Below are 115,343 nucleotides of genomic sequence, written 5' to 3'. Positions count from 1 at the left end.
CCTCTCTCACTCTACCAAGGATTTACACAGTTGCAACAGTTTTTGCGCCTGGGTAAAGGAGTTTTTTTGGAGAAATATGGCTGCTTGGCCAATGGAATCGGCGAATCTTCTTATGGCTTAACCACTTGCGTCAAGGACTCTCCACCAAATTATTTCAGGAATTCCGGATTTCTCCTGGCTTTCCTAAACCCCGCTTTGGCATTTTAGGCAACTTTCCCCGAGGCTACTGCGATTATTTCCCTCCCTTTACAGGAAGGGCCACCTTGCCGGAAAACCTCAAAGTTGAGCACGCTCCATTCGCAAATCCCAGTAACCAATGGCTAAAACATTCCTTTATTCAACCATCTCTCTACGTCCGGACTTCTTTCAAGCCTCATTCACAGCGCCACTGGTGGACAGCCCACCAAGGTTGTCTCTCGCAGAGGCGCAAAGACGCAGAGAGGCGAACTGGTTTTCCCTGCGGCTCTGCATCTTTGCGAGAACTATTTTTTTGTTGCGGCTGCGCGCCGCGCCGGGCCTCTCGACGCCGTGGCAATCGTAGCTACGAGAACACGAAAAGGTCCGGAATAACCGTAGATTCATTGCTTGATACCGTCTATGTTATCCAGGTTCCTGTTCCGCTGGCAGCTTGTGTCTATTCACGAACCTTGCAACGGGCAGGAGTGCCCGTTCTACGGCGAGGTTCTTTGACAGGATTCCAATACCGATGCGCCGCGTTGGCTTGCAAGAACCGCGGAGCGGTGGGGATTGCGTCCCCACGCGGAGCGTAGGGACGAGGGGACCAGCACTCACTTACTCACCACTCACTTACTCACCAATCACCCATGCTTAGCGTAACCTTGCCGGATGGCTCAGAGCGTGAATACACCAGTCGCGTGACTCCCTACGATATTGCTGCGGAGATTGGCGCGGGACTTGCCAAGGCGGCGATTGCTGCGGAAGTGGATGGCGCGCAGATCGATCTCCACACAGCGCTGCCGACGGAAGGATCAATCAATCTGCGCTTGCTGACGAAGCGCGATCCCGAGTCGCTCGACATCCTGCGACACTCGTGTGCCCATGTGATGGCTCAAGCTGTGATGCGACTTCACGACGGTGTGCAGCTGGCATTTGGCCCCTGCACAAACAACGGTTTTTACTACGATTTCCAGCTAAAAGAGCCACTCTCGGATGAGGATTTTCCGGCGATTGAAGCAGAAATGAAGCGGATCGTAAAAGAGAATCTCCGCTTCGAGCGCATGGAGGTTCCCCGCGCCGAAGCACTCGCGCTCTGCCAGGAACTGGGCCAGGAGTTTAAGGTCGAACACATCGAGACGGGACTCTCTGGAGAGGAAAGTCTTTCGTTCTATCGCCAGGGGGAATTTCTCGATCTGTGTCGCGGCCGCCACATTCCTAGCACCAGCCACATCGGCAAGGCGTTCAAGCTAACGAGTCTGGCGGGCGCCTACTGGAAGGGGGACGCAGCGCGTCCCCAATTGCAAAGACTCTATGCAACGGCATTTTTCGACAAGCAGGAACTCGAAGATTACCTGCAGCAGTTGGAAGAGGCCAAGCGGCGCGATCACCGTGTGCTGGGCAAGCAGTTGGAGTTGTTTACAATCAGTCCGCTGGTGGGATCGGGGCTGATTCTCTGGCTGCCCAAAGGGGCGATCATTCGCCAGACACTGGAAGATTTTCTCAAGAGCGAACTCCGACAGCGCGGCTACGAAGCGGTCTACACTCCGAACATTGGCAAAGTCGACTTGTATGAGATATCGGGGCATTTCCCCTACTACAGCGATAGCCAATTCGCTCCGATTGAGATGGAGGATGGCGAGCGATATTTGCTCAAGCCGATGAACTGCCCGCATCACATCATGATCTACAAGAGCAAGCCACGGAGCTATCGCGACCTGCCGGTGAGACTGGCCGAGTTTGGCACGGTGTATCGCTATGAACAATCGGGCGAATTGAGTGGCATGACTCGTGTGCGAGGGTTCACTCAAGACGACGCCCATATTTTCTGCACCGATGATCAGGTAGCTGACGAGGTGCGTGGCTGCCTGGAAATGACTCTCAAAGTGCTTAAATCGCTAGGAATGGACAATTACCGGGTGCGGCTCGGGTTCCGCGATCCTGATAGCGACAAATACGTTGGCAAAAGCGAAGTCTGGGATCGGGCCGAGGCGGCGATCCAGCAGGTGGCCGAAGAAATGGACCTCCCGGGCCGTGAACCGGAGCCAGGCGAAGCGGCCTTTTATGGGCCGAAGATCGATTTTGTGGTGACCGACTGCATCGGCCGGGAGTGGCAATTGGGAACCGTGCAACTCGACTACAACCTACCGAGTACGGACCGATTTGGGCTGGAATACATCGGAGCCGACAATCAGCCCCACATGCCGGTGATGATCCATCGGGCACCGCTGGGGTCGATGGAGCGGTTTGTGGGGGTGTTGATCGAGCACTTTGCGGGAGCATTTCCGCTGTGGCTCGCGCCGGAGCAGGCCCGGATCCTGACCGTGAGCGAGAAGAGCGAGGAATATGGCCATGAAATCGAGCAGAAATTCAAGGAGGCTGGCTTCCGCATGACGGGCGACTACCGAGGTCAGAAGTTGGGAGCCAAGATTCGCGAAGCACAGCTGGAACTGATCCCCTACATGCTCGTGGTAGGCGAAAAAGACGCTGAAAACGGCACAGTGACGCTCCGCGACCGGATCGAAGGGGACCTGGGAGCCATGCCCACCGGCGAGGCCTTGTCCAAGCTACGAAAGGAAGTTGCCGAGAAAACGGTGCGTCAGGTAGCCAAAGCTAGCGGAGCCGCCTTGGTAGACCGGTCGAAGAAGAACGAGTATTAGAATAATCTAGTAGGGCAAGTGTTGACGACTCGTCACTGCTTAGCCGATACTTCGCTGTGGCTATTCGTAAGCGGTAGTGAGAAGAAATAGGCCGCGGAAGAACGCTGATTGGTCTGATCATCGCAGATTACGCGAGCAACTTGTCGGCGAAAAACCGCACGATCTGCGTACTATTTCTTCAAGAAACCTCGCAGTATTTTCGCTTTCTAAACCTGATAGGAGTCAATTACAATCGAAAAAACACAGCAACGGATCAATGAACAGATCCGCACGTCGCCATTGCGGGTGATTGGCCCGGATGGAACTCAGCTAGGAGTCATCACTCGAGACGAAGCCTTAGAACAGGCACAAGAGTTGGGGTTTGACCTGGTCGAAGTCGCCCCGCTGGATAAGCCCCCCGTTTGTCGAATCATGGACTATGGGAAGTTTAAGTACCAGCAGAAGAAGCGGACGAGCAAAGGGCATGTTCACCACGGCAAGAACAAAGAAATCCGCCTGCGTCCCAAGATCGGCGATCATGATTTCATGACCAAGGCAAACCACGCGCGGCAGTTCCTCAAGGCCCGCGATAAGGTGATTTGCTCGGTCATCTTCCGGGGCCGCGAAAATGCCCACGTCGAAGAGGGCTTCAAGCTGGTCAAGCGACTGATCACGGAACTCGAAGACGTGTCCAAGGTAGAACAAGCCCCAGGGATGCAAGGTCGGCGGATTGTGTTGATTTTGGCGCCGAAGTAACGGGAATGGTCGAGAGATGAGAGTCGAGGGTCTAGAGCCAGAGGTACGGCTGTAACAGAGCTTGTCTGGCTCTTGACTCTCAGCCCTCTGCTCTCGACTATTCCACAGTTAGCCACCTTTTCAGTCCGCCACATTCTGCTAGAATGTGGGGCTACCGAATTTTTCACGTTATCATTTTGGAGTTACCATGCCCAAGCAGAAGACCCACAAAGGCACCAAGAAACGATTTCGCTTGACGGCCACGGGCAAGGTAAAGCACCGCAAGAGTGGCACGAGCCATTTGGCTGCGCGAATGAGCCAGAAGCGCAAACGCAACCTGCGGGGAACCGACACGACGGCCACCGTTAACGAAAAGGGAATCAAGCGTGCCCTGGCTGGCAACAGCTACTAGGGACCGTTCGTAGTCCGACTCTGTCGGCACACAAGCACGCCGGGCATTAGAACGCCTTTCACCGTTGAGAGGGGCCTGGGCGCGACATCGAACTGCAAAGGGTTTCTCACATGAGAACCACCAAGGGAAGTGCCCGCAATCGGGCCAAGAATCGACTTTTCAAGAAGACCAAGGGTTACCGCGGCGGACGCAACAATCTGCTGCGGACGGCCAAGGAAACTCTGATCCGCGCCGAGGCGTACGCCTTCCGCGATCGTCGGGTCCGCAAACGCGAGTTCCGCAAGCTGTGGATCATCCGCATCAATGCCGCCGCCCGTGAACGAGGTTTGCGCTATAGCGAGCTGATCAACGGCTTGAACAAGGCGGGGATCGAGTTGGATCGCAAGACACTCGCCGAGATGGCAGTTCACGATGCAGCTGCCTTTGACTCGGTTGTGGAAAAGGCTCGTGAAGCCTTGGCTGGCTAACGTAAGCGGAGGCAACGATACGTGGCCCTCGCCGATTTCCTCGCCAATCTGGATGCCCTGGCTGCTGAGGCCCAGGCTCAGTTCACCGCGGCTACCGATTCTGCTGCGCTAGAAGTAGCGCGGGTTGCTTACCTCGGGGCCAAGGCGGGCAAGCTTCGCTTAGCGCAAAAGGGCTTGGGCAAGGTAGATTCCGGCGATAAGCCTGCCGCTGGCAAGCGATTCAACGAGGTGAAGACCCTCTTGGAAGCTGAGTTCGAAAGTGCTCAGGAGCGTCTCACTTCTGGCAAATCTGCCGTTGGCGAGGCGTTTGACGTGACACTCCCCGGGCGAAGACGCCGAATTGGGCATCTCCACCCGATTACCCAAACCATCCGCTCGATGAAGGAGATCATGGGCCGGCTGGGGTTCACGGCGGTCGAAGGGCCGGAGATCGAGGACGAATGGCACAATTTTGAGGCACTCAATATTCCCCTGGTGCATCCGGCACGAGATCCGTTGGATAATTTTTACCTGGAGTCCGCTCAGAAACTGGTCGCTGAAGCGACCAGTCCGCTATTGCTGCGGAGTCAGACTAGTACGGTGCAGATTCGGGTGATGGAAGCAACGCCGCCGCCGGTGCGAATCATTTCTTTGGGACGCGTCTATCGTCCCGACACGGCAGATGCGACTCACTATCCGATGTTCCATCAGATCGAAGGTCTGCTCGTGGATCGCGGCGTGACGATGGCCGACCTCAAGAGCGTATTGCGACTGTTTTGTCAGAGTTATTTCGGCGGGGACGACGAAGTACACATCCGCTTCCGCCCATCGTTTTTTCCTTTTACCGAGCCGAGTGTCGAGGTCGACATGAACTGGCAGGGAGGCTGGATGGAAATGGGAGGGGCCGGGATGGTCGATCCCAACGTGCTGCGGGCTGTCGGCTACGATCCCGAGGAAGTGACAGGTTTTGCTTTCGGCCTGGGTGTCGAGCGGGTCTGCATGCGACAGCATGGGATCACTGACATTCGGGCGCTGTATCAGAACGACGTGCGTTTTCTGGAGCAATTCTGATGATCATTTCCTGGAACTGGCTCAAAGATTACGCCGATCTCTCGATGTCCGTCGACGAGCTAACTGAGCGCCTTACGCTCACGGGGCTCAATCTGGAAGGCGTTGAAGAGGTTGGCGGTGATACGGCCATCGACTTGGAAGTGACGAGCAATCGGCCAGATTGCCTGGGGCACATTGGGGTCGCGCGTGAGGTGGCCGTGCTCTGGGATGGTGAGCTCAAGATTCCTGGCACGAAATCGCAAGCGAAGGGGGCGAAAGTTGAAAGCCTCACCAGCGTGACGGTGGAGTGCCCCGAGCTGTGCTCACGGTATACAGCGAGAGTAATCCGCGGGGTAAAAATTGGGCCGAGCCCTGACTGGCTGGCTGACCGACTACGCACGGTGGGAATTGCCGTCATCAACAATGTCGTCGATATCTCTAATTACGTGATGCTGGAGTGTGGACAGCCACTGCACGCGTTTGATTTCGCGAAGCTTGCGGGGCAGAAGATCCTCGTCCGCCAAGCAAAGGCCGGGGAGAAATTTGTCGCCATCAATCATCAGACGTACGAATTGAACGCGGACACTTGCGTGATTGCCGACGCCGAAAAGGCCGTCGCACTGGGTGGCGTGATGGGAGGCGCGACCAGCGAAGTCAGCGACTCGACGACTGATTTGTTGATCGAAGCTGCCGATTTCTCGCAGCTTTCGGTCCGCAACACGGCACGTCGGCTGAATCTGCATAGCCCCTCCTCTTACCGCTTTGAGCGGGGGGTGGATCCCGAGGGGATCGACTGGGCCAGTCGCCGCTGCTGCGATTTGATCCTGGAGCTTGCCGGTGGCGAACTGGCCGAGGGGGTGATCGACGTCGGAGCGAAGGCTCCTCAGCGCGAGCAGGTGAAGCTTCGTTTCGATCAACTTGAGCGAATTTTAGGAATCCGCATCCCCGACGAACGCGTACGGCAGATTCTCACCGCACTGGGCAACGAGGAGACCCACGTCTGTGACCATTGTGTGAAGGTAGTCCCCCCTAGCTGGCGGGCGGATCTCACCCGCGAGATCGATCTGGTCGAGGAAGTCGCTCGGATTCATGGCTATGAGGAAATCCCCGAAGACACGGGGGTGAAAATGGTCGCCTCAACCCGCAGTCGCGAGGATGTGGTTCTCGACCAGGTTCGTGACGCGATGGTGGCCCTCGGATTCGACGAGGCAATGACTATTAGTGCCGTCGAGAGTGGTTGGATCGAAGTTTTCCAACCCTGGACGACTGCCTCTCCACTTGCCACAAGCACCCCCGTCCTCCGCGGAGCCGATTGCCTGCGGCAGACATTGCTTCCCAGCTTGCTAGCGGCACGCAGAGTGAATGAAACGCTCTCTAATGGCGTGATTGAACTGTTTGAAATCGCGGAAGTGTATCTGCCTCAGCCAAGTGAATTACCCGATCAACGTCGGATGCTGGGGCTGTCGAGCGGCGGAAGTTTTCTGGAACTCAAGGGCGTGATCGAAACCCTGCTCGACACGATCGCACCAGGCAGCCAACTCGAAGCGAAGCCATACGAATCGGCGCTGTTTGTAGCTGGGCGTGGTGCGGAGCTGATTCTGGGAGTTAAGAAACTCGGATATCTGGGCGAAGTGAGCCAACAGGCCTGCGACCAGTTTGAACTCCGCAGCGCTAGTACCGCCGCCGAAATCGACTTGAGCATGCTGATCGACGCGGCTGTGCAGGTCCGAAGAGCAGTAGATTTATCGCCGTTTCCGCCAGTTGGCCGCGACTTGAACATCGTTGTTGACGAACAGGTTCCATGGTCAGACGTTGAGAAAATCGTCCTGTCAGGGTGCGGTGAGTTGTTGGAATCGCTTGCTTTCCAAGAAGAATTCCGCAGCAAGGAGAAGTTGGGGCCGGGCAAGAAGAGCCTGCTTTTTTCGATCCAACTCCGCTCGGCTCAAGGTACGCTAACCAACGAGCAAGCCGACGCGATACGCGAAAAGCTTGTGGCGGAAGTGGCTAAGCAACTCGGTGGGCAACTGCGGGCGTAGGCTGAGTAGTTGTACGAAAGGGTGAATCTAGTGACGACACCCGACGGCGAACTTACGATTCCGGCCCTACTCTTGGCCACGGTCGTTAGAGTCCCTTCCAAGCACGCACTGGGAATAATCCGCGACGGCCAACTCACCTGGCGCACCTGGCAGGAAATCGCGACCGATGTGCAACGGGTTGCTGACAATCTGCGGCTTGCAGGTGTGAAACCTGGCGACCGGGTCACGCAGTTTGCACCCAACAGTTTTGAGTGGATTCTCGCCGATCTGGCGATTCTCTCGCTGGGCGCAGTGCATGTTCCAATCCATGCTTCGCTTTCCGACGAGCAAGTAGCGGGGCAAGTCGTTCAGAGTGGTGCGAATCTTTTGATACTGGGTCGCGAAGAGGGCATGTCGAACGAGTTGGGTTTGACGTGTCTCGCTCATTCGGAGTTGGTTGAAAAATCTGCTCATGAGATTCTAAAGTCCCCCATCCCCCTTCCGCCTTCCTCTGCTCTTGCCACGATTCTGTTTACCTCTGGTACGGCGGGCCAACCACGGGGAGTGATGTTGTCCCACGGCAATCTGGCTGCGAATGCCATCGCAACCACCGAGGCGGTAGGATCTCCAAATGATGAAACTCGGCTGTGCTTCCTCCCCTTGAGCCATATCTATGCCCGTACTTGTGATCTGTATACCTGGATATATCGCGGAACACGATTGGTGCTTGCCGAGAGTCGGGAGACAATTCTCCGAGATTGCCAACTCGTGAAGCCGACAGTTCTCAATGGTGTGCCGTACTTCTATCAGAAAGTTGCCCAGCAACTTCATGCTGCCGGTATCGCAAAGAAGTCTGGTGTCTTGCAGGACGCCTTGGGGGGACAAATCAAACGACTCTTCTGCGGAGGGGCTGCCATTGCACCGGAGACGGAAAGCCTGTTCGCTGAGCAAGGCTTGCCACTGCTTTCGGGATATGGTCTCACGGAGACCTCGCCTGTGATCTCTGCAACAAGTTTGGAAAACTATTGCGCCGGTAGCGTTGGGCGACCGTTGCCAGGGGTTAAGGTTCGCATCGACGAAGTCGGCGAAATCCTGGTGCACGGTCCGAATGTGATGTTGGGCTACTGGCGAGATGAAGAGGCGACTCGTGCTGCTATCATCGATGGCTGGCTCCGCACGGGTGACCTGGGGGAGTTCGACTCCGAGGGAAATCTGCGAATCATTGGCCGACGCAAAGAAATTATCGTCCTCTCGACCGGTAAGAATGTTTCGCCGACGGCAGTGGAGCGGAGAATTCTTGGCTCGCCTCTGGTGGAAAGCGTTTGCGTGGTGGGAGAAGGACGCAAATGCCTGGCGGCTCTCATTGTTCCGAACCCAACGGCGCTTCGTGAGGAGATTCGTCGGCAAGGCTTGTGGGTCTGGTCTCGGCGCCGAGCGGTGACTCATCCACAAATCTTGAAGATCTACCGAGCCGAGATTGACCGATTACTGGCTCGCCTGAGTCGAGAGCAACAGATTGGACCCTTCATGATTCTCGACCGCGCATTCTCACAGGAATCCGGTGAAATTACGGCCAAGTTCTCCCTACGTCGCAAGACGATCGGTACAAATTTCTCTCGTGAAATCGCATCGTTGTATCGACACGAAAAATGAGTCTTTGCCTTGGATCACTGCCCTACAAAGGGTTTCAGCAGCCCGGTCAGCCGTACAATCGCTACGAGCGGAAACTGCCAGGCTAGTACTTTGACCCGGTCGATGCTGTGACCTATATAACGATGGGAAGACTTTGCTCCTAGAGCGCGACTCTCTCCGACGGGAGCTGAGTTGGGTTTCCCACATTCTGACTTTGCGCAGCATCGGCGAATTGCATCATGGACTCACCACAACTTGGCACCAATTCTGCAGAAGACCGGTCAGTGAAGACTGCCGATGCGTTGCGTGCTCTGCGCGAGAAGATTGGTCCAAGACTGGAAGCGGATCACCGCACTGCTACGGATGTTCAATCCGACATCATCGGACGAATCTTTCAGATCGCCGAGGAGATGGCGGACGAAAAGTCGACCGAAGCCCAGAAGGCAGCCCAATACACGGGCGAGAAACTCACCCAACTGCAAGACCTCCTCGCCGAAAGGGAGGATCTCGTTACCCAATTGCAGACTCAGGTGGATGAACTCAGGAATGATCGCTCCCGACTGCAAGACGAACTCCGCGAGGAGCGGGCCTCGCTTTCAGAATTGCGAGCAGAAGAATGCGGCGAATGTTCCAGCTTCCGAGAGAAGCTACGCGAATCGGAAAGCCGAACAGCCGAAGCGGAGGCTTCGACGGAGCAACTCAAAGCCGAAGCTGAGGAGGCTGCCAAGAAAATCGCCGAACTGCAATCTTGGCAGGAATCCGCTGCGAGCCAAGATGAGCAGGCTACCCGGCTTCGTGAGGAATTGTCAGATGCTGAAAAGCGTTGTGAGGATCTCAGCAATGAGGTAGCAAACCTGACTGCCGAACGCGATGCTAGTTGTGAGGAACTTGCTGCGGTCCGTTCCAAATTAGAACAACAGATATTTGACTCAGTTGCGTCTGATTCGGGATTGCAGGCAGAATTGGACGAAGCCAATGCGACGATTACTCGCCTACAAGAAGACCTCTCGGGTTTAGAAGCTAGGCTTCAAGAAGGCGCGTCAGAGGAACACGAGCAATTGCTGGAAGCTCAACAAGAATTGGCCAACTTGAGGCAGGAACATGAGTCGTTGGCAGAAGAACACTCGAACGTACAGGCAAACATTTCTCAACTGAATGACGAGAGGGAATCTGAACGAGAAAGTCAGGCCGCCGAGCTCGCGGAGATCAAACAACAGGTCGAACAATCGCAAGCGGAACTTGAGAAACTCTCCGCCGAACACGAAGAGCTTTCCACAAAGCTCGCATCGGTCAATGAAGAACTGGCGGCAAAGCACGCTGAATCTACTGGCGATGCTGCCGAGCGGGAGGAAGAGCTTCGCTCGGTCAAGGAGCAACTTTCGCAACTTGTCGATGAAAAGTATGAGCTGGAATGCGCGCGTGAGGAACTAAGTCGCCAGCTAGAAGAAGCTGTCGCTAAGAGCGAACAATCGGCGGGTCAATTGCAGGAAGCTCAGGAACAGCTCAGCACCTTGCCAGATCAGCACGAATTGGCAGAAGAGTTAGAGCAAGCACAACGCAAGTTCGAACTTGCACAAGCAGATACGCAGAAGCTCAAGCGTGAGATAGCCACGCTCCAAGAGGAATTAGCGCGTCGTCCCGAGGCCAGCGATCAAGAATCTCCCGAGTTGGTTAGTCTGAGAGTGGAACGCGATGCATTGGCCACTAGAGTAGCGGAATTGGAACAGTTGCCTGCACAGGTAGGTGACGAAGATTCCCTGCAACAGTTGGCTGACTTGCAGCGGCGGTTCGAGATGGCTGTGGACGATCTGCGCGAAGTGAAGCAAGAAAAGGCCAAACTCGAAGAGAAGCTGGCAAACGCTTCTCATGGCAATGCCCCAGCTGTCGACAGTGGTGCCATGGACTGGCAGTCACAGAAAGCACGGATGTTGGCTGCCTTGGAGTCCGATGGAGACGACGAGGATACAACGCCTGAGCGTGTCGAAGAGAAGTTGAGCATCCAAGGCACGATCGAGATTACTGACCAAATTGTGGCCAAGAAAGACCAGGAGATTGCCGAATTGCAGCAGCAACTTGACAATCAGGTTGATGCGGAACCAAAAGACATAAGCGCAGAAATCTGCGATCAAGACGAAGTGATCCAAGCCGAACGGGCTCGCCTGGAAGAATTACAAGCCGAATGGCGAGACAAAGTTCGGGGGGCCGAACTGGAGATGTCGACCCAACGTGCCACATTGGCCCGCAAGGAAGCAGAGTTGAAGGAACTCCTTGCAGCGGCTCAAGAGGCTGCTGCTGACGTCACCCTTGGGAACGATGGCAAACCGCGTCGCCGCTGGCTCTCAGCGTTGGGCTTGGGAGACGAGGAGTCGAAGGAGCAATAGGGGTCAATCAACGGACCCTTGTTCCAACAGATAGATAGCCCGGGTGGTACCATCCATATCGGCAAACTCTTCGAACCGCAGCACGCCTTCGACGGCAATTGGACGGATCGAAAACTCGGCAGTCTCGCCTTTGCGCATCTTGACCCACACACAGTCGTACAGCGCGGCCCCCGGGCCAAAACAGCACTCAAGATTATCGCGCACGAGCACAAACCCCGTGAGACCCTGGCGTTTGAGCGTTGGAAACATGTAGCCGCGAATATGGATTTTGCTGCCGAAAAGGTCTTCGATCTTGGGAGTGAGCATCGACCGCTTGAACGCGTCGGTTTTCTCCATCTCGAACTTCAAATCATCGAAGGAGGTCTCGCGAGGTTCGCCCGATGCGTTTGACGCCTTCTCCGAGGTACTTGCCACGACGCTCGATCGCTCACAGCCCATACTGGCGCATAACATCGAGAGTATTAGAGTCCCAATTAAGTGCTGAATTCCATTCATCGCACGTAGTCAGCCTCCAAGGTGTAGACTGGGTAATTAGCACCGCGCACTGCATTCTCCGGGTTAATATGCAGAGTGCCGGCAATGCGAAATAGTCCTGTCGAATAGTCGGCCGTCACATTATCCGCAAATTTGACCAGCACCTGGTCATAGTACTTGAGGTTCGACATGTCACCGAAGCAGCACTGATTGTTGTCGCGAACCAAGAGAAAGCGGCGGACATTGTGACGGACCGGAGTAGAATCGGCACGCATGAAACCCTTGATAAACACTCGCTTACCATCTAAGGCTTGTACCTCCTTGGGGATAAAATTCCCGGCCGCAATCTGCTGGTCGTCGGGACGAAACTCTTGAAAGGAAGAACGCGTTGCGTCTGGTGGAACTTCCGTCGCGTGGACAAAACCGGCATAGCTGAGGCCACCGACCAGTCCGAGTGCGGAAAGTACCACGCCGACCCATGCCAAATTCCGCCCACTCAGTTGGTCTGGCATCTCACGAATGGAGGCAAGAGCACGAAGGCCCACCACGAGACCCACCAGAGGAATCGGGGATAGCATCAAGGCGGATTCCAAACTATCACGGCCCGCAAAGATAGTCAAAGGTGACAAGACACCAAAAATGGCGGCAGCAATCGCGCTAGTACTCAAGGCACGATATTCGAACTCGCCACTCTCGCTGTCCGCGGCAGAGAAATCTGTCATTGATTCGGAAGTTGACATGTTCTAACTTTGTCTCGCCAACGGATTGGCTGATTGGTGGAGTGAGAATTATCTCAACTAGTGGAGTGGCCGCCGCGCAGCATGATTGCAAACAGGCCGATGAGCAAGGCCCCGATAGCCAACGGCACGGCGATAATCATAGTGCGACTAGGTGCAGAAGGTTCTGCATCGGCTGAGAGGGGGCCCTTGGCCATGTCGTCTCCCGTTTCAGCTAATTCATCTATTGGCATGCCCGTCTGCGGGTCCAGCGACTGATCAAGTTCCATTTCCTTCTTCTCAAGTTCAACAGATTCAGCTTGTTCAGCCTCAGCTACTTCATCTCCATCTTGCTCGTCGTTGTCTTCGCTACCTTGCTCAGATTCGGTCGTACTAGAACCTCCGCGTGCCATCAGACCGAAAGAAATGTAACTACGGGCCCGCTTTACACCGGTGGGATCGAGAGATTCTAATTCTTCGACTGCCTTGGTGGCCTTTGAGCCTACGTCGCCCGATTGCTCGGCAGCCGTAAGGAGATAGGCCAGGACGGGTTGCCGAATCCAGCCATCCTCGTCTGACTGCTTGAACATATCCACCAACCGGTCCATGATTTCCCAATCTTCCCAGCGGGTGAGGTCCGGAATCACTTGATCGGCTATCTCGGAATTATCTAGCAGGAGCCGCAACGATTGCACAAGCCGCTCGCGGGGTATTTCGTTCGATTCTTCGCCGTGGAATCTGAGCGCCATGATCGCTGAGTAGAGCTGCGTGTATTCGGCTTGGGGATTGTCTAGAAAGCGTTCTTCGACTAATTCCAACCCATCGGGCCCTTTCAGTTTTAGATAGGCGGCAATTAAGGCATCGAGACACTGCTGCTTGGCTCGCACGTCGGCATGTGCCAATTCATTGACTAGCGGCACGCCCAGCGAGGAACCGCTTATTCCCATCGTGGCGATCAACGCCGCAATTCCAGGTCGCATGGATTCGTAGTTGTATTTCAAGAGCGATTCAAGCATCGCGACATCTTCCTCGGTGCCACAGACGCCCAGCATCGTCAGATACAACCGGCGATGTGTGGGACCAACTTGCGGGTCCTTAATCCAAATGGCCAATTGCTCACGATCCAAATCGTCCTTCAAATCAATCAGATCTTGATAAGGAGCTCTCGCGAATTCGTCGTAGCCATCCTGGGCCAGCAGTGGGTCGGGGTCTTCCAGGTGACCCATAAAAAACTTCAGACGATCTTTGCCACTCTTCGGCAGAGAGGAAAGCTTCTGCACATATTCCACTGCTCGCGGCGACAAGGGGAGCGGAGTTGTCCAATCAAGTTTGTCACCACCGAGCGAATTAATGAGAAATTGCTTATCCGCCGGATCGCCACCGAAGTAGACCACCTCGATCTCATCCCCCACCTTGACACGGTTTTCCCCTTTGAGAACTTTTTCGACTCGAAAAATGGCACCCGTGTAGGGATCACCAGCACTCTCTGCGCTGGGATCGTCCAAGTCGGTCGTTGGTGCTGCTTTCACCAAACTGGCGATGATAGTGGCATCGGCCGCAGCGAGTTCTTCGCTGAGCGTTTGCGATACAACATCGCAAAAGGGACAGGCGTTTGCGGTTCCCGTTATCCAACAGAGAGCGGCAACAGCGAACAAGAAGTTTATGGCGTGGTATTGTTTCATGATGATCCAAGTTTGGTGGGCACCGCTCACCAGAATAATATCTCGGCAACGCTTTCGATTTGGTGGGCGGTGCCCACCCTACATAATTCCCTATTCTATCGAATCGAAGGCCCGGAGAACACACATAGGTTTCCCCTAACGTGCCCCGCCTAGAGTCCGGCCAACGTCCGTGCGATAGGCTGTCAACGCGGGCAGGAAGCCTACCAGCGAGGCGAAGATCACCAATCCAGGAATCAACAGACTCTCTTTCCAGTTGAAATCCCAAAATCGCAACGCGACACCCGTGTGTTCTTCGACGTAGGGGCCAATAATTCCCAGCACGGCATGCCCCAAGAGTACACCCGCGAGTCCTCCGAGCAATGACAGCAGAATCGACTCAGCAAGGATGATCCCCATCACGGCGGTGCGGCTGGCCCCCAGGGCACGCATGACAGCTATGTCGTGACTCCGCTCGCTCATTGAGTTGTAAATGCTTACCAGGATGCTGATACCGGCTACCACGATGATTAACACGGTGAGCACCATCAAAATAATTCGCACCGGACCGACGATTCCTTCCAACAATCGTGTAACAACTCCACCCGGGGCAACAGCCTGGGCAACACGCCCTTTATCTTTTTTGTTGATTTCATAATCTAGAGACATCGGGGCCAATTCATCTTTGCAGTTGACCAGAATGGAAGTCACTTCGCGCTGTGACTCGGGTAGCGGTTTCATTCCATAGTTGGGATCGTCGGGGTCGATATGTTCTTTGTCCAACTTGTCTACCGAGACATGTGCCTGCTCACCTTCCTCGGGTGTGAAGGCGTGTCCTTCGAGCAGATAAAATCCTTCGATATTGGCAAATATGGCCCGATCGTTGGCGGTTCCCGTATGGGCCAGGATACCCACGACTGTGAACTCCGTATGCTTGTCCCCCGCCGCGCTCATGCCATGAGTCGGCTGGAATTTGTCGCCGACTTTGAGTCCCGTCTTTCGGGCGACGGTTGACCCGATAACTGCCTCGAAAAAATGGTCGGTTTGGAAATTGCGCCCCTCTCGAAATTCGTATAGCTTGTCGCTACCGTCGGGGTTGGCTCCGTAGGGAAGTCTGTCGAACAGATCAGGCGTCGTAGCAACGACTCGGAATTGTTGGTCACCTCCCTGGTAACTGTCTCCCAGACAATAGGGCACGGCAACGTTGGTGTACTGGGCAAATTCTCCCTCAGTAAATTTCTTGTAGTAGCTGTAGGGTATTGGATAAAGCGGCCTGCCAAGATGAAATACGGTGGTCATCACCAGTTGCAGGTCACCACCTTTACTGCCACCGACGATCAGATGGTACCCTTGGGCATCGTTCTCGAACTGCTCGATGGTGACATCATGAATCACGATCACCAGAATCATCAGCGCCACGCCCAACGCCATCGATAACCCCGTCAGCGAGGAAGCGAGCGCTCGTTGACACATATTTCGCCAGGCAATTTTCCAGAAACTCATGCTGCACTCACCGCTCGATTGATTTCTTCCAAGACCTCGACCCGCTCGAACTGATCGGCCACTTCGGGACTATGAGTCACTAGGAGCATTGCCACCTGCTCTCGGTTGCATGCCTCTCGCAAAAGGTCGATGATCTGCTGCTGGTGCCCGGGGTCGACGTTGGCCGTCGGTTCGTCGGCAAGCAACAGAGCCGGTTGATTCGCAAGTGCCCTGGCTACGGCGACCCGTTGCTGCTCGCCCACCGATAATGCCGCCGGTTTGTGGGTTAATCGGTGTCCCAGCCCCACATCTTGCAATAGTTTCTCGGCTCGGGCAGCATCTGATCTTTGACCGGTGAACGACATTCCTAATTGCACGTTTTCGAGTGCTGTGAAGGCAGGCAACAGATTAAATGTCTGAAATACGAAGCCAATGTACTTCGCACGAAACCGGTCGCGGCCCACTTCTTGAAGGCGGACGATGTCTGTGCCATTGATACTGATTCGCCCCGAATCGACCGTCGTCAGCCCGGCAATGCAGTTCAAGAGCGTCGTCTTACCACAGCCACTGCGGCCGCGGAGTACGACTTGCTCTCCCTTGGCCACTGAGAACGTGGGAATATCCAAGATCGATAGCTCTTCCCCATCGGGTTCACGATAGGACTTACGAACGAGTTCAAGTGAAAGCATGGCGGGAGAGCGAGGATTTTAAAAATGATGGTATCCGAGCGAGGTTGCAAGCAAACTATCGTAACGGCTGGATTCAATAGCCGACAGGCGGGTTCCGTGGTGCAGGCGTACAGCCTGTTTTCCAACTCGTTGCAGCGGGATAGAGCGGCACGGCGCTTGCCACAGGCAGGCCAAAATTCCCGGCAGATAACGCCATTGGCCTGAAATGGCAGCCCAACGCAGTGCTAGTACGAAACCCGAGGGGCGAGAGTTCACCGCTATTAGCAAGTCCTACAATGGGGTCTTGCAGTTTTTACAATTTTACAAGACATCGGAGCCCATGCTATCGCATGCCACAGATCGGCATTATTACGGCGGTTTCAGGGAGTATCGCGTGGAAGCCACTTCGTGTTTGGAGCGTGACCGACTTTTGGCATCCCCTTTGCACTAACAATCCGACGGTAGAAGAGAATGTGGTCGGCAGGCGGCTCAGACCCGCGGGTGATAGAGCCAGACGGTCCGCCGAGCACCATGTGAAAAGTCCCACCTAAAAGTCTCCCCCCTCCGAGGGCCGACGAAGTCTCCCGCACTTCGTCGGCCCTTTTTTTGTTTGTCTCTACCAATATCCTGACTCGAACACGTTCCTCAGTTGTTCACTAGGAACCTGCTCCACTCATTTCGATTGCCTAAACAGACTTCCACAAATTGCCAAGGCTTGAATCAGAGTCATTAGACACTCCGGTTCAGGCACATAAGTTACCGGCAAGAAAAAACTTTCTTCGAAGGTGTTACCGTAGTTCTGCTGCCAGATCTGCAGATCGGCCGCATCAACAACCCCGTTAAGCGAAGCATCCGCCACGCTGCGGGTGGTTGAACCAATCAGCCGTTGCCACTCGAGAAAATCTCGGCCATCGACGTCGTCGTCTAAATCGAAATCGCCCGGCAGTGTGGCAGCTTCATAGATCGCGAGACTATTTTCTGGCAGGAGTTCATTCTCCGTGAAATAGTTAAACAAGATCAGCAGTGGGTCACTCGGCGCATAGCTATTCGACGTAAAGCGGGCAAAGACTCCATAGACTCCAGCTGGTGCGGTGTTGTCATCATCCAACGCATAAAGCAACAACGTATGGTTGTGGAACCCCGTTTGGTCGGCAACAGGATCGGCGAGCATGAATGGGGCAGGGGAGAGCTGGTCTTCGGGGTTTATCGAGAGTGAGCTTGGCCCCGTGGCAAGCAGGTGAAATTCGACTGGCGACTCTTCGACCGCCTCCGTGTCAGGATTCCAGTACCAGAGTACTCGATGTTCAGCAGGACTTGAGCCAATCACAGGTCGAGCCAAAACTTCAAGTGCCAAACTAGCACTGTCGCCCATGTCATGAATTTCCAGCCCCGGAACTTCCCATAGCAAAACATTCCCGAGGGTGGGGAAGAAATCGGCGTCCGCAAAGTCGTCGAAATCGTCCGTCTGTCCAAAGATCGGCGGGGCAAATATTTGATCGGACGGATGGCTCGCGACGAGACGGCCCGCCTCCACGGAGATATTGATTGGACTGCCATGCCCCCACAGATGGCTTGCAATGAGCAGTGTTGCCAGCACGGAAATCAAAAGTCGGAAGTTTGTCATTGGTTGATCCATTGTTCATCAGGTTTGGCGAATTTGAAGTTTCCATCAATCCACCTAAGAATTTGATCTTCGCTGATCGTCTCCACATGTCCGTCCAGGAAGAGATAATTAGAGGCGTTGGAGTGCCGATTCAATTGGATATCCCCTCGAACCTTCGATTCGACGCGACCCCAATCAATATTGATCTGCGCAAACCACTGCGAAGCGTGGGCGTGGTCTACATCTGGAATCGCGGCTACTTTGTCGGAGATTTCAAACGCGAACATCGTGCGGCTGGTGGCCGCGATCTTGTTCAGGTTCCGTACCGCGTCGGGAATTGTCGGAGCCGCCAAGTAATCGTTGATAATGTAGCTACTGGCCCGCGCATCAAGCCGCTCTTTCCACAGTGGGTCCTCAGGACAAATACGCAACTCGTCGACATTTTCGAAATAATCCGCGAGGGTATAAATCCACGATTTGTTCGCCCCGGCGGTATGCCACCAATCGGGGAAATCTCCCCGATGCGAATTGCAATACTGGTGCAGGGCCAGGCCAAGTTGCCGCATGTTGTTCTTGCAGCTTGCAGAGCGCGCGGAAGCCCGCGCACTCTGCACAGCCGGCAAGAGCAATGCCACCAAAGCGCCGATGATCGCGATCACGACCAACAGCTCTACAAGGGTAAAAGCTCGTTGGCGTTTCATGCTAAGCTTCTCCGCCGAACGACGAAGCTCAGCAAACCAAGCGAAGCCATCAATAGCGAGGATGGTTCGGGAACCCCCAGCACTTGGACCGCCGAGTTGGGAACGCCCAGCGAACTCACGGCCGCAGAAACCTCCGACCAAGGCACACCTTTGTGCATCACAAAAGTGAACGGATCAGAATCGGCCAAACCCGATTCATCGCTCGAGAGTACGAGACTAGCCAAGTACACACCGTCTGCGGGTTCACTAGCAAGTGTGCCGGCTTGCGGACCGACACCCTCAGGGGTGGTCGTGCCATCGCCCAGAAGACGCAGGCGAGCCGTCGCATGGGCCTCGCTCGTGTAACCATCGGCTATGGGAGTAAAACTCAACAGCGGGGAAGGGCTGCCATCGCTGGTCTGGATCGACGCCGACGGACTGATCAGCTGGCCCGCGGCACCAATCGATCCTCCTCGGTAATATTGCAACTCAGTCGAACCAGCATCCACGAAGTCAGCGCCATTCCATGATTGCAGACCCGTGACAAAGTTAACTGCCAACGTGCTGCCCACGGCGAATGTCTGATCAATGCCGTAAGCAATGCCAGGACCCGAGTAATACTTTGGCTGCCCCGGTGCTGTGGGATGTTCCGGTGGATTGAGTACCGTCTCGGGGCGTGTGTACCAAACCCCACGATAGTCCAACACTTCCATCACATACACCGATTTCGGCGTCGTGAGTGGTTCATAGTGGTCATTAAGAATGCTGCGGGGAACAATTTTGCCACCGTCGGCGGTTATTTGTAGCTGGGGACCGTGCGCAGAGACAGAGCTCATCGCAATCACAAATGCGCTCAGCGCGCAGCCTATTTGTTTAGAAAACATATTAGTCAATTCCTTCTCTATGAGGTCGTACCAAAGCCATGCATGCCATGATGGAAACCACCATGTGCGCATCGCTGCGTAGACAAAAAACAAAAACCAGAAAATAGCCTTGCGGAGTTAGAGAACCGCGAATTCTGGTGGGGGAAGGACCGCGTCGAATGATGGCGGCTGATAGAGAAGGGATACAGAGAGAAAGACTGATTCCAGCGGCAACAGCGGAAGCTTAGTGCCAATTTCATCCGTGGGTATAGAGGGCGGAATTAGAGAAAGCGACAACGAATTTCCCTGGCATCTCTGGGCATGCATCGCAATCACACCGGGCAGCAGCGGCACGTCGGCTGCGGGTTTTGCAGCGCAGCTCGATTTGCGATTGCACGTCGTCGCCAGCTGCGCCGTGAGAACACGCTGTCGACAGCATGGCTTTAATTCGGCCAAATCCTTGCGTTCAGTAGGCTCTAATCCTTCAGCAGCTCGTGCCAAAACATCTTCCGGAACGGTCGCTCCATTCTCGGTTGCCATCGCGATTTTTTCGGCATCTGAGAAACAGCAACACTGACGCCAACACACTTCCGCATTGGCACAGCCGCAACTGCAATTCACGCAAGGAAACCACTCACTGACTTGTTTCGCGACGGGCATCGGAAGTGGAATCCCCAGCGTCGCCACAGCCACAGCGATAGCAGTCACTATCCCCGCAGATTTAAGCAGGAACTCGCAGCACAAATGTAGGCGGGGATGTTTCACGATGGATTCTGTTGGGCTGACTACTCAATGAGAACCGGCCATTCTAATAGGAGGAATTTCTGGGGTCAATCAATTTCGAATACTTGCCATGGCCGCATAAAGGAATCTCCCACGAATTAGACATCGGCTGCTGCTGTGGTGGCGCCGAGGCATGCTTTCTTGAGCAGGTCTTGGTGCGCCCGCTTTGAGTTTTCATCCGTGCGAGGTGTCGGCTCGTCAGCCATAGGTGAAGCACTTGTCGAAGAATCACTTTCTTTGGCCGCTGAAACAGTGGTGGTCGACGGAACATAGCGGCTTACCCGCTCAAGAAAAATTGGCCAATTAGGCAAGACCGTGTCCCCCCTTAATGCTGTCGCCTCGTGAGTGCACCACAGTCGAGTTTCCCCACAGGTGGCATTGGATAAGTCAGGTCACCACCACTGAAGTCTAAACCCTGTGCTCCTAGTAGTTCGTATACAGTTTACGCGGAATTTCGTTCGGAGACTTTCAGCGTTTTTGAGAGTACGTGAGTCCGAACTGGGCAGGGAAGTTCCTCGACCAGAGGCGGGCACACGCCACAGGCGGGTCGGCGCACGCTGCGTTCCCAGCTGGAACCAATGAAGAAAGTCGCTCGAACCTTACGCAATCATCGGGAACTGATCCTCAACTGGTTCGCCGCGAAAGGCAGGATTTCTGCGGGCATTGTCGAGGGTTTAAACAACAAAGGAAAACTGACTACCAGTAAAGCTTATGGCTTTCGAACCTACGAAGCCATTGAAATCAGCCTCCACCACTACCTGGGAGGCCTGCCCGAGCCAGTGTTAACCCACAGATTCTGGTGAAAAAGCCATAATATAACGGGAAACAGTGTATTGACATATCGAGATGTTACGATATATTAACATAAGAGGAGTTCCGAGATGGCAACAAGCTTGAAAAAACCGAAAACAATCAAACCTGCCAACATGGAGGCGCTGGGCCGGGCAGCAGAATGTCTTAAGACCCTCGCTCATCCTGTAAGGATTCGGATGGTGCAACTCCTACTGCATGGTCGCTATACGGTGGGTGAACTCGCCGAGGACTGCGGGGTGCCGGACAATGTTGCATCCGAGCACCTGAGACTCATGCAGCGCTGTGGCTTCTTCCACAGCGAACGCGAGGGGCGACGAGTTTATTATCAGGTCGCCGAGCCTCATCTGGAGAGCTTAATGGCCTGCATCGAAGGCAGATTCCTGAAAGGCAAGAAATAGCAGGAAGTTTTTTTATTCAATATCTCGTTACTTCACGATATTACGATTAATTAAGGAGGCTACCAAGAATGAGTTACAAGACCATATCACCTGAAGAACTTCATGATTTATATCAACAGGGAGCACCTATCGATCTGATCGATGTGCGTACGCCGGTCGAGTTTCGTGAGATCCATGCTACCCCGGCTCGTAATGTACCTCTGGATTCCCTCGACCCACACATGGTCGTGAATGGCAGAAACGGCAATGCGGAAAAACCACTCTATGTGATCTGCCGCAGTGGAAGTCGTGCGGCAAATGCCTGCGATCAGCTTGTCGCGGCTGGCTACACCAATGTCGTCAATGTGGAAGGGGGTACGGCTGCCTGGGATCAATTAGGGCTACCGGTCGTTCGTGGCAAGAAATCCATTTCACTCGAACGACAGGTACGAATCGCTGCAGGATTATTGATCCTCGTAGGTTCAATCCTCGGTTACTTCGTAAACCCGTACTTTATTGGCATCACCCTATTTGTAGGTGCGGGACTCACTTTTGCTGGATTAACCGACACCTGCGGTATGGGTATGATTCTAGCGAAAATGCCTTGGAATCAATTAAAGAGTGATGGTCCATCATGTTGTACCCCTTGAGCATACTTTTTGGAGTTTGTATCGGATTTGCCCTAGGTCTGACCGGTGGCGGTGGCTCCCTGTTGGCTGTGCCGCTCCTGGTCTACGGGCTGTCAATGGCTCCCAGGGAAGCCTTTGGGGTTTCGCTGGCAGCAGTGGGGGCGACCGCACTCGTAGGAGTCATCCCTCGGATTCGGGCAGGACAAGTTGAAATAGGGACAGGATTTCTGTTTGCGATTGCAGGTATGGTAGGTGCTCCCGTTGGGACCTGGATAGCTGGCAGAATTCCTGAAGCGATTCTGCTTGCAATGTTCTCTCTGCTCATGCTGATCGTAGCTGCCAGAATGTGGAGCAAGTCGGCACAGCCGGAAATGCTGGGACCGGTTTGCGACAGTCAAGGGCGCCGTCCAGCCTGCGAACGGACCGTCGATGGAAACCTCAAGCTCACTTCTCGGTGCGCATTCGTGCTGCTATTAGTAGGCATGTCAACAGGAGTCTTGTCCGGCATGTTTGGCGTGGGGGGAGGATTTGTGATTGTGCCTGCACTGGTTCTCTTTAGCGGCATGCCAATTCATAAAGCCGTGGCCACGTCACTTCTTGTGATTGTGATGGTGAGTATTTCGGGTGTCGCTTCCCACTTTGCAGCGGGACGTGGCATTTCATTAGAAATCACGGGATTGTTCGCATTAGGAGGTGTTCTTGGAATGACTCTCGGCGGAGAAGTCGCTAAACGGCTTCCTGCCACTATATTACAAAAAGTATTTGCGACGGCCATCGTGGTAGTCGCCGTATTCATCGTCAGCAAGACTTTTATTTAACGAGGAGAACGCTATGTTTTTCCATCAACGATTCGTGCCTGGACTAGCCATTTACTCTTACATTGTCGGGGATGAAAAAACCAAGGAAGCTGCCGTCATCGACCCAACTCGTGATGTCAACGACTTTCTTGAGATCGCCAGTCGTGAAGGACTGCATATCCGCCATGTGCTGGAAACCCACGTGCATGCAGACTTCGTCAGTGGATCGCGTGAATTGAAAGCACGCTTAGGAGATGGGGTCACAATTCACGCATCCGGATTGGGTGGCAAAGAGTGGACTCCTCCCTATGCAGACCACGTTGTCAAAAACAGCGAGGAGATCTCCCTGGGCAGTATTCGACTCAAAGCTATCCACACACCTGGCCACACTTTGGAGCATCTCTCGTGGGCACTCTTTGACGAATCGCGAAGCTCAGATACCCCCTGGCTGATCTTTACAGGTGATTTTGTATTTGTTGGAGATGTCGGTCGCCCAGACTTGCTAGGCGAAGAAGCTCGCAAAGAACTCGCTCACCAACTTTATCGGAGTGTCTTTGAGACACTGCCGATTCTACCAGGTTTCACTGAAATCTTTCCTGGCCATGGTGCCGGATCACTTTGTGGTAAGGCAATTGGTTCGCGTAGTTCATCGACGCTCGGGTACGAACGGCGCTTCAATGCAGCTCTGGTCGAAAAGCCAGAAAAAGAATGGATCGCCGATTTGATGGACCAGATGCCGCTTTCGCCACCGTACTTCGCGCGGATGAAACGCGTGAACAAGGAAGGTCCTCCAGTGATTGGCCCAGAACTTCCAGGACAACGTCGCTGGAGCGCCAAGGAAGTTCACGAGCGAATGTGTGAAAACTGCTTGATTGTCGATGTTCGTTCTAAAGAATCGTTTGCTGCAGCACATATACCAGACGCCATCAATATTCCTTTTGGTCCGACGCTGCCTACTTGGGCGGGTTGGGTCCTTCCCTATGACCGTCCAACATTGATTGTGCTCGATCGCCCCGAACAAATGCACGAAGTCACCACTCACCTGTTGCGGGTTGGCTTTGATGACATCCAGGGTTACTTGGAGGGCGGCATGGATGCCTGGGAAGTCAGTGGGTATCCGCTGGAAAAGTCGTCTACGCTTTCGGTCCATAGCCTCAACAAGCAGTTAGGTGAAGTGACCGTACTCGATGTCAGAACAGAGAAGGAATGGAATGGGGGCCACATTGAAGGAGCCATTCACATCCACGGCGGCAAACTGCAGGAAAACTTTTCGCTGGTGCCGCACGAAAAGCCAGTCGTCGTCATCTGTGGATCGGGCTATCGCGCATCCATTGCCGCTTCGTTTTTAAAACGAGAGGGCTACAAAGATGTCGCCAATGTACTTGGAGGCATGACCGCATGGAATGCAGCCGGTTTCTCTGTTGAAAAATCTGACGGTAGCGACAATTCGGGATGTCGAACGAGTGAAACCGCTACAACTTGTTCATGAACTCAAATAGTTGTCGCAAATTTTTACAAAGAGGAGCATTACAATGTCCATTCAAGTTCAAACAACGATACCACGTCTCAATGAGCCAGCACCAGAGTTCGAGGCGAAGACGACTCACGGACCCAAGAAGCTTTCGGACTACAAAGGACGATGGCTTGTGTTGTTTTCGCATCCGTCCGACTTTACACCTGTCTGTACAACGGAATTCATGGCCTTCGCAAAGGCCCACGACGAGTTCCGGGCTCTAAACTGCGAGCTATTAGGACTCTCGATAGACAGCGTGTTCTCACATCTCGCCTGGATCAACAGCATCAAAGAAAAGTTTGGTGTTGAAATACCCTTTCCGATCATCGAGGACCTCTCGATGGAGGTGGCCCATGCCTACGGCATGATTCAACCGGGGGCAAGCGATACGTCCGCTGTCCGAACTACGTTTCTAATCGACCCAGAGGGCGTATTGAGGGCAATGGTGTACTACCCGATGAGCAACGGTCGTAGCATCGATGAGTTCTTGCGATTGCTTAAAGCCATGCAAACCAGTGACGAACACAAAGTCGCGACTCCTGAAGGTTGGAAACCGGGCGACGATGTTATTGTCCCTCCACCTGCCACAGCGGAAGCAGCAACAGAGCGTATGCAGAGTCAACAATACGATTGCGTCGATTGGTATTTCTGCACAAAGCCATTCCCGAATGGGAACTCTAATTCCTCAGGTGGAGCTCGCCGTATGGAGACCGTCAAATGAAGATCCGCCACTCCTGGGAGTGCGGTCCCCATGATCGAACTAGACATAACGTTTAACCACTTACACTTATACATAGGGACACGACAAAAATGACTTCAAAGCAATTTTTCGTGCTGGCTATTCTGTTCATGCTGTCCTGGGGAAGCCTGTGCTGGGCACAACCCGACGAGGGGAAAGAAGGTGTATCAGTCACAACGGAACAATCTAATGAGCCAGTCCAAACCAAGACTCTAGGACAACTCTCCGAGCAAGAACTGGAAGACTTGCTTTGGATGGTCGAAGAGGAGAGGCTAGCCCATGACGTCTATGTGAAATTAGGCAGCAAATGGCCTTTGAGGATGTATGACAATATTTCAAGTGCAGAGAAGGTACACATCGCATCCTTGTCCAACTTGCTGAAGAACTATGGCGTTGATGTAAGTTCTCTAGGCAATCAGAGCGGCATGTTCACCCATTCGGAAATACAAGGGCTTTACTCCGAATTGGTTGAGCGTGGTGAGAAGACTCTGGAAGATGCAATAGCTGTTGGCTTACTAATTGAAGAGATGGACATCGCTGATTTATCGAAACGCATTAAACGGACGGATAAAAAGGATATCAAACAGGTCTATCAGTTTCTGCAAATGGGGTCCAGAAATCATTTGCGCGCTTTCTCTCGACAAGCTGCATTTCGAAATGTTGAGTATGTACCTCAGCACTTGAGTCAGAAAGAGTTTGATGACATTGTGCGCGGTTCACATGAAAGAGGGCGGCCTGGACGAGGACGTCGGGGATTCTAATGATCAGCGGCATGTTGCATGTATAAGGCTCATCCTTAGAACAAATGCCATGAATACCAGTTTGCTGTTCGCGGAAAGGCGAGATGATGATTAGCCACTGGGAACCATTTAGGCGATGGACATGGCGACTCTTGAAAATTGTCATGCTTCTAGGTCTCGGAATTGTCTTGTTTTATTGGTTTCGGTTCTCACCAATTGCTGTCATTGAACACAAAGTCGTTGCGGGACCAATTCTTTCGGAGGTGATGGGAACCGGGACTCTGGAGGCCCGAGTATCGACAACGATAAGCCCCAAGATTTCCGGAAGGATCGAAGAAGTGTTATTCGACCAGGGAGATGAAGTCCAGACCGGAGACTTGCTCGTTCGCCTGGATGATGCCGAACTAATGCAGCAAGTCGCGATTGCCAAGGCAAACTTGGACGCCTCCCAGTCAGCGATAACGCGGCTTGAAGCGGACAAGAGCCGAGCCAATGCCGTCGTTATTCAAGCCAGAAAACTGAATCAACGTCGGCAAGAACTCTTGCCAAGTCGAGCTGTTAGCCAGGAAGAGGTTGACGCTGCGGTGGAGTCCTTGGGTGTTGCCGAAGCAGGATTATCTCGTGCTGAGGCTGCCATCACCGAGGGACAAAAGGAGTTGGTCGCAGCCGAAAAAACTCTGGAGTATCACCGAGCTCGTCTGGCGGATACGCGAATCACGGCTCCATTCGACGGGTTAATCGTCCGGCGTTACCGCGAGTCGGGTGACGTTGTCGTGCCAGGTAGTGCGATTCTTTCCTTGATTTCAAAGAACGAACTCTGGATCAGTGCCTGGGTCGACGAAACGGAAATGGAATCAATCAAACCCGACCAGCCTGCTCGCGTCGTGTTTCGTTCTGCCCCGAATAGTTTCTATGTGGGAAGCGTGGCTCGTTTGGGGCGAGAGGCAGACCGCGAGACGCGTGAGTTCATCGTCGACGTGCGAGTGTTGGAGTTGCCAAGCAACTGGGCCGTGGGACAACGGGCAGAAGTGTTCATCGAATCCGCCCGTAAAGAATCTGCAATACTTCTACCCCCCAGGTTCATCGAACTACGAGACATGCAGCCAGGAGTGTTCTTGAATGACAATGGCTATGCCCGGTGGCAACCTGTTGAACTTGGACTCCGCAGCCCTGCACTTGTGGAGGTTACCAAAGGATTGGCCGTTGACCAAACGATAGTGATTCCCCAGGATGGAACTTTCCGCTTGCGCGACGGCCGGAGAATTAACCTCCCATGAATCTTGCCGTAAAAGACATCCGACACAACCTCGGTCGATTTGCGTTGACGGCATTGGGTATTGGCCTCTTGCTGATGATCGTGATGGGCATGGGCGGAATCTACCGTGGAATCATAGAAGACGCGACCCTTCTTCCAGACCGGATCGGTGCTGATCTTTGGATAGTTCAGCGTGATACCAGAGGGCCCTTCGCCGAACTCTCTCGAGTGCAGCCGAATTTGGTGCATCGGGCGTTGGCTGTTCCTGGTGTTCGCCGTACTAGAGAGTTTGTCTATCACACGATTCAGCGCGAACGCGGCGGCAAACCACTCCGTGTGGCCGTTCTAGGTCTTAGTTGGCCTATCGACAAAGGAGAATGGATTCCTTTGACAGCCGGACGACCACTTGGTCAAAACCATTTTGAAATGATTGCAGACCAATCACTTGGCTTTCAACTCGGTGAACGGATAAGGCTCGGTAAGGATGCCTATACGGTGGTAGGAATCACTAAGAGCATGATTAGCTCGGGAGGAGACGGAATTGGATTCTTCACTGTGGCGGATGCTCAATCCATTCAATTCGACACGGCTGGTGAAGCGATTAGGTTGGAACGTGCGGCACGCGAAGCTCGCGGAGAGCGCAGTGAGTTCGCAACGATACAACCTAGTCTGCTCGAGCAAGCGATTCGCCCAGCTAGGGAATTGCCGGCCATCGCCCGACCCCAACTCAGTGCTGTGTTAGTAAGCGTCGTCCCTGGAGTTGAAAGTCAATCCGTGGCAAACATCATCGCTGGCTGGGGCGATGTGTCCGTTTATACCAAGGAAGGCCAGAGGGAACTGTTGTTGAAAGGTTCGGTCGAGAAAATCCGCCGCCAAATAGGCCTCTTTCGTGTTCTCCTGACATTGATTGCGGCTATCATCATGGCCTTGATCCTCTACACAATGACACTCGACAAGATCCACTCCATAGCTCTATTGAAGCTCATAGGTGCACAGAACACAGTCATCCTAGGCCTTATTATGCAACAAGGTCTCCTTCTTGGGCTGCTGGGATTCGGGATTGCCTTTGCCGTCGGCCAACGGGTGTTTCCAATGTTTCCGCGACGAGTGATACTGGCTGAGACAGACCTGTTCCAGCTGGGACTGATAGTCCTGGTCATTTCTGTGGCCTCGAGTTTCTTGGGAATCTGGAAGGCCATGAACGTGTCGCCTAACGAGGCACTCTCGTAAACGGTGAATCAATGAAAAACGGATTTGCAATACAAACCGACATGCTGACCAAGGTGTATGGGAGCGGCAACACCGAAGTCGTTGCCATGCAGGAAGCGACAATGAACGTATCGCGTGGCGAAGTCGTGGCACTTCTCGGGCCAAGTGGTTCTGGTAAGTCTACCTTTCTCACGGCGATCGGCTTAATCAATCCGCCGACTTCCGGTCGTGTCTTCATCGGCGGGCAATTGGTATTGGAGGGTTCCCGTGCAAACACCAATCTACGAGCGTTTCGCCGCAAGCATCTCGGATTCGTATTTCAGAAAGCCAATTTGATCCCATTTCTCTCCGCGCTGGAAAACGTCGAAATTGCACTGGAAATCAACGGAAGCAGCCGTCGCGCTGCCCGTAGTCGAGCGATGGAACTTCTGGACTATCTCGGTGTAGGTGACCGAGCAGAAAATCTGCCATCGATGCTGTCGGGTGGGCAGCAACAACGCGTTGCAGTTGCCCGAGCACTGGCAAACCATCCAAGTGTTATTCTGGCCGACGAGCCGACTGCGGCGCTAGATAGTCACCGAGGCAGACAAGTGATGGAGCTATTTGCCCAAGTCGCCCATGAGCAGAGTGCTGGGGTCGTAGTTGTCACACACGACCATCGAGCACTCGATGTATTTGACACACTCTATGAAATGGAAGACGGCGTAATTCGAAAGCAGAGCGGAGTTGAGGCCAGTTAGTATTGTCATTTCTATGAAGAATACGATTGATAGTTCATCGATTACACTGGAGATTATACTATGAAGATTGTGATAGTCGGAGCTGTCGCCGGGGGAGCCTCTGCCGCAGCTCGTGCCCGGCGGCTGGATGAAGATGCAGAGATCATCTTGGTGGAACGAGGCGAAGCCCCTTCGTTTGCCAATTGTGGACTTCCCTACTACGTAGGAGGCGTCATTGAAAGTCGTGACAAACTCCTGGTCACGCCGAAACAACGACTCATCGACCGTTACCGACTCGATGTGCGAACTTACTCCGAGGCCATACAGATCGACCGGCAGGCTAAAACCGTTCTCATTCGAGATTTGAAGTCAGACAATGAATACAGCGAATCGTATGACAAACTGATTCTATCACCTGGTGCATCTCCCTTGCGACCACCGATTTCCGGTGTTGATCTGCCGCAAGTCTACACGCTTCGTGATCTGGGGGATGCCGATCGCCTATCACAAGCTGGGTCCCAGGCAGAACAAGCTGTCGTGATTGGGGCCGGGTTTATCGGCCTGGAAATGACCGAGAATCTGGTCCGCAGGGGCATTGAGACAACGGTGGTCGAGTTGGCCGATCAGGTACTCCCTCCCTGGGACGCCGAGATGGTCACTTCCGTCACCGAACATTTGCGTAGCAAAGGAGTGAAGCTTGAACTGGCCGATGCTGCCGAAAGTATTGTACCAGTTGAAAATCGACTTTTGATACAACTCCGCTCGGGTAAGAAATTGCCCGCCGATCTTGTGGTACTCAGTGTCGGGGTGAGGCCGGAAAATAAGCTGGCCATTGAGGCTGGTTTAGAAGTCGGCCAGCGCGGAGGCATCAGAGTGAACGAACAGATGCAAACCAGCGACCCCGATATTTATGCTGTGGGAGATGCAGTAGAAGTGCATCACTTTGTTGATGGTACGCCCGTTCAAATCCCTTTGGGTGGCCCAGCCAATCGCCAGGGCCGTATCGCGGCTGATAGCATCTTTGGCCGCAGTGCACACTACCGAGGCACCCAAGGGACTGCAGTCGTCGGAGTATTTGACATGACGGCATCCATGACAGGACTTAGCGAAAAGTCGCTACGAGCAGCAGGAATGGCGTTCGAAAAGATTTATGTTCACCCTAGTCATCACGCTGGTTACTTTCCTGGAGCCGAGCAGATGTCGCTAAAACTGCTATTCGTTCCCAAGGATGGTAAGATTCTTGGGGCTCAGGCTGTCGGTCGCGCTGGTGTGGACAAGCGAATCGATGTATTAGCCGTGGCGATTCAGGCCGGGATGACCGTATACGATCTTGAGGAAATGGAACTGGCCTATGCTCCCCAATACGGCTCAGCCAAGGATCCGGTGAACATGGCCGGGTTCGTTGCGGTTGGAGTGCTGAAAGGAGACCAACCGATTATCCATGCTGAACATTTAATGGAAGCAAGCAACCATTTTTTGGTCGATGTCCGCTCGCCGGAAGAATATGCCAACGGCCATATCCCGAATGCCGTCAATATACCCATGGAAGAATTACGTGGTCGCCTGAGCGAGATCCCCTATGATTCTCGCGTGGTAACCTATTGCCAGGTAGGACAGCGCGGATATCTGGCGTGCCGCGTCCTAGTGCAAAAAGGGTTTCAGGTCGCCAACCTGAGCGGTGGATATACTTCGTATCAACAGTACAGGGCAATTGCGACAACGCCTTGACACATAATAGTAGTTACAAACAATCGAAAGAGATCTCATACGCCCAATTGGAGAATATCATGGAAAAGCAAACTTTGATCGATCATTTGAATCAGGATCTCGCCAGCGAGCTATCGGCAATTATCCAGTATCTCACCTACGCAGCGAAAGCCACGGGACCGTACCGACCACAACTTTCCCAGTTTTTTCTGGCTGAAGTCGCCGACGAGCAACTGCATGCCCAATTCCTCGCTAACAAGATTGTCGCTCTGGGTGGAGAGCCGACGACTGTGCCAAGTACTGTCGCGGTCGCCCAGAGCAACCGCGAGATGCTCGAAGCCATTCTCAGGGCAGAGAAGGATGCCACCGCCAACTACACTCAGAGAGCAAAGCAGGCTGAAGAATTTGGCGACAAGGGGCTGGCGGTGCAACTCGAAGACATGGTCCGCGACGAAAGCGGCCATGCGGAAGAAACTGAGCGAATTCTTCGCGATTGGCCCCTATAGTAGATTGGCAAAAGTTGTTTTCAGAATTCTGCACTTTGAGTGATAGCTGATCTCAAGCAAATAGCGAACAATTGGATCAAAGTACATTCATGGCAAAGAAGCTGACGAAAACAACTATCAATTTTTGGCTGGACACGTTTCTGCTTTGCGTTTTTCTTGCCCTCTGTTGTGTCTCGGTGATTTTACGCTATGTGTTTCCGCCCGGCACGGATTCTGCAGGCTGGACGCTGTGGGGGCTCGATTTTCTTGCTTGGAACGATGTCCAGTTTTTTACGCTCTGCTTGCTCGCAGCAAGCGTGTTGCTGCATGTGATGCTCCACTGGACCTGGGTATGCGGTGTGATTGGCAATTGGGTAAGGAAAAGCCAATCTGGAAATACAGCTTCTAAGGCGGACAATGGCAGTCGCACTCTCTGGGGAGTAGGTCTACTGATTGCGCTTCTCAATGTTCTGGGACTCGTGATCGCGGCTGCATCGCTCACAATCAAGGGACCTCTACCGTAGACTGTTCGCACAGCGGGCAAGAAGCAGTGCCGTTCTGGCTGGGAGCATAGAATTGCGCAGCACCGCGAGTAATTGAGATCACTCCCGTCACGACAATACACCAGGCTGCAATCCGAAAGATTTGTGCTCGACTCACCAGCGACAAGAACTGAGCGCCGTAGCCGACGATCACCATCATCGGTATTGTCCCGATGCCAAAGGCCAGCATCGTGAGCAGCCCCTGTCCCAATTGCGCGGTGCTGCCAGCCTTGATCAGAAAGGCATAGACGAGACCGCAGGGAATAAATCCGGTGAATAATCCGGCCAGCAGCGGACCGGTCCAACCGGGTGCTGAGAGAAACGTCTTGAGCCAGGTGGAAGCGCCGCAGGGTAGTCCGCCCAATAACCGGTAAAAGGGGCGCGGAAGCACGCCAGCCGTTACCAGCCCCATGAGGACTAGCAATGTTCCCGCGAAGATGGCAAGCGTGGCTTGGGATTGTACGAAGCCGCCGGACTGCTTGGTGAGCCATGCTCCGCTAAACCCGGCAATTGCACCGCAGAATGAATAGGTAAAGATGCGTCCCATGCTGAAGATTAATTGGCGATGCAAATGATTGGTTCCAGGGGGCGCCCCCGCACTCAGAGAGATGGCCAAAGGGCCACACATGCCTAGACAATGTGCCGAGCCTAACAAACCACCTAAGAGTATGAGAGGCAGTTCGATCATGGTTGAGCCCCTACGAGTTCTGGCTGGGAAGCGACATGTTCCTTCGACTGGTGCAGAGGCAATTTGGGAGAGATGTCAGCCATCGGCATAGCAGCCCCTTGGGGTTCAGGAAACTGAGCGAGTCGTAATGAATTAGAAACGACTAGAATACTACTCGCCGCCATAGCCAGTGCGGCCCAGATCGGATTCAAGCGACCCGTAGCTGCCAGCCCGATGCCGATCGTGTTATAGGCAAATGCCCAAAACAGATTTTGCTTTACGATCCGCAGCGTTTGCCTAGCCAGCCCTACAGCCCATGGAAATTGCCTTAAGTCATTTGTAAGCAGGCAGACTCCGGCGGCATCGCGGGAAACATCTGCCCCACATCCCAGAGCAACGCCGACATCGGCAGTGGCCAATGCAGGGGCATCGTTTAAGCCGTCTCCCACCATGGCCACCAGTCCCCGCTTCTTCAAGGCTTCGAGTGAAGTTGCCTTATCAGCAGGTAACAGATCGCCTTCTGCGGCAAGCCCGACCTGCTCCCCAAGAGGAGTTACTCGCTTTCCGACATCTCCTGAGAGCATGTATAATTCCAGTCCAAGAGCCTGACACTCTTGGATGGCAAGGGGAGTCTCGGGACGGAGTTGTTCGTGGAAACAAAATGCACCCTGTACCCTATCTTTCCAACCAACAAACACTTGCTGGTCCTCACAGCCTCGATCCAGTTCGCATGGCATCTTCAATCCTTGCTCTTCGAGAAACTGTTGGCTACCTAAATATACGTGGCCAAGATCTGGGTATTCACACGACAAACCTTGTCCTGGCCAGGTTGTGATTTCCTCGCTACGAAACGCTGACTTATCGATCGATTGGGTTTGAGAGAATTCAATAATTGCTTGAGATAGTGAATGAATCGATCCACTTGCTAGTGCAGTAGCCACGTCCATCAAGAGCTCTCGGTTTGCTGACTCGAAAACATACAATTCACTGGCCATCGGCTTGCCGGTTGTGAGGGTACCCGTCTTGTCAAAGCAGGCAATACTCACTCCGGCCAGTCGCTCTAAAACCACTCCGCTACGAAAAAACAGCCCCCCTTGAGCAGCCCGACCCAGTGCCGTCCACACTGCCATCGGAGTGGCCATGCCTAAGGCACAGGGGCAAGCGATCAGCACCACCGACAAGGCGGTCAGAATGCCTTGATCTACCCCGGCATTCTGTCCTTGTCGCCAACCGGCAGCCATGGCGATCACACAAACAAGCGGAATGAATATTGCCGCAATCCGATCGGCAATTTTTTCGTGCCTCCCTTTCACACTGCGTGCTCGGCGGACCATGTCGACGATTCGTGAGGTGGTCTCTTGCCCATCGGCAGCAGTGACTTCAATTCTCAGGTCGCCATCAAGATTGAGCGTTCCACTGTAGACACTCATTCCGACCGATTTCTCTGCCTGCACACTCTCGCCGGTCACGATTTGTTCGTCGACGGCTGCACGTCCCTGAGTAATGATTCCGTCGACTGGAAAACGCTCTCCAGGAAGCACGCGTAAAGTCTCACCGGTAAGAACTGTTTCTCGGGGAACTTCGCTGATCTGCCCGTACTCATCAATTCTACGAACCGTAGCGGGCAGCAGACTTACTAAGGCATCCAGCGAAGCCCCCGTGCGATGTTTTCCCTTGGCCTCTAGCCACCGACCAATGGAGACAAACACCATCACCATCGCGCCTACTTCAAAATAGATGTGTCCCTCGTCGCGCAGTACCGACACCAGCGAATAGCTATAAGCGGCAATTACGCCAGCAAGTATCATGATGTCGGTCGTGAGTCTGCGATTGAGGATAGCTTGCCAAACCTCGCGGGCGATTGGCCCTCCCAAGAGATACAGCACCGGCATGGAGAAGACCAGCGAGGCCCAGCGGAAAAGACTCCGTAGAGCCTCGGCCAAAGGGTTGGCAAAGTTCTCAGCGGGGTAGATGTCTTGGCTCCACAACGCCATGGTAAAGACCATAACATTCATAGTGAAGAAGATTGCCAGGCCCAATCGCAGCAGTCCCTTTGCGGCTGTTCCCTCTTCTTGAGCGGATTCCATAACATCAGCTACCGACCGACAGCCTGAGCAGCAGTAGCTTGCTTCTGTGATTCCCGTATTCGGACCGATTGCGAAACTTGCGGACAAAGGCAAGCCACAGAAAGCACAGTACCGTGGCGTAGCGGAGGTCTTCACGGCGGGGAAACGATTTCAACCTGCAAGGCAGGAAACAGATAGGTGATCGTGTAATAAACGGCAAAGACCCAAAATCCTAGCCAGATAAGACGAACGTACCAAGGGATCCGGTTCCCCATGTAGCCGTGCCAGCGATTCTCAACTTGTGGACTGGTATCCTTGACCGGAGTACTTTCTGCGCTGGTTTCCAGATAGTCGCTCATGCGAGAGTACCTTATTTTTGGAGAATGGAATCGCTGTAGTGGGAGTCGTTTGAGATCGCATCCAATTTCTGTTCTTGGTCAAGCATGGTCTGTTTGGGGTGTTCGATATCGTGAAACATCCCTTGGGTCGCAGCCCAGCCCAGCAAGCACAAAAACCCAGCGCTGGCGAGCAAGTAATTTGACAATGGAGCCACAGCAAAAACGCCTTCGACCGCTGCATCAGAATCATAATCTCGGACCATGACGACTAGTTCAATAAACTTGCTCCCGAAACCAAACATACAAAAGCCAAGGATTACCACGCCCATGATCCCGACTACCCAGTTCTTCGACCGCGAGGGGCCCGTCTCATCCATCAGGTCTTCGTCCATCAGCGCTTACTCCAGTGGGTTCTGCATCTGCTCTTTGAGCGGCACAAATCGTTCATACAAGGGGTATTGCTCTAGCCAGGAACCGAGCCATTGCACATAAGTAATGATAGCCAGTCCCCGCTTATTTGGTTGAGCTGGATCATTCTCATCGAAAAACCAAGTGTATCGTGGCATAGGAGAGTTGGGAGATAATAGGGGAGGATCGAAGAAATGAAGCGCTTGCCAATCGTTGCCACGTCGCCCCCCTTCGCGACTCAAATCGGGGCCCACACGCCGTGTGCCCCACATTACGGGTCGCTGCAGAACATTTTGATATTCGTCGGAAGTTGATACTTTTCCCCAGCGGACGCTTTCGTTGGATACTGGTCGCACAAATTGACTGTGGCAGTGCCAACACCCTTCGGCAGTGTATATCTCGCGACCTAGCTCCAATGCCACAGTGAGGTTTTCTTGATTGGGCTCGCCATAGTACTTTTGAAACTGCTCCGGGTAGCGAACGCTCAAATCTTCAAACTGGTAGATCAAATTCTGATTTTCCGCGAGTTCTGCGACAGACTGCTCAGGCAGGTGTCGATAAAGCAAGACCGGTACCAGTGCGTTGGACAAGAATGCAAACAGGAAGAACCCCAAGCCGCCAATCAGCAGAATGCCAGATTTACTTTCAAACATGTTGGATTTACCTTGGGATTATGCTAGAGCTGCATCCGAGTAGCTGGAGCGCGGTTGTCGAGAAAGTCGCCAAGTCTTCCAGAGGTTGTACACAAAAACTATTTGTCCTGCGATCATGGACAACCCAGCAAAGAGCCGTACTACCCAGAAGGGATACGAACCTTCAATTGAGACTTCCCAGGGCTGCAGCGAGGCCCAAAAAAATCCCTGAAAGATTCCCGCCAGTGTGAGGTCGAGAAACATGATCAGGATTCCAGCGGTTGAGAGCCAGTAGTGCCACTCGCACAAGCTGCGGCTGTACCAAGCTTGCTTCAGCAGCCGGGGAAACAAGTACGTCATTATCCCCAATAACCACATACTGAAAACGCCGAACATCACTAAATGGGCGTGGCCTACGACCCAATCCGTGAAATGGATCAACTTTTGAAAAGTATGTGTAACTTGCATTGCACACTGGGCGCAGGTGATGAAATAGAGAGTCATACCGGTGAAAAACCAGCGAATCGGGAGATTGGTTATAATAGCTCGGCTATCTCCCCAGATCGTACCAATGAAATTGATAATCACCGTTGTTACGACAAACTCTACAGCAATCGTAGAGACGATTGCTCCGTATTCCAGAAAGTCGGGAATGGGGGTGTAGAGAAAATGGTGAATTCCATTGAGGGGATAGAAAAATGCGAGTCCCCAAAAACCAACCAGCGACAAACCATGACTCCAAATCGGTTTCTTCAGCAGGATGGGCACAAAATAGTACATCAGCCCCCAGCCTAAGGGAGTCACAAACAGTCCCACCAGATCGTGAATGAATAGTCCGGCAACGGCACCCGCACTCGTACCTGAGACATAATACTGCGGCATGAAATTGCCCATGGCATAGGTGAGGAACGTCCACACAAACGCAGCCATGAAATACCAGAGCGACACATAGAGAGGACCTCTTGTTTTCACGATAGGCGCCATGAAGTTAATAGACACCAAGGCCAGCCCCACCAATGCCAAGGGATCGATCCAGACTGGGGTCTCTCCCCATTCAACGCCTTGAGCCTGGCCCATTAAGATTCCCACGGCGGTGGAGACTACCACAACTTGCCAGGCGATAAAGATGAAGTATGAAAGGGGCCTGCTTAGAACCGGCTTGAGGGTCAATCGGGGTATCGACCAGTGAAGCGCACCTAAAAAACTGTTCGCGAGAAATCCGTAGGCAATCGCATTGGTATGGACCATTCGCCAGCGACCGGGTGAAAAGTATTCGCTCCCTGTGATCGGATTCCACTGCAACAGCTGCAGTGCCATCATCAAGCCGCCGCTGAACGAGATGAACAGATACGTTAGCGCTGCCAGGAAATACCACAGAACCAGCCGTTCTTCCACCAGTCCAGGACCGGCCGTATTCGCAGAGGACTCGTCAAGGGTGGTTGTCATATGGGGCATTAGATATCCGTCGCTTTTTGATAGGGAACGTAGTCGCCGAGCGGATAGACCAGCACCATCGTCCAGCCAAACACAAGATGCGTCGCTGCAGCTACCCACCAAGGGACACGATTAACAATCAAGTTCTCTGACGACATGTCGACTACTTCTGGCTGAAGCCAGGAAAGAATTCCGTAAAAATTTATGACCCAAATAGCTAGCGAAACAACACTAGCGATCAAAAACTTCATCGCCAGCGATTTGTTGGCGCCCCACCAAGTAAGTGCCAAATAAACAGGAATGCCCAACACCATACCTGTAGCCAAGTACAAACAGCAACCGATGGCCAGCATCAAACCGTTCTGGTCAGGCGGAAAATCAAAAACCTGATCCCCCAAGGGAAATGTGAGATAGCTGCGAATAATCTCCAATGGGTGTTTGCCTGTTAGCACAGAACCAATCACATTAAACAGCAAGCTAGCCATCGCACCGAAGATACCTAACATGAAACCAGTGGTGGCGTAGTATGCTGTGTAATAGCTGGTGGGACGAAACGGAGCGTAGCTCTTCTCGGAAGCGATCTGTGATTCCAACTCAGTCACTCTTTGCTTGAGTTCGAGCAGCTCAGATTCTTTCTTCGTTGTATCCATTTGTGTCAAACCACAGTAAAGTTGTTGCCGGGGTGCTTAGGCCGCCTTAGCGGGAACTTCTATCTCAGGTTCTGCCTCAGGAGAAGTCTCCGTAGGTTCTTCTATCGACTGCGATTCGGGTGGTAAATCCGCATCGCTAAGAGGGGGCTTCCCTTGTCGACGCCGATCGCCGGTTGACTTGATAAAGTGGACAAGTTGCCAAATCGCATCGGGATTCTCCACGAACAACTTCTCGAAGGCAGGCATCGGTGTACCGTTGATGCCTGAATAAATCCGTCGATAAATATCAATAGGCCTTTCTCCACCGCGAAACATGCCCGAGGACAGATCCGCTGCTGCGGCTTTGTTGCCCCAGGTGTCCATGCCGACCTCGACGTTTTCCATCGAACCACCACGCCCAAACCTACCGTGGCACTTGTTGCAGGCGTGCTCCAGAAACAGTTGGTGACCAGCCAAGACCGATTCGTCGGTCATAGGAGGCATTGGCGTAATCGGCATAACGATCTGATCCGAAGAATCCTGCCAGGGGACGAGTATTTCCGAGATGACTTCCTCAATTCCCTCTTCATCAGGGAGTTCTTCGTCCTCGTAGGCGATCATCGCCAGTTCCCGTTCGAGTTCACCGCGTTGGGAAAGTGCGATGACATAATCCACGACCGCCTCCACTTCTTGATCGCTAAGACGATCAAACGACGGCATCGATGTGCCGGTCACTCCCTGGCGTACCGTGCGAATGAGATCCGCACGACGAGGCTTCTTCCCATAGGGCGTCGAGGTGAATTTGAATACCCCATGCGTGTAATTACGTGGCTTGGGATTCAGATAAGGTGCTGCTGGGCCATTACCGTCGCCATCGACGCCATGGCACTGGGTACAGTATTTCGCGTACACAGCGTAACCTAGCTTCAGATGGTCGCTAGTTTCCTCGTCACTAAGCGCAATTGGTTTGTCCGGCGTACCACTGGTTTTGCGAAGGACCTCAGCAATCTGAGACTGCAAATCCTCGTAGACTTCAATTTCTTCAGCGTCTTCTAAGCCTGCAGTCAATTCCCGCACCTCAGCACCCGGAGAAAAACTAGGGGGAGCCTCGCGGCGGCAGCCGGTGCAACTTACGAGCAGAAACAAAAAAATCAGTCGAAGGGATTTTCGATAAGAGAATAAGTGCCTCTTTTGGACCAGATAGTTCAACGAAGTCAAAACTAGAGTAGAGGACATGAGATGTGAATTGACTCCAACTCTGGTAAACCGAAAAACACTTTGACGAACCAGTCTATTAGACTAGTGATTGCCACTTTAATATTGTCTCACTGCTTGTCAAGGTTTCTACACAATCTATCCTGAAGATAAAGGCACGCAAAATGCTTTATATCTTTTCTCCATTCTTGCAGTGTCTCGAAAATGATTTCACGATTGAACACTCAACGTCACATTTAGCGAGCAAGAGATCATGAATCAACGACGCCATGACCCAGAGCGAATATTTGACTTGGATTTAGTACGTTGTACCGAAAATGCCGCACTGGCAGCATGGAAGTATTTCGGAAAGGGTGATAAAAACCAAGCCGACTATGCTGCCTCTGATGCGATCCGGGGGATGTTCTCCTTGATTGATTGCCAGGGCCTGGTCCGAATCGGAGAAGGAAGAAAGGACGATGCACCAGGTATTTTCACCGATGAAAAACTAGGAGCATGGCAGGAAGGTGCGATTCCTGCGGCCATTGCCTTGGATCCCATCGATGGCACGACACTCACCGCCAAGGGATTGCCTGGTGCGATATCGGTGCTGGCTGTCGCCACCTGCAAATCACCGGATGACGATCCTCGTAAACTATTTCCCTCTATACCTTCGCACTATATGGAGAAATTCGCTGTAGGGCAGGCTGTCACTGAAAGTGACGTTCGTGTCCAATTGGATGCCCCACTGGAAACCAATTTAAGCATCGTCGCAGGCCAGCTTCACAAGCGAGTCCGAGACTTGGTCGTCGTGGTTCTTGATCGACCGCGGCACGACGAAATTATAAAAAACCTGCGAGAAATTGGTTGCCGGGTAAGGCTTATCTCTGATGGAGATGTCGCTGCCGCCATTGCTCCAAGTCTTCCCGATTCGGGAGTCGACGCCTATGTCGGCATCGGCGGAAGTCCCGAGGCAGTTATCGCAGCGGCGGCGATTAAATGCCTTGGGGGACAGCAATTCTGCCGCATTTGGCCCAAGGATGAGCAAGAGCGTAATCGACTTTTAACTGAGGAGAACTGCTCAGAGGCCGACCTAAACAAAGTATGGAATGTCAACGATATGGCTCCTGGGGATAACTTGATCTTTGCCGCCACAGGTATCAGCGATTCCCCCATGTTGAGGGGAATCAACTATCGAGACAGCCATTGTGTCACCCATTCAATCTTGATGCGTGCCCGCAACAGAACCGTTCGCCATATCGAGGCGTACCACGACCTCAAGCTCAAAACCGTTCGACTGCACTCGACAGGCGAGGAAATCTCTCTCTAGAAAAAAGTTCTCGGAAAGCAATTGGATAGAGCAGGTGTGCGGATTCGCTCACTCTTACGGCATTTGGATACACTTTTCTACTCCGACTTTTCCGCCTCCATGCTGCGTCTGCGAAGAATTTTTTACTTCGATTGATGATGGTGTTCTTAGGCAATGGGAAGGATGCCTGAATAATCTCTGTCTTCCCCAACCGCTGATTCACGATCTAGTGTTCTGAGCCTCCTAACCAGCGGCCTTATATACACATCATTTCCTCAGACTGGTTTTCCGGCACAAACAATGCAACAGGAGGTACCACCAAGCAAATCACCTAATTCATGTATGAACGGGAGGTAAAGATGACAAGGGAAGTAGTCGTAGTGAGTGGTGCGAGAACGCCAATCGGCGGATATGGCGGCAGTCTGAAAGATATCCCTCCAAGTGAGTTGGCGGCCAAGTGTGTGCGGGAAGCCGTGTCGCGCGCCGCCGTCGAGCCGAAATCAGTGGGTCACGTTGTTTTTGGCAACATAATCCACACGGATGCCCATGATCACTATCTGGCACGCGTGGCAGGAATCAACGGAGGACTTCCCGTTGAGACACCTGCCCTGACTCTAAATCGTCTCTGCGGCAGTGGGTTGCAAGCAATCATCACGGCAGCTCAATCGATCATGCTCGGAGATGCCGACGTGGCAGTGGCTGGTGGTGCTGAGAGCATGAGTCGTAGCCCCTATCTTTCACAGACGATGCGCTGGGGTGCTCGTATGAACGACACATCAATGATGGATGTGATGGTGGGGGCACTCTCCGATCCGTTTGATGATTGCCACATGGGAGTCACGGCAGAGAATGTTGCCAAGAAATGGAACGTCTCACGTGAAGACCAGGACAAACTAGCAGCAGAGAGTCATCGGCGAGCTGCACACGCAATTGAGAAAGGATACTTCAAAGAGCAAATTCTCCCCGTAGAAATTCGCGTGAAGCGCGACACGGTGCTCTTCGACAAAGATGAAACTGTGCGGCCTGAAACAACAGCCGAGAAACTCTCTGGACTGAAGCCAATTTTCGACAGGGAAGGATCCGTCACCGCTGGAAACGCTTCAAGCATCAATGATGCTGCGGCAGCGGTAGTTTTGATGGAACGAGACATGGCGCAGAAGCGTGGATTAAAGCCACTCGGTCAACTTGTGGCCTATAGCTATGCCGGAGTTGACCCTAAGTACATGGGTATCGGTCCTGTACCTGCCGTCCGCGCGCTACTCGAAAAAACGGGGGTCTCGCTCGATGAGATCGACGTGTTTGAAGTGAACGAAGCGTTTGCCGCTCAGGCAATAGCCGTTACACGAGAGCTGGAACTTCCAGAGGACCGGACGAATCCCAATGGAAGTGGTATCAGTCTGGGGCATCCTATTGGTGCTACGGGTTGCATTCTCACGATCAAGGCCCTTTACGAATTAAAACGGACCGGTGGCCACAAGGCGCTGGTGACGATGTGCATCGGCGGAGGTCAAGGGATCGCCGCGTTGTTCGCACGTGATTAAGAACATTTCTCTGAAAACACACATAACAAACAAAGGAATAACTCATGTCTCAGTTGGAAGGAAAGACGGCAATTGTTACTGGTGCCTCACGCGGGATTGGCCGTGCTATCGCAATCGAATTAGCCCGTGCCGGGGCAAAAGTGGCTTTGGTCTATCAAAATAATGAAGCCAAGGCCCAGGCGGTGGCGGAAGAGATTGCGGCTCTACCCGGAACGGCAATCATTGTGAAAGCCAATGTCGGCGTCTCCGCCGAAGCCCGCGCGATGGTCAAACGTGTCGCAGACGAATTCGGTCGCCTCGATATCCTGGTGAACAATGCGGGTATCACCAGAGATACTTCAATCAAAAAGATGACCGACGAGCAGTGGGAAGAAGTCATTCAGACCAATCTCAATGGCTATTTCTATTGCATGTCCGCGGCAATTCCTTTCATGACCGAACAGAAGTCGGGTCGCATCATCAACATCAGTTCGATGAACGGCCAGGTCGCTGCCTTCGGCCAGGCGAATTACAGCGCAAGCAAAGGGGGCATAATTGCCCTCACAAAGACGGCTGCCTTGGAACTTGCTCGAAGTGGGATCACCGTCAACACGGTTTCTCCTGGATTTACGGACACCGACATGTTTTCTGAGGTACCGGAAAAAATACAGGAACAAATAAAGGGAAGAATTCCACTCGGCCGTTTCGGAAAGCCTGAAGAAATTGCCAAAGCGGTTGTGTTCCTGGCTGCTGATGCAGACTATATCACCGGCCAACAAATAAATGTCAATGGTGGTGCATTCATGTAGTACGATAGAGAAAGGTGAGTAGGTGTAGAGATGAGTAGGCAGTAACACATAGGCATACTACCCTAGGGCCAATACTGCTTATTTACTTACTCAACTACTCACCTGCCCACCAACCCAGGAGTGAGGAACTTCGATGAGCGAGAAACCAGAAATACCCAATATTTTCGATCCTTTCGGGATGATGAAACAAATGCGTGACACGGGCATGGAAAACTGGGCCAAGTCGATGACAGACTTTGTCAATAGCGACACGTTCACAGCCGCTCAAGCGGAGACGCTCAACGCGTGGCTGGCAACCTCGACGCCGTTCCGTAAGTTACTCGAAGATACTCTGAGTAAGTCGATGCAGGCGTTGCATCTTCCTTCTACAGATGACTTGGCTCGGCTGGCAGACCGGCTGACCAACATTGAAATGCGGCTAGATGATATGGATGCCAAACTGGATCAGTGTTTGAAACCGCAACACCAAGAACATAGCGAATGAGGCGAATGGATTACCATGACCGAAACCATAAATTCAAATTCCGAGACGTCAACTTCTCCGTTTGAGGATGTGTGCCACCAGTGGCACCAGGCGACGAAGAACCTGGATCAGTTCAATCAATTACTGACGCGAGATGCCAAAATCGCCCAGACTCCCAAGCAACTTGTCTGGGCGCTCAACAAAGCCAAGCTCTATCGCTATGTTCCTCGAGTTGCTAAGGACAAGCAACATCGGGTACCACTGCTGTTGGTGTTCGCCATCATGAATCGGCCTCATGTGCTAGACCTCCGTCCGGGGCACAGCTTTGTCGAATACATGGTCAACCATGGGTACGATGTTTTCCTGCTCGACTGGGGAATTCCGGGTCTCGAAGATCGCGATCTAAAGTACGACGATTATACGCTCGAATACCTGCCACGCGTGATCCGCAAGCTCAAAGCCATCACAAACTGCCAGGAATTCAGCATGCTGGGGTGGTGCTTGGGGGCATTGATCAGCACCATGTACGCAAGCTTAAGGCCTGAGGACGGCCTCAAGAATCTAATCTTGCTAACCGCTCCGCTTGATTTCGCTGATAAAGAAGCAGGGGGCTTTACGAAGTGGGTGAATCATCCCGCGTTTGATCCCGACCGAATTGTGGAGGCTTTTGGCAACGTGCCCGGTGAAGTGATTGACACGGGTGCTAAGATGCTTAAGCCGGTCGAAAACTACGTGAGCAACTACATCAACTTGTGGGAGAACATCGAAGACACGAGCCGTGTCGAAGCATGGCACGCCATGAACACTTGGGTGCGCGACATCATCCCCATGGCAGGTGCCGGTTATCGACAATTAATCACAGAATTCTATAAAGAAAACCGTCTGATGGAAGGGACGCTTGAATTGCGTGGTGAACGTGTTGATCTCAGCAGGCTCCAGGCAAGCCTCTTTAACGTGATTGCTGAGGGGGATCACATCACCCCTCCCTGTCAGTCGGAAAGGATCATGGATCTGGTTGGAAGTCAAGACAAGGAAGTATTTCGCGTCAGGGGAGGGCATATTGGAATCATGGCTGGACGTGGCGCGGAGAAGTCTACTTGGCCGCATATCGATGCTTGGTTGGGGGCACGTTCTGAATAGATAATTTGTCATGGTGGATGCGAGACGTGAACTGGGAAACAATTATCGACGAGCAAGCACTAGCCAAACTGCTGCCGGCAGAATATTCTCACTTTGCGCTACCAGTCAAAGAAAGTCTGGTCGTATTTCTGAATGGATTGCCGCAGAGATTGCAAGAAACGATTCTCTCCGCTCAGTTTGCCCTCCCCCCCACGTCATCGCTCTCTCAACGCTTGGGACTGTTGGCCCATAGCTGCCCCGTGTTGCAAAAGCTGGGGCAAATCCTGGCGCGTGACCAACGGCTGGCACCCGAGCTTCGATTTGAACTTCGTAAACTGGAATCTATGCCTCCGACAGTCTCTCTGGAAGCAATTGAATCCATCTTGGTCGAGGAGCTAGGTCCGCTCGAAACAAGAACCATCGAGTTACTTCCTCCTGCAATTGCCGAGGCAAGTGTCGCAGTCGTGATTCCATTCAGGGACAAGAGCAAGTCAACACAACCGGAAGGAGTGTTCAAGGTTCTGAAACCGGGCATTGTGGAACGACTTCATGTGGAATTAGATATGCTAGCCCAAGTCGGCACGCATCTTGATCATCGCCTCAACGAATTGCAAATTCCGCAACTTGATTTCTACGACACGTTCGACCAAGTTCGCGAGAAGTTGCTAGGCGAACTACAACTCGACAAAGAACAACAGCATCTAGCAAGTGCTGCCAGCTTCTATGCTGATCAACTTGATATACGAATTCCAACAGTGTTCGAACACTGCACTCCACGAGTCACAGCGATGGAGCGAATTTACGGCGAGAAAGTAACCGACCACCAATTTAAGCGTTCAACCGAGATACGCAACCTGTCGGAGCTGGTGGCCAGGGCCATGATTGCCCGACCGATACTTTCTCCCAACAAGCAAGCTTTGTTTCATTGTGATCCTCATGCGGGAAACTTGTTTATTACTTCCGATGCAAAGTTGGCGATTCTGGATTGGAGTCTAGTGGGCTTTCTAGGAGAAGTAGAACGGGCTGCTATAGTGCAGGTCATGCTTGCTGCAATTAGCATGAGACCTACGAGAATGGTAGCGACGATTCTGGAACTCGATGTTCGTCGGCAGTGCGACCGAACAGCCTTGGAAGCGTGTGTGGCTGAATGGCTACGAAAGATGCGACGAGGACAATTGCCGGGACTGACGTGGCTAGTAGGAATGTTGGACGAGGCTGCCCAGTCAGCTCGCTTGAGTATGTCATCTGATATGCTGATGTTTCGCAAGTCCCTATTGACGTTGTCCGGAGTAATCAGCGAGATTGGTGCCGACAGCTTCAATCTCGATCAAGTTCTATTTTGCGAATTTCTACATAACTACATACGGGAATGGCCCAGTCGCTGGCTGTCGTCCTTTAGTTCTCGTGCGTTTCCAACAAGGCTATCCAACCTGGATCTCACGGAAGCACTGTTGGACTCTCCGCTGGCCATCAGTCGCCACTGGCGAGCTATGTGGCAAGATGTATGGGATTCACGGGAAGCTTGCACGCTTTCTTAACAAAACACTGGCAAACGATTTCCATTCTAAACTCAGGATTAAGAAGATGACTCCTGTAAAAGCACTCAATCATATTGGTATCGCGGTTAAAAGCATTGAGGAGCAACGCCCCTTCTACGAACAAACTCTTGGCGCGAAGTTTGAGGGCTATGAGGAGGTGGCTAGCCAGAAAGTTCGGGTAGCGTTCTTCAGAATCGATGACATTCGGCTGGAATTATTGGAACCTACTGACCCAGGCAGCGCTGTTGCGAAGTTCCTGGAATCCCGTGGCGAAGGCTTGCATCATGTTGCGTTTACTGTGGAGAATATTCAGGACCGCATTGCAGAATTACAACAAGAAGGTCTGAGGATGATCGACGAGACACCGCGACAGGGTGCTCACAAGATGCAGATTGCCTTTATCCATCCGAAGAGTACCCACGGTGTGTTAACCGAGTTGTGTCAACCACCGCACTAACTACTGAGGTGACTTACGAACGAGATGGAGAGATTTAGGGCTTGATCGCCGAGTTGTCAGAAAGAATTGTAATTCATGGCAGAAGTAGAATCCTTCCCCCGAATGACGGCAGAAGAGGCCGCAGAACTTATCGAGGATGGCACGCTAGTAGCATTCAGCGGTTTTACCCCTGCTGGCGCAGCCAAAGTCGTTCCGCTTGCGCTGGCGAAGAGAGCCAAGGAACTCCACGCTGCAGGCCAACCCTTTCAGATACGTGTACTTACCGGGGCATCGACGGGACCTAGCATAGATGATGCCCTCGCCGAAGCTGACGCGATTAGTTGGCGCGCCCCTTATCAATCTTCTCGTCCTCTGAGAGAACGGATCAATGATGGTCGGGTGGCATTCGTCGACATGCATCTTTCGCACGTTCCGCAATCTGTGTTATTTGGTTTTTTCGGAAAGATCGATGTTGCCGTCATCGAAGCGAATCGCATTACCGCTGATGGTCGTGTGTACCTAACGACGTCAATTGGAGCTTCCCCTTCTTTTCTACACGCCGCCGAGAAGGTCATCATCGAACTGAATCACTATGTCCCCTACGAAATTAGCGACATGGCGGACATAGTTATTCCCAAGGCGCCTCCTCATCGTCCGGCGTTGGATCTTGACTTTCCCTTACAGCGAATTGGCAAGACCTTTGCTCGTGTGGATCCCGAGAAGATTGTGGGAGTCGTGGAAACGAACAAGCCTGACGAACCAATTCGATTTACTTCGCCAAACTATTACAGCGGTGCCATTGCCCGCCATGTTGTTAACTTTCTCTTGGAAGAGGTGGCAGGCAAACGACTTCCGAAGGAAATGCTCCCCTTGCAGGTCGGGGTGGGAAACGTGGCCAATGCGGTACTCGCTGGTTTGGGGGAGCATCCCGATATTCCCAAGTACATGATGTACACGGAGGTCTTTCAGTCGTCGGCTTTCGAGTTAATGAAGCGCGAATTAATTAGGGGGGCAAGCACTTGTGCCCTGACTCTGACCCCGATTCAGATGCTCGATCTAGTCGGCGAAGTCGATTTTTATGCTCCCCGACTCGTATTACGCCCCCAAGAAATATCCAACAATCCTGCTTTAGTTAGACAGATGGGTGTCATTGCCTTGAACACAGCTCTGGAAATCGATTTGGAGGGCGATGTCAATTCCTCCCATGTGTTGGGCCAAAAGGTATTGAACGGAATTGGCGGCAGCGGCGATTTCGCCCGCAACGCATATCTTTCCATCTTCATGTGTCCCTCGATAGCAAAAGATGGCACGATTAGCACGATCGTTCCGATGTGTACCCACATCGACCACACCGAGCATTCTGTGAATGTAGTTGTCACGGAGCAAGGCATTGCCGATTTACGCGGATTATCTCCAGAAAAGCGCGCGCGGTTGATTATTGAAAAATGTGCCCACCCACACTTTCGCGACTATCTACACCAGTACATCAATAAGGCCGGTCCAGGACACATCCGACACGATTTAAAGAAAGTTTTTGAGCTTCACCAGAATTTATTGCGCGATGGCGCGATGTTACCTGAGTTCCCAACTTCTCACGAGATCAAGGTTCGTGCATAGGTACCCATTTAGAAGTCTCGCCTGAGACAGAGGTTAAATATGACATTGCCATTAGAGTTTACGGTCGCGGAGGACTTCCCCTCCGTCACCTACCAGCAGTGGCGTTCTGTTGTGGAAGATGATCTCAAAGGCGCTCCCTTCGAGAAGAAGCTGGTGACACACACCTACGAAGGTATCGATATCCAGCCCGTCTACACACAAGAAGATGCCCTCAACCACCCCGAAGCGATTGGCTTTCCAGGGTCACCACCCTTTATTCGTGGGTCCCTGCCGCCCCGGCTTGCCCTCCAGGGAGCCGATCTCCGTCAGGAATACTACCATCCCGATGTGAATGTAACGAACAAACAGATACTCGCCGATCTTGCCGGTGGAGTGACCTCGGTCCAACTCCAGTTCGATCAAGCTGCCAGCAATGGTTTCGACCCCGATGAAGTGACGTTAAGCGATACACTTGGGGATGAAGGCCTGATGGCCTACTCCCAGCAAGATCTGAACACCACATTAGAAAAGGTACAACTCGAAAGTGTCGGCATAGCCTTGGATGCCGGAGCGGCATTCTTGCCTGCAGCAGCCCTCCTGGTTTCACTCTGGCAGAAGCAGGGACTCGATTTAGCTCAAGTCCAAGGTGCCTTCAATAGCGATCCACTAGCTACCCTGGCCCGCAATGGCTATCTGCCGCTGTCGCTGAATTCTTCGCTCGCCTTGCTGGCCGACCTGGCCCAGTGGACAGCTCACAATTGCCCGCAGCTAACCGCTGTTGGAGTCAACACGGCACCATACCATTGTGCCGGAGCAACAGCGGCGCAGGATCTCGCCTTTCAAATGGCTACTGCGGTAACGTACTTGCGTGCGATGATCGCTGCTGGAATGAACATCGATGAGGCGGCAAAGCAGATACTATTCCGAGTGGAATTAGGTACACATCATTTTCTCGCGATTGCTAAGCTACGTGCCGCCCGCCGTCTGTGGTCGCGCGTTGTTGAAGCCAGTGGTGGCTCACCGGGGGCTGGAGCTATGAAACTACATGCTCGCACCAGTGACCGCGTCCTGACCCATCGAGACCCCTATGTCAATATTCTGCGCAATACGGTCGCCATGTTCGCCGGCAGCATCGGCGGAGCAAACATTGTGACCTCCGTCCCTTTCGACAGCCTTCTTCGCCTGCCAGATGAGTTCAGCCGCCGCGTGGCACGCAACACACTGCTCGTAATTCAAGAAGAAGCGCATTTACAACGTGTGATCGACCCAGGTGGCGGTAGCTGGTTCTTGGATTCGATCACCGATCAACTTGCCAAGGAGGCGTGGGATACGTTTCAAGAGATCGAGCGACTGGAGGGAATGGTGGCTGTATTGCATTCTGGGTGGGTCGCCGACCAGATCGCCGCCGCCCATGCACCCCGCGCAACGGACATTGCCCGCCGAAAAGAGGGGATCACCGGAGTGAGCGAATTCCCCGACATTGCCGAAGCTCCCCTGGAGACCGTGGCACCCGATGTCTCGGCACTTCGCCGGGCAGCATGCGAACGCATGACCACTCGAGGAGATTTCGATCCAGCTGAGGCATCGTCTGAGAGATCCAAGACAGCTGCCGCTGTAAAAGCAGCAGCGGAGGGAGCCACGATAGGTCAACTGGCTCGCATGGCAGGTTTTCATGATTCCATCACTACCACGAAAGCCATCAAATCTCGCAGCTTTGCTCAACCCTTTGAAGAATTACGCGATGCAGTAGACGCCTGGGAAAAGCTCCACGGTCGACGCCCCATCGTCTTCCTGGCCAATATGGGACCAGTGGCCCACCACACCGCGCGCGCCAGCTACGCTAAAAACTTTTTCGAAGCCGGCGGCTTCCGAATTGTCTCCAACGATGGATTCAAAGACGCCGACGCAGTTGCAAAGGCGTTTTGCGATTCAGGAGCGCTAACTGCCGTTATCTGCTCTTCCGACAAGCTGTACCAGGATTTCGTTCCTGATGTCGCCGCAAGCCTCAAGCGTTCCGGAGCCAAGACAGTAGTACTTGCGGGAAATCCGGGAGCCAATGAAACAGAGTGGCGCAATGCAGGGGTCGACCGTTTTATTTTCATCAAATGCAACGTCCTGGAAACCTTGCGCGACGTGCTGCGTGAGGAAGGTGTGATAGAATCATGACAATCCCCAACTTTGCCGAGATTCCGTTAGTGTCCGCTAAAGGGAGAGATACTCTCGCATCGCAGGCGACAACCAATGGCAGCGCGGACGACCTCCCCGTGTGGATGACCCCTGAGCAGATAAATGTTTCGCCAGTCTATACCACTTCTGATTTGGAAGGAGTGGACCACCTGCAAACCATGCCAGGATTTCCGCCGTATGTGCGTGGTCCCTATGCCACGATGTATGTACTCAGGCCATGGACAGTACGGCAATACGCCGGCTTTTCAACCGCCAAGGAGTCCAACGCGTTTTATCGTCGCAATCTGACCGCTGGGCAGATGGGGCTCAGCATCGCTTTCGATCTTGCTACCCATCGAGGCTATGATTCCGATCATCCTAGGGTGAGTGGTGACGTCGGCATGGCAGGGGTGGCAATCGATAGCATCTACGACATGCGCATGCTATTTGATGGTATTCCACTGGACCGCATGAGCGTGTCGATGACTATGAACGGAGCCGTGCTGCCAATCATGGCACTCTACATCGTGGCCGCCGAAGAACAAGGTGTACCACCCGAGCAACTCGCGGGCACCATTCAAAATGACATTCTCAAGGAATTCATGGTCCGCAATACGTACATCTATCCTCCTGAACCCAGCATGAGGATCATTGCCGACATCTTTGAATTCACCAGCCAACGGATGCCCAAATATAATAGCATCAGCATCAGTGGTTACCACATGCAGGAAGCGGGTGCCACAGCCGACCTGGAGTTGGCCTATACCTTGGCGGATGGCTTGGAATACGTTCGAACCGGCATTCAGGCCAGCTTGAAAGTCGATGCCTTCTGTCCTCGGCTCTCCTTTTTCTGGGCAATTGGCATGAACTACTTCATGGAAGTTGCCAAACTCAGAGCAGCACGCATGATCTGGGCCAAGCTCATCAAGCAATTTGAGCCAGAGAATCCCAAGAGTTTGTCGCTGAGAACACACAGTCAAACGAGCGGATGGAGTCTGACCGCTCAAGATGTCTATAGCAATGTCGTGCGGACCTGCCTGGAAGCAATGGCGGCCGCCCATGGCCATACGCAGTCGCTGCATACTAATGCCCTCGACGAAGCACTCGCCTTGCCTTCGGATTTCTCGGCACGTATCGCCCGCAACACACAGTTGTTCTTGCAGCAGGAGACCGACACCTGCGATGTTGTCGATCCCTGGGGAGGGAGCTACTATGTCGAGCGACTTACCCACGATCTGGCCGCTCGTGCTTGGCAGCATATTCGTGAGGTCGAAGAACTGGGAGGAATGACCAAAGCCATCCAGGCTGGTATCCCTAAGATGCGCATCGAGGAGGCTTCCGCACGCACCCAAGCCCATATCGATTCCGGTCAACAAACGGTCATCGGCGTCAACAAATATCGCCCGACAGAACCGGAAGACATCAAAGTCCTGCATGTCGACAATACAACCGTACGCCAGGCACAGATTGCTAACCTCAAGAAGCTCCGCGACGAACGGGATCAAGCCGAAGTCGATCAGGCTCTTGAAGCACTCACCAATGCCGCTCACGACAAAACGGGCAACTTGCTAGAATTGGCGATCAATGCGGCGCGTGCCAAAGCGACCGTCGGCGAAATGAGCGAAGCATTGGAAAGAATCTATGGTCGCTACGAAGCCCCCACCCGCGCCGTCCGGGGAGTCTACGCCGCAGAAATCGGAGACCACGAAAACGTGCAAGAAATCCAAAAACTTTTGGAACGCTTTGAAAAGCAAGAGGGGCGCCGACCACGTATCCTGGTAGCCAAGATGGGCCAAGATGGGCACGACCGCGGGCAAAAAGTGATCGCCTCGGCCTTCGCCGATCTGGGCTTTGACGTCGATATCGGCCCGCTATTTCGCACCCCCGCCGAGACGGCTCGCCAAGCGGTGGAGAACGACGTGCATATCGTCGGTGTGAGTTCTCTTGCAGCAGGGCATCTGACACTTGTTCCTCAACTTCGTGATGAATTAGCAAAGCTCGGTCGCGACGATATCCTCATTGTCGCCGGTGGAGTAATCCCTCCTGAAGACTATCCAGCCCTCTACGAGGCAGGTGCTTCAGCAGTCTTTGGCCCGGGTACTGTCATCGGTGAGGCAGCCGCCGAACTTATGAAAGTCCTCGCTGATCGACTCGAGATATCCCTCGAAGGCAAAACCTCGTAAGGAATTCTCCAACTTGCCACCACGCCGTCGCACACTTACGACCGAAGATTACTTTCAAGGTGTACGCGCTGGTGATACCTCGGTACTGGCTCGCGCTTTGACGCTTGTCGAGTCGAGTAATCTCCAACATCAACTGCAAGCCGAAGAACTGCTTACCCGTTTGATGCCGTTCACCGGTAAGGCTATTCGCGTCGGCATCACCGGTACTCCTGGAGCTGGCAAGAGCACCTTCATTGAAGCGCTAGGGCTGCAGCTAGTCCGTACAGGGCATCAGGTGGCGGTACTCGCTATTGACCCCTCTAGTGACATCACCGGCGGCAGCATACTCGGCGATAAAACACGCATGCCCAATCTGGCGGCCGAGCCACACGCCTATATCCGTCCCACTGCATCCGCTGGCACCTTGGGAGGCGCTGCTCGTCGCACACGCGAAAGCATGCTCGTCTGTGAAGCGGCCGATTACGACGTCATCCTGATCGAAACCGTGGGGGTGGGCCAGTCCGAGTCCTATGTCTCCCACATGACCGACTGCTTGGTGGCACTCGTCTCCCCCGCTGGTGGGGATGAACTGCAAGGCATCAAGCGAGGCCTCTTAGAGGTCGTAGATTTCCTCGTGGTCAACAAAGCCGACGGCGAATTGCGCACTGCCTGCGAAGTCGCCGCCCGCCAATATCGCAACGCCCTTGAGACCATCTCAGGTGGCCATACGACCCAAAACTCAAAGGTCTTTACGGCCAGCGCCCTGCAAAATGAAGGGATCGATAAAATTTGGACCGCCGTCGAGCAGAGGGTCGCACGCTTGAAAGCCAACGGCACACTTGCCGCTCATAGACAAAGCCAAAACCGTCACTGGCTTTGGGCAATCGTAGAAGAGCGGCTACGACAGTCCATCTACACTCACGCCGACGTCGCCAAGATCCGCCCGCAACTAGAACAAGAAGTCCTAGCCGGAACCATTTCCGTTGAAGCCGCCGCGCGGAAGATTCTCGATGCCTATGGACTGCGAAATTAACATGACAGCCCGCACCCACTTGAGTGCTGGTTCTTCTTGTATATCGGTAAGTCGAAGCGGATCCTGATTTAATCGTTCTGCTGGGGAAGTCCATGAGAGTTTTTCATCGCTGGCGAATAGAGATACGCAGCATCATCCAGCGGCTTTACGAGGATCTGACGAAATCTTACCGGGCAATCGTGGTCCTGCAGAAGGAGTGGACCGGTTCCTTTGAAGTTCTCGATTCTTTGTATTTCGGCCAAATAGGGCGTCGTATCGTAGGCATAAGGATTGTACTCCGAGCCTTGATTACCAACCTTCGCGTCGTCGTGAATTTTTTCTCCATTGAGCCATGCCGTGATAGAGCCTTCGGCAGTCAGCTGGCCGGATTCATCACGTCTAGGCGCATGAAAGAGAATCTTGAGCGTCTGCCATTTCCCAGAGCCTTGATCGGCATTTACCAAAGGAGCATACAAGCCGTAGATAGCACCCATATCATGATTCGTAAGTTTCTGTTTCCCCTTGGTGGTGAGGATCTGAATCTCATACAGTCCGTGCAAAAAGACACCACTATTGCCGTCGGTATCGCTCGGCTGGAGAAACTGAAGTTCAATTTCCGCATCGCGGAAATGAAGTCTGGATACCAGGTTGTTCGACCTCCGCGTATTTGGAGTCGAAACCAAAGCCCCATCTTCCATTCGCCAATCACTCTCAGAACCCGTCGAGCTGACAAACAGATTTGTGCCACTGCCATCAAATAGCACCACAGTCTTCTCCGTAGGAGCGGCATTGGTTTGGATGCCGCCGATCACGCAAAGACATAAGAATTTCAGAAATCGCACGGTAAGCGATCGCATAGCTTTCTCTCGCAAGAAAATGGAGGGCGGTCTACAACCTTGGAAGAACATAAATAGTTCCTCGCAGACCGACCTTATTGTGATAAACTAAATGCAGTTTCTAACTTGAGTTTCTATCTGTGAGTATACACTGGTGGCTGCAACTCTTAAAAACATCTCTCGGCGAAACTTCTTCACTTGGCTCACTGCTTCGGCTGCACCGGCTTTTGTGCGTTCTTCGGCCCTGGGGTTCGCTGGCACGATCGCATCGAGTGAACGAATTCGTATGGGGCTCATCGGGTGTGGTATCCATGGGGCAGGATGGAATCTCGATCAGATGTTTGCCAATCCGCACCAGCAGGTCATTGCTGTTTGCGATGTTGACAAGCATCATGCCGCCGAGGCGGAAAGCCGGGTCAATACACATTACTCCAACAAGCTTGGATGCGATTACCGCTGTGAAGTGTATTACGATTTTCGCGAGTTACTCAACCAGGCGCAAGTCGATGCCGTATGTATAGCGACGCCAGACCACTGGCATGTGATTCCTGCGCTGATGGCCCTGCGAACCGGCAAGCATGTCATCTGCGAAAAACCTCTCTCTCTCACGGTCACGGAAGGACGGTTGCTCGCCGATGAAGCGATGAATTCGGGGCTCGTGTTTCAGACTGCTTCGGAAAACCGTTCGATCGATTCGCACATCCGCATTTGCGAATTAGTTCGCGGCGGGTACATCGGTGAGCTCCGCAATATTAAGGTGCTTCTCGAAAAAGGAAATGCTGGTCGCGGGAACAAAGACTTTCGCATTCAAGATCCACCAATTCATCTCGACTACGAAATGTGGCAAGGCCAGGCGCCACTTGCACCCTATTGTCCCGCCAGGGTGCATAACACTTATCGCTGGAATTTGGCGTACTCGGGAGGTCGCATTACTGATTGGGGTGCTCATCTGATCGACCTGGCGCAGTGGGCATCGGGGAATCAGGAAACCGGTCCAGTCGAAGTCGCTGGCACCGGCAAGTTTCCGTCACGCGAGGCTGTCTGGAACACCGCCGAGGAGTTCGATCTGCACTATCGTTACGCCAACGGAGTGACTATGCATGTCTGGAGCGATGTGCCGGCACTCAAATTCGAGGGGAGTGAGGGCTGGGTCATGTTTCGTGGTTGGCGAGCGCCCTTGCGGGCGAGCAACCCGAGTATCCTATCTGTTAAGATACCGCCTGAGAAGCAACTCTATCACCCTCGGGTCATCATCGAGCGTCCCGACGAACTTTACGGCGGCGAGCATCTCAACTTTACTGATGCGATTCGGCTCGGAACTCCAACCTACGCGCCGGCTGAAATTGGCCATCGCACTGCAACGATCTCCCATCTTGGCAACATTGCCATGCAAGTCGGACGGAAGCTTAACTGGGATCCCAAAACTGAGCGATGTGACGGCGACGAACAAGCCAACCAAATGCTCAGCCGTGAACAGCGTGAACCCTGGAGGATCGAGAACATCGATTCATGGATCAATGTCAGTTGATCGCTTACCCAGCTCAACAGAACAAATTTGCCGTCTAAGATTCTATGAACCTTGCTTAGCGCTCCGTTGATTACAAACCAACTAACAAATACCAAAAGTCTCGAACAGCCTTTTCGGCCTTCTGGCGACGCTCGGTAGGACTTCCGAGCATCTCCTCGTCTCTATTCTTCACTGATCAATCCTAATTCTCCCGCTCCAATCCAGGCTGTGGGCACACACAGCACATCCTCCAATAGCGGGGTTTCCGATTTGTTGTTACGTTTCTGCTCTTTGCATCGCTGTCTTGCCTCCTCTTTCGTCGACGGCCTCGATCGCTTCAACAGCAAGTAGAAGCAAATAGTCAAGGGCACAAGGGCACTGCGAAGTCGGACGATTCACACAGTGAGCACAAACCCCCTCATGAAAGCGTTCGATATAGGGTCCCATCCAGTTTGAATGCTCCAGGTGCACGGCTTCGACTAGCTCGCGAAGGTTTACCTCAACCCCGCATCGCTTCCCCAGTGGTTCGCAAGGCGGCCCGCCAGGCGGCCTCTCGATGCATCGCGAGCAAACTCGTTCGCGAATTTCGGCCATGTAGTCTTCCAGGTCGGTTCCTTCGTACATAATGCACCTCACTTTCTCGTGATTGTTAGCCGTACCAGTAAGTAGTCTGCAAGGCGCATGCCAAGTTTTGAATCGGAGAGTTGAATCAAGCTATCTACATAGTATTGGCGTGAAATTCCCCCTAACCTATGTGTTACGCCTTAATCCATCTGTTGAAGCTGGGCGCGCGGAGTCGCTCGGCCTTTTTTGGGTATGGAAGATCACGTTGACCGGATTCAAAGCCGACAACCGAGATAGGACAGGAGAATATAGGATAATGAGTTCAATTTGGAGTTTCCTAGCGAAAGCCCACTGTTTTTTCGAAACTCATCGTCAAAGGTTATCAGACAATCTGAGCGGCAAAATGCCTGAAAGGTAGAAGAGACCTACTGCTCAAAATACCTTTTTTCACTTTACCGAGTCTCATTACTGAATTTCGACTCTTGAGGCCGGCCAGAGCGTCGTCTGGCGCAATGGTTGGAGTCTAGAGCAAAACTTCTTAATTTACCCAACTTGCGACGTGCGACGGCCAGCTAAATACCCCTTTTCGAAATGCCCGATGACGGTAAGCAGCTTAATAGTAGTCCGTCTTCTTTTCCCATTGACTTAAGGTACGGTTGCCTCAAACTTCACCGTGATTTTAAGGTTGAGCAACTCAAATTCAGAAACTGCACACTGCGCCAAATCCGCACACTGTATTGCTGGAATCGGGCGATTATGCACCCATAACAATATTCTCAGTCGAAAATTTGCCGGATGAGAACGGTCATGTTTGGCCTGTTAGTTGCACTACCGGTTGATGAAATCTGTTATTTATCTATTGAGGAGCAAAAGAAATGTCTACTGCCATGGTCGAAGTTCCCAGTGCGGTCAACAACCCCGAGTTAGTCAAATGGGTCGACAAGATGGTCGCCCTCTGCCAGCCAGAAGCCGTGCATTGGTGTGATGGTACGCAGGAGGAGTACGACCAACTCTGCAACGAAATGGTCGAGAGCGGCACTTTCATACGCTTGAACCCCGATCTAAGGCCCAACTCCTTTCTTGCCCGCAGCCATCCCAGTGACGTTGCCCGAGTCGAAGATCGCACCTTTATTTGTTCACTGAGCAAAGGTGAAGCCGGTCCGACGAACAACTGGATGGACCCCAAAGAGATGAAAGCCCTGCTGACTCCCAAGTTCGAGGGGTGCATGCAGGGACGTACACTCTACGTGATTCCCTTCAGCATGGGTCCCATTGGATCACGAATCGCGCATATTGGGATTCAGATCACCGACTCCCCCTATGTGGTCACCAATATGCGGATCATGACCCGCATGGGGACGGCCGTGCTGGAAGCCCTTGGCGAAGGGGAATTCATCAAGTGCCTCCACTCGGTCGGAATGCCGCTTGCCGACGGGGTCGAAGATGTCCCGTGGCCTTGCAGTCCCGATCCTCAGAACAAGTACATCGTTCACTTTCCCAAGGAACGAGCGATCTGGAGCTATGGCTCCGGCTATGGCGGCAACGCCCTGTTGGGGAAGAAGTGTTTCGCCTTGCGAATCGCTTCGGTCTTGGCCCGGGAGCAGGGTTGGCTTGCCGAGCATATGCTGATCACAGGAGTGAAGGACCCTTCGGGCAAGAAAACGTACGTTGCCGCGGCGTTTCCCAGTGCGTGTGGCAAGACCAACTTCGCCATGTTAGTCCCTCCGAAGGAATATCAAAAGTCCGGCTGGGAAGTCACCACTGTGGGGGACGACATCGCCTGGATCAAGCCGGGAGAAGATGGCAAAATTTACGCCATCAATCCCGAAGCGGGTTTCTTCGGCGTCGCCCCCGGCACGAACGAAGAGACCAATCCCAACGCAATGGCCTCAATCCGTGAGAACACCATATTCACTAATGTTGCACTCACCGACAACGACGATGTGTGGTGGGAAGGAATGGATGGCCCGCCACCTGAGCATGCCATCGACTGGCAAGGAAACGACTGGACTCCGGCAAGCGACAAGAAGGCGGCCCATCCCAACAGCCGTTTCACCGCCCCGCTTTCGCAGTGCCCTTGTGCCGACCCCGAATACGACAATCCCGACGGTGTGCCGATTTCTGCGTTCATCTTCGGCGGCCGTCGCAGTACGGTTGTGCCACTGGTGTACCAATCGTTCAACTGGGCTTTTGGGGTGTACACGGGCGCAACGATGGGCTCGGAAATGACTGCCGCGGCATTTGGGGAACTCGGCCAGGTCCGCCGCGATCCTTTCGCAATGCTCCCCTTCTGTGGCTACCATATGGGGGATTACTTCAGCCACTGGCTTGATTTTGGCCGCAAGCTTCCCGTCCCGCCACGCATATTCAATGTAAACTGGTTTCGGAAGGACGCCGAAGGCAACTTCCTCTGGCCCGGCTTCAGCGACAACATGCGAATTTTGCAATGGGTCGTCGAACGCTCGCAAGGCAAAGCGGTCGGCATTGAATGTCCGCTCGGTTGGATGCCGAAGTACAAAGACATTGATTGGCAAGGATTGGATTTCTCCGAAGAGCAATTCCAGCAGCTGATGAGTGTGGATCGCAACGATTGGATGAAAGAGATCGCGTCGCACGACGAGTTGTTTTTCAAACTCTACGACCGCCTCCCCCGGGAAATCACTTTCATCCGAGAGCTCTTGCTTTCTGGCCTCTGGCGTTCCCCCGAGCGTTGGGACCAGAAAGGAGATTAGATTGCCTGCAACGCGTCGCGGAGCACGATTTCGAGCACCGCGGCGCGACTGTTGGATTCGCCTTGACGAAACGGAGCGCGTTTTGGCTCCTTACGTCGGATTGTATCGTGCCATGTGATGAGGTTGGAAACAGATTACCCCTCGATTTTCAATCACAATCTATTCTTTGCTACTCGAATTCCAAGATTACCTGATCCACGGCAAGTGTTTCACCGACTGTTGCCACGATATGGGCTACTTTTCCATCGCGTTCTGCCCGGAGGACATTTTCCATTTTCATTGCCTCGACCACAGCCAAGTCTTGGCCTGCCTTCACCTCTTCACCGACTTCCACTCTCAAGCTCGCGAGCATGCCCGGCATGGGCGACAACAGAAACTTGCTCAGGTCGGGGGGCTCTTTGACAGGCATTAGTGAGAGCAGACCGGCAGCCCGAGCAGAAAGGGCCAGCATGTCTACTTGCGTACCCCAATGGAACAGTCGATAGATGAGATGTCGACGTTCCACTTGAACACAGACATCTACTCCATCGATGCGGCCACGGAACAAGGGTTGTCCGAACTCCCAATTGCTTTCAACATGGTAGGTCAGGTCGGCGTAGGTCACATCGTATCCTTGTTCGGCCGGGCAAATCTCAACAGGATGATGCTCGTTACCTGTAACGATCACCCATTGCTGACCCACCTGGGGTTCATAGCCAGGCAGTTGGCCACTAATCTGAGCCGCCCGCTCGCGATAGCGACGATGGATCACTGCACAAACGATGATCAGCAGCGCGGGATCATCGTGCACTACATTCGTGGCGTCGAATCCGTCGGGGTATTCCTCTGCAATCAGGTTGGTACTCAACTGCCCCTTGGCAAATCTCGGATGATTGACCAGGGCTCCCAGGAAACTGATATTATGCGCGACCCCCCGAATCGTGAACTCATTGAGTGCCCTGCGCATCCGCTGGATACTTTCCTCACGATCCGCGCCATAGGTAATCAGCTTGGCGATCATGGGGTCGTAATGAATCGAGACCTCTCCACCTTCGTATACCCCCGTGTCCACCCGCACATGTTCCGTTCCACTAGGTGGTGCATAACGCACCAGACGTCCCACCGAGGGGAGGAAGTTACGGAACGGATCTTCGGCGTAGATACGAGCCTCGATGGCCCATCCCTTAAGCCTTATGTCGGCTTGTGAGAGTGGCAAAGGTTCCCCTGCTGCGATACGGATCATCAGTTCGACCAAGTCCAGTCCAGTCACAAACTCTGTCACTGGGTGCTCGACCTGAAGTCGCGTGTTCATCTCGAGGAAGTAGAAATTGCGCTCCGCATCGACAATGAATTCTACTGTCCCAGCCGAATGGTATTGCACTGCCCGAGCCAAAGCAACTGCCTGCTCTCCCATGCGAGCTCGGGTTTCCTCATCAATAAACGGCGAGGGGGCTTCTTCGATTATCTTTTGGTGACGCCGTTGCAATGAGCACTCACGTTCACCCAGGTGAACGATGTTACCGTGGGTGTCACCCAAGACTTGGATCTCAATGTGGCGGGGTTGTTCGATGAATTTCTCGATGAAGATGCGATCATCACCAAAGCTAGAGCGGGCTTCATTACTGGCGCGCTCAAAGCCTTCCTGACAATCTTCATCATTAAAGGCGACTCGCATGCCCTTTCCACCACCACCGGCGCTCGCCTTGAGCATGACAGGATAGCCGATGCTTTGTGCTATTCTAACCGCCATGACGGGGTCGCAAATGACCTCCGTGGAACCTGGAACCGTGTTGACCCCCGCCTCCTGAGCAAGTTGTTTCGAAGTGATCTTGTCACCCATCGAAGTAATAGCATGCACCCCTGGACCAATAAAAACGATGCCGGCCTGATCTAGCTGTTTGGCAAACTCAGCGTTCTCTGAAAGAAATCCATAACCCGGATGAACGGCGTCGGCTTGCGTAGATCGACAAGCCTCCAGAATGCGATCAGCGACCAGATAACTCTGCGAGGATGTGGATGGTCCAATGCAGACCGCTTCGTCGGCCAGAGAAACATGAAGGGCATCCTTGTCTGCTTCTGAATAGACGGCAACGGTGAGAATGCCCATTCTTTTCGCCGATTTGATGACCCGGCAGGCGATCTCACCTCGGTTGGCAATGAGTATCTTCTTGAACATGAGAGTTTCCTTCAACCTATTTACAGCGGGATATTTCCATGCTTCCGCCACGGGTTTTCCAGCTTCTTGTTGCGCAGTAGAGCGAGCGACCGGCAGATTCGCTTTCGTGTCTGGCTCGGCATGATCACATCGTCGATAAACCCGCGTCGTCCGGCAACGAATGGGTTGGCAAAGCGTTCGCGATATTCGTCGGTCAATTCTTCTATACGCGCTTCATCTCCTCGTTCTTTACGAAAAATTATTTCCACAGCGCCTTTCGGCCCCATCACCGCTATTTCCGCGCTGGGCCACGCCAGATTCACATCACCTCGCAAGTGTTTCGATGCCATCACATCATAGGCACCACCATAAGCCTTTCGTGTTATCAGAGTAATCTTGGGGACAGTCGCCTCGGCAAAGGCATATAGTAGTTTCGCTCCATGCTTGATGATCCCACCGAATTCCTGAGAAGTCCCAGGCATAAAGCCGGGGACATCAACCAACGTAAGAATGGGGATACTAAAACAATCGCAAAATCGAACGAATCGGGCGGCCTTGATCGCCGACTTAATGTCCAAGCACCCTGCCAGCACCATCGGTTGATTAGCAACGATTCCCACAGGATGGCCTTCCATTCTCGCAAAACCGATAACCATGTTCTTGGCATACTCTGGTTGAATCTCGAAGAAATCTGTGTCATCGACAATTTTCAAGATCAATTCTTTCATGTCATAAGGCTTAGTAGGACTGTCAGGAACCAGGGTATCAAGCGATGGCTCAGATCGATCTGCACTATCTGGTGTAGGACGATATGGTGGAGCGTCTTTATTATTCGCCGGTAGGTAATTGATGAGTCGTCGGATCATCAACAAAGCCTCTATGTCATTTTCAAACGCCCGATCCGCGACGCCCGATTTAGTCGAGTGTGTTATGGCTCCTCCTAGTTCCTCATGGGTCACCGTTTCGTGGGTGACTGTTTTCACGACCTCCGGCCCCGTGACAAACATGTAGGAACTATCTTTGACCATGAAGATAAAATCGGTCATGGCCGGTGAATATACAGCACCACCTGCACATGGACCCATGATCAGAGAAATCTGAGGGATGACTCCCGATGCCAACACGTTGCGTTGGAAGACATCCGCATAGCCGCCTAGCGAGGCAACACCTTCCTGAATTCGGGCTCCACCGGAATCATTGAGACCGATAACCGGGGCACCCACCTTCATGGCATGATCCATCACCTTACAGATCTTCTCGGCATGTGCCTCGGAAAGAGAACCACCAAACACTGTGAAGTCTTGGCTAAAGACGAACACCATCCGGCCGTTGATTGTGCCGTAACCAGTCACCACTCCATCGCCCGGAATGCTTTGGTCTTTCATACCGAAATCGGAGCAGCGGTGTTCGACAAACATGTCCCACTCTTCAAAGGACCAGGGGTCCATCAGCAGCTCTATTCGTTCCCGGGCAGTCAGCTTTCCTTTGGCATGCTGGGCTTCGATGCGTTCTAGCCCCCCTCCCATTTCGGCAGCCGCTCGTTTTTCAGCTAATTTGCGGACAATTTCTTGCATGGCTCCTTTTCCTTTATCTATCCGATCCAGACTTCTACCGACTGAATTCAAATCTGCCACCCTTGCATTCTATTCAAATACTACTGCAGATGCGAGACAGATTAATGCATAAGCAATAATTTTTCTAATAATGTCGCATCACAATTAATTTAACTCATTGCCCTGTAAGTACTTATATTAATTGCTGCAATTGCGTGATTTCCTATTGACTTCCTCTTTGTTTTGACGAACAATAGCGATAGAGACGCACATTAACTAGGTGTCCAGGAAGGGCGTAAACCTTCCAGCAAAAGCACCTGAACATAAGGAGACCCAAATCATGACAGAAACCATGACAGGAAGCCCCGTGTTTGAGGAGGTTTTTCAGAACATCCGCAAGGCAGCCGAGGCCAATCTAAAGATGCAGCAGGAAGTCTATAGCCAATGGGCTAGCATGTGGCCTGGCATTCCGACGCCCCAAACTGCGGTGCTGAATCAAATGCAAGGATTTCGAAAGCAATGGGTTGATACGATTTCGACTCTGGCGCGCAAGCATCGTGATGTGGTCGAGCGACAATACCAGGCGGCGATTGAATCCCTGGATGCAGCGCTGAGCATCACGGATGCAAGTACGCCCGAGGAGTTCCGGCGGCGGTCTGAGCAACTCTGCCGCAAGTCTCTTGATTGCATGAAAGAAATGACGGAATCGCAAATTCGCGAATTTCAAGAAGCAATCACCAAATGGACAGATTTGTTCGCAAAAGCCGGTCCTTGAGAGGCGGTCGATCAACTCGAGTGCTATGGCCAATGTAACTCATGGGGTTCCAGTTAGGACCCCATGAGTCGTGTTTAGTCGATTAACATTCCAGGTAGGTGCTATCATGAAAATTAACGATCGAGTGGCGTTAGTAACGGGAGCCGGTAGTGGAATTGGAGCAGCAGTCTCACTGGAATTGGCTAAACGCGGAGCGCGCACAGTGGTGTTGGTCGATAGAAGAGATCAAGTCTATGAGTTAGCTGATTCCATCAACTCGGAAGTGGGAAGACAAGTCGCTGAGGTCAAAGTAGGCGATACCACCAACGACACCTTCCGAACGCAAGTTTACGAGGACGTGATGGAGCGTCATGGAGTCGTTTCGATCTGCGTCCCGGCGGCGGGCATCACCCGCGACGCTTTGGCGGTGAAGCTAGATAAGCAGACAGGCCGGGCTGAACCCTATTCCGTCAAGTCCTTCCGCGAAGTCACTGAAGTCAATTTGATTGCACCAATTTATTGGGCCATCGAAATGGTAGCGAAACTCGCAGAGAACCGCTGGCGACAAGGGCTCAAACAGTGGCAACCTGAAGAAGAAGTCCAAGGGACCATTATGTTCATCGGCTCGGTCTCCTCCCAGGGAAACAAGGGTCAGATCTCGTATGCTGCGACAAAGGCAGGCCTGGAAGGTGCAGCAGCCACGTTAACGAAGGAGGCCATGTACTACGGCGTCCGATGTGGGATAATCCATCCTGGCTTTACCGATACCCCCATGCTACGCAGTCTGGGCGAAGACTACATCGCGAAATATGTGTTACCGTATACCCAATTGCGTCGACTGATACGTCCCGATGAAATCGCCGATGCGATTTGCTTCATGATTTCTAATTCGGCAGTCAGTGGGCAACTCTGGGCAGATGCCGGTTGGCATCCCCAGGCTTAATAAAGTACTGCCATTCGTGTTTTCATCAGAAGCCAGAAGAGTGCGAAATGTCCGAGGAAGTCGTTCAAATAAAGCGCTATCCGAACAGACGCTTCTATTCTCGCAATGACAGCAAGTATGTCTCTTTGCAAGACATCGAAAAGCTCATTCGGGAGGGAAGGACCATTGAAATAAGCGATAGTCAATCAGGAGAATCTCTTACACGGAGTGTGCTCGCGCAGATAATTCTCGACCGCCAACCTGAAAATATCTCATTGTTTCCAGTGGATATGTTGCACAGCATCGTCCGCTCGAACGAAATGGTAACCGACTTCCTAAGAGATTATTTCCAGCATTCCTTGACTTACCTCGACTATCTCCAGCGGCATACTGCAAGTGCGAAAGACTTGGTGAATCCAATGCATTGGGCTAAGGCCTGGATGGATGGGTTTAAGCCTGCCAACGGGTCCCCCAAGAAATCTCTTGATGAGAAAGCACAACTGGCTCAAAGGATTGAAGAACTTGAAGATCGTATCAAGCAATTGGAATCCAGAGAGAATTTGGATATCTGATCGCTATGCGTCCCTTGAATGAGGTTCCGGTGAGGTGCTAGAGTATCCGTACTCAGTCGCTTTCATGAACTCTCATTCAGCTATGGAGTACTATGTTTATGAGTCTTTACAAGGTAATCGAGATTGTCGGAACCAGTGAGGTCTCCTGGGACGATGCCGCCAAGAATGGAATAGAGATCGCACGCCGAACGCTGCGGGATTTGCGCATCGCTGAGGTGACCAAAATGGATCTCAAGCTCGAAGATGGGAAAATCCTGTACCGCACGAGGCTCAGTTTGTCTTTCAAGTACATTGATGAAGGATGATGTGCCTTGCCGGCCGCATCAAGTGTGAAAATACCCTATGAGTATCCGCAAGGAATTATTGGACTCTCTTTCTGAGCACCGACAGACTGCCCTGCTTGGTGGGGGACAGGGCAGACGCGATAAACAGCATGCCCGAGGCCAACTTTCAGCTCGCGAGCGACTCGAATGTCTCTTTGATGCTGAAACATTTCAGGAATGGGGAATGCACGTCGAACATGCTTGTCATGATTTTGGCATGGAGAAGACGAAGCTCCCCTGTGATGGGGTAATCACTGGCGTTGGACATGTCGACGGTCTGCCAGTTGCTTCGTTTAGCCAAGACTTCACTGTTGGTGGCGGTGCTCTGGGGCAACGGCATGCCAAGAAGATTTGTGACGTCATGGATTATGCCCTGGAATGTGGCATGCCATTCGTCGCGATCAATGATTCGGGTGGAGCTCGAATCCAAGAGGCCGTGGAATCGCTTTCCGGTTACGGGCAAGTTTTTTATCGCAATGTGATGCTCTCGGGTTCCATTCCCCAGATTGCAATCATTGCGGGCAATTGCGCAGGTGGGGCAGCCTACTCTCCCGCTCTCATGGACTTCCTGATCATGACGCGCGAGAATGCAAACATGTTCATTTGCGGTCCCCAAGTGATCAAAGCGGTCACGGGGGTCGATGCCACGATGGAAGAGATCGGTGGTGCGGTAGCAAACGCGAGTATCAGCGGGAATGTGCATTTTATTGCCGACAACGATGAGCACGCGATCCAGCTTGCTAAGGATTTGCTATCCTACTTACCTCCCAACAATATGCAGGACCCTCCTCATCGTCCGACAACAGATATATCCCTCGACCCGGATGAAGTTTTGAACGAATTAGTTCCCGAGGATGCCAAAGCACCACTCGATATGCAGGCGATTATTGATCGACTGGTAGATGGCAGTCAGTTTCTCGAAGTCCATCGGGATTTTGCCACCAACCTGATCGTTGGATTCGGTCGGATCGATGGCATGGTAGTCGGCATCATTGCCAATCAGCCAAACGTCAAAGCGGGATCCCTCGACATCGACGCCTCGGATAAGGGAGCTCGCTTCATTAGGTTCTGCAATGCATTCAATGTTCCACTGCTCACCTTGGTAGATATTCCAGGTTTCTTGCCCGGCGTGGGTCAAGAACGTGGGGGCATTATCCGCCATGGAGCAAAGATGCTCTTCGCCTATGCCTCGGCAACCGTCCCTAAGATCACAGTCATTGTCCGCAAGGCCTATGGGGGATCCTACCTGGCGATGTGTAGTCGAGATCTGCGTGCAGATATTGTGTTCGCCTGGCCGACTGCCGAAATCGCTGTGATGGGTGCCGAGGGGGCCGTCAATGTACTGTACCGCAAGGAACTCGAAGCGACAGAAGACAAGCCAGCACTGAGACAGCAACTTATCGATGAGTACCAAGAGAAATTTGCGTCCCCATATATGGCAGCAGCTCACGGCATGATTACCGACGTGATTGAACCTTCTCAAACCCGCTCAGTGGTGTCGTTGGCTTTACGCAATACCGTCACAAAACGGGCGATCCGGCCACCCAAAAAACATGGCTTGATACCCCTTTAACGCACATAATTGAAACACGAGCCCGATAGAATCAAGCATGAAAAAACTCAGAATCACGGTAGGAAAGAAGTCGTACGATGTAACGGTTGAAGTGCTCGGAGAAGAAGTTCCCACGGCCCATCTCTCTGGTTCTCAGTCCACAAGCAAGCACATCCCTCCCGCGCAGGTTTCTGCACCAGCGCCGGCAGCTGGGGCGCCTTCTACGAGTCACTCGGACGGAGCCGTGTTAAGCCCCATGGCAGGAGTAATCAAGTCGATATTCGTGAAGCAGGGCGACGAAGTTGCTTCTGGGACAGTGTTACTAGTCTTGGAGGCTATGAAGATGGACAACAAGATTACTGCCTCCTTGTCGGGGACAGTCGTCTCGATCAGTGTTCGAGAGGGTGACAATGTTCAAGAAGGGCAAGAATTACTCGCCCTGGAATAGCAGACTAGGTCTCTATCTTTCAGTTTCATAGAAAAACGCGGTAGATATTCAATATTGGTACGTTGATGCATCCTCTAACACTAGCGATATCGCTCCATTTCAGCCTTGAGCCGCTCTGGCATGATACGGGTCTCCCGCTAGCAATTATGGGGATGTTTATCGTGTTCGTTGCGCTGGTACTTGTCAGTACTTTTATTTCCAAGCTTCCCCACATCATGGCGCTGCTTGATAAGTATCTACCCCAAGCTGAACAATTGCTGATACCACCTAAACCGCGCGGAGAAGAGATTCCCGATGAGGTAATCGCCGTTATTGCCGCGGCTGTCTCCGAGGCCTTGGGAAAGCCTCATCGCATCATTCATACTCGTGAACTCACAAGTCGCGAAATGGCCTGGCCACAGCAGGGGCGCTGGGAAATCCATGCCTCTCATAAACCGCACAACTGACTAATTCAAAGAATTTGAATCTGGTATTGATCGGAGCAACTATCCATGGAGTTCGTTGACTACCTAAGCTCCAAAGCCATTCAACTCTACCAAACGACTGCCTTTCCGAATATGCAGTTGGGCAATCTCGCGATGATCGCGATTGGTCTTGCGTTTGTTTATCTAGCCATTGCCAAACACTACGAACCACTACTGCTTATTCCGATTGGTTTTGGAATAGTCGTGGGAAATATCCCTGCAGTCCAGGGCATGAGCCTCGGAGTTTATGATGAAGGAAGTGTCTTGCGGTATCTCTACTTCGGAGTAGAGAAAGGTGTCTATCCACCACTGATCTTTTTGGGGATCGGCGCCATGACGGACTTCTCGACGATGCTCTCAAACCCCAAACTCGTATTGCTGGGAGCCGCAGCTCAGATCGGTGTGTTTCTTACTTTTCTGGGAGCCCTTTGCCTTGGATTCACCCCTCAGGAATCGGGTGCTGTCGGCATCATTGGCGGTGCCGATGGACCAACTGCAATTTTCTTGTCTTCAAAACTGGCCCCTTCGCTTTTGGGTGCAATCGCAATCGCGGCCTATTCCTACATGGCCCTTGTTCCGGTGATCCAACCTCCGATCATGTACTTGTTGACCTCTCACGAAGAACGCCTTATTAGGATGAAACGTCCTCGGCACGTCTCTCGGCGCGAGCGGATTATATTCCCAATCGCTGCATTCTTGATATGCACACTCCTGGCACCAGGCGCATTGGTGCTAATCGGAATGCTCTTCTTTGGTAATCTGCTCAAGGAATGTACGGTTACTGAACGACTAGCAAATACGGCACGCACCGTGTTTATCGACATTGTGACAATCTTGTTGGGCTTTTGCGTCGGTGCCAGCACCAGTGCAAGTTATTTCCTGCAGCCCACGTCCATTCTGATTTTTGTGCTGGGGGCCCTATCTTTCGCCGTGGCAACGGGGGGCGGCATTCTATTCGCAAAACTAATGAATCTGTTTCTACATGAACCTATCAATCCCCTGCTTGGCGCAGCAGGAGTATCAGCGGTTCCCGATTCAGCGAGGGTCGTGCATATGGTAGGATTGAACGAGGATCCCCAAAATCACCTGCTCATGCATGCCATGGCACCAAACGTCGCCGGTGTAATCGGCTCGGCCATCGCGGCTGGGGTGCTGTGGTCGCAATTGGCGATGTAGTTCTCCGTGGGCTCAAATGTGGCCCATGAACAAATTTAACATTGCGGATGAGCCTCAAGAAGCTCGGCATTGTCCTATTTGAGATGAGATCGAAAAATCACTGACTAGAGCGAATGAAAAAGCAGTCTTTCTGCGGAATGTCACTGTTGCTGTAGCTGTATTGGGGTCAGGAACCAGCGGTTGGCGGCCTTAAGACTCTTCGAATAATCTGCACGACAGTGTGATGTCTGGTCATGTCGTCTATAGCGTGGAAATCCTGCGACTGTCTTATGTCACAAAATCAGCGCGCTGTGCAGCACAAAGGTATCGAATATCGAGTCAAATTCAATTGCAGCACCTTAACCTCGATTCGAAATCACAGATTCAAAAATCCGTGAGGGACTCTGGAGGTAGAGACACACGTAACGCGTTAAGCACGGCAAAGACATCGATAACCTCCTGCAGGACAGCACCCGCAACGGGTGACAGATATCCCGCCGCGGCGAAACCCATTCCCACAATACTCAACGCCATCCCACCGACTGCACTCTGCAGTGCAATTCGTCTCATCCGCCGGCTGATGTGCATGAATTCGTCCACCTTTTCCAGCGAACTGTCCAAGATAACGACACCGGCGGCTTCCGTCGTCACGTCGCTGTCTTGGCCAATCGCAACTCCAACGGTCGCTGCGATCAACGCAGGTGCGTCGTTGATGCCGTCCCCTACAAACATCGTGCTGGTATGTTCATTTTCCCTTTCAACGATTGCGACCTTCTCCTCTGGACTTTGGCCAGCATGAATCTCAGTGATTCCTACTCTCTCTGCCAAATATTCCACCTCCGACGAACGGTCCCCCGAGACCAGCAGCACCCGGTCAAATCGATGTTTCGGCTCGAGATGATGAATGAATTCAGCCCCTTCTTTGCGAGGCTCATCTCGAAAGCGATAGGTACTCGCATATTTTCCGTCAAGCTCGACAACACACTCCATTCCGCTAACCACAGGCGGAAGTTTCTCTGCGGCACTGGGATTGGCCGCCAAGAGTTGCTTGCGGCTGGTGATCCAAACGGTGTGTCCATCGACCCGACCTCGCAAACCCTCACCAGGCCGCTCACTGATGTCGCTGACCTCACGAAGTGAAATGCTTTTTCTTCGAACCTCATCGGCAATAGCTTGTGAGAGTGGATGCTTGGAATATCGCTCAACACTGCCCACCAATTTGAATAGCTCATTCTGGTCAATGCCGTCAACCGTGAGCTTCTCGGTCAAATGCGGTCGTCCGTAAGTCAATGTCCCCGTCTTATCAAAGATGGCCGTACGACAACTGTCGATTCGCTCAAGTACGACTGGATCCTTAACGACGATACCTCGCTTTGCTGCGAGCGAGATTGAACCAATGATCGCTACAGGAATGGCAATCAATAGCGGACACGGAGTCGCAATAACTAGTACTGCAAGAAAGCGGATCGGCTCGTGGCTGATTACCCATGCCGCCACTGCAATTGCCACAGCCAGCGGCGTATACCATGCCCCTAGCTGGTCGCCAAGTCGCCTGAGTTGCGGACGCCTCTGTTGGGTTACCTGCATGACCTCCATGATCTTGGCGTATCGAGAGTCCACCGCGAGTTTCGTTGCTCGAATCGTCAGTGCAGATTCCCCATTTACAGCCCCGGAGAGGACTGCTGCGCCGGGTGTCTTGGACATCAAGTAGGGCTCGCCAGTTAGATAGGATTCGTCCATGACACCATGCCCCTCGATTACCTCGCCGTCGACTGGGCAGATCTCGTGTGGAAGGATGACAAGCGAGTCTCCAGGAACAATGGCATCCAACTTTACGTCTTCGAGAGTCGAGTCCTGCACTCGATGAGCAATCGAAGGCATGCGGCGGGCCAGGGCTTGCAGAACCGACGAAGCGCTGCGGACGGCATAGGCCTCCAGAGCTTCACCACCCGATAGCATCAACACCACGAGGGTACCGGCAAGATACTCACCGAGCAAAACTGCAGTCACTATCGAGATCCCAGCCAACATGTCCGAGCCGAACTCGGCGCGAAACAACTTGACGAGAAGTTCAATAACCAGTGGTACTCCGCCCATGATTAAGGCGACTACCAATGGGATGTCAACCAACCTTGACGGGCCAAGCCCTCCAAAACGCATCAAAAGATGGATGACAATTGCAAGTATCGATAACAGGGCAATCAGATGCTGCCTTAGAGACCAAAGGTAACTGGGTGATAGACGGAGCATTTAAGGATCGGCCTTTCCACCCGTTCTCAAGTGAATTGTCCAAAAACGTACTCCGATTTGGCAAAATTACGCCCCATGGCGGTGCAGAACAGCAATGATTTGACTCTCTCTACACCACCATGGACGTGAAAAGGCCAGAATCATGCAATCGTCACTTGCTCATCGAGATACACATCTTGGATTGCGTTGAGCAACTGCACCCCCTCAGCCATGGGACGTTGGAACGCCTTTCGGCCGCTAATCAATCCCATGCCACCGGCACGCTTGTTGATGACCGCAGTACGGACCGCTTCTGCCAAATCGCCGCTGCCGCTAGATGCACCTCCTGAATTGATCAGGCCACATCTTCCCATATAGCAGTTGGCAACCTGATAGCGGCACAAGTCGATCGGATTATCTGTGGTCAACTCATCGTAGACCTTCGGCGAAGTCTTGCCAAACTTCAGAGCATTGTAGCCGCCGTTGTTCTCTGGCAACTTTTGCTTGATAATATCTGCCTGGATAGTTACACCTAAGTGGTTTGCCTGACCCGTGAGATCGGCTGACACATGGTAATCCTTGTCCTTCTTGAATTCTGAGTTGCGTAGATAACACCAAAGGATGGTTGCCATGCCGAGTTCATGGGCCCGTTGGAAGGCTGCCGCGACCTCGACAATTTGCCGCGTTGCCTCAGCGGAACCAAAATAAATCGTGGCCCCTACGGCAGCAGCACCCATGTCGTAGGCCTCCTCTACCGTACCAAACATGATTTGATCAAACTTGTTGGGATAGGTCAGGAACTCGTTGTGGTTGATCTTCACAATAAAGGGGATCTTGTGTGCATATTTTCGAGCCACGATTCCAAGAACGCCGTAGGTTGAGGCCACCGCATTACACCCTCCCTCTATCGCAAGACGAACTATGTTTTCCGGGTCGAAATAAATAGGATTCGGCGCGAACGAAGCCCCCGCGGAATGTTCTATTCCTTGGTCCACTGGAAGAATCGAAAGATATCCCGTTCGGCCCAGGCGTCCATTACCAATTAGTCTCTGTAAATTACCCAATGCCCGCACGTTTCTGTCGCTGGCTGCGTAAATGCGGTCCACGATATCGGGACCCGGTAAGTGAAGCGAATCCTGGGAAATCGTTTGGCAACGATGATTCAGTAGGGCATCGGCTTCGGAGCCAAGCAGTTCGACTAAGTTATTCATGGAATTAGAACCTCATACTTTTAGGAAATTAAAGGCGCTCGCCATTTGCGTTCTAAACTGATTGTAGCGTTTTTCGTGCCTTTCTCGATGAATCTCAGCCTCAAGTTCCAAAACTCTTTTCAACGGCGAGTCGTGAGTGATTTGACAAGGATTTGCAGATTCTCACGAGTTTTTGGGAATAGACTGACTCATTGAATTGGCACACTAGTGTGCGTATCTGGCACAGTTTCATGTGCGCTTCACAACTCGCCTCAAGAAGATGGATTTCGATAGTCACTTAGAAATGAGCCGACTCGTACTACCAACCGGATTCTAATGTGAACTCAAGAAACAGGGTGTCAGCACATAGCTTCTGAAAATCGAACTGAATGAAAACTATCTGGAACAGGCGAAGTTCTTCAGCACATTTCTCAAAAAATTTGGATGGAACGGCATTTGCCCTAGGCTCACACCAGCAACTCATGTTGCCAATCAATCAAATCCGAGCGGTGCCCAACTGCTTATCCAGGGTGACAATCGGCACTGTGAAATAAGGGACAACCTGTGAACAACCACCGATTTACTACCGTTGACGGAAACGAAGCTGCTGCTTTGGTTGCCCACGCGACGAATGAAGTCATCGCCATCTATCCAATAACACCTGCTTCCCCGATGGGTGAGTATTGCGATACCTGGTCTTCTCTAGGGCGACACAACATCTACGGTACTGTGCCAGAAGTGATCGAGATGCAGAGCGAGGCAGGTGCAGCGGGAGCAGTCCATGGTGCCCTGCAGGCGGGAGCATTGAGCACTACCTTTACCGCCTCGCAAGGTTTGCTGCTCATGATTCCCAATATGTTCAAGATCGCTGGCGAACTTACTCCCACTGTCTTCCACGTCTCGGCCCGCACTGTGGCAACTCATGCTCTCTCGATCTTTGGCGATCACAGTGATGTAATGGCGGTACGGAGCACGGGCTGGGCGATGCTGGCGGGGAACTCGGTCCAGGAAGCCCATGACTTTGCCCTGATCTCTCAGTCAGCAACTTTTCAATCCCGCGTACCGTTCTTGCACTTCTTTGATGGTTTTCGAACGTCTCACGAGGTGAACAAGATCGAACGAATCTCTGAAGCGCACATTAAAGAGATGCAACACGAAGAATCTGTTCAAGCCCATCGCGATCGAGCGATGGATCCAGATCGACCCGTGTTGCGAGGTTCCGCCCAGAATCCTGATGTCTTCTTCCAAGCTCGCGAGGCATGTAATCCCTTCTATCTGGACGTTCCAGGTATTGTTCAGAAGACAATGGACCGATTCGCCCAACTTACGGGTCGTCAATATCACCTTTTTGATTACGTCGGAGCGGAGGATGCTGACCGGGTGATTGTGATGATGGGTTCCGGAGCCGGATCTGTCGAAGAGGCCGTGCAAAGTTTGTCGCAAAAAGGCGAGAAGGTCGGCTTGCTCAAAGTGCGACTCTACCGCCCCTTCGACAGAGAGGCCTTCCTGGCTGCCTTGCCGAAGACGGTAAAGTGCCTAGCCGTCCTGGATCGCACGAAGGAACCTGGCGCTCTGGGTGAGCCCTTGTACCAGGATGTCTTGACGGCGTACTTCGAAACCCAGGGATCAAAGAATTCTGAATTGCCTCTCATTGTCGGAGGTCGCTACGGACTTTCATCCAAGGAATTTACTCCGGCAATGGTTGTAAGCATCTATGAAGAATTGACCAAAGATTCACCGAAACAACATTTCACCGTTGGAATTCGAGACGATGTCACCCATCTTAGCCTCCCCTGGGATCCCGAGTCGTCTAAAGAAGCTGACGATGTGAAGCGGGCCGTGTTCTATGGCTTAGGTAGCGACGGAACGGTCGGGGCCAGCAAGAACTCCGTAAAAATCATCGGCGAAAACACACCATTGTATGCTCAGGGTTACTTTGTCTATGACTCGAAAAAGGCTGGTTCCGTCACCGTGTCGCACTTGCGTTTCAGCCCTCGACCGATCAATTCGACCTATTTGATTGACCAAGCGAACTTCGTTGCCTGTCATCAATTCAATTTTCTAGAAAAGATGGATGTCCTCCAGGTTGCTGGACCAAAATCGGTATTTCTCTTGAATAGTCCTTATGGCCCAAAAGAAGTGTGGAAGAAACTTCCTCAGAACATTCGGCGACAGATTGTTGACAAACAACTGAGATTGCATGTCGTAGACGCCCTCAAAGTTGCTTCCGAAACTGGGATGGGAGGGCGAATCAACACCATCATGCAGACGTGCTTCTTTGCTTTATCAGAAATATTGCCACGTGATCAAGCCATTGAACAGATCAAGAAAGCCATTCGCAAGACGTATGGTAGGCGAGGCGAACAAGTGCTCGAGCGGAACTTTGCCGCCGTCGATGCAACCTTAGCAGCTCTTCATGAAGTGCAAGTCCCCGAGATAAAGGGCACAGATATTCCCCTTGAGCCCGCGCTAGATGTCAGTATTGATGCCACTTTTGTAGAGAGAATCACGACGGCCCTCATTGCTGGCAGAGGTGAACTCTTGCCTGTGAGCGCACTCCCGGTCGATGGAACTTTCCCCACAGGCACGGCTAAGCTCGAAAAACGCAGCATCGCTGCCGAAATCCCTATCTGGGATCCCTCGATATGCATTGATTGCGGTCTTTGCTCGCTAGTATGCCCGCATGCTGCCATCCGCATGAAGGTCTTTCCCCAGGACGCGGTTGCCTCTGCCCCGAATGGGTATCTATCGAAATCGTGGCGCGATAAAGAAAACCCTGATAATCTGATGACGATCCAGGTTGCTCCGGACGACTGCACGGGGTGCGGAGTCTGTGTCGATGTCTGTCCTGCCAAGAGCAAAGAGGTGGCCCGCCACAAAGCCATTAATATGGAACCCAAGGACGATCATTTGCAGAAAGAGCGGGCAAATTTCGATTTCTTCCTTGATATCGAACAGTCCGATCGTACGCAACTGAAGATTGACTCTGTCAAAGGATCGCAATTGCTCGAGCCGCTTTTTGAATTCTCCGGTGCCTGTGCAGGTTGCGGGGAGACTCCCTACCTCAAACTGATGAGCCAGATGTTTGGAGATCGTACGTTGATTGGTAACGCGACGGGCTGCTCGTCCATCTATGGAGGCAACCTACCGACAACGCCCTGGTCCACCAATCCACAAGGCCGGGGGCCGACTTGGAACAACTCGCTCTTTGAAGACAACGCCGAGTTTGGGCTCGGGTTGCGATTGGCAATCGATGCGAAGTATGAATATGCCCAATCACTGTTGGCAGCATGTGCCGGATACCTAGATCTGGAATTAGCCGAAAGTTTGCGCGAATGCTGTTCCACCAGCGAGCAGGAGCTGGAACTTCAAAGATCGCGGGTCGCGACATTGCGTAAGCAGCTTGCCAATCATGACGCATCTGCAGCACGAGCTCTTTCAGCGATTGCTGACGTATTCGTACCACGCAGCGTGTGGATTGTGGGTGGCGATGGCTGGGCTTATGACATTGGTTTTGGAGGACTCGACCATGTTCTCACCACTGGCCGAGATGTAAATATCCTGGTACTCGATACGGGCGTCTACTCCAACACAGGAGGCCAGGCTTCCAAATCAACCCCTCGAGCCGCAGTGGCAAAATTTGCTTCAGGTGGAAAGCAGTCTCGCCGAAAAGACCTCGGTATGCTTGCTGTTTCGTATGGGAACGTATATGTCGCCCAAATCGCCATGGGAGCGAATCCAGCTCAGACGATTCGTGCCTTTGCCGAGGCAGAATCTTATCCTGGCCCCTCGCTAATCTTGGCATACAGCCATTGCATCGCCCATGGCATCAATATGGCCACTTCGATGACTCATCAGAAGGACGCGGTGCAATCCGCCTTTTGGCCCTTGTACCGCTATGATCCTCGAGAAGCTCGCGAGAACGGGCAACCATTCCATCTCGATAGCCGAGCCCCCCGTATGACATTCCGCGACTTTGCGATGCAAGAAGCACGTTTTGGGATGCTCGCACGGTCCAACCCCGAGGAAGCAGACCGCCTGTTTAAGCTGACCCAACAGGACATCAACGATCAATGGCACTACTACGAACAAATGGCTGGCATCCAACGCACAATGTCGGAGTAATTACACACGCAATGCGAACAAGCATTTTAAACAACTAATTGGTGGGACTTACGATGAGTACTGAACTTTCGACTACATACTTGGGCATGAAGCTGAAGAACCCTCTGATTGCTTCTGCAGGGCCACTTACAGGAAACATAGACGCTCTCCGTCAACTGGAGGAGAGCGGTATCGCAGCGGTCGTGATGCCATCGTTGTTTGAAGAGCAGATCGAACACGATGAAGCAGAAATCGATCGATTGTATAGATACCAGGCTGAATCCTACGCCGAGTCGCTCTCCTATTTTCCGGAGACAGAACACTACAGCAAGGGACCACAAGAGTACCTCGATTTACTCCAAGAAGCCAAGAGTGAACTTTCTGTACCAGTCATTGCTAGCCTAAACGGACACACTCCCGGTGGGTGGACCCGCTATGCACAAATGCTCGAGGAAGCGGGAGCAGATGCGCTAGAACTAAACATCTACTTCGTTCCGACCGATTGTGGCATGGATTCGCTAGAAGTTGAACAAAGATATGTCGATCTGGTTGCCAGCGTTAGACAGTCGATCGACATTCCCTTAGCGGTCAAGATCGGATCTCAGTTTACAAGCATTCCTAACATCGCCTACCGGCTCATGACCGTCGGTGCGGACGGACTCGTGCTTTTCAATCGATTCTTGGAGCCTGATCTTGATCTCGAAACCTTGCAGATCATTCCCGACTTGGTTCTCAGTCAACCCTATGAAGTACGGTTGCCTTTGAGGTGGATCGCCATTCTGCGCGATCAATTGCAATGCTCACTAGCTGCTACCAGTGGCATTCATCATGCAGCCGACGTGAGTCGGGTTCTCTTGGTTGGCGCAGATGTTGCGATGCTGACCACGGCACTTCTAAAAAAGGGCCCCCGCCACGTTGAGACCATTTTGGTGGATCTGGTGAATTGGCTATCAGAAAATGAGTATGTTTCCGTAGAACAACTCAAGGGGAGCATGAGCCGGGCCAATTGCCCAGACCCCAGCGCATTGGAACGCGCGAACTACATGAAAGCATTAACAAGTTACACAAAAGAATATTGGTATCCTTGATAGGCGATTGAAGCTTCCTGGTGAAACGAAATCTAAAAAAGGACATAGCAATGGGACTCCATGAAAACATGCACTCGGAAACAGTCAGCAGACTTGCCCTCCGCGAACCCGTCGTGGTCCAAGAGACAAGCACGATTGGCGAAGCAGTCACGGCCATGCGGAAACATCAGCTTGGATGTGCCATCGTACTGAGTCCGAATCGAGTGCCGATAGGTTTGTTCCCTGAATCTGAACTGACACGACTGCTCAGCAAAAACTCAGATGTCATTGATGAACCCATCTCTAAACACCTCAAGAAAGACTGGCCTACGGTCAAGCTTACCGACCCCATTGCCCGGGTGCTGGATGCTTTAGAATCTTACAATGTGCGGTTTCTAATCGTAGTCAATGAAGATGGTCAACTAGCTGGCCTGACCGGTCAGAAGGGGCTAATGGAATATGTCGCAGAACATTTTCCCGGCCAGGTCAACGTTCAACGAATTGGCGGAAACCCATACCCTGTAGAACGGGAAGGAGCATAACCATGTCTAAGAAGCAAGTCCCTGCGGAATCTGAGGAATTTCAAGACCCGCTGCAAAACTACGACCCAAAAGTGTATTCCGATCCGTTGGAGAAAGCACTGGCAGAAGAAAGCGTCAGTGAGATTCAGTATCGACCCGTAGCTGTCGTAACTCCAGATACACCGATTCACAAAGCAGTCGAGAAGATGGCGAACCTTCAAATTGCCAGTCTTCTTGTTGAAGAGGACGGGTGTCTGGTTGGTGTCTTCTCTGATCGCGATGTGCTCGACAAGGTGGCACTAGAATATGCACAAGTAAAAAATAATCCTGTGAGAGACGTCATGACAAAAGACCCCGCATTCGTCTACGAATCAGACTCCTCAGCCTCTGCGTTATGCGTGATGGCAGTGCTTGGTTTTCGCCATGTACCCGTCATTGATGCAAAACATAAAGCACTCGGGATCATCAGCCCGCAACGCGTAACAGCATTTTTGCGAAAACATTCCTACGACTAAATTACTCATACTGACGAGAACTATCAATTTCCACAACGAATCGCTGAAACATTGCGTTTGAGCAAGAGAGGTGTTCCATGAGTCAAAATGATTTAATTGCCAAACTGAAAAGAGGTCGCTTTTTCAGTAATATGGATCCAGCAGATCTCGAAGAGGTTGCCAAAATCTGCCGTGAAGTAGAAATCCCACAACGCACTGTTATTTTCGAAGAATATGATCGTGCCAAAGAGGTTTATATCATACTCAGTGGGCAAGTCTCGCTGGCAATCTGTGAGCCCAAGCAGAGTTGTCGACAGATTGCCATCGTGGGAGAAGGAGAGCTAGTCGGTTGGTCGGCATTATTGGGCAGAACTCGACTTTCAGATACTGCCAGCACTTTAACTCCTGTTAAGGCGCTAGTATTCGAAGGCAACGAGTTGTCGAAGTTCTGCACTGATCACCCTACTTTTGGCTTTGAGTTCATGCGTCGCGCTGCTAGTGCCCTGGCACTCCGATTGAGTGGAACACGTCTGCAATTGTTGGAAATGTGTGGCTCCCGGCTGCCTCTCTCTGGTGATCAAATCGAGAGCGACTGATTGCAGACATGGACAGATAATATTTCACTCTTTGCGAGGAATGACTAGACCAAAGTGAGTCTGGTTTTTTAAGGACCCAAATCAAAATGCACATTGCATATTGTCTTGCATATTCAGGGAGCCCTGCTTTACCTTCAGACACCATCGACCGTCTCGACTCTTTCACAAGAGCGTTGCCTGGCTGGTGGCACTTCACTTGGATCTGTGCCTTTATCGCTCTCGCAAGTGCCACCAGCTTTTATCGCTGGATCATGGCCCAAAGTGAAGGAAACGAGCGAATGCAAGAGATAGCTCGGTACGTTCGCGAGGGGTCCTATGCCTACTTGCGAAGACAGTACCGCGTGGTTGCAATTTTCTTTGTCGTTGTTTCGGCTCTGCTCGCAGTCATGGCCTTCGGTCTGCATGTCCAGCACAAATTGGTTCCCTTCGCATTTCTCACAGGTGGTTTCTTCTCTGGTCTTGCCGGTTTTTTTGGAATGAAGACGGCTACGAGTGCCTCAGCACGTACTGCCCAAGGGGCGAGCCAGTCGCTTGATCAAGGCTTAAAAATTGCCTTCCGCGCGGGCGCCGTGATGGGCTTAACCGTTGTCGGATTGGCGATGCTAGACATTAGCTTATGGTTCTTGTATCTCTACAAATTCCATCACCAGGTTTTTGGCGGGGAACCGATGAGCCTGGAAACGATCACCGTTGTGATGCTCTGTTTCGGAATGGGAGCTTCGTCGCAAGCACTCTTTGCCCGCGTTGGCGGCGGCATTTACACGAAGGCTGCCGACGTCGGGGCAGACTTAGTTGGCAAAGTAGAAGCAGGTATCCCTGAAGATGATCCTCGTAACCCCGCAACGATTGCAGACAATGTGGGCGACAATGTAGGCGACGTCGCTGGCATGGGCGCAGATCTCTATGAATCCTATGCCGGATCGATCCTTGCCACGATGGCTTTGGGAGTGGCAGCGGTCACCTTTGGCGGGGTGCCCGAGGGATTTGAAACCGCACTGTCTGCCCAACTGGCATTTATGGGTGCTCCGATGGTGCTGTCAAGTCTTGGTATTCTCCTCTCGCTGGCGGGTATTTTTCTCGTGACCACCAAGGAAGGTGCCTCGATGAAGGATTTGATGTGGGCACTGAACAAGGGCATCTGGGGATCAAGTGCCATGGTTGTGGTGGTCGCGGCGGTGGTGATGCCGATTCTGTTGCCTGCAAGTATTGCCTGGGGGGTTGTGGCAGCAGTCACTATCGGCCTGATAGTAGGACTCATCATCGGCTACGGCACTGAATACTATACGAGTGCAGAATATAAACCAACCAAAGGGATCGCCGACCAGGCCACCTCGGGAACCGGTCCTCTAATCATCGACGGTATCGCAGCAGGATTAATGTCGACGTGGATTCCGATCACGGCAGTATGCCTCGGCATGCTGTTGTCTTTTGGTATGTGTCACGGTTTTGAGAATCTAGCGATGGGTCTGTACGGCGTGGGAATGGCGTCGGTAGGTATGCTATCGACACTGGGCATCACGCTCGCAACGGACGCCTATGGCCCAATTGCTGATAACGCCGGCGGCAACGCCGAAATGGCCGGCTTGTCCAAGCAGGTCCGCGAACGAACTGACGCCCTCGACTCGCTCGGCAATACCACCGCGGCAGTGGGGAAAGGATTTGCCATTGGCTCGGCCGCGTTGACTTCTCTCGCTCTGTTGGCCGCCTATATAGAAGAAGTTCGCGTGGGAATCCATCGCGAAGCAGCTGCCGTCTACCAGGTTGAAGATAGCCAAGGTTACAACGCGGTCGATCTAGGGTTCGGCAAGTACGGCCTTTATGTGCCCGGTGCCGACGGAAGCCATCGTGAGAACTACACCATTAGTGCGTTTGAAAGCACCGCAAACCATGCCGTGGAAGTCGTCGTCGATGGAAATCCAGTGGACATGATCATCAATCATCAGGGGGCTTCCGTTCTAGAAGCGGACGTTGACCCAGTGGTTGCCGAGCTCACTGCAGCGGCTCCCGCCGGTTTGTTCGACTTCATGGACTACTACGAGGTCACGTTGATGAATCCCAAGGTACTCGTGGGAATATTTTCCGGTGTGCTGATGGTCTTCGTCTTTGGTGCAATGACAATGAAAGCGGTAGGTCGTGCCGCTATGGAAATGGTGAGGGAAGTTCGCAGACAATTTCGCGAAATGCCAGGCATCATGGAGGGTACAACCACACCCGATTACGCCCGCTGCGTAGCCATTTCTACTGCCGGTGCCCAACGCGAGATGATTCGCCCATCGCTACTTGCCGTGTTGGCGCCAGTACTCGTCGGTTTGTTGCTTGGCGTTTCTGGAGTTATGGGCCTACTAGTGGGAGGACTATGTGCAGGATTCGCATTGGCAGTCTTTATGGCCAACGCCGGTGGGGCTTGGGACAACGCAAAGAAACTTATCGAGACGGGCCAACACGGTGGCAAAGGATCCGATGCCCATAAGAGTGCCGTTGTGGGCGATACAGTCGGCGATCCATTCAAAGATACTACTGGCCCTTCGCTCAACATACTGATCAAGCTGATGAATATGGTAAGTATCGTGTTCGCCGGTCTGGTTGTGAAATATGCACCCGAAATTTCTTCCTTTCTCGGCATGGGGCAGTAGTTTTTCCAACCACTATCGTCCAAGGAGAGTCATCATGGATATCCATCTCTATCTCATGTGCTATCGCACCGAAGCCCTGGTAGCCTCGCAACTGAAAGCGGAAGAATTTGGCGCGTATATGGCAGTGGGGACACAAAAAAAAACTTTCGGCAACGTAGTCTTTTTTGAGATCGATCCCACGTTCCGCTCGAAGGAATTGCATCTCGATCAGGTTGAAGCAAAATGCAAAGCACATCCCGACGGCACTCCACGGCGAAGCAAGTACATGAGCCTTTACCGTGTCATGGAACGTGTCCCGCTTTCTGCCTATGGCAAACTTCACCTCACCACGCGAGACGGTCGTGTACTATCACTCAATGGACGGGACTTCGATGAGGAAAACAGCTCCGAGGGGCCATTTATGTATGCTGAGTTGTGCCCTTTGACATCGCGGGTGGTCTCTCACTTAGGTCCAAAGGCATTTGCTCAGCGGATCACTGATCCCAAGACTACCGTCTGTGTCCCACGCATCTTTTTCGCCGAGACACAGGTTGAACTGGACGACGGGGGTCACTTGGCGAGTTATCTCCCATACGCCAACCCAAGCCACATAGAAGATTGTATCCGGGAAGTTGAGGAGCGCCCCAACAAACTTGGCAAAACTGTAGACCGAAATCCGCCGTTGGCAGCATTTTATCGCACAATTGCAACTGGTTTCTATCTAGGAGACTCCACTGGAATCAAGTTCTACGCCTATCCAGATGTCGCGACCCTTGATGCCGAACATCACACTTGGTGGCGATCCGCCTCAATGGGTTAAGCGTAGGGGCAAATTTATAGTGCCCGCCACAGGAGTTATTCGATGGCATGCTTTTCCAGCAAGCGATAGAGCGTACGCCGACTAATTCCCAGTGCGCGAGCAGTTCGAGCCTTATTTCCACTGTAACGCTTAAATGTATCTGCGATATGACTGCGGTTGATCGTTTCCAGGTCTGCCTCGGACCCGGGTTTATGAGGGGCTAGTTCACTTCCAGTACGCAAGATCTCGGGGGGAAGATTCTCAGCTAGGAGCGTGTCTTCTTCCGCCAACACCTTCGTTCGCTCGATAGCGTTTCGCAGTTGCCTCACATTTCCTGGCCAACTGTAGTTCTCCAAGACCTCCATAAACCTGCTATCCCAGTTCCAACTCTTTCCAGTGAAATGGCTCACTAGTTGAAGAATGTCGCCCCGTCGCTCCCGTAATGGAGGTAGCAAGATCGTGAGCACGTTAATCCGATAATACAAATCTTCGCGAAATCGACCCTTCTCTATTTCTATAGCTAAATCCCTGTTCGTAGCCGCCAACAGGCGGACGTTGACGCGACGCTCCTTCACCGAACCTACTCGCCTAAGCGACCCATCTTCTAAAACTCGCAGAAGCTTGGCCTGCAATCCACCGGCCAATTCGCCAATTTCATCGATAAATAGAGTTCCACCGTCGGCAACTTCAAACAGGCCTGGTTTGCTGGCGATTGCTCCGGTAAAGGCCCCTTTTTCGTGCCCAAACAATTCACTTTCCAACAGCGATTCTGGCAACGCAGCACAGTTGATGACGACCAATGGCTTACCCGAAAATCGGCTCGCCCGATGCAATGCCTTAGCGACGAGTTCTTTCCCCGTACCGCTCTCCCCTTGAATCAGAATGGGTTTGTCCGTGGCAGCTGTCCGATCGATTAGTCGATAAACCTCCAGCATCGCCTCGGAATTTCCCACAATATGTGTGCTTCGTTGCTCGCGTTCGAGGGCGACGCGCAACTGGAGATTCTCCTTACTTAGATTCTGACTCTGTGCAAGAAACGCGGCTTGATAAGCGTCTTCGATTATGGCCTGGTCGAGGTCAAGAAGTTTGTTCAAGGTTTGAATCGTCAACAACAGTTCATCAGGTGCCTCTTGCCAAGTATCGCTCAATAAGCGTATGAGGCCATTGCGCATTCGAGAAAGAGCGACACACGTATAAACCTGATCCAAGCCGATCGCCACATGCCGTTGTCCAACCCGAGTACGAAGCGCGAGATAATCGCTGTCGTAAGGCCCGGAAAGCAACTGGCGAAGCCATTGACGCAGAGAGAACTTCAATTGTGCGATTTGTGAGTTGCCCCCCGTAATCACCCGAGCAGTCTGGGGATGTCGACTAATTTCTGTATAAAAATCATCAATAATCGGCGCGGAGTGGGCCAGCAATCTCTCCCGTACGGCGGCTATACGTCGCAAATCCTCATCATTCAAGTCAATGTACTGCTGCAGGTCTAAATATTTTTCGTAGGATTCAGGCGGCTGCATGAGCCAATCTCCTCCCAGTATGCTGGAACTGGGCACCTAAGGTATTGAGTGTGCTATATCGCCCACCGTGATTGCACCCGGCAACGTGGTTGTCTTGCAATAGTCGTTTCGCCGTACTTTTCATATTTGGTCCAGAACTTGCAGCATAGTATACCGAATTTTCTTTTCATGGGGCAGGCTTAACAGGGAGGCTCAAGGTGTTTATCCCTGGCAAAAAAGATCGTTCGTTCTCCAACTTGCGTGGTTCAATCCAGCGACAAGACGAGGAAATTGTTGCAAGTGCGCAATGGCGGCTGGAACGACACCATTCATTGAAGGATCACCTGAATTCCTTGAAACTAAGTTTTCATTCGGGAACTTTGCGTGTGACAGGCCAATTACCTTCTTATTATTTAAAACAGGTTTTACAGACTGCATTGCGAGACCTCACTGGGGTCGACCGAGTTGATAATCGCATTGCGGTAACATCCTCAAAAGGTTTGAGCAATTTTCCCTCGAAGAGCGATACTTTAGGAGGCATTTCCATGATAATCTTAAGTGACCGACTAAGCCAATTGCGAGTTGCCGATGCCATGACTCGTGACGTCGTCTCAGTTTCTGCAAACAGCACAATGGCCGAGGCGGCCGATGAGTTGAGCCAACAACATGTCACCGGTGCTCCGGTGGTCGATGAGCATGGGAAGTGCATAGGCGTATTGAGTGGTTCAGATTTCATTCGTCTCAAAGCAGAAGAACTAGAAGACACCGACAAGCGCCACGTACCCTCCTTCCAACACCCCGAGGGGTGCTATGGAGTCGATGATGTGATGCACGATCTGGTGCGCAGTCGGATGTCTCCTGCTGTGCAAACGATTAATGAGAATACTCCACTAATGACCGCTGCGCGTTGCCTTTGCTACGAGCATATCCACCGTTTGGTGGTTGTTGATAAGCATTCCAAACCGGTTGGCGTGCTTACGAGCCTCGACCTCGTGGCTACGCTGATTGCAATTTTTGAAGAATAACACTACTAGACCGTTCGTTTTTGGAGGACGCTACCATGGTAAAGCTTCATCCCAAAAGAGTCTTAATTCCTACCGATTTTTCAGAGCAAGCCAATCGAGCCGTTGACGATGGATTGGCCATGGTGGAAGACCCTGAGCACTTAATTGTGTTGCATGTGGCACCCGCCCTGAGCAGCTTTTCTGAAGGGGATCCATTGGTCGGATGGAACATGATCAGTGACGAAGATCGCACGAAGTATCTCTTGGAGATGCTCCGTAAGAAATTTACTGACGAGAAGTACAAGAAAGTACATTTTATAATCTCCTATGGCACGCCTGCCGAAGAGATCACTCAGGTAGCGAAAAACGAGAATTGCGACATGATCGTACTCCCTTCGCACGGACGAACAGGGCTGGCCCGCCTCTTGATTGGCTCCGTAGCTGAGCGTGTGGTCCGCTTAGCTCACTGTCCCGTGCTGGTCTTACGCGATTAATCTCATGACATCTGGTGAAAAGTATTTCAATACAGCCAACCTACATTTGCCAGAAAATCTATAGATGAAACGCACAACCCTCAATTATTGGACAGATGCTTTCGCTTTCATCGGTTTCTTATGTCTTACTACAAGCGGCATCTTATTACGCTATCAGCTTCCCCCCGGAAGTGGACGAATAGACTCGATGGGTGGAGGGCGCCAGGCACAAGAGAAGGCTGTTTCGGTACTGTGGGGACTAACACGTCATGAATGGGGAGATATCCACTACTATTTGGCACTCGGCCTGATGGCGATACTCGCCTTTCATCTCTTTCTCCACTGGAAGTGGATTGTCTGTGTGACCCGAGGAAAACCTGTTGAAGGATCGGGTTACCGTTTAGGGCTTGGCGTGATCGGATTGCTCGCCGTGATTTTACTTTCTGCCGCTCCGTTGTTTTCTCCGTCGATCCAAGTACCCAGATCGACCTTTCTAAACGAAACAGTAGAAGACTCACTCATTGAACAGGACGGCAGTGCTATTCGAGGCGACATGACTTTAGAGCAAGTTGAAGCACAAACTAAAGTTCCAGCCAACTATATCCTTGAACAACTCGGTCTAGCTCCAACAACCTCACCACAAGAGCGATTAGGTCCACTCAAGCGACAATATGGTTTCCAAATGGAGGACGTGCGACGCATCATCTCAGAATACGAGGCTCCTTGATAAAAACCTATCACAAAACTCATGAAATCCCGCTCCGAAGTACCGGGGAGGGAAACCTTGAATCAAGTTGCTCTGCAGCGGACCTGTACTCAGCCCTCATGGAAAGAGGTATCGTTCAAGGGGCCGGTGACTTTCGAAAAGCAGGGAGATACAACAGTTCGAGAGACCTCGACGTTGTCAAAAGATAAACTGCGATTGTTTCGCGGAAACTCACGAACAATCACAAGGCGAACAGATGCCTGGATTAGCAACTGTGTGATTGCGCAAGGAAGTTTTTTCATCTCACCTAAACACAAAAAAACCCGTCCTCCACTTGGGGAGGACGGGAAATCTTCTTCGGGTCTTATTTCGTACGACTCTAGAAACCGACGCCAACAAAAACGCCAGGGCCATAAACCACGGGGCCGCGGAAGCCATAGGCGACCGGGCGACGATAGTAGCGTGGACCAACGATCGCACGGCGTGCAATTGGATACGGCGGTGCCAACACGCGTCGTACCGGGGCAACGCGGCGATAGACCCAAGCATTGGCGGCGGGTGCGTCAGCCAGGGCCAAGCCTGCGACGACGGCGAACATGATTATCAGTTTCTTGTACATGATGCTTCTCTCCTGCGAATTCCCCCAGCGGCTAAGAGGTGGGACTTGTGATTGGGCCGCTTTGGTAGGACTATTATGCACCTGCCGTGCCAAACATCCCAGGAGGCTTCCTAAGTTATTGCAGGAAAAAGACTTGCGACACATATGTGTTTCGCAAACGATCGGCAGATCGCTAGCAGTGTAGTCACATATAATACACCCTGATCTCAAAATGGTCGCTAAAGTGACGTCACACAGCGACCCAGAAGCGTATTCGCCAGGAGACAATTGGCGAGCCAGCAGCGTTAGCTACTCGAATCTCCACGAAAACAGGCCGTTGGTAAACCCTTACCAACGGCCTGAAAACTCTCAAACTGGGCGAATCCCTGCCACAGGTACCTCGGAAGGTCAACTAGAAACCAATCGCGATCCCAACTCCACTGTATCCTCGACCATATCCACCGGAACCACGGTAGTAGGAAAACCCACTCCCGCCATAGTAGCCCGGTCCGCCACCGTAGTAGCGTGCGCTGCGATAGGCCGGATAGCCACCATAATAGTGGTGATGACCACCGTAATAGCCACCGCCGCCGCGGTAACAACCGCCTGCATCGGCACTCGACATGCCGGCAAATGCCAAAATCGCTAACGCCGCCGTACTCAACAAAACTTTTCGTAACATGGTATTCACTCCTTAGCCCTGGGGGATTCGCTCATACTCTTTTTATCAGCCTCCTCCGAACGGCGTCTCCAAGAACGCGTTCGGATTACTGGTTAGACCTATTCGCATTTGGTATGCCAATGCGCACTTCCACGCTGCATCTTGTTGTATGGCAAAGCGTTGCGATGTTTGTCGTTAGAATCCCACCCCTCTCAATTCGAAACTTGTTGCCTTCGAATTGAACACAAGCGTTGTCAAAAACACTGCGCGAGTACGAACGCAACTCGTTGATGCACAAGGAGATAGAGTTTCGCTAATCGCTAGCACTACTGCGATGCGAAAGGTTTCACGCGCCGCGATCTACCAACCACCAAGAGCAAGCCACCCACGATCACCCCTCCCGCAGGTTCCGGCACCGGCGAACCAGTCCGCGTCTGCAGTCCTGCACCCATGCCATAGTCCGCTTGCCAATCACTCAGTTGTCCCCCATTCGGATCGCGCTGCCACACGAGAAAATCCTGCCCATCGACATCCCCATCGCCATCAAAATCTCCGACGTGGTTCGCCACGATTTCCACGGCACCGACATCCGGCGCACCGCCACGAAGATTGCCGAGGATGTCATCCGCCGGTGCTTGGACCGCAGATGCTTGATTGACGCCCGCACTGCCCGCCGTTGGCACACCATACTGCATCACGAGCGAAACAAACGCCTCGCGAATCGTTGCCGATCCATCGGCAAACATTCCGCTGCCAGGTTCCCACCTCGGAACGGTTAATCCCGCTTGCGATGCCAGTCCTGGATCACCCACGATTCGAGTCGCGTCGTCGGTGTAGTTGATCGTCTCCCCTGCGCCCGCGGGTATCGGTGCGCCGCCGTTGTAGTATTGATTGTTCACGAGGCTCCAATTGGTCACCTCGCCCGGCGGTGAATCCGAGAAATCGTTTCCCCCTCCCAACGATGCCCCCATCGTTCCCGTCGGATCGGACCAGAGGTTGTTATAGAAATGGATCTGGTCATTGGTCACCGCTGAGTTCTCGACGTTCACGCGCATCGCAAAGGCGAGCGCCGGCAAATCCCCCGCGATGGTGTTGTTGCGAAACGTTATCTGCTCCCCACTCTTCACTCCCACGGCTGCCCGCATCACGTTGCTGGAATTGCCCAGCATGAGATTGTTCTCAAACATCACATTCCGCGCCTCGATGTACGGCTTGGCATCCTCGCCAACCAACACAAAGTTCGAGCCGGTGCTCCCCTCCCAATTGAGAAACACATTCCGCTGCACATTCACTCGGTCGGTCCCCAGGAAGAGATCGTCCTCGTCGTTGCTGTCTTTGATCACGATGTAGGCGGAAGTGTTGTTGCCATTGGTCCGCCCCGAGCCAGCGAAGTCATTGAAAAACACATTGTCGCGGATCGTGACATCCTCGACCGAGTTCACGTCGATATGCTCGTCGGACCCCGTCTGATTGTAGAACATGTTCTGCTCGACGATCACGTTGGTCACACCATTGTTCACCTTCAACAGATCGTTGTTGTAGCTTTCATGAATCACATTGTTGCGGACGGTAATATTGCCAACTCCCGCATTACCTCCGCCGCCGTCGATGTGAAACACCAAGGGCGCTGCCCCTGGTCCCGAGTGAGCCAGATCAAACCCTTCGAGCGTAATCCCGCTCGCCCCCCGGCAATTCACATACGCCACAACCGTCTGGCTGCTATGCCGCAGCTGCGCTTGATAAGGAACCTCCGACCGGACCGTGACCCCCTGAGCAAAAGTACCCACCAACGATTGCCGCCCCGAGTAAGTCCCCGGCCGCACAAGCACGGTCGCCCCGTCAATGTTCGCATCATGCAGCTCAGCCAGCGCCCCCCCGATCGAAGCCCAAGGACTCCCCGCCGACCCATCGCCACTGGCATCATTTCCGTCGGTCGCCACATAAAACGTCTGAGCCACAGCGCCGGACACATAGAAAACGCCCATCAACAAGAAAATCTGCGCACACGCGATCCGTAGCATGCCTCGTCCCTCCCGTAAGATTAGCCCCGTGCTACCCACGGTAAAGAATCAAAAGGAATTGGTCAAACAACGTACTCAACCTCATGGTAGCACCCCACTCCGTGTATTTCCCCAGCCCCCAGCCCCTAGCCTCTAACCTCTTTCCTTCCCCCCCTCGTCCCGATGCTCCGCGTCGGGACGCACCATCCCCACCGCTCCGCGGTGCTCCCCAATTTGTCATTCCGCAGGGGACGGGCACCGATGATCAGCGTTGGTCGGCGACCCGAGCAGTCTCGTTCCTCCTACCCCGTTCCCTCTCTATTCCTCCCCCGTCAACTTAAGAGCCACAACCGGGCGGACCTAATAAACAAAGGAACCAGTAAGAGATTGGGAGCTTTTGTCGTCACCCGTTCTTCGGTGCGAAGCAAAGACAATTATTCGGTTCGGGAATTGGGGCAGTGGTACTATCCAAACTAACTTGAAATCTTCCTCAGCGTGTCGGGCCTGGGCAGATTAGGCGTAAAAGCTATCCACTGTACATGATTCGACACGAGTAACTGACACTGGCTGTTCAACGCCGCTTTGACTCATCGAGTTGATTACACTTGCTGCATTTCCAGACTGCGGTTGGTGAAAACAACCTCAGCACTATGGAAGAGTCGCTTCGAGCGGGCGGGTGATGCAACCGCTGTCACGAGTCAGATCACGAAACCCGCAGCTGTCTTCATCACTTCAGACACCCTTGCGCTAGCATTCGTGACCAAGGTCGGTTAGACCGTCGATGTAGTCTCTGCGTCCAAGCCACCTTACGTGAAGGCGGCATTTGTGAACTCATCCATAGCCTGACACTAAGAGTGTTGTACCTGCTATGGCCATCACAGGCGCGTTCTGCAGGAAATGTAGCTCGCCTAGTAAGCGTTCTTTTCTAAGCACCTCATCTCGTTGCTCGACGTAGATAAATGCCAATTGTTCCAACTAGCAGCAAGGCCAAAGACGAGGGTTCTGGTATGGTGGACTCCGCAGCTGATACCGGGCTACTTAAATCACCCATGAATTGACGCATGCCGCGTTACCGAAAAGAATCGGCAACGCGACATTTGTCACTGTCTTGATTGGACCACCACTGGCACAAGTCCTTCTTTTGTTACAAGGTACTGTCATCTGGCAGGCCTTCGGAAACTGAATGACTTTCTTTGAGCCAGCTTTGAACGCCTGCTTTTTTCTCATTGCTCACTGAATGGATAGCCGTGACTTGAACTCCCAGTTACCCTGCAACAAAGGAAGAACAACCGCAGGCATTTTAGGGTTCTTGCTGGTTAAGCTACCAGAGAAAGGGTTCCAAGTTCTGCTATCAGGCCATCCAATATGGCCCCCTACAGTTCTGTCAAAGTACATCATTGGCTGTCGGTGTTTGAGATTGAAGAGGATGACAACGTCTTCTCCTCTCCTAACTTCCGATCCTGGCACTCCACCCAGGACGGCCCATTCGAAGGATGGCTTCGAAGACCAGTTCAAGTTGATACCCACATTTCGTTTCGAGTATTTGACATATGGCTTTTTCCCTGAGCCCCACGCGAGAGCGATCGGGTCGCCGAAATGAAGGCTGCCTCCGACCACCGGCGCCGAACCATCGGTGGTTGCCACAAAGTACCATTTCGCGCTTTTGGTAGCCGTACTAGCACTTGCGTTGTCGGTCCAACCTAAGTTAATTCCCCCAAAAGTACCTTGCTTCTCATACTGAAGGAATTTCCTGGGCACGAGCCCCTTAAGGTTGTATTGTGCGTCGGCCAGTGGGCCTTTTGGTAAGCCATGCGTAACCTTGCCAGTGTTGTTGGCACCAATCATCCATTGTTTGTATTGAGCCAACGCTTGACTGGATTCCTCAAAAGTAAAGCTCTTGGCAGCCTGACGTGCCAGCTTAGGAGTCGTTATTCCTCGAACGGCAATTCTAGTAAACTGGGCTCGTGAACTACTGGTTCCTTGCGCCATGACAGTAGCGTTCAAGGATGCCACAGTAAGAATGGCAAGCAGAAACATCACAAACAGATTCTTAGTAGTCATCGTCGTCTCCTTCAAAATAGAACTTCGGCTGTAATTTGTGCGAGTGCGTCACGCCGACGCTTCGCTCCTACCAGGTAGAGCGATAGGGCCGTAGATGTGTTACAGAATTTCTTGGCTCGGTGGACGATAGGTAACGAAAGGCCCCAAGCTTCCTCGATTCAATGGCCCATATTTCGCTTCGGAAATCGGTTCCTTCAAGATATTCATTGTCATGGGCCTCGTTCTCCAGTGATTTCGGCGGATACATCTTCTCGATCAACCACGCTGTAACAAACGGCTGCAGCTTACGCTTAAGCCTTTGGAGCCCTTGGGCATCGTTGTCCAAGCGGCCAGTCAATCGAGTGGATAGTGACCACTCTCACACTGAACAAGAAGTAATATGATGAACCTTCAAGAACGCAAGGCTATGGAAAAATGCCCTCAGCTGAATCTTGGCAAGGTGACGGTCGTGATTGCAATCGTTGCGATCTCGTGGCTGTCAGCATGCCCCGCAAAGTCTCAAGCCCAGCGGTTGATCACAGCCCGAGCCGGTGTCGGGCCGGTTGCGGAGAAACCGAAGCAACCTCCTCCTGCCAACGCGCCGGAGATTTTAAGCATCACTAGCACGAAGAAACATCGCATTACGATTAGCTTCCGCGACTTTGCGGCCAAAGTGTCCAGTAAAAAATTTGAGTTGGAACGGCAAACTGTGGGTTCATCGGCGTGGCACGCAGTGTACACAATGACTGCTAGAGACCACCGCATTCCATTTGATCCTCATATGCGTGATCACAGACGTGAACCTGGAGCCAAATACGTTCATCACGACACAATGTTTTTGGGTACCGGCAGAAAATATCGATACCGTGTGCGGGCAACTATTCCCTACGAGCCTATACCGATGGTACTTCTTTCAGCTGTCAGGACTATTACTCTCAAGCCAGTTGAAATTCCGACACCCACAGATCCTGCTCCAACGGATCCAACGGATCCAACAGATCCAACAGATCAGAATCTGGAAACAGTAAACACCAAAACGGTTTACTTGAGGGCCAAGCAGATCGGTCCGTTTTTCCGACCCTACGTAGCGATCTCGCTGATCCCTGGTGAAATAACGGAGATTAAGATTCCCGAGGTTAATGGGCAGTCGTTGCAGGTCAACTTTGTAAAACCGGGTTACAAGTTGGTCGAATATGCTTCGAATCCGGAAGCGACCATAATGTTGACAAGTGGCCAAACGAGCACGCCGAGCCAGATCAGTGAGCTCTTCGGTACTGTTCAACAGAAGCGGCACGTCAAATTCGTCACCTTTGTAAGGGCGTCGCAAGGAAATCGGCCCAAGTCGTTTGCCATTGAAGTTAGCTCTATCAAGTCCAACTAATGAAAGTCGCAGTGATTCCGACGGCGAGTGCACTGACCAAACGGTCGTTGCGCTCGCCGTTTTCCTTTGGTGTCCTACTGCGAAGTGGGTAAGGGCCTCTCTCGGTCTCTGCAATCACAAATTTGGCACTCTCACGACCATTCGAGCGGAAATTACATTCGTAACATTCCTGCAGTTATTCCGCTTTAACTAGTAGGCAAAGACATGGGTAAATTCCTGAGGAAAAAAAGTCATACGGATAGGAGACGCATACCCATCACGTTCGATTTGTCGAACAGACATTAATCGCCCTGATTGCCGTCGACTTTTAGATATCCTAACTCTTTGCTTTGTAAGTTTCTAACACGTTTTCACACTCACTGCGACAGAACGCAGCAGGAGGAAATCATGTCCAATTGGGCAAGCTTGCGTTCCCCACTGGCTCAACCCCAGTTCATGTACCAATCTGAGTAGAATTGCTGCACACAACACGGACCACAAGCCACGCTTGTTGTCTTTTTATTCAATCCACCCCCACCACAATATCTTGAAAGGCTCTTCCATGACCATTCTCTCCCCCATACACAACCTCTTGTTTATCGCCTTAAGCCTCACCTGTTCCAGCGACGCTTTCGCAGCCGATCTCAAACTGCCCGAGAAGATAGAAATCAACCTCAAGAGCGAAAAAGGCCTGCCCGACCTGATTCGCTACAGTCCCTCCTCGCAGCTCTACCGATTTTGGGACGAACAGGTCTGGCTGCAGCTTAGCTTTACGCAGCGTCCCTTCGAGAGCAAAGACGTCCTGAAAGCCATCAAGGACCATTTTAAATACTCGAACATCCAAATTGACTTTCCGCAACTCGCGACCGCCACGAAACAATACTTCACCCAACTTCGTGGCCCCTTAAGAGATCTCGACACCGCCAAGAGCTTTGACAACATGAAAAACCTCAAGCTGAATTTCGCTGATTACAAAGAGGGCCGACTCACTGGCACGTTCACCGGCACCATCACTCGCCTCACCACCAAAACCATCGGCCGCCACCTGGCAACCGACGACATCCTCGGCGCCAGCCACAAGGACTCCCCAGTCAACATCCCCTTCACTATCAACTTCGATCTCATTGTCGGACCCAACAACAAGACGCTGAGTGAATACTAGTGCTGATTACCACGACAATGATGGAGTTGTCCTCGCGAGTTCTGGACACCGGTGGAGCAAAACAGCAACTTCTTCACGACGCCGCCTGACAAACCATCGTGACATTTGCAATGAGTTTCTGAGACACACCGGCCTATTCTTACTGCAGATATTGGGTTTGCGCTTTTTCGTCGCAGAATGCCAAAGTTTGGTGGCATGGTTGGGAAAAAACTGATGTAACAATTCCGAACGGTTTTCGCTTAGGAGGTTAAGAAGTTGCCCGTGGTGGCAACCAGAACCAGACCTCCTGACGTGAAAGATAGAACAATGGCTACGAAAAAACCATGTGTGATGTTGATTTTGGCGGTAGTGGCTGTGGTTTTGCTGAATAGGGCTGCGATGGCGCAGCAGGTCAGTCTCGGAAATCAGTATTCGAAAGCTAACTTGCAGCGAGGCACGACTCGGAGTGGTCCTAGCAGGCTGAAAGTCTTGAGACCGGCACCTAACACCAATGAGCGACCGAAACAGACTGAAATAGAGAAGGAATTTGCCGCAGCTGCGCGAGTAATGGCTAGCTACAAGCAGTGGATGATTGGAGCGAACGCGACAGGGTTCGTTTACCCGAATACGACAAGCGGCCCTGCGTCCAAAAAATACAATCTGAAGGGATTGGTCAACAAGAAATTTCTTCAGTATGAGAAGCAAGGAACATTCGGCGGAATTAACTTGGGCTGGACTCAGACCGCGAGTGCGGGCACGGCGATCGATCGCGCCCAATGGATCTTTCAGCGGCCCGGCGGTCCGAGTGAGCAGTTGGCTCCCCTGGTTTACGGGGAACCGATTGCCCTGGGATGGAGCAAGGGAAGCAATCCGTTTCTCAAATACGCGAAACGGAACGTAGGTATTAATTTGGACTGGTCGGATGCGGTCTTTGAATGGACGATCTTGGGGCGAACGCCGGGAACGAACGTCGGGCGAGGACAAGACGTAGTCATCCTCTACAATCTCAAGCATCAGATGCCACCAATGCGCTTCGACCGAACCAAAGGTGGCGATATTGGCTGGCCCGACAGTACAAGGTGGTCCGCCAAATCTGTCTTTCACTCGCCAGACTATCTCGCGTCTTTTCGTAAGGCAGCTGACGTTATGATGGGAAAGTGATTGGCAGAGGGATCCGTTAAAAAGCAAGGTTTCAAGAGTGGAACCGTGCTTAATCTAGAAAAGAAAACGCCACAACAAACCTCCTAGCGCAGAGGAACTTATCGGTGGTAACTAGTCCTACGGCGCACCGTTGAGCAACAAATCTTGTAACAGTCCAATACGAAATTCGCTTAGGAGTGTAGAAGTTGCCCGCGGTGGCAACTGGAACGAAACCCTCCTGACGTGAAGGAAAGAACGATGACTACGCAGAAATCTAGTGTGATGTTGATGTTGGCGGTTGTGGCTGCGGTTACGCTGAATACGATTGCCGAGGCGCAGCATGTCAGTCGCGGAAGGCCGTACGCTAAGATCACGGCGCAACGTGGCACGATTCGGGGGCGTGTGCCTGGCAAAATCGTGATTCCGCCTAGACAGGCACCGGATATCAACGAGCTTCCCAAGCGGACTGAAGCGGAGAAGCTTGCGGCGGCAAAATTGAGGGAAATACGAGCACCTGCAACTTCTACCTCATCTCAGGTGCTCATTGATCGAAACGTAACGTTAAGTCCCAATGATGTGATTACTAAGCGGCTTATATTTGAAGGAAGTAAATCGACGGGCGTAACCCTTAACCTCAATGGAGCAACCTTGGATGGCGGGAAAAAAGGTAGCGTCAATTATGACAAAGACATGATTGAGGTTCGCTCTGAAAAGGTGTTTCGCACTCGAAATGGAATCAGAAGTCATGCTTGGAAAAGACCAGAAAACATTCTTGTACAAGGAAAGGGCACAATTATCGGTTCCATCAGGGTGTGGGGCATGGGAAAGAATGGCGAGGCTGCAGATGTTAAAGAATCATCACGACGAGATGCTACTAATTCACAGCATACACAAAGAGCAAGAACGAATGCTCCCCGAAATATTGTCTTCGATCGAATTACAATTATCGGAGTGGGAAGAAACCCCGTCTATTTTGCGCCAGGCGTTACCTATTCGAAATTGATCAATTCAGAGGTGAAGGGGAAATCCAGTAGGGTTGGAATCTACTTGGACGCAGAGTCTGCATACAATACGTTTGAAAATAATTACATCCATGTCGAAACGAAGGAAGACAATTGGGGTAAGATCCCAGGTGTAACTGGCAGAGGCTGGCCTCAAATGGCGATTGATGGCTCAAGCAGGAATACCATTCATAACAATCGGTTTTCCAGCCTTAGCAATGGAGGGATTTACTTGTATCGCAATTGCGGTGAAGGAGGCACGATAAGGCTTACTCCTCCCGAAAATAATACAATTACCAATAATACTTTCTATTACAAAAAATACAAAGGAAGTAAACCAGCCATTTACCTGGGTTCTCGCGACTATGGACGCAAGGAAAGTACTTTTGGCCATTGCAATGATGATTCAGGCAGACCTTATGGCAGTAGCAGTTCCAACAAGGATTACGCTCGGCATAACATCATCAAGAACAATAAGCTTCACAAAAGGATGATCGTACCACTTGGCGGCTTCGGGCTTGTGGACGCAAGGGTCGAAGACATGATCGTTACCAAAAACAAATCAGCCAACTCTCCCAATGAGACAAGTGGTAATACACTTTACGAATAAGAACATTCATGAAGTTCGAGTGAGGTGGCATGGATTGCCGATAGGCACTCCATGCTAGATACAACTGCCGCGTTGCCGACCCGTTTCGGTAACGCGGCATGCGTCGTTTGCTGAAGACGCTCGTGCCCGCCGCTGTCCGTAAGTCGTGGGCTATCGCAGATGAGGAGCTGCGTTCGTCTTCATTTTTTTGAATAGAAGTCACACCTTCTGTCTTTTCGTTAGAGATGCCTAGCAAGGCGTTGTGAGTTCGGTGCCACCCGAAAGTAGAATCTGAAGAAACAAGGTACAGGAAGTGGAAGCCTGATCGCAACTCGCAATACGCCGCAGCAATGCGGCGTTTTTTATTGCTTGCTGGGAGTATGCCTTCAGCAAGTGTGCGGCTTGGCTTCTATTGGTGAACATCTGAGGAGGCTTCTCCCCCCTCTTCGAGTAGGTATCGATTTTGTGTGTAACAAACGCAGTCCAATTGCGCATCGACAGTTAGAGTCGGATGGCGCTTTTGCTACCCGCAACCTATTCCACTTTTTTGAAGGAGAAAGATCATGTTCTGTGTAAGCAAATCCCGAGTGTGTACCGTGCTGACTTGCATGGCGGTGTTGGCCGGCGCTCAGATGGCTGAAGCTCAGACAACGCTGGCCCAGACGTTTAGCCGAGTAGCGACGGCTCGTGCCGTTGGACCGCAGCGAGGTGGGCGTCGCGGAGGAGCCACTAGTACCAGTATTGAAAACGAACCTGTGTATCGGGTACAGATGCGTGTGAAGACGGCGAACGTGAAAGACGCTGGTACAGACGACGCGGTGGAGGTTCGTCTTGGCAGCTTGCCAGCCACGTGGCTCGATCTGGCGATAAATGACCGCGAGCGAGGTCAGACGGATCTTTATGACATTAGCTTGCTCAATGTGGGAAATCGCGGTGTAATGATCCGCGACATTAGAAACTTGAATATCTCGAAGACCGGCAGCAATGGTTGGTGTATCGAGACGATAGAATTGCTTGTGAACGGTCGTGTGATTTACAAGACGACGTTTCCTGGCGGGCAGTGGCTCGACAACTCCAAAGGAAAGAGTCCCACGCTCTTGATCGGAACCAGCGGACTGCGTGCGAATGCCAAGTGGAAGGAATTCACGAGCCCCGGCCCGAGTCTGCTCATCAAGCGGCTCGAATTGGAGCAACGTATCGAGTCGATCATTGGTCACCACATTCATGCGGACAAGCGGGTTAAGTGGGGCAAGCTGTATGGCCGCGGTGTTGAAGTGAGTTACAAGGACTCGAAGACGCTGCATGTGGATCTTGACCTTATGCTGGATGTTAAAGGCCTGGAATCGGGATTGGATTTCGACTTTGACATTCAGGTCTCGTCTCGCAACGGTGCGATCGATTTGACGGTGACGAATTTCGAGACCCGGATTGGGTCGAAGATTTACAAGGCCATCTTGGCCGCCAACGGATTCCTCGGCGGCTCCAACCAGGGGGATCTAAAGAGAATGATCACCTCGCAAGTACAAAACTCCTTGGGTGGCCGTCCGGTCAGCGTTTCGACAGGCGACTACAACCTGACCGCGAAGGTTACCTCGGCAGGCGACGTGCGGTTGGGGTTCTAACTGCCGACAGGCACTTTCTGATAGTTTTTGTCAGCCCCGGCTCCATCATGGAGTCGGGGCTTTTTTTGATTCTCAAGAGGAGCGCGATTGTCCACGGATTTGCATGCCTTCCACTCACCATCGATTTCCGAAAATATCAATGATTGCGATCTCCATCCAGGGGATGCCACGTATTGCCTCAGTTCTCAGCACCCGGCGATGTGCAGTAGGTTCTGCGTCTCTATAACGTTGAGAATTATGTAGAAATGTTGAGATCTTTGGTGAAAACCGGGGCAACGCTTCGTGCCGGGTTTCGTTTGAAAGGGCACGCAGATCGCTCTTTCATCAAGCATTTCCTGCGCTTAGAAATGACACGCTAACGGTGCGAAAGGTATTCGCCAATGCATCACAAACATCCTCTTGAGTTGCCATGGCAGCCGTGCTCAGCTACGTAGGGTGCGCGTGTACTGGGGCTTCGAGCCAGAGCCCGTTCATGCGTAAGAAGGCGTCGTTTTGGGCTAGTTTAGCGACCCAGCCAACTGCCAGAGGTTGGACCAACACCAGCGAGTTTTGGCTCGCAGAAACTGCAAGAGGTGGCGATCACCTCAGCACTCAGGGTGTCATATTGATGACAGAATGGTGCTGACCGCAAATGCTTTATCTTCCTTTCTGTTGCGCAACATGCGATACGATCCATCCGGTATGGTGAACCGTGCTCCAAACCTGCCTCGGTCGTAAACGCTGAACGCACACAATGCCGCTGCACCACTCCATTCGGGACAAGTCGCTGTAACTCCGCTTTCTCATGCGAGAGAACAAGAGCTGGTCATTAGGTATTAGTCGTTAGCGGTGAGCCGTTAGCCAGAATACTTCCGAACCCGCAGCTTGCAACCAATCCGCAACCTAACGACCAAGGTAATAGCGGTAATTTGCACCGCGAGCCCTGCCATAGAAACCATTGCCGTAGATCTCGCCGTTGCGTCCTACGTAGCCAGTTTGATAGCGGCGATATCTGTAGTACCGATCGTAGTTGCTACGTGCCGGGTAGTAGTAGGCATTGTCGGGAGACCTTCCTCCCCACCCGCCGTAGAGTTGAGCGCTGGCTTCTCCAGGCATCAGCAGACAACACAAGAGTGCGAAGAAACCAAGGACCACAAGCGACGACCTCAATCCGTGTTCACACTTGTCAGAGGGTTGCACCACACAACAGGTGACACATTCATCAGTACGGTCAAACATCGTTTCCTCCAGTGTTTCGCCAAGTGGTCTTGATGTCGCGAAATCCCCCAATATTGTAGCACGACTCTCCGAGTCGTAACTACGTACCAGATGCGACTCGGAGAGTCTCGCTACAATAGCCCTCAGCTCCCAGCCCCTGATTTTCTGACCAGCGCCTAGTTGCTAGCGCCTAGTAACTTCCAGTCACTAACGTTCGCGGCTTGCCAATGGTCGCTGCGCGGCTGGATTCAGTTTGGCCCAAAAACGGTTGTAGAAATTGGGCCACTCCCCTTGCGATAATGGGTTCGCAGCAAGGACTGCGGTCTCTTTGACAACTTGAAGATTCGCAACCCGAGGAGAATGATCTCGGCCGCGAGTTGTACGGCCTGAGATAAACGAGCAATTCAACAATTTCCGTTTGTTAGATGGACGGTTCGAGAGGCGAGTTTTTAATTAAAAACCCCCACTAATCACCCGTGAGGAAATCGTCGTAAGCGCCATCACGTCAACAGGTTAAATCATTTTTAGCCTGCTGAAATGGAGTTAATTTTTTTTGTGTTTTTTTGATTCGGAGTTTTGGCGGTTGCAGGCGGCTTGAGAATTGGACGACCGCATTGAGTGAGAATTCAACACGTTGCGCAATCCTGTGATAGTGATCGTTTTCGCCTCCCTTCCCGCTCGATACCTCGCGACCCTCCCGGGGGGAGGATAGTAAGAAAACCCTCCCTTGGGGAGGGTCGGCCTCTCAGGGCCGGGGAGGGCATTGGGCTCCCTGTCACTCATCCAAGCTTTGTTTGATTGCGATGAGCCGTTCGCGTTCGGGGATTCGCTTGTAGAAATCATCGAGCGGATAGCAGCCGCTGATCAGGCCGTGGCGAGGGGCCGTGGTGCAATCGCTGAAGGTGCGGCAAACGAGTTTGCGCGTGAGCTTCCCATGGGTCAGCACGTCGTGCGGCATTTCAGGATAGCTCAGCACCATGCGGCCCAGACCGACGATGTCGACCCACCCCTCACGCACCACAGCTTGGGCAACGTTGGGCAGGTAGTCTTGCAAATAGGAATAACCCGAGCCGACCAGAGGGATGTCTCCGACGGCAGCCTTGCATTGCCGCACCACGTCGAGTTGCCGCCAGACTCCGACCAGCGGATCTTCGGGGGGCAAGTAGCCGTCGCTCGGCGGGAAGATCGCGGGGCGTTGGATGTGGGGATTGTAGTAGGGGCTGCCGCAACTGAGGTTGATCGTCGCCACGCCTGCCTCTTTGAGCATCCGCAAGAGTTGAATGGGTTCGGTCAGATCGTAGGCGAGCGGATTATCAGGATCGGAGCCGAATCCACAGTCGTAGGGAATGAGCTCCGAATAATCCATCGGCTGACCTACTTCGCGACTTGTGCGATAGGGGACGAAATCGAAGATGCTCAGCCGCACGCCGATCAGCAGCTCGGGCAACTCGCTCCGCACCCGGCGAATGACTTCCAGAAGCATGCGGCTGCGGCCTTCCAGGTCACCGCCAAACTTGCCAGGCCGACGGCGAGCGCTCAGGAATTCATGGAGCAAGTAACCATGGCACGCCTTGATGTCGACGAATTGATAGCCAACCTCGTGGGCGAGTCGCGCTGCCGCCACGTAGCTGTCGATGAGGTTTTCGAGTTCGTCGTCTTTCCAGACGATCGAGTCGTCTTCGAAGTCGGTGCCAAATTTATTGTCCAAGAGCGGATGGTGATAGGCGATCCGTGGTTCAAATCGCTGCTTGTCGTGCGGCTTGCAGAAGCGACCCGAGTGAGTGAGTTGCAGCCCGACCAGCAATCCTTCAAGCGATCCGTTTCGCTCCAGGTGTCCTTCGTGAAGTTCCGCAAGCAACGCCGCCAGGCCAGCACGATTGGTCTCGGTGGCCAGGGTTTGATTCGGATTCGCTCGGCCATCAGGCTGCACGGCAGCCGCCTCGCCTCCCCAGATAAGTTTCGCACCACTCTGGCCGAATCGGCGCCAACGCCGGAGGGTGTATTCGCTGGGGCTGCCGTCGGGGTTGGCATCCCAACCCTCCATCGGATGGATGCACCAGCGATTGGCCACTTCGAAATCACCGATTCGAATAGGCTCGGCCAAAGGAGAGCCGGCTTCGGCTGTCAGGCACGTTTCGTCAACGGGGATTTCGATTCCCAATTGAGCGAATCGCTCTCGAAGTTGGGCTACAGTGCGCAGTTGAGCGACTTTGGTGTAAGAGGCTTCTTCCATCGGTGTCTTGTGTTTGGCTCCGAAATCCTTGTTGTTGGAATTCCTGATTCTAGGGGGTGGAACTCTCAGTTTCTATCGTGAGGACGAGAATCGAGAAATCGGAGTGTCGTGGGAAGATCTGGTTTTTGGCACGCGAGTTGCGATACTTTTCACCCACTACCGCCACGCGAGCAGCCTGGTAGTGCTTGGAACACACTTTCGGGGCCGTAACAGAGAAGAGAACTGCTTGCCGGGGTCGGTTGAGAATTGGCAAAGATTGGGGGCCTTGACCACAAAAGACAACGATTTCGCCGGCTTGAACCTCCCCAAATGGCCGTCGAATAAGGTTGTCCAAGGTCCAATCAATTTAGCGGGTCGGTAAGTCGCAGTTGGACTTATTGACCCGCTTGTTTTATTTTTAGTGTATCATAATCAAACACGTGTTTAATTGTGATACACATCTCGATGCCGATAACTTGAGGAAATATCTCAAGATTCACTCGAAAACTAAGCGAGTAGAAAAAGTGATTGCCTGAGTAGAAAGGCAATCGAACTTAGTCGAGCGTTCACTGGGAAGTGGTTTCTTCCTCGACAGTCTCTTGAGCAGAACCCGCGGAATCATCCACGTTCACTTCCTCGGAGATTGACTCGACATCTGCAGAGGATTCCGGGAAGAGTGCCTCATTGATCTTGGGAAGCATCAACTCGGCAAATTCGGCGGCAACATTTGCTTCGGCGGTATTCTCATCCACAAGAACATCGCTTGTGAAATAGACTTTGTAGAGTGCTCGCGATAGGCCATAGTGAACGCGTGGATAATCTGGAGCTTCCCAAAGATCTCGATCTGGGTGATTCCAGGCCCAAAAGACCCGTTCCACGCGTCGACCGAAGGCATCGTCTTTGATGAACTTCGCAGTAAAGAAATCGGAGGTCTTACCAGATGGCAAATCCAAGTGGTGTTTGATCTGAATTCCATCCTGGCGGAATCCGGAAGCCGGATAACAGATGTTGGGAGTGTGGCGGCAAACATCGCGTGAGTGGCCCACGATTAACCATAGTGTCACTTCACGGCCGGTCTTCTTATTCTTGTAACGCCGCGAGACATAATTGACCGCCCCTGCGGTATTCTTGACGATTTCATCTACGGGAAGGTCCTGTCCGACCCAATCGCCAATCACCTTCGGAACCTGGGCAAATCGCTTCCCCATCTCAGCCGCTTCGGCGCCTGGTTCGCCCCAATAGTCCTTCATGTAGACTTGCTCGTAAAAGCATAGAGAGACAATGAGAATCCCACCCATCAGGGCAGGTAACAGGAGATTGCGATCCATAGAAGACTCTAACAAGTGAGATGGGACGGGCTAGCACTACTATTACGGTAGGCATCCCGCGAGCACCTGTCAAGAATTGCCCAAAGCGCGAACCGGTAGTACGGGGCTGCTCAGGCCTATAATCGCTAGCAGCGGAACAATCCGTTCTATCTCACTACGACAAGCATGCATGAAGCAGTTGGAAATCGATTCTCGAAGTGGTCTAGATCCACGACTCTATTCGTTGCTTGCTGAGATGTCGCTGGACTCGATGTAGATCGCTTGATGCAGTTCGTCGTCAGTCGGCTTGTAGATATTCGCTGCAGCCGGATTGGTGAGTTGAATCTCACTCGCCTGCTGAAACTCCGCCGTTGCCTGAACAACGTGGCCCACCACGGTGGGAATTGCAGCAGAGTGACTCTGGTTGGCTACAACGGTTGGGCCAGATTGAGGCTGGCTTCGTGGCGCTATATAGGATGGTGTCTCTGCGAGCGATGCGCTAAGGCTCTGTGGCAAAGCAGGTGGTCCATCTTCAGGCTGAGGAAGTAGCTGAGGTCTTCCGGGAGGCAAGTAACCCTGGGGGTCGAATTCTGGAATTCCTGGTAGGCCTGGCAACTCGAATTCTTGCCCAGCCGGATCAGCACCCTCTGCGGCCGGTTCGGCTTGAGGAACTGCATCTGAGGCATCCGGTGTGGCGGCACCCGATGCTGGGGACTTCTTAGCAGGCCCACGGAGTTCTTCCTGCTCAGGGCGAGGCGGTTGGTAGGTAGGCAAATTTTGCTTGATGTTGCTTTTGGTATCTTCAGCTTCATCAGGAGTCAAGCCAACCTTATCTCCAGGCCAGGGCCGCCAGCGAGTTTTATAACTACCCCACGTGTCGCTTTTGGGATGACATGTTCCGTCTGCCGCACAGGGGCAGGGCGTAGGGGGCTGGCACTCGTTGGCCAGAGCATCACTTTGCCCGGCCATTCCTAGCAGCAACTCCATGGATAGCCCCAATCCAACTATTCCCATACCGAGTTTTGACGCGCGAGCCATGTTACATCCTTTGTACATGCAGAGTTGCTATTTATTAAGTCAAGTGGTGATCTGGAAGGGTGTTCCCGAGATCGTTAGTTACTGAAATTGCTTAAGCCGAACCGAGCAATCTGGTTGAGTGCCGAGGTGCTAAGTGACATGAATCCGAAGATCGACTCGAAAGGTCGCAGGATCTTTGCCACGGTAGCCGTTCCTGCTGTATAGCGATCTTGGGCGATAAATAGTCGGTCGCCCGGCATGAGCTGGTAATTCGTTGCCGTCGCAGCACCGCGGCTGATATCTTCCCAGTTGACGGGTAGAATCTGCTCACATCCCACACCATTTGGTGCCGGACGGGCAATCCACATTCTTGACGAGGAAACCTGAGAAATACCACCAATCGACGCGACCGCATCGAGCACAGTCTCATTGCCCGTAATCGGAAGGCGCGTGACGTCGTCGCCGAAGCCACCTCCTTGGGTAATCACGTAGTAGAGCTTGCTGTTGTAGGCTAAGACGTCGACAAACACCTCGGGGCTCTCAAGTTTCAAGCTCAATTGCTCTTCGATCGCAGCCTTGGCTTCCTCAATAGTCATGCCAGCAACAAATGCCGAACCATAAGTCCCCAAGTTGACCCTGCCATCCGGCCCAACCAAGTGTTGACCCGTGACGGCTTGGGCACCTGCAGACTGCAAGAGTGATATTGAAACATCGACATCGGTCAGTATTTGGGAGAGTTGTCGGCGAACTTCGTCCTCAGCTTCTTCCAAGGTAAGTCCAGTCACTTTAATCCGACCGTAGGCCGGCCCCAGATTGATGCTACCATCGGCGTCGACAGAGTAAGCATCGTCGATGGGCTTGTCTGGGAAGGCGCCCGATACTCGGACAAGAAGAGCGTCGAAAGTCTCAATTTTGTGAGGTGATTTTGGTACGAGTTTCACTCCTTCTACAAGCAAAATATCGGGAGGCTCGATTACGTAGCGAGGCAAAGTCACCTTCTCCAGTTCACGCGGTACAGAACTCTCAATAGGAGGTTCTGGCGGAGTGGCTGGGAAGGGATCGCGCGGGGCGAGAAAGGCAGTACATCCTGAACTACCCAGCAACACTGCAAAAACCGCCAGTGTCTTGGCTAAACCTGTTTGTCGACTGTTGCTGAGTATCATTTGAGACTCTCACTTCTAGCGAGGGGATTCGCAATGGCAGGTCAACAGCATGCAAAGCACCCTGCAACCGGCAGCTGTTTCCTGACAGCTACAATGCCTATAATCGGTAAGGTTTAACACTGACTTTGATCCGAGTTCGAAAAACCGAGGAAAAGCCTCAAAAACAGAGCTAGCTGCCTCAATTGGTCGTGATAGCAAAGCGATGGTTAGAGGAGCCTTTCCAAGTTCCTGTTACGCAAAGTTGAAATTGGGATTCCTTGATGAGATCTGCCTCTTGCCCGGCCACTAGAATCAGTAGATCTGCTATCACCGACCTAACTCCAGTGAGAATAAGGGGTTCTGATGCCTGTGAAGGGAGCTAAGCGTTTGACAGCTTTTTGGATCACGCTTATTCTCAAGTACTAGGTGCTTAGCGCGACTCTACTGCCAAGAGCTGGCGATGAGGGGGCAGGCAGCCCCCCCGCAAGGTAATCGAGCGGACAAAGAATGAAATTCTTGTGCCCTGGGCAATCCCCAAGCTAGACGACCGTTTTGTTCGCAAACTTGCGGTGCATGATTATGGTTCGGACACAGCAGACTCTCCAAAAGCAAGACGTATAGCATTACTCAGAAATCATTATACATTCGCGGATTAACCATTTATGGCCAGCCCTACTCATGCTTTTTCCTCCTTTGAGAGTGAGGACCACTCCGACCACCTAAGCCATTCCCAAGAGCAGGCGGCTTGGATTTGTTTCGGAGTGTTGGTTCTCTTACTTACTCTCGGCTACTTCAACATGCTGGAATTCACCGCGCATTCTTGGTCGGATGGGCTGTATTCGCATGGTTACATTATCCCCGTATTTGCAGCAGGACTGTTCTGGTTTCGTCGCAAGCGACTTACGGCAGTTCCTAGCATCGAGCGGTGGATCGGAGTGGCCATAGTACTTGGGTGCCTGCTCGTTCGACTGTATGCGTCGTATCTTGATATGAATCCCCTTGACCGTCTGAGCTACATCGGAGCACTTTTGGGAGTGTGCCTGATTGTAGGTGGGTATGACATGTTAAAGTGGGCAGGCCCTCCAGTTGCCTTCTTGGTGTTTATGTTCCCATTGCCCTCAAAGCTTGAGAACACGGTTCTATTGAAGCTACAAACGCTAGCAGCGATGTGGAGTACATGGACATTGCAATTGCTGGGGATCCCCGCGCTACGCGAAGGGAGTCACATCATCATCGAGAAGCTACCCTTGGAGGTGGCTGATGCTTGTAGCGGGTTGCGAATGGGCACTATCTTTGGCGCGATGTCCGTGGCTTTAGCGATGGTCATCGATCGGCCATGGTGGGATCGATTGACGATACTCGTTTTTGCGATTCCTGTCGCCCTGGCGACGAACGTTATTCGCATAACCCTGACTGCCCTACTTTACCTGGCTTTTCCTGATAATGATGCTATTCACCATTACATACACAATTGGGCCGGTCTGGCGATGATGCCGATTGCGCTCGGCTTCCTGTGGATCGAGTTGACTTTGCTTTCCAAGTTGACTGTTCCTATTGAATCTGACGATTATGCGAGTTTTGGAGCAGCCCACGGATAAGGAATGACCAAGGCACAATGACCAATGTCCAGGATTCTTGATTAGTCATACGTTAGCAGTTACCTGATCATTTGCCCTTTGACGTGTTGCCCGGAGACCACCTGCCGGTGAAAATGGTAAACATGGCGCTTGGTGTGAATCGCGTTATTCGCGTTTCTGAGAGGTAGATAGAGCCGGGCAGAGGATTTGGCCCGGGAGTTGCGAGCAAGAGTTGCAACGGAAGTCCACGACTTCCCCATGGCAGGGGGAGCTGTCGGACAAGGGATCGCCAGATGCTGAATTGCCAACTACTTTTCCCAGCGAACCTGACATTCCCAGCCTTCCCCGGCCCATTTTAGTTTGCGTTGTCATGATTTGCGAACAAGTCACCATAGGTGGCATTGCCGCAAATCGAGCGTTTTTCAGAGAGGTTTTCGATGAAACAAGATTCTGGATTCAATGGTTCTGAGGTTATGTATCCTCCGATGGCAGTCAACCACGGGCCGAACCAGTCAATGGTGCCCGCGAATGCTCCGTACGCAACGCCCGGCAACGGGGGATTTCCCGGAGGCCCGCCTCGCGGTCCGGAGATCCTAACCGGCCCACTCAATCAGACTTGGATCATGAATTGCCTGCGGCGTCGCTGGCTCTCGGCTTTGCTGCTGGGCACCCTAGGTGCGATTTTGGCAGGCTTGCTTTTGATGTGGCTTTTTCCCCTCTCATCGCAAGTGGTGGCCTACTTGCAGGTGGAGGATCAAGAGTCTGAGGACATGTTGGGTGAAAAGACTCGAACAATGAACCCAAAAGAATTTGAGATTTTCCAACAAACGCAACTCACGTTGCTGAAAAGTCAGTTTGTCTTGATGGCTGCACTCAATCGTGGCGACATCCGTGAACTCAACGCAGTCGTTAAAAATCGTCCGGATGAGCTTACGTGGCTCCAGGATGAACTGCGGGTTTCCTTCCCTGGTGAGAGTAAGATACTCATGATCAGCTATGAGGGGGATGAAGACCCTAAAGAAATGAAAATGATCATCGATGCAGTGGTTGATGCCTACAAGCAAGAAGTGCTCGCTGCGGCAGAAATCAGTAAGTCTGAGACACACCTCAGCATGGATAAATTGCACAAACAGCTTTTGGTCGAATTACGTGGGAAAATCGACAAGATGCAAACGCTCCAAAAGGAACTTAAAGGGGCAGGTTCGCCTAATGCTTCCGCGGAGCTTAATATGTTAATTCGCGACGTTGGCTCGCTGAACCAACGGATTTTTGAAGCGAAAGAACAATTGGTTGATCTGGAGGTTAATCGGGAACTTCAGGCGCGTGCACTCACGAGCCCCACGGCAATGAAACAGGCCATTGACGCCGAACTGGACGCTGATCCTACCATTCAAGGATATCAACAAGAGCAATATGCTCTTTCACAGCAGCTTCGCCAATTGCAGTCACTCACCAAAAGACCTTCTTCTCCTGAGATCAAACGATTGCAACAAGGAATGGCCAGCGTTCGCGAAGCGGAAAGACAATATCGAGCTCAGCGAGAACGAGATCTTGCAGCTCAGCTGAAAAATGCCCCCAACGATGCGATGCAGCAGGTGATGACTGAGTACATCATGCGTCGCAACGCTCTGAATCAGTCTATTACCGATTTGCAGAATGATCTCGATACCAAGAAAGAAGAGATCGAGGCACTCGGCCAAGAAAATGGTGAACTTTCGATGCTCACTGCCGAGGTTGAGTCGCTACAAGAGATTGAGCGTCAAATGGACTGGAGGCTACGGAGTTGGAAAGTACAGGAAGCATCACCTGACAGAATTAAAGTTATGCAAAACGCGTTCTCCACGGAGAAAATCAATGTCTACCAGCGTTATGCAATCGCCTCGATCGGCGGGCTGGCGGCGTTCTGCCTGACTTGTTATGGAGTCGCCTTGCTGGAATTTCGCCGTCGGAAGTTGAATTCCCCAGAGGATGTTGATGAAGGTCTGGGTATCCGAGTTCTCGGTGTCTTGCCGTCGGTCGCCTCACGCAAAGCGATGGCGCCAGGCAGCACCACGGCGGCTCAGCTCGCAGAGTCCATCGACAATGTCCGCGCTACCTTGATGCACGACTCAACCTCGCGACCTCGCCAGATCGTGTTGGTGGCCAGCCCCTCTTCGATGGAGGGATCAACCACTGTAGCTAGCCACCTGGCACTGAGTTTGACACGAGCAGGCCGACGGACGCTCTTAATCGACGGTGATCTCCGTGACCCCTCATTGCACAAGTTGTTTGGAATGCCCTTGGAAGATGGCGTGAGCGAACTCGTGCGATCCGAAATAGAGATCGCGGACGCCGTTCGCCCTACAAGTACTGAGGGTCTTTGGCTCATGACTGCTGGTCAATGTGATATGGATGCTATCCATGCTTTGGCAACCGATCAATTGCAGCCCATCTTTGAAAAGCTGAGGGGCGAATTCGACTTTGTGATTATTGATGGTGCCCCGATTCTCGGACTTTCTGACTCGTTGTCGATTGGTCAGTACATTGATGGGGCAATCCTCACCGTGTTGCGTGACCACAGTGGAGTTCGAAGTATTCATCAGGCCTCTGAATTGCTCAAGAACTTGGGTATCCGACTGATTGGTTGTGTGGTCAACGGCATGCCGTTCAAAGCGGATCGCCGCATCACTCGGATTCAGAGCGGACAGAGCAAGGCCAAGCGGATTGCTGCTGCCAAGGAAGAGTGAACTCTCTGACTCATTTCCCATTAGAACTATGCGGCGTCGAACCTCTGATTTGGTTCGACGTCGCTTTTTTCATGGACATTCTGACCTCTCCACTATTCCTGCGAAGTCGGGAAAGACGGAAAATAGGATGCCTGAATGCAGGGACTGTGTGCTGTGGTCTGACCTGTGCATGTGCTATGCTCTTCGGAAGTAACGACTAAAGGGCTACCAACAACAGAAGTCTAAATCGACCACCTCTGGACACCCACAATGGATTTGCAGCAGCGATTCGCAGCTCTTGGACGAGCAATCTACGACCATCGCTGGTGGGTCATCTTGGCTTGGGTCTTGGCAGCATGCTGCTTGCGTATCTTTTCTCCTGCATGGTCCTCAGTGGCTCGTGATGGTGATCTGGAACAGCTCCCACCCGACACGGCCATCGCTCAGGGGCAGAAGTTCAATTTGGCTGCGTTTCCTGAGGACGTTTCCAAGAGTCAAATGGTCCTGGTAGTTGCCCGGCCTGAAGGCGTACTCTCGCTCGATGATCGGGAGTTTGCCATTTTATTGGGACATAAGATCGGTGAGGCGCTAAGTGAAAACATTGTCGACGTATGGAACGAGAAGACCCCTGCAATTGGGTCTTCACTTCGCAGCAAGTCCGGTCAGGCCGTGCGAGTGGTAGTGCGGCTGACCAATGAGTTCATGGCGACCCAAAACATCGAGCTACTACAGCGTGCGAAGCAGGTTTTAAAGGACGCATCTAATGTGACCCCAGCTGGCTTGGTAATCGGAATCACCGGTTCCGCGGCAATCGGGGGTGACATGCTCAGTGCGGCCGCCGAGAGTGTGCAGAACACGCATACGACCACCTTATTGCTCGTGGCAGTCGCGCTTCTACTGATATACCGTTCGCCGTGGTTGGTACTCGTGCCGATGTTTGCAATTGGCGTCGCGACCACCGTCTCGATCGACTTGCTTGCCATTCTGGCAGGGTGGAGTCAACTTCACCCGGATGCCTTGCCCCGCATCGAAGTGTTCACTACCACCAAGATCTTCGTCATCGTTATCCTCTTTGGCTCGGGTACCGACTACTGCCTGTTTCTGACAGCCCGCTTTCGCGAACATCGCTCAGAGGGACTGTCCCTACGCGATTCTCTCGTCGGTGCAATGCAGCATGTTGGCACGGCGCTGGTGGCTAGCGCCCTGACGACGATTGTTGGTTTGGCGATGATGGGTTTTGCTCAGTTTGGGAAGTTTGCCTACAGTGGACCGACCATCGCGATTTGTTTGGCAGTTACCTTGCTGGCTTGTCTGACATTCGTTCCAGCATTGTTATCTACGCGATTAGGGGCCGTCATTGAGCGTGGCAATGAATCGACTTCTGATAATATATATTGGCAATCTTTCTGGGAGCGATTGTCGGATGGTATTCTCCGTCGCCCAGGTAAGATTCTCGTACTGTGTCTTGCAGCTGCTTTGCCTCTTGCATGGTATGGATGGAATGTAAATGTTACCTACGACTTGTTAGGTGAATTGGCTCCAGAACGAACTTCCCGTCATGGAACGGATATGCTTAAGCAGTATTTTCCGCCGGGTGAGATTGGCCCCCTGGTGGTCTTGGCTGAGGTGCCCTCGGGGAATTTGGATTCGGTGGATGGTCAACTCACGATTGCAGAGTTAGCAAAGCCACTCAATGAAATATTGGGAGTTGAGCAAGTGCGTAGTCTGTATCAGCCCCTGGGAGATCCACCCGGCACCGTGAGTCTATTTTCCAGCGAGGGTCTAATAGCACTTGCTGCCAAAGGGAGTCCCCTGACGCAAGCCGTTTTCGTTTCTCAAGCTCCCGGGATGGCGGGACGGGTTACTAGGCTTTTTCTCATTCTCGACGCACAACCTTTCTCGCGAGAAGCGGTAGCCATTAGCAATGCAGTCGAGGAAAAGCTCGCAGAGATATCAGCCGACATTCACTCGCCTTGGCATGAGGCAAAATTTGCACTGGCTGGTCCAACAGTTGGTATCCGCGACTTAGAACGAATTACACTTCAAGATCGGTTTCTCATTGAGCTGTTGGTCATATTCGCAGTTCTCTTAGTATTGGTCGTGCTGTTGCGTCGGATAGTCGTCTCCTGTTTCTTGATTGTGACCGTTGTGCTAAGTTACTTAGTCACCATCGGGATCAGTGAGCTTCTCTTCTCGCTCATTCGGGGTGAGAGCTACGTGGGACTCGACTGGAAGGTGCCCTTGTTTCTGTTCGTGCTCTTGGTTGCTGTGGGGCAAGACTATAACATTTATCTGGTCAGTCGCGTTCTCGAAGAACAACGCTCCGGCCAACTACTCGCCGGATTAAAAAGGGCCGTTGTCCAAACGGGGGGTATCATTACTAGTTGCGGTATTATCATGGCAGGCACCTTCGTGTCGATGACAACCAGTGAACTCAATGGCATGATAGAGCTTGGTTTTGCCCTCACGCTGGGGATCTTGCTTGATACCTTTGTGGTGCGGACGATTGTCGTGCCTGCTTTCTTGGCGGTGTTGGCGGTGCGGGAGTAGGTGCCGTTTGCACTGGGAATCTCGCTCTGCTGCGCTGGGGCTCTGCATCTCGTCTAACAAGCCTGCTTGACCTGGATCACGTGCCCGTTTAACCTAAATGGACGGGAACAGAGATCTTCTTCGCACGGATTGGTGCGATATTTACCGCATGGCAAGCGGCCAACGTTTTCTTATTGGCCAGCGCGGGAGGCTCATTCTGTGCTATTGCGCGGCTTCCCCAAATAACTTTCCCTGTGCTTCCTGCACACTAACTGCCGAATTCTACGGATCGGCCAAGGAACATAGTGATGGCAATTCGTAAGCTTTTGTGCGTACTGGTAACTTGTGCTCTGCTCGCTCCGCAAGTGAAGGGAGCAACTGCTCCCCTGGGCGGGTTTATTCCCTTTGCAGGAATTGGTCTTACGGACGAATTTAAGAACGCGAGTACCGATCTTTCCGGAACCTTTTTTTTGGCGGATCCTGAGACATCGATTGTTGGCAATCCTCTCTCGGGTGGAGGATCTCCGTATTACGACATTGCGCTGCTTGATACGGGGGCTGCGACGCACATTCTCACTTCGCAAGCAGATGGACCCAACGGGTTTGATATCCACGGCAATAATTTCGACGGCGACAATATTCAACAAATTGGTGGCGCTACGGGATTGATCAATCTGGAGATCAACAACCCGCTTGCCATCTATGCAGGAGGGCTTAAGAACTTCACGGCGAACGGTGCGACTCTCACCAAGAATCCCTCAGCAAACTTGCGAGGACAGTCAAGTGTTGCCACCCTGAGTGCACCGACCGAATGGAAGCTGCCAAATATTTTGGGCTTGCCAATGGCAGCGCAGCATTCCATCACGATCAAGAACAGCGAGCCGCAGATTTTTGAACTAGGGGGCCGGACCGTACGGACCCCCGAGGTTGAGTTCGATGATCTCGGCATCGGTGGAGGGAGCATTACAAGACGTGCTCCCCTTAAAATTCGTCCCGGTTCTTCCTTTATCGCGGGCCCCCTGTACATTCAGAATCTCGATATCCTTGGGGGAAACTTCAATTTCCATGAAAACCCCCTTTCCCCAACGATTATCGAAAACGGTGGGCTCTTCATTGATGTGGACATGGCACGAGGCACCAAATCGCTTCAGGACAAAGAGTTGCTTTTCGATACCGGGGCCGATCTGACAGTAGTGAGCGAAATCACCGCCGCCCGGCTTGGTTTCGACCCCATCCTTGACACGCCCGATTTTGTGCTAGAGGTTGAAGGTTCCGGTGGTGTTTCCGCCGGCATACCTGGGTTTTACCTTGACGAATTGAATATAGATACCGTCGGGGGAACCTTCACCATGCAACGCGTGCCGATTGCCGTGTTGGACGTCACAAACCCCAACGATCCAGGAAACATCATTGACGGCATTCTTGGCATGCATCTGTTCACGGGGCGCGATCTGGTGATCGATGCAAATCCTTCGATAGGTCAGGGTGGAACTGGTCCGAGTCTCTACATCAGTGACCCTGTCGTAGAGAATCACACCTGGACAAGTACCGTTTCTCAAGCCATTTTTCAGACCCCCACCAATTGGACGGCCAATGGAGTGCCCAATCAGATGTGGGTTGCTGAACTTCGCAACACAGCGATTCCCACTCAGTTCGTGAATCTTACGGGTAACTCCATAGTCAATCAATTGGTGGTTGCCGGAGGACAGAATTCCACGCTGCGACTCCAACTCAACGGTACTCAAAAACTCACTACTTTTGGTGAGACCCGCATTGAGAATGGAGGCATAGTCTCGCTCAATGATAGTGGCACGAGACTTGATGCCCAGTTTGTCAATATCGAGGGAGGGACTCTCCGCGGCAATGGCAGCGTGTTTGTTGGCACGGGGCCGATAACGGGGGTCGTGCGAAATCTCTCCGGTCGCATTGAACCGGGCAATGGTATCGGTGCGCTGGAAATCGTCGGTGATTATTCCAACCTCGTCAACGGTACTCTGGCTATTCAACTCGGCGGGACCACGCCGGGACAATTTGATCTGCTCGAAGTGGATCGGTTCGCTTTTCTTAGTGGTACACTCGAAGTCTCGCTCGTGAATTTCACTCCTGCAGTTGGAAATATGTTTACCTTTCTCACGACTGGCGAGGGTGTCTCTGGCGCGTTCGACAACCTCGTGCTTCCCGCGGGGTTTCAGTGGGGTGTTGATTATCTGTCTGATAGTGTGGTGCTAAAGGTGCTTGGCCTGGGGACCTCAGGGGACTTCGACTCGGATGGAGATGTCGATGGACATGATTTTCTCCTATGGCAGAGAAACCCCAGTGTTGGCGACCTGGCGGATTGGCAGAGCAACTATGGTGTGGGAGCCGTGCTGTCCTCAGCCACGGTTGTACCCGAACCCACAGGCATCGTGTCCATCCTTGTTGCAGCAGCCCTTTTGGTCATCAAACGGAGACCTTTGTAGGGGGGCTAAGAGCCAAATACCCCCAGCCCTTTAGTCGAAACTAAAAAACAAAATACAAAACTCGGGGATTGTTTCTTGTTTTTCAGGGGTTTTAGAGGTTTTTGCCAATAATTTTGCAAACAAAAACCCGTCTCTAAGTTGCAAGAAGGAAAGATGCATCAAGCAATTGGTGGCTTGGAAACAACCGACGGATCCCTAGCCTCGCTCTCTGCAAACACACTCTCGCCTTGCCGAGCTTTCGGCTCTAGTCTCTCGACTTTTTCTCAATTATCAAACAGCTTGCCTGGTGGATGGCACGCTCTATTATCAGGATCGTTCGCCAGATTTCTACTAAGATTTTTGGGCCATCTATGGAAGCCTATGGGTCAACAGATTTCACAAGCAATCTCCTGACCGAGATTTTCCAAAAGGACTTATGTAAAATCGACGTCCTCGGTTGCAGCAATAGTGGGATAAAGGAGGAAGGAATCTTGAATAGATGGGAAAACCCCTCACACAATTTTCACTTCACTACTCTGATCCCTTTGAGAAACCGACCGGAGACTTCGGTCACTAGCGTTCTCGGCTCCACGGTCTTTCCATGTTGCTCTGGGAAAAAGCCCTAACCCCAATGGGGGGGGCAGGTTACATGCTAGGCGACGTGGATCGCAGGGACTTTCTCCGCGGGCAGCGCCAATTTGGATTGGGTATAGCGTCGCTTTTGGTTTCGAGAATTGTGCCAGAACCAACTTCAAAAGTAGTATTTTTCCTCAGCTTGGCGATTCTACTTTCCTCGCCACGAATAGGTGGTTCACTTATTTCT

The 115,343-nt window shown here is 52.5% G+C and carries 94 protein-coding genes and 3 pseudogenes; 61 read left to right on the top strand and 36 right to left on the bottom strand.

Annotated elements, in window-relative coordinates:
• Positions 1-824 precede the first annotated feature (824 nt).
• The 8 genes from thrS to Pr1d_RS05345 all read left to right on the top strand — a co-directional run bounded on the left by thrS (position 825) and on the right by Pr1d_RS05345 (position 11,484).
• Positions 825-2,834, top strand: coding sequence for a threonine--tRNA ligase (gene thrS, locus Pr1d_RS05380; RefSeq protein WP_148072571.1), 2,010 nt, complete (start codon positions 825-827; stop codon positions 2,832-2,834).
• 225 nt (positions 2,835-3,059) lie between these two features.
• A complete protein-coding gene (gene infC / locus Pr1d_RS05375; RefSeq protein WP_148072570.1) occupies positions 3,060-3,569 on the top strand; it encodes a translation initiation factor IF-3 in 510 nt (169 codons plus the stop codon).
• 187 nt (positions 3,570-3,756) lie between these two features.
• Positions 3,757-3,960, top strand: coding sequence for a 50S ribosomal protein L35 (rpmI, locus tag Pr1d_RS05370; RefSeq protein WP_148072569.1), 204 nt, complete (start codon positions 3,757-3,759; stop codon positions 3,958-3,960).
• A gap of 110 nt (positions 3,961-4,070) precedes the next feature.
• Positions 4,071-4,427: a 50S ribosomal protein L20 gene (gene rplT, locus Pr1d_RS05365; protein ID WP_148072568.1), complete on the top strand. Its 357-nt coding sequence runs from the start codon at positions 4,071-4,073 to the stop codon at positions 4,425-4,427.
• 21 nt (positions 4,428-4,448) lie between these two features.
• Positions 4,449-5,477 carry a phenylalanine--tRNA ligase subunit alpha gene (pheS, locus tag Pr1d_RS05360; protein ID WP_148072567.1) on the top strand — a complete coding sequence of 343 codons (1,029 nt, stop codon included), beginning with the start codon at positions 4,449-4,451 and terminating at the stop codon, positions 5,475-5,477.
• A complete protein-coding gene (gene pheT / locus Pr1d_RS05355; RefSeq protein WP_148072566.1) occupies positions 5,477-7,492 on the top strand; it encodes a phenylalanine--tRNA ligase subunit beta in 2,016 nt (671 codons plus the stop codon). The genes pheS and pheT overlap by 1 nt, the downstream gene beginning before the upstream one ends.
• A 30-nt stretch (positions 7,493-7,522) precedes the next feature.
• Entirely contained in the window at positions 7,523-9,124 is a 1,602-nt protein-coding gene (locus Pr1d_RS05350; RefSeq protein WP_168205059.1) for an AMP-dependent synthetase/ligase, read from the top strand.
• A 218-nt stretch (positions 9,125-9,342) separates the two neighbouring features.
• On the top strand, positions 9,343-11,484 hold the full coding sequence (locus Pr1d_RS05345) for a coiled-coil domain-containing protein (protein WP_148072564.1): 2,142 nt from the start codon (positions 9,343-9,345) through the stop codon (positions 11,482-11,484).
• A gap of 3 nt (positions 11,485-11,487) precedes the next feature.
• Here Pr1d_RS05345 and Pr1d_RS05340 read toward each other — a convergent pair whose 3' ends face one another.
• The 11 genes and pseudogenes from Pr1d_RS05340 to Pr1d_RS05295 form a co-directional block, all read right to left on the bottom strand.
• Complete coding sequence (locus tag Pr1d_RS05340) at positions 11,488-11,898, bottom strand: DUF3299 domain-containing protein (RefSeq protein ID WP_168205058.1); 411 nt, start codon at positions 11,896-11,898, stop codon at positions 11,488-11,490.
• A gap of 77 nt (positions 11,899-11,975) precedes the next feature.
• The gene (locus tag Pr1d_RS05335) at positions 11,976-12,698 is read right to left on the bottom strand and encodes a DUF4190 domain-containing protein (protein WP_148072562.1); all 723 of its coding nucleotides are present in this window, start codon (positions 12,696-12,698) and stop codon (positions 11,976-11,978) included.
• A 53-nt stretch (positions 12,699-12,751) separates the two neighbouring features.
• A complete protein-coding gene (locus Pr1d_RS05330; protein ID WP_148072561.1) occupies positions 12,752-14,356 on the bottom strand; it encodes a hypothetical protein in 1,605 nt (534 codons plus the stop codon).
• A 135-nt stretch (positions 14,357-14,491) separates the two neighbouring features.
• Positions 14,492-15,835, bottom strand: a complete 1,344-nt coding sequence (locus tag Pr1d_RS05325; protein ID WP_148072560.1) for an ABC transporter permease — start codon at positions 15,833-15,835, stop codon at positions 14,492-14,494.
• Entirely contained in the window at positions 15,832-16,503 is a 672-nt protein-coding gene (locus Pr1d_RS05320) for an ABC transporter ATP-binding protein (protein ID WP_148072559.1), read from the bottom strand. Before Pr1d_RS05320 ends, Pr1d_RS05325 begins: the two co-directional genes overlap by 4 nt.
• A 652-nt stretch (positions 16,504-17,155) precedes the next feature.
• Positions 17,156-18,106, bottom strand: coding sequence for a hypothetical protein (locus tag Pr1d_RS05315; protein WP_148072558.1), 951 nt, complete (start codon positions 18,104-18,106; stop codon positions 17,156-17,158).
• Positions 18,103-18,234: pseudogene (locus Pr1d_RS26620) on the bottom strand (H-X9-DG-CTERM domain-containing protein); the annotation flags it as partial. The pseudogene Pr1d_RS26620 and the gene Pr1d_RS05315, both read right to left, overlap by 4 nt.
• Positions 18,235-18,576: 342 nt before the next feature.
• Positions 18,577-18,786, bottom strand: a pseudogene (locus tag Pr1d_RS26210) (type II secretion system protein); the annotation flags it as partial.
• Positions 18,783-19,649, bottom strand: coding sequence for a PEP-CTERM sorting domain-containing protein (locus Pr1d_RS05305; protein WP_168205057.1), 867 nt, complete (start codon positions 19,647-19,649; stop codon positions 18,783-18,785). The gene Pr1d_RS05305 and the pseudogene Pr1d_RS26210, both read right to left, overlap by 4 nt.
• Before the next feature lie 117 nt (positions 19,650-19,766).
• Positions 19,767-20,393: a hypothetical protein gene (locus Pr1d_RS05300; protein WP_148072555.1), complete on the bottom strand. Its 627-nt coding sequence runs from the start codon at positions 20,391-20,393 to the stop codon at positions 19,767-19,769.
• Positions 20,394-20,509: 116 nt separating this feature from the next.
• Complete coding sequence (locus Pr1d_RS05295; protein ID WP_148072554.1) at positions 20,510-20,722, bottom strand: hypothetical protein; 213 nt, start codon at positions 20,720-20,722, stop codon at positions 20,510-20,512.
• A gap of 240 nt (positions 20,723-20,962) precedes the next feature.
• On the opposite strand from Pr1d_RS05295, the pseudogene Pr1d_RS05290 reads away from it, so the two are divergent.
• The 13 genes and pseudogenes from Pr1d_RS05290 to Pr1d_RS05230 form a co-directional block, all read left to right on the top strand.
• Positions 20,963-21,214, top strand: a pseudogene (locus Pr1d_RS05290) (transposase); the annotation flags it as partial.
• A 78-nt stretch (positions 21,215-21,292) separates the two neighbouring features.
• Positions 21,293-21,622, top strand: a complete 330-nt coding sequence (locus tag Pr1d_RS05285; RefSeq protein WP_148072552.1) for an ArsR/SmtB family transcription factor — start codon at positions 21,293-21,295, stop codon at positions 21,620-21,622.
• Between the two features lie 68 nt (positions 21,623-21,690).
• Positions 21,691-22,251: a rhodanese-like domain-containing protein gene (locus tag Pr1d_RS05280; protein ID WP_148072551.1), complete on the top strand. Its 561-nt coding sequence runs from the start codon at positions 21,691-21,693 to the stop codon at positions 22,249-22,251.
• On the top strand, positions 22,236-23,048 hold the full coding sequence (locus Pr1d_RS05275) for a sulfite exporter TauE/SafE family protein (protein WP_238476640.1): 813 nt from the start codon (positions 22,236-22,238) through the stop codon (positions 23,046-23,048). Before Pr1d_RS05280 ends, Pr1d_RS05275 begins: the two co-directional genes overlap by 16 nt.
• 13 nt (positions 23,049-23,061) lie before the next feature.
• Positions 23,062-24,516 carry an MBL fold metallo-hydrolase gene (locus tag Pr1d_RS05270; protein ID WP_148072550.1) on the top strand — a complete coding sequence of 485 codons (1,455 nt, stop codon included), beginning with the start codon at positions 23,062-23,064 and terminating at the stop codon, positions 24,514-24,516.
• A gap of 43 nt (positions 24,517-24,559) precedes the next feature.
• Positions 24,560-25,261 carry a peroxiredoxin gene (locus Pr1d_RS05265; protein ID WP_148072549.1) on the top strand — a complete coding sequence of 234 codons (702 nt, stop codon included), beginning with the start codon at positions 24,560-24,562 and terminating at the stop codon, positions 25,259-25,261.
• Positions 25,262-25,350: 89 nt separating this feature from the next.
• Positions 25,351-26,040, top strand: a complete 690-nt coding sequence (locus tag Pr1d_RS05260) for a DUF2202 domain-containing protein (protein WP_148072548.1) — start codon at positions 25,351-25,353, stop codon at positions 26,038-26,040.
• Between the two features lie 83 nt (positions 26,041-26,123).
• Positions 26,124-27,296: an efflux RND transporter periplasmic adaptor subunit gene (locus tag Pr1d_RS05255; protein WP_238476639.1), complete on the top strand. Its 1,173-nt coding sequence runs from the start codon at positions 26,124-26,126 to the stop codon at positions 27,294-27,296.
• The gene (locus tag Pr1d_RS05250; protein WP_148072547.1) at positions 27,293-28,504 is read left to right on the top strand and encodes an ABC transporter permease; all 1,212 of its coding nucleotides are present in this window, start codon (positions 27,293-27,295) and stop codon (positions 28,502-28,504) included. The genes Pr1d_RS05255 and Pr1d_RS05250 overlap by 4 nt, the downstream gene beginning before the upstream one ends.
• 11 nt (positions 28,505-28,515) lie before the next feature.
• The gene (locus Pr1d_RS05245; RefSeq protein ID WP_148072546.1) at positions 28,516-29,223 is read left to right on the top strand and encodes an ABC transporter ATP-binding protein; all 708 of its coding nucleotides are present in this window, start codon (positions 28,516-28,518) and stop codon (positions 29,221-29,223) included.
• Between the two features lie 60 nt (positions 29,224-29,283).
• Positions 29,284-30,930 carry an FAD-dependent oxidoreductase gene (locus Pr1d_RS05240; RefSeq protein WP_148072545.1) on the top strand — a complete coding sequence of 549 codons (1,647 nt, stop codon included), beginning with the start codon at positions 29,284-29,286 and terminating at the stop codon, positions 30,928-30,930.
• A gap of 59 nt (positions 30,931-30,989) precedes the next feature.
• Positions 30,990-31,415, top strand: a complete 426-nt coding sequence (locus tag Pr1d_RS05235) for a ferritin-like domain-containing protein (protein ID WP_148072544.1) — start codon at positions 30,990-30,992, stop codon at positions 31,413-31,415.
• An 89-nt stretch (positions 31,416-31,504) separates the two neighbouring features.
• Complete coding sequence (locus tag Pr1d_RS05230; protein WP_148072543.1) at positions 31,505-31,918, top strand: DUF4405 domain-containing protein; 414 nt, start codon at positions 31,505-31,507, stop codon at positions 31,916-31,918.
• On the opposite strand, the gene Pr1d_RS05225 is transcribed toward Pr1d_RS05230, so the two are convergent.
• The 8 genes from Pr1d_RS05225 to Pr1d_RS05190 form a co-directional block, all read right to left on the bottom strand.
• Positions 31,899-32,624 carry a sulfite exporter TauE/SafE family protein gene (locus Pr1d_RS05225; protein ID WP_148072542.1) on the bottom strand — a complete coding sequence of 242 codons (726 nt, stop codon included), beginning with the start codon at positions 32,622-32,624 and terminating at the stop codon, positions 31,899-31,901. The two genes, Pr1d_RS05230 and Pr1d_RS05225, sit on opposite strands and share 20 nt — an antisense overlap.
• Positions 32,621-34,690 carry a heavy metal translocating P-type ATPase gene (locus Pr1d_RS05220; protein WP_148072541.1) on the bottom strand — a complete coding sequence of 690 codons (2,070 nt, stop codon included), beginning with the start codon at positions 34,688-34,690 and terminating at the stop codon, positions 32,621-32,623. The genes Pr1d_RS05225 and Pr1d_RS05220 overlap by 4 nt, the downstream gene beginning before the upstream one ends.
• A gap of 131 nt (positions 34,691-34,821) precedes the next feature.
• Positions 34,822-35,028 (bottom strand): hypothetical protein, encoded by a 207-nt coding sequence (locus Pr1d_RS05215; RefSeq protein WP_148072540.1) that lies wholly within the window; start codon positions 35,026-35,028, stop codon positions 34,822-34,824.
• 11 nt (positions 35,029-35,039) lie between these two features.
• A complete protein-coding gene (locus Pr1d_RS05210) occupies positions 35,040-35,399 on the bottom strand; it encodes a hypothetical protein (RefSeq protein ID WP_148072539.1) in 360 nt (119 codons plus the stop codon).
• 6 nt (positions 35,400-35,405) lie between these two features.
• Positions 35,406-36,068 (bottom strand): cbb3-type cytochrome c oxidase subunit II, encoded by a 663-nt coding sequence (locus Pr1d_RS05205; RefSeq protein WP_148072538.1) that lies wholly within the window; start codon positions 36,066-36,068, stop codon positions 35,406-35,408.
• An 18-nt stretch (positions 36,069-36,086) separates the two neighbouring features.
• Positions 36,087-37,493, bottom strand: coding sequence for a cbb3-type cytochrome c oxidase subunit I (locus Pr1d_RS05200; RefSeq protein ID WP_148072537.1), 1,407 nt, complete (start codon positions 37,491-37,493; stop codon positions 36,087-36,089).
• 8 nt (positions 37,494-37,501) lie between these two features.
• Positions 37,502-38,131: a hypothetical protein gene (locus tag Pr1d_RS05195; RefSeq protein ID WP_148072536.1), complete on the bottom strand. Its 630-nt coding sequence runs from the start codon at positions 38,129-38,131 to the stop codon at positions 37,502-37,504.
• Positions 38,132-38,167: 36 nt separating this feature from the next.
• Entirely contained in the window at positions 38,168-39,178 is a 1,011-nt protein-coding gene (locus tag Pr1d_RS05190; RefSeq protein ID WP_210417891.1) for a c-type cytochrome, read from the bottom strand.
• 400 nt (positions 39,179-39,578) lie between these two features.
• Between Pr1d_RS05190 and glpX the strand changes: the two genes are divergently transcribed.
• The 11 genes from glpX (at position 39,579) to meaB (ending at position 53,455) form a co-directional block, all read left to right on the top strand.
• The gene (gene glpX, locus Pr1d_RS05185; RefSeq protein ID WP_148072534.1) at positions 39,579-40,634 is read left to right on the top strand and encodes a class II fructose-bisphosphatase; all 1,056 of its coding nucleotides are present in this window, start codon (positions 39,579-39,581) and stop codon (positions 40,632-40,634) included.
• Between the two features lie 338 nt (positions 40,635-40,972).
• Entirely contained in the window at positions 40,973-42,154 is a 1,182-nt protein-coding gene (locus Pr1d_RS05180) for an acetyl-CoA C-acyltransferase family protein (RefSeq protein WP_148072533.1), read from the top strand.
• A 44-nt stretch (positions 42,155-42,198) separates the two neighbouring features.
• Complete coding sequence (locus tag Pr1d_RS05175) at positions 42,199-42,942, top strand: 3-oxoacyl-ACP reductase family protein (protein ID WP_148072532.1); 744 nt, start codon at positions 42,199-42,201, stop codon at positions 42,940-42,942.
• Positions 42,943-43,075: 133 nt separating this feature from the next.
• Entirely contained in the window at positions 43,076-43,426 is a 351-nt protein-coding gene (locus tag Pr1d_RS05170; RefSeq protein ID WP_148072531.1) for a hypothetical protein, read from the top strand.
• Between the two features lie 15 nt (positions 43,427-43,441).
• The gene (locus tag Pr1d_RS05165; RefSeq protein WP_148072530.1) at positions 43,442-44,545 is read left to right on the top strand and encodes an alpha/beta fold hydrolase; all 1,104 of its coding nucleotides are present in this window, start codon (positions 43,442-43,444) and stop codon (positions 44,543-44,545) included.
• A gap of 26 nt (positions 44,546-44,571) precedes the next feature.
• A complete protein-coding gene (locus tag Pr1d_RS05160; RefSeq protein WP_168205055.1) occupies positions 44,572-46,062 on the top strand; it encodes an AarF/UbiB family protein in 1,491 nt (496 codons plus the stop codon).
• A gap of 46 nt (positions 46,063-46,108) precedes the next feature.
• Positions 46,109-46,519 (top strand): methylmalonyl-CoA epimerase, encoded by a 411-nt coding sequence (mce, locus tag Pr1d_RS05155; protein ID WP_148072528.1) that lies wholly within the window; start codon positions 46,109-46,111, stop codon positions 46,517-46,519.
• Positions 46,520-46,594: 75 nt separating this feature from the next.
• Positions 46,595-48,115: a succinate CoA transferase gene (locus Pr1d_RS05150; protein WP_168205054.1), complete on the top strand. Its 1,521-nt coding sequence runs from the start codon at positions 46,595-46,597 to the stop codon at positions 48,113-48,115.
• 39 nt (positions 48,116-48,154) lie between these two features.
• A complete protein-coding gene (locus Pr1d_RS05145) occupies positions 48,155-50,260 on the top strand; it encodes a methylmalonyl-CoA mutase family protein (RefSeq protein ID WP_148072527.1) in 2,106 nt (701 codons plus the stop codon).
• Positions 50,257-52,443, top strand: coding sequence for a methylmalonyl-CoA mutase (scpA, locus tag Pr1d_RS05140; RefSeq protein WP_148072526.1), 2,187 nt, complete (start codon positions 50,257-50,259; stop codon positions 52,441-52,443). The genes Pr1d_RS05145 and scpA overlap by 4 nt, the downstream gene beginning before the upstream one ends.
• A 13-nt stretch (positions 52,444-52,456) precedes the next feature.
• On the top strand, positions 52,457-53,455 hold the full coding sequence (meaB, locus tag Pr1d_RS05135) for a methylmalonyl Co-A mutase-associated GTPase MeaB (RefSeq protein ID WP_148072525.1): 999 nt from the start codon (positions 52,457-52,459) through the stop codon (positions 53,453-53,455).
• 68 nt (positions 53,456-53,523) lie between these two features.
• Here meaB and Pr1d_RS05130 read toward each other — a convergent pair whose 3' ends face one another.
• Positions 53,524-54,291 carry a 3-keto-disaccharide hydrolase gene (locus Pr1d_RS05130; protein ID WP_168205053.1) on the bottom strand — a complete coding sequence of 256 codons (768 nt, stop codon included), beginning with the start codon at positions 54,289-54,291 and terminating at the stop codon, positions 53,524-53,526.
• A 133-nt stretch (positions 54,292-54,424) separates the two neighbouring features.
• On the opposite strand from Pr1d_RS05130, the gene Pr1d_RS05125 reads away from it, so the two are divergent.
• A complete protein-coding gene (locus tag Pr1d_RS05125) occupies positions 54,425-55,798 on the top strand; it encodes a Gfo/Idh/MocA family protein (protein ID WP_148072523.1) in 1,374 nt (457 codons plus the stop codon).
• A gap of 255 nt (positions 55,799-56,053) precedes the next feature.
• On the opposite strand, the gene Pr1d_RS05120 is transcribed toward Pr1d_RS05125, so the two are convergent.
• Positions 56,054-56,401 (bottom strand): hypothetical protein, encoded by a 348-nt coding sequence (locus tag Pr1d_RS05120; RefSeq protein WP_148072522.1) that lies wholly within the window; start codon positions 56,399-56,401, stop codon positions 56,054-56,056.
• 815 nt (positions 56,402-57,216) lie between these two features.
• On the opposite strand from Pr1d_RS05120, the gene Pr1d_RS05115 reads away from it, so the two are divergent.
• Positions 57,217-59,073, top strand: a complete 1,857-nt coding sequence (locus Pr1d_RS05115) for a phosphoenolpyruvate carboxykinase (GTP) (protein WP_148072521.1) — start codon at positions 57,217-57,219, stop codon at positions 59,071-59,073.
• Positions 59,074-59,242: 169 nt separating this feature from the next.
• Here the strand turns inward: Pr1d_RS05115 and accC are convergent, their stop codons facing one another.
• The gene (gene accC / locus Pr1d_RS05110; protein WP_148072520.1) at positions 59,243-61,228 is read right to left on the bottom strand and encodes an acetyl-CoA carboxylase biotin carboxylase subunit; all 1,986 of its coding nucleotides are present in this window, start codon (positions 61,226-61,228) and stop codon (positions 59,243-59,245) included.
• Between the two features lie 20 nt (positions 61,229-61,248).
• Positions 61,249-62,781: an acyl-CoA carboxylase subunit beta gene (locus tag Pr1d_RS05105; RefSeq protein ID WP_148072519.1), complete on the bottom strand. Its 1,533-nt coding sequence runs from the start codon at positions 62,779-62,781 to the stop codon at positions 61,249-61,251.
• A 319-nt stretch (positions 62,782-63,100) separates the two neighbouring features.
• On the opposite strand from Pr1d_RS05105, the gene Pr1d_RS05100 reads away from it, so the two are divergent.
• The 8 genes from Pr1d_RS05100 to Pr1d_RS05065 all read left to right on the top strand — a co-directional run bounded on the left by Pr1d_RS05100 (position 63,101) and on the right by Pr1d_RS05065 (position 68,971).
• Positions 63,101-63,535 carry a hypothetical protein gene (locus Pr1d_RS05100; protein ID WP_148072518.1) on the top strand — a complete coding sequence of 145 codons (435 nt, stop codon included), beginning with the start codon at positions 63,101-63,103 and terminating at the stop codon, positions 63,533-63,535.
• A gap of 106 nt (positions 63,536-63,641) precedes the next feature.
• Positions 63,642-64,457 carry an SDR family NAD(P)-dependent oxidoreductase gene (locus Pr1d_RS05095; protein WP_148072517.1) on the top strand — a complete coding sequence of 272 codons (816 nt, stop codon included), beginning with the start codon at positions 63,642-63,644 and terminating at the stop codon, positions 64,455-64,457.
• Positions 64,458-64,504: 47 nt separating this feature from the next.
• Entirely contained in the window at positions 64,505-65,008 is a 504-nt protein-coding gene (locus Pr1d_RS05090) for a polyhydroxyalkanoate synthesis regulator DNA-binding domain-containing protein (RefSeq protein WP_148072516.1), read from the top strand.
• Between the two features lie 98 nt (positions 65,009-65,106).
• Complete coding sequence (locus Pr1d_RS05085; protein WP_210417890.1) at positions 65,107-65,313, top strand: dodecin family protein; 207 nt, start codon at positions 65,107-65,109, stop codon at positions 65,311-65,313.
• A gap of 37 nt (positions 65,314-65,350) precedes the next feature.
• Positions 65,351-66,904 (top strand): acyl-CoA carboxylase subunit beta, encoded by a 1,554-nt coding sequence (locus tag Pr1d_RS05080; RefSeq protein ID WP_148072514.1) that lies wholly within the window; start codon positions 65,351-65,353, stop codon positions 66,902-66,904.
• Between the two features lie 37 nt (positions 66,905-66,941).
• Positions 66,942-67,331 carry a biotin/lipoyl-containing protein gene (locus Pr1d_RS05075; RefSeq protein WP_148072513.1) on the top strand — a complete coding sequence of 130 codons (390 nt, stop codon included), beginning with the start codon at positions 66,942-66,944 and terminating at the stop codon, positions 67,329-67,331.
• 65 nt (positions 67,332-67,396) lie between these two features.
• Complete coding sequence (locus Pr1d_RS05070) at positions 67,397-67,777, top strand: OadG family protein (RefSeq protein WP_148072512.1); 381 nt, start codon at positions 67,397-67,399, stop codon at positions 67,775-67,777.
• 45 nt (positions 67,778-67,822) lie between these two features.
• Positions 67,823-68,971, top strand: coding sequence for a sodium ion-translocating decarboxylase subunit beta (locus tag Pr1d_RS05065; RefSeq protein ID WP_210417889.1), 1,149 nt, complete (start codon positions 67,823-67,825; stop codon positions 68,969-68,971).
• A gap of 363 nt (positions 68,972-69,334) precedes the next feature.
• Here the strand turns inward: Pr1d_RS05065 and Pr1d_RS05060 are convergent, their stop codons facing one another.
• Positions 69,335-71,200 carry a heavy metal translocating P-type ATPase gene (locus Pr1d_RS05060; protein ID WP_148072511.1) on the bottom strand — a complete coding sequence of 622 codons (1,866 nt, stop codon included), beginning with the start codon at positions 71,198-71,200 and terminating at the stop codon, positions 69,335-69,337.
• A gap of 140 nt (positions 71,201-71,340) precedes the next feature.
• Positions 71,341-72,390, bottom strand: coding sequence for a class I fructose-bisphosphate aldolase (locus Pr1d_RS05055; RefSeq protein WP_148072510.1), 1,050 nt, complete (start codon positions 72,388-72,390; stop codon positions 71,341-71,343).
• A gap of 543 nt (positions 72,391-72,933) precedes the next feature.
• On the opposite strand from Pr1d_RS05055, the gene nifJ reads away from it, so the two are divergent.
• The 7 genes from nifJ to Pr1d_RS05020 all read left to right on the top strand — a co-directional run bounded on the left by nifJ (position 72,934) and on the right by Pr1d_RS05020 (position 82,583).
• Positions 72,934-76,494: a pyruvate:ferredoxin (flavodoxin) oxidoreductase gene (gene nifJ / locus Pr1d_RS05050; RefSeq protein WP_148072509.1), complete on the top strand. Its 3,561-nt coding sequence runs from the start codon at positions 72,934-72,936 to the stop codon at positions 76,492-76,494.
• Between the two features lie 53 nt (positions 76,495-76,547).
• The gene (locus Pr1d_RS05045; RefSeq protein ID WP_148072508.1) at positions 76,548-77,561 is read left to right on the top strand and encodes a dihydroorotate dehydrogenase-like protein; all 1,014 of its coding nucleotides are present in this window, start codon (positions 76,548-76,550) and stop codon (positions 77,559-77,561) included.
• A gap of 20 nt (positions 77,562-77,581) precedes the next feature.
• The gene (locus Pr1d_RS05040; RefSeq protein WP_148072507.1) at positions 77,582-78,082 is read left to right on the top strand and encodes a CBS domain-containing protein; all 501 of its coding nucleotides are present in this window, start codon (positions 77,582-77,584) and stop codon (positions 78,080-78,082) included.
• Positions 78,083-78,084: 2 nt separating this feature from the next.
• Positions 78,085-78,576 (top strand): CBS domain-containing protein, encoded by a 492-nt coding sequence (locus Pr1d_RS05035; RefSeq protein ID WP_148072506.1) that lies wholly within the window; start codon positions 78,085-78,087, stop codon positions 78,574-78,576.
• Between the two features lie 77 nt (positions 78,577-78,653).
• Complete coding sequence (locus Pr1d_RS05030; RefSeq protein WP_148072505.1) at positions 78,654-79,151, top strand: Crp/Fnr family transcriptional regulator; 498 nt, start codon at positions 78,654-78,656, stop codon at positions 79,149-79,151.
• Between the two features lie 86 nt (positions 79,152-79,237).
• Positions 79,238-81,784, top strand: coding sequence for a sodium-translocating pyrophosphatase (locus Pr1d_RS05025; protein WP_148072504.1), 2,547 nt, complete (start codon positions 79,238-79,240; stop codon positions 81,782-81,784).
• Between the two features lie 34 nt (positions 81,785-81,818).
• On the top strand, positions 81,819-82,583 hold the full coding sequence (locus Pr1d_RS05020) for a hypothetical protein (protein ID WP_148072503.1): 765 nt from the start codon (positions 81,819-81,821) through the stop codon (positions 82,581-82,583).
• A 35-nt stretch (positions 82,584-82,618) separates the two neighbouring features.
• Here the strand turns inward: Pr1d_RS05020 and Pr1d_RS05015 are convergent, their stop codons facing one another.
• Entirely contained in the window at positions 82,619-84,082 is a 1,464-nt protein-coding gene (locus Pr1d_RS05015; protein WP_148072502.1) for a sigma 54-interacting transcriptional regulator, read from the bottom strand.
• A 524-nt stretch (positions 84,083-84,606) separates the two neighbouring features.
• Here Pr1d_RS05015 and Pr1d_RS05010 point away from each other — a divergent pair.
• The 3 genes from Pr1d_RS05010 to Pr1d_RS05000 all read left to right on the top strand — a co-directional run bounded on the left by Pr1d_RS05010 (position 84,607) and on the right by Pr1d_RS05000 (position 86,265).
• The gene (locus Pr1d_RS05010; RefSeq protein WP_148072501.1) at positions 84,607-85,086 is read left to right on the top strand and encodes a CBS domain-containing protein; all 480 of its coding nucleotides are present in this window, start codon (positions 84,607-84,609) and stop codon (positions 85,084-85,086) included.
• 35 nt (positions 85,087-85,121) lie between these two features.
• On the top strand, positions 85,122-85,559 hold the full coding sequence (locus tag Pr1d_RS05005) for a universal stress protein (RefSeq protein ID WP_148072500.1): 438 nt from the start codon (positions 85,122-85,124) through the stop codon (positions 85,557-85,559).
• Positions 85,560-85,623: 64 nt separating this feature from the next.
• Positions 85,624-86,265, top strand: coding sequence for a DUF4405 domain-containing protein (locus Pr1d_RS05000; RefSeq protein ID WP_148072499.1), 642 nt, complete (start codon positions 85,624-85,626; stop codon positions 86,263-86,265).
• A gap of 358 nt (positions 86,266-86,623) precedes the next feature.
• On the opposite strand, the gene Pr1d_RS04995 is transcribed toward Pr1d_RS05000, so the two are convergent.
• The 5 genes from Pr1d_RS04995 to Pr1d_RS04975 all read right to left on the bottom strand — a co-directional run bounded on the left by Pr1d_RS04995 (position 86,624) and on the right by Pr1d_RS04975 (position 91,564).
• Positions 86,624-86,863, bottom strand: a complete 240-nt coding sequence (locus Pr1d_RS04995; RefSeq protein ID WP_148072498.1) for a hypothetical protein — start codon at positions 86,861-86,863, stop codon at positions 86,624-86,626.
• Positions 86,864-87,254: 391 nt separating this feature from the next.
• Positions 87,255-87,524, bottom strand: a complete 270-nt coding sequence (locus Pr1d_RS04990; RefSeq protein ID WP_148072497.1) for a hypothetical protein — start codon at positions 87,522-87,524, stop codon at positions 87,255-87,257.
• A 305-nt stretch (positions 87,525-87,829) separates the two neighbouring features.
• Entirely contained in the window at positions 87,830-89,524 is a 1,695-nt protein-coding gene (locus Pr1d_RS04985) for a polysaccharide lyase domain-containing protein (RefSeq protein ID WP_148072496.1), read from the bottom strand.
• Positions 89,525-90,437: 913 nt separating this feature from the next.
• A complete protein-coding gene (locus Pr1d_RS26615; RefSeq protein WP_390622083.1) occupies positions 90,438-90,554 on the bottom strand; it encodes a PEP-CTERM sorting domain-containing protein in 117 nt (38 codons plus the stop codon).
• A gap of 179 nt (positions 90,555-90,733) precedes the next feature.
• Positions 90,734-91,564: a hypothetical protein gene (locus Pr1d_RS04975; protein ID WP_148072494.1), complete on the bottom strand. Its 831-nt coding sequence runs from the start codon at positions 91,562-91,564 to the stop codon at positions 90,734-90,736.
• 379 nt (positions 91,565-91,943) lie between these two features.
• On the opposite strand from Pr1d_RS04975, the gene Pr1d_RS04970 reads away from it, so the two are divergent.
• The 5 genes from Pr1d_RS04970 to Pr1d_RS04950 all read left to right on the top strand — a co-directional run bounded on the left by Pr1d_RS04970 (position 91,944) and on the right by Pr1d_RS04950 (position 98,396).
• Positions 91,944-92,924, top strand: coding sequence for a hypothetical protein (locus Pr1d_RS04970; protein WP_148072493.1), 981 nt, complete (start codon positions 91,944-91,946; stop codon positions 92,922-92,924).
• A gap of 541 nt (positions 92,925-93,465) precedes the next feature.
• The gene (locus Pr1d_RS04965) at positions 93,466-94,065 is read left to right on the top strand and encodes a hypothetical protein (protein ID WP_148072492.1); all 600 of its coding nucleotides are present in this window, start codon (positions 93,466-93,468) and stop codon (positions 94,063-94,065) included.
• Positions 94,066-94,371: 306 nt separating this feature from the next.
• A complete protein-coding gene (locus Pr1d_RS04960; protein WP_148072491.1) occupies positions 94,372-95,205 on the top strand; it encodes a hypothetical protein in 834 nt (277 codons plus the stop codon).
• A 237-nt stretch (positions 95,206-95,442) separates the two neighbouring features.
• Complete coding sequence (locus tag Pr1d_RS04955; RefSeq protein WP_148072490.1) at positions 95,443-96,795, top strand: right-handed parallel beta-helix repeat-containing protein; 1,353 nt, start codon at positions 95,443-95,445, stop codon at positions 96,793-96,795.
• Positions 96,796-97,337: 542 nt separating this feature from the next.
• Positions 97,338-98,396 (top strand): PLAT/LH2 domain-containing protein, encoded by a 1,059-nt coding sequence (locus Pr1d_RS04950; RefSeq protein WP_148072489.1) that lies wholly within the window; start codon positions 97,338-97,340, stop codon positions 98,394-98,396.
• Between the two features lie 882 nt (positions 98,397-99,278).
• Here Pr1d_RS04950 and Pr1d_RS04945 read toward each other — a convergent pair.
• The 5 genes from Pr1d_RS04945 to Pr1d_RS04925 form a co-directional block, all read right to left on the bottom strand.
• Positions 99,279-99,614 carry a hypothetical protein gene (locus Pr1d_RS04945; RefSeq protein WP_148072488.1) on the bottom strand — a complete coding sequence of 112 codons (336 nt, stop codon included), beginning with the start codon at positions 99,612-99,614 and terminating at the stop codon, positions 99,279-99,281.
• Between the two features lie 754 nt (positions 99,615-100,368).
• A complete protein-coding gene (locus tag Pr1d_RS04940) occupies positions 100,369-101,826 on the bottom strand; it encodes an oxidoreductase (protein ID WP_148072487.1) in 1,458 nt (485 codons plus the stop codon).
• Positions 101,827-102,371: 545 nt separating this feature from the next.
• Positions 102,372-103,133 carry an exosortase-associated EpsI family protein gene (locus Pr1d_RS04935; RefSeq protein ID WP_148072486.1) on the bottom strand — a complete coding sequence of 254 codons (762 nt, stop codon included), beginning with the start codon at positions 103,131-103,133 and terminating at the stop codon, positions 102,372-102,374.
• Positions 103,134-103,349: 216 nt separating this feature from the next.
• Complete coding sequence (locus Pr1d_RS04930; protein ID WP_148072485.1) at positions 103,350-104,150, bottom strand: calcium-binding EGF-like domain-containing protein; 801 nt, start codon at positions 104,148-104,150, stop codon at positions 103,350-103,352.
• Positions 104,151-104,224: 74 nt separating this feature from the next.
• Positions 104,225-105,292: a polysaccharide biosynthesis/export family protein gene (locus tag Pr1d_RS04925; protein ID WP_148072484.1), complete on the bottom strand. Its 1,068-nt coding sequence runs from the start codon at positions 105,290-105,292 to the stop codon at positions 104,225-104,227.
• Positions 105,293-105,933: 641 nt separating this feature from the next.
• Between Pr1d_RS04925 and Pr1d_RS04920 the strand changes: the two genes are divergently transcribed.
• The 4 genes from Pr1d_RS04920 (at position 105,934) to Pr1d_RS04905 (ending at position 114,541) form a co-directional block, all read left to right on the top strand.
• Positions 105,934-106,869: an exosortase/archaeosortase family protein gene (locus Pr1d_RS04920; protein ID WP_148072483.1), complete on the top strand. Its 936-nt coding sequence runs from the start codon at positions 105,934-105,936 to the stop codon at positions 106,867-106,869.
• Between the two features lie 416 nt (positions 106,870-107,285).
• Entirely contained in the window at positions 107,286-109,574 is a 2,289-nt protein-coding gene (locus Pr1d_RS04915) for a polysaccharide biosynthesis tyrosine autokinase (RefSeq protein WP_148072482.1), read from the top strand.
• Positions 109,575-109,823: 249 nt separating this feature from the next.
• Complete coding sequence (locus Pr1d_RS04910) at positions 109,824-112,103, top strand: MMPL family transporter (protein ID WP_148072481.1); 2,280 nt, start codon at positions 109,824-109,826, stop codon at positions 112,101-112,103.
• Positions 112,104-112,390: 287 nt separating this feature from the next.
• Positions 112,391-114,541, top strand: a complete 2,151-nt coding sequence (locus tag Pr1d_RS04905; RefSeq protein ID WP_148072480.1) for a retropepsin-like aspartic protease — start codon at positions 112,391-112,393, stop codon at positions 114,539-114,541.
• Positions 114,542-115,343 lie beyond the last annotated feature (802 nt).

The sequence above is a fragment of the Bythopirellula goksoeyrii genome (genome assembly GCF_008065115.1).
Classification (GTDB): domain Bacteria; phylum Planctomycetota; class Planctomycetia; order Pirellulales; family Lacipirellulaceae; genus Bythopirellula; species Bythopirellula goksoeyrii.
The sequence above is the reverse complement of the archived record's forward strand: the minus strand, read 5'-3'. Positions and strand labels throughout refer to the sequence as shown.

Coding starts and splice junctions, on each gene's coding strand:
- scpA (WP_148072526.1), top strand. CDS start 50,257: ATGACAATCCCCAACTTTGCCGAGATTCCGTTAGTGTCCGCTAAAGGG.
- Pr1d_RS05315 (WP_148072558.1), bottom strand. CDS start 18,106: ATGACAAACTTCCGACTTTTGATTTCCGTGCTGGCAACACTGCTCATT.
- Pr1d_RS05145 (WP_148072527.1), top strand. CDS start 48,155: ATGACATTGCCATTAGAGTTTACGGTCGCGGAGGACTTCCCCTCCGTC.
- Pr1d_RS04925 (WP_148072484.1), bottom strand. CDS start 105,292: ATGATACTCAGCAACAGTCGACAAACAGGTTTAGCCAAGACACTGGCG.
- Pr1d_RS05015 (WP_148072502.1), bottom strand. CDS start 84,082: ATGCAGCCGCCTGAATCCTACGAAAAATATTTAGACCTGCAGCAGTAC.
- Pr1d_RS05245 (WP_148072546.1), top strand. CDS start 28,516: ATGAAAAACGGATTTGCAATACAAACCGACATGCTGACCAAGGTGTAT.
- accC (WP_148072520.1), bottom strand. CDS start 61,228: ATGTTCAAGAAGATACTCATTGCCAACCGAGGTGAGATCGCCTGCCGG.
- Pr1d_RS05070 (WP_148072512.1), top strand. CDS start 67,397: ATGCATCCTCTAACACTAGCGATATCGCTCCATTTCAGCCTTGAGCCG.
- Pr1d_RS05030 (WP_148072505.1), top strand. CDS start 78,654: ATGAGTCAAAATGATTTAATTGCCAAACTGAAAAGAGGTCGCTTTTTC.
- Pr1d_RS04955 (WP_148072490.1), top strand. CDS start 95,443: ATGACTACGCAGAAATCTAGTGTGATGTTGATGTTGGCGGTTGTGGCT.
- Pr1d_RS05175 (WP_148072532.1), top strand. CDS start 42,199: ATGTCTCAGTTGGAAGGAAAGACGGCAATTGTTACTGGTGCCTCACGC.
- thrS (WP_148072571.1), top strand. CDS start 825: ATGCTTAGCGTAACCTTGCCGGATGGCTCAGAGCGTGAATACACCAGT.
- Pr1d_RS05100 (WP_148072518.1), top strand. CDS start 63,101: ATGACAGAAACCATGACAGGAAGCCCCGTGTTTGAGGAGGTTTTTCAG.
- Pr1d_RS05090 (WP_148072516.1), top strand. CDS start 64,505: ATGTCCGAGGAAGTCGTTCAAATAAAGCGCTATCCGAACAGACGCTTC.
- Pr1d_RS05250 (WP_148072547.1), top strand. CDS start 27,293: ATGAATCTTGCCGTAAAAGACATCCGACACAACCTCGGTCGATTTGCG.
- Pr1d_RS05280 (WP_148072551.1), top strand. CDS start 21,691: ATGAGTTACAAGACCATATCACCTGAAGAACTTCATGATTTATATCAA.
- Pr1d_RS05225 (WP_148072542.1), bottom strand. CDS start 32,624: ATGATCGAACTGCCTCTCATACTCTTAGGTGGTTTGTTAGGCTCGGCA.
- Pr1d_RS04905 (WP_148072480.1), top strand. CDS start 112,391: ATGGCAATTCGTAAGCTTTTGTGCGTACTGGTAACTTGTGCTCTGCTC.
- Pr1d_RS04990 (WP_148072497.1), bottom strand. CDS start 87,524: ATGTTACGAAAAGTTTTGTTGAGTACGGCGGCGTTAGCGATTTTGGCA.
- Pr1d_RS04995 (WP_148072498.1), bottom strand. CDS start 86,863: ATGTACAAGAAACTGATAATCATGTTCGCCGTCGTCGCAGGCTTGGCC.
- Pr1d_RS05195 (WP_148072536.1), bottom strand. CDS start 38,131: ATGGATACAACGAAGAAAGAATCTGAGCTGCTCGAACTCAAGCAAAGA.
- Pr1d_RS05285 (WP_148072552.1), top strand. CDS start 21,293: ATGGCAACAAGCTTGAAAAAACCGAAAACAATCAAACCTGCCAACATG.
- Pr1d_RS05075 (WP_148072513.1), top strand. CDS start 66,942: ATGAAAAAACTCAGAATCACGGTAGGAAAGAAGTCGTACGATGTAACG.
- Pr1d_RS05025 (WP_148072504.1), top strand. CDS start 79,238: ATGCACATTGCATATTGTCTTGCATATTCAGGGAGCCCTGCTTTACCT.
- Pr1d_RS04945 (WP_148072488.1), bottom strand. CDS start 99,614: ATGTTTGACCGTACTGATGAATGTGTCACCTGTTGTGTGGTGCAACCC.
- Pr1d_RS05320 (WP_148072559.1), bottom strand. CDS start 16,503: ATGCTTTCACTTGAACTCGTTCGTAAGTCCTATCGTGAACCCGATGGG.
- Pr1d_RS05345 (WP_148072564.1), top strand. CDS start 9,343: ATGGACTCACCACAACTTGGCACCAATTCTGCAGAAGACCGGTCAGTG.
- Pr1d_RS05020 (WP_148072503.1), top strand. CDS start 81,819: ATGGATATCCATCTCTATCTCATGTGCTATCGCACCGAAGCCCTGGTA.
- Pr1d_RS05165 (WP_148072530.1), top strand. CDS start 43,442: ATGACCGAAACCATAAATTCAAATTCCGAGACGTCAACTTCTCCGTTT.
- Pr1d_RS05220 (WP_148072541.1), bottom strand. CDS start 34,690: ATGGAATCCGCTCAAGAAGAGGGAACAGCCGCAAAGGGACTGCTGCGA.
- Pr1d_RS05265 (WP_148072549.1), top strand. CDS start 24,560: ATGTCCATTCAAGTTCAAACAACGATACCACGTCTCAATGAGCCAGCA.
- Pr1d_RS05120 (WP_148072522.1), bottom strand. CDS start 56,401: ATGTACGAAGGAACCGACCTGGAAGACTACATGGCCGAAATTCGCGAA.
- Pr1d_RS05005 (WP_148072500.1), top strand. CDS start 85,122: ATGGTAAAGCTTCATCCCAAAAGAGTCTTAATTCCTACCGATTTTTCA.
- Pr1d_RS26615 (WP_390622083.1), bottom strand. CDS start 90,554: ATGGGTGATTTAAGTAGCCCGGTATCAGCTGCGGAGTCCACCATACCA.
- Pr1d_RS04910 (WP_148072481.1), top strand. CDS start 109,824: ATGGATTTGCAGCAGCGATTCGCAGCTCTTGGACGAGCAATCTACGAC.
- Pr1d_RS05240 (WP_148072545.1), top strand. CDS start 29,284: ATGAAGATTGTGATAGTCGGAGCTGTCGCCGGGGGAGCCTCTGCCGCA.
- rpmI (WP_148072569.1), top strand. CDS start 3,757: ATGCCCAAGCAGAAGACCCACAAAGGCACCAAGAAACGATTTCGCTTG.
- Pr1d_RS05270 (WP_148072550.1), top strand. CDS start 23,062: ATGTTTTTCCATCAACGATTCGTGCCTGGACTAGCCATTTACTCTTAC.
- Pr1d_RS05215 (WP_148072540.1), bottom strand. CDS start 35,028: ATGAGCGACTATCTGGAAACCAGCGCAGAAAGTACTCCGGTCAAGGAT.
- Pr1d_RS05010 (WP_148072501.1), top strand. CDS start 84,607: ATGATAATCTTAAGTGACCGACTAAGCCAATTGCGAGTTGCCGATGCC.
- Pr1d_RS05205 (WP_148072538.1), bottom strand. CDS start 36,068: ATGTTTGAAAGTAAATCTGGCATTCTGCTGATTGGCGGCTTGGGGTTC.
- Pr1d_RS05200 (WP_148072537.1), bottom strand. CDS start 37,493: ATGACAACCACCCTTGACGAGTCCTCTGCGAATACGGCCGGTCCTGGA.
- rplT (WP_148072568.1), top strand. CDS start 4,071: ATGAGAACCACCAAGGGAAGTGCCCGCAATCGGGCCAAGAATCGACTT.
- Pr1d_RS05230 (WP_148072543.1), top strand. CDS start 31,505: ATGGCAAAGAAGCTGACGAAAACAACTATCAATTTTTGGCTGGACACG.
- Pr1d_RS05325 (WP_148072560.1), bottom strand. CDS start 15,835: ATGAGTTTCTGGAAAATTGCCTGGCGAAATATGTGTCAACGAGCGCTC.
- Pr1d_RS05210 (WP_148072539.1), bottom strand. CDS start 35,399: ATGGACGAAGACCTGATGGATGAGACGGGCCCCTCGCGGTCGAAGAAC.
- Pr1d_RS04930 (WP_148072485.1), bottom strand. CDS start 104,150: ATGGCTCGCGCGTCAAAACTCGGTATGGGAATAGTTGGATTGGGGCTA.
- Pr1d_RS04975 (WP_148072494.1), bottom strand. CDS start 91,564: ATGACTACTAAGAATCTGTTTGTGATGTTTCTGCTTGCCATTCTTACT.
- Pr1d_RS04935 (WP_148072486.1), bottom strand. CDS start 103,133: ATGGATCGCAATCTCCTGTTACCTGCCCTGATGGGTGGGATTCTCATT.
- Pr1d_RS05275 (WP_238476640.1), top strand. CDS start 22,236: ATGTTGTACCCCTTGAGCATACTTTTTGGAGTTTGTATCGGATTTGCC.
- Pr1d_RS05130 (WP_168205053.1), bottom strand. CDS start 54,291: ATGCGATCGCTTACCGTGCGATTTCTGAAATTCTTATGTCTTTGCGTG.
- Pr1d_RS05150 (WP_168205054.1), top strand. CDS start 46,595: ATGGCAGAAGTAGAATCCTTCCCCCGAATGACGGCAGAAGAGGCCGCA.
- Pr1d_RS04970 (WP_148072493.1), top strand. CDS start 91,944: ATGATGAACCTTCAAGAACGCAAGGCTATGGAAAAATGCCCTCAGCTG.
- Pr1d_RS05335 (WP_148072562.1), bottom strand. CDS start 12,698: ATGTCAACTTCCGAATCAATGACAGATTTCTCTGCCGCGGACAGCGAG.
- Pr1d_RS05085 (WP_210417890.1), top strand. CDS start 65,107: ATGAGTCTTTACAAGGTAATCGAGATTGTCGGAACCAGTGAGGTCTCC.
- Pr1d_RS04920 (WP_148072483.1), top strand. CDS start 105,934: ATGGCCAGCCCTACTCATGCTTTTTCCTCCTTTGAGAGTGAGGACCAC.
- Pr1d_RS05095 (WP_148072517.1), top strand. CDS start 63,642: ATGAAAATTAACGATCGAGTGGCGTTAGTAACGGGAGCCGGTAGTGGA.
- Pr1d_RS05255 (WP_238476639.1), top strand. CDS start 26,124: ATGATGATTAGCCACTGGGAACCATTTAGGCGATGGACATGGCGACTC.
- Pr1d_RS05180 (WP_148072533.1), top strand. CDS start 40,973: ATGACAAGGGAAGTAGTCGTAGTGAGTGGTGCGAGAACGCCAATCGGC.
- Pr1d_RS04985 (WP_148072496.1), bottom strand. CDS start 89,524: ATGCTACGGATCGCGTGTGCGCAGATTTTCTTGTTGATGGGCGTTTTC.
- Pr1d_RS05065 (WP_210417889.1), top strand. CDS start 67,823: ATGGAGTTCGTTGACTACCTAAGCTCCAAAGCCATTCAACTCTACCAA.
- Pr1d_RS05105 (WP_148072519.1), bottom strand. CDS start 62,781: ATGCAAGAAATTGTCCGCAAATTAGCTGAAAAACGAGCGGCTGCCGAA.
- Pr1d_RS05035 (WP_148072506.1), top strand. CDS start 78,085: ATGTCTAAGAAGCAAGTCCCTGCGGAATCTGAGGAATTTCAAGACCCG.
- Pr1d_RS05045 (WP_148072508.1), top strand. CDS start 76,548: ATGAGTACTGAACTTTCGACTACATACTTGGGCATGAAGCTGAAGAAC.
- Pr1d_RS04965 (WP_148072492.1), top strand. CDS start 93,466: ATGACCATTCTCTCCCCCATACACAACCTCTTGTTTATCGCCTTAAGC.
- Pr1d_RS05330 (WP_148072561.1), bottom strand. CDS start 14,356: ATGAAACAATACCACGCCATAAACTTCTTGTTCGCTGTTGCCGCTCTC.
- Pr1d_RS05260 (WP_148072548.1), top strand. CDS start 25,351: ATGACTTCAAAGCAATTTTTCGTGCTGGCTATTCTGTTCATGCTGTCC.
- Pr1d_RS05055 (WP_148072510.1), bottom strand. CDS start 72,390: ATGAATAACTTAGTCGAACTGCTTGGCTCCGAAGCCGATGCCCTACTG.
- Pr1d_RS05115 (WP_148072521.1), top strand. CDS start 57,217: ATGTCTACTGCCATGGTCGAAGTTCCCAGTGCGGTCAACAACCCCGAG.
- Pr1d_RS05305 (WP_168205057.1), bottom strand. CDS start 19,649: ATGTTTTCTAAACAAATAGGCTGCGCGCTGAGCGCATTTGTGATTGCG.
- Pr1d_RS04960 (WP_148072491.1), top strand. CDS start 94,372: ATGGCTACGAAAAAACCATGTGTGATGTTGATTTTGGCGGTAGTGGCT.
- Pr1d_RS05000 (WP_148072499.1), top strand. CDS start 85,624: ATGAAACGCACAACCCTCAATTATTGGACAGATGCTTTCGCTTTCATC.
- Pr1d_RS05080 (WP_148072514.1), top strand. CDS start 65,351: ATGAGTATCCGCAAGGAATTATTGGACTCTCTTTCTGAGCACCGACAG.
- Pr1d_RS05170 (WP_148072531.1), top strand. CDS start 43,076: ATGAGCGAGAAACCAGAAATACCCAATATTTTCGATCCTTTCGGGATG.
- Pr1d_RS04950 (WP_148072489.1), top strand. CDS start 97,338: ATGTTCTGTGTAAGCAAATCCCGAGTGTGTACCGTGCTGACTTGCATG.
- pheT (WP_148072566.1), top strand. CDS start 5,477: ATGATCATTTCCTGGAACTGGCTCAAAGATTACGCCGATCTCTCGATG.
- Pr1d_RS05235 (WP_148072544.1), top strand. CDS start 30,990: ATGGAAAAGCAAACTTTGATCGATCATTTGAATCAGGATCTCGCCAGC.
- glpX (WP_148072534.1), top strand. CDS start 39,579: ATGAATCAACGACGCCATGACCCAGAGCGAATATTTGACTTGGATTTA.
- Pr1d_RS04940 (WP_148072487.1), bottom strand. CDS start 101,826: ATGGAAGAAGCCTCTTACACCAAAGTCGCTCAACTGCGCACTGTAGCC.
- Pr1d_RS05060 (WP_148072511.1), bottom strand. CDS start 71,200: ATGCTCCGTCTATCACCCAGTTACCTTTGGTCTCTAAGGCAGCATCTG.
- mce (WP_148072528.1), top strand. CDS start 46,109: ATGACTCCTGTAAAAGCACTCAATCATATTGGTATCGCGGTTAAAAGC.
- Pr1d_RS04915 (WP_148072482.1), top strand. CDS start 107,286: ATGAAACAAGATTCTGGATTCAATGGTTCTGAGGTTATGTATCCTCCG.